Annotated in this window: 109 protein-coding genes, 2 pseudogenes and 1 riboswitch (2 of these 112 running past the window's edge); of the genes and pseudogenes, 36 read left to right on the top strand and 75 right to left on the bottom strand. The window is 70.7% G+C overall.

The window, feature by feature from the left end; all coding sequences use genetic code 11:
* Positions 1-58: the 5' end (the start) of a helix-turn-helix transcriptional regulator gene (locus N5079_RS09070; RefSeq protein ID WP_261583149.1), read on the bottom strand. It extends 956 nt beyond the left edge of the window; only the first 58 of its 1,014 coding nucleotides appear in the window; it begins with the start codon at positions 56-58; its stop codon lies beyond the left edge, outside the window.
* A 186-nt stretch (positions 59-244) separates the two neighbouring features.
* Here N5079_RS09070 and N5079_RS09065 point away from each other — a divergent pair, with 186 nt between their 5' ends.
* Together N5079_RS09065 and N5079_RS09060 are read left to right on the top strand one after the other, a co-directional pair.
* The gene (locus tag N5079_RS09065) at positions 245-577 is read left to right on the top strand and encodes a carboxymuconolactone decarboxylase family protein (RefSeq protein ID WP_261583148.1); all 333 of its coding nucleotides are present in this window, start codon (positions 245-247) and stop codon (positions 575-577) included.
* Positions 552-1,199, top strand: coding sequence for a YdeI/OmpD-associated family protein (locus tag N5079_RS09060; RefSeq protein WP_261583147.1), 648 nt, complete (start codon positions 552-554; stop codon positions 1,197-1,199). Before N5079_RS09065 ends, N5079_RS09060 begins: the two co-directional genes overlap by 26 nt.
* Positions 1,200-1,519: 320 nt before the next feature.
* Here the strand turns inward: N5079_RS09060 and N5079_RS09055 are convergent, their stop codons facing one another.
* The 4 genes from N5079_RS09055 to N5079_RS09040 all read right to left on the bottom strand — a co-directional run bounded on the left by N5079_RS09055 (position 1,520) and on the right by N5079_RS09040 (position 4,421).
* Entirely contained in the window at positions 1,520-2,080 is a 561-nt protein-coding gene (locus tag N5079_RS09055; RefSeq protein WP_261583146.1) for a dihydrofolate reductase family protein, read from the bottom strand.
* Positions 2,081-2,137: 57 nt separating this feature from the next.
* A complete protein-coding gene (locus N5079_RS09050) occupies positions 2,138-2,578 on the bottom strand; it encodes a hypothetical protein (protein ID WP_261583145.1) in 441 nt (146 codons plus the stop codon).
* A gap of 286 nt (positions 2,579-2,864) precedes the next feature.
* Entirely contained in the window at positions 2,865-3,491 is a 627-nt protein-coding gene (locus N5079_RS09045; protein ID WP_261583144.1) for a TetR/AcrR family transcriptional regulator, read from the bottom strand.
* 9 nt (positions 3,492-3,500) lie between these two features.
* Positions 3,501-4,421: an alpha/beta fold hydrolase gene (locus N5079_RS09040; RefSeq protein ID WP_261583143.1), complete on the bottom strand. Its 921-nt coding sequence runs from the start codon at positions 4,419-4,421 to the stop codon at positions 3,501-3,503.
* 420 nt (positions 4,422-4,841) lie between these two features.
* Between N5079_RS09040 and N5079_RS09035 the strand changes: the two are divergent.
* Positions 4,842-5,162, top strand: a pseudogene (locus tag N5079_RS09035) (DUF899 family protein); the annotation flags it as partial.
* Here the strand turns inward: N5079_RS09035 and N5079_RS09030 are convergent.
* Entirely contained in the window at positions 5,115-5,384 is a 270-nt protein-coding gene (locus tag N5079_RS09030; RefSeq protein ID WP_261583142.1) for a DUF3040 domain-containing protein, read from the bottom strand. The pseudogene N5079_RS09035 and the gene N5079_RS09030 overlap by 48 nt on opposite strands.
* Positions 5,385-5,520: 136 nt before the next feature.
* Here N5079_RS09030 and N5079_RS09025 point away from each other — a divergent pair, with 136 nt between their 5' ends.
* From N5079_RS09025 to N5079_RS09010, 4 genes are all read left to right on the top strand, one after another.
* Positions 5,521-6,555, top strand: a complete 1,035-nt coding sequence (locus N5079_RS09025) for an Rv2578c family radical SAM protein (protein WP_261583141.1) — start codon at positions 5,521-5,523, stop codon at positions 6,553-6,555.
* Positions 6,556-6,638: 83 nt separating this feature from the next.
* Positions 6,639-7,346 carry an RraA family protein gene (locus tag N5079_RS09020; RefSeq protein WP_261583140.1) on the top strand — a complete coding sequence of 236 codons (708 nt, stop codon included), beginning with the start codon at positions 6,639-6,641 and terminating at the stop codon, positions 7,344-7,346.
* A 59-nt stretch (positions 7,347-7,405) separates the two neighbouring features.
* Positions 7,406-8,149 carry a class I SAM-dependent methyltransferase gene (locus N5079_RS09015; protein WP_261583139.1) on the top strand — a complete coding sequence of 248 codons (744 nt, stop codon included), beginning with the start codon at positions 7,406-7,408 and terminating at the stop codon, positions 8,147-8,149.
* A 125-nt stretch (positions 8,150-8,274) separates the two neighbouring features.
* Positions 8,275-9,555 carry a glycosyltransferase family 4 protein gene (locus N5079_RS09010; RefSeq protein WP_261583138.1) on the top strand — a complete coding sequence of 427 codons (1,281 nt, stop codon included), beginning with the start codon at positions 8,275-8,277 and terminating at the stop codon, positions 9,553-9,555.
* On the opposite strand, the gene N5079_RS09005 is transcribed toward N5079_RS09010, so the two are convergent.
* A complete protein-coding gene (locus N5079_RS09005) occupies positions 9,506-10,474 on the bottom strand; it encodes a helix-turn-helix transcriptional regulator (protein ID WP_261583137.1) in 969 nt (322 codons plus the stop codon). The genes N5079_RS09010 and N5079_RS09005 overlap by 50 nt on opposite strands.
* Positions 10,475-10,517: 43 nt before the next feature.
* On the opposite strand from N5079_RS09005, the gene N5079_RS09000 reads away from it, so the two are divergent.
* The 5 genes from N5079_RS09000 to N5079_RS08980 all read left to right on the top strand — a co-directional run bounded on the left by N5079_RS09000 (position 10,518) and on the right by N5079_RS08980 (position 14,854).
* Positions 10,518-11,243 carry an alpha/beta hydrolase gene (locus N5079_RS09000; protein ID WP_261583136.1) on the top strand — a complete coding sequence of 242 codons (726 nt, stop codon included), beginning with the start codon at positions 10,518-10,520 and terminating at the stop codon, positions 11,241-11,243.
* Between the two features lie 107 nt (positions 11,244-11,350).
* A complete protein-coding gene (locus N5079_RS08995; protein WP_261583135.1) occupies positions 11,351-12,238 on the top strand; it encodes an ABC transporter ATP-binding protein in 888 nt (295 codons plus the stop codon).
* Positions 12,238-12,972: an ABC transporter permease gene (locus tag N5079_RS08990; protein WP_261583134.1), complete on the top strand. Its 735-nt coding sequence runs from the start codon at positions 12,238-12,240 to the stop codon at positions 12,970-12,972. Before N5079_RS08995 ends, N5079_RS08990 begins: the two co-directional genes overlap by 1 nt.
* Before the next feature lie 23 nt (positions 12,973-12,995).
* Entirely contained in the window at positions 12,996-14,252 is a 1,257-nt protein-coding gene (locus N5079_RS08985; protein WP_261583133.1) for a sensor histidine kinase, read from the top strand.
* Positions 14,249-14,854, top strand: a complete 606-nt coding sequence (locus tag N5079_RS08980) for a response regulator transcription factor (protein WP_261583132.1) — start codon at positions 14,249-14,251, stop codon at positions 14,852-14,854. Before N5079_RS08985 ends, N5079_RS08980 begins: the two co-directional genes overlap by 4 nt.
* 72 nt (positions 14,855-14,926) lie before the next feature.
* Here N5079_RS08980 and N5079_RS08975 read toward each other — a convergent pair whose 3' ends face one another.
* The 3 genes from N5079_RS08975 to N5079_RS08965 all read right to left on the bottom strand — a co-directional run bounded on the left by N5079_RS08975 (position 14,927) and on the right by N5079_RS08965 (position 16,624).
* On the bottom strand, positions 14,927-15,085 hold the full coding sequence (locus N5079_RS08975) for a hypothetical protein (protein WP_261583131.1): 159 nt from the start codon (positions 15,083-15,085) through the stop codon (positions 14,927-14,929).
* 269 nt (positions 15,086-15,354) lie between these two features.
* Positions 15,355-15,798 (bottom strand): VOC family protein, encoded by a 444-nt coding sequence (locus N5079_RS08970; RefSeq protein WP_261583130.1) that lies wholly within the window; start codon positions 15,796-15,798, stop codon positions 15,355-15,357.
* A 142-nt stretch (positions 15,799-15,940) separates the two neighbouring features.
* Positions 15,941-16,624, bottom strand: a complete 684-nt coding sequence (locus N5079_RS08965; protein WP_261583129.1) for a TioE family transcriptional regulator — start codon at positions 16,622-16,624, stop codon at positions 15,941-15,943.
* 91 nt (positions 16,625-16,715) lie between these two features.
* Between N5079_RS08965 and N5079_RS08960 the strand changes: the two genes are divergently transcribed.
* Positions 16,716-17,873, top strand: a complete 1,158-nt coding sequence (locus N5079_RS08960) for an erythromycin esterase family protein (RefSeq protein ID WP_261583128.1) — start codon at positions 16,716-16,718, stop codon at positions 17,871-17,873.
* Between the two features lie 113 nt (positions 17,874-17,986).
* Here N5079_RS08960 and N5079_RS08955 read toward each other — a convergent pair whose 3' ends face one another.
* From N5079_RS08955 to N5079_RS08925, 7 genes are all read right to left on the bottom strand, one after another.
* Positions 17,987-18,904 carry an aldo/keto reductase gene (locus tag N5079_RS08955; protein ID WP_261583127.1) on the bottom strand — a complete coding sequence of 306 codons (918 nt, stop codon included), beginning with the start codon at positions 18,902-18,904 and terminating at the stop codon, positions 17,987-17,989.
* Positions 18,901-19,215, bottom strand: coding sequence for a cupin domain-containing protein (locus N5079_RS08950; RefSeq protein ID WP_261583126.1), 315 nt, complete (start codon positions 19,213-19,215; stop codon positions 18,901-18,903). The genes N5079_RS08955 and N5079_RS08950 overlap by 4 nt, the downstream gene beginning before the upstream one ends.
* Entirely contained in the window at positions 19,208-20,191 is a 984-nt protein-coding gene (locus N5079_RS08945) for an aldo/keto reductase (protein WP_261583125.1), read from the bottom strand. The genes N5079_RS08950 and N5079_RS08945 overlap by 8 nt, the downstream gene beginning before the upstream one ends.
* 76 nt (positions 20,192-20,267) lie before the next feature.
* A complete protein-coding gene (locus N5079_RS08940; protein ID WP_261583124.1) occupies positions 20,268-21,191 on the bottom strand; it encodes a carbohydrate ABC transporter permease in 924 nt (307 codons plus the stop codon).
* Positions 21,188-22,099: a carbohydrate ABC transporter permease gene (locus N5079_RS08935; RefSeq protein WP_261583123.1), complete on the bottom strand. Its 912-nt coding sequence runs from the start codon at positions 22,097-22,099 to the stop codon at positions 21,188-21,190. Before N5079_RS08935 ends, N5079_RS08940 begins: the two co-directional genes overlap by 4 nt.
* Positions 22,099-23,562, bottom strand: a complete 1,464-nt coding sequence (locus N5079_RS08930; protein WP_261583122.1) for an ABC transporter substrate-binding protein — start codon at positions 23,560-23,562, stop codon at positions 22,099-22,101. Before N5079_RS08930 ends, N5079_RS08935 begins: the two co-directional genes overlap by 1 nt.
* A 14-nt stretch (positions 23,563-23,576) precedes the next feature.
* Positions 23,577-24,851 (bottom strand): alpha-L-fucosidase, encoded by a 1,275-nt coding sequence (locus N5079_RS08925; RefSeq protein ID WP_261583121.1) that lies wholly within the window; start codon positions 24,849-24,851, stop codon positions 23,577-23,579.
* A 210-nt stretch (positions 24,852-25,061) separates the two neighbouring features.
* On the opposite strand from N5079_RS08925, the gene N5079_RS08920 reads away from it, so the two are divergent.
* Positions 25,062-26,855 (top strand): glycoside hydrolase family 97 protein, encoded by a 1,794-nt coding sequence (locus N5079_RS08920; RefSeq protein WP_261583120.1) that lies wholly within the window; start codon positions 25,062-25,064, stop codon positions 26,853-26,855.
* A 122-nt stretch (positions 26,856-26,977) separates the two neighbouring features.
* Entirely contained in the window at positions 26,978-28,210 is a 1,233-nt protein-coding gene (locus N5079_RS08915) for a hypothetical protein (protein WP_261583119.1), read from the top strand.
* On the opposite strand, the gene N5079_RS08910 is transcribed toward N5079_RS08915, so the two are convergent.
* Together N5079_RS08910 and N5079_RS08905 are read right to left on the bottom strand one after the other, a co-directional pair.
* Positions 28,203-30,032, bottom strand: a complete 1,830-nt coding sequence (locus N5079_RS08910) for a glycoside hydrolase family 36 protein (RefSeq protein WP_261583118.1) — start codon at positions 30,030-30,032, stop codon at positions 28,203-28,205. The two genes, N5079_RS08915 and N5079_RS08910, sit on opposite strands and share 8 nt — an antisense overlap.
* Positions 30,033-30,040: 8 nt before the next feature.
* Entirely contained in the window at positions 30,041-31,213 is a 1,173-nt protein-coding gene (locus N5079_RS08905; protein ID WP_261583117.1) for an ROK family protein, read from the bottom strand.
* A 118-nt stretch (positions 31,214-31,331) separates the two neighbouring features.
* On the opposite strand from N5079_RS08905, the gene N5079_RS08900 reads away from it, so the two are divergent.
* The gene (locus tag N5079_RS08900; RefSeq protein WP_261583116.1) at positions 31,332-32,612 is read left to right on the top strand and encodes a Gfo/Idh/MocA family protein; all 1,281 of its coding nucleotides are present in this window, start codon (positions 31,332-31,334) and stop codon (positions 32,610-32,612) included.
* 16 nt (positions 32,613-32,628) lie between these two features.
* Here the strand turns inward: N5079_RS08900 and N5079_RS08895 are convergent, their stop codons facing one another.
* Complete coding sequence (locus N5079_RS08895; RefSeq protein WP_261583115.1) at positions 32,629-33,480, bottom strand: SGNH/GDSL hydrolase family protein; 852 nt, start codon at positions 33,478-33,480, stop codon at positions 32,629-32,631.
* Between the two features lie 167 nt (positions 33,481-33,647).
* Here N5079_RS08895 and N5079_RS08890 point away from each other — a divergent pair, with 167 nt between their 5' ends.
* Positions 33,648-34,871, top strand: a complete 1,224-nt coding sequence (locus tag N5079_RS08890) for an isochorismate synthase MenF (RefSeq protein WP_261583114.1) — start codon at positions 33,648-33,650, stop codon at positions 34,869-34,871.
* 5 nt (positions 34,872-34,876) lie between these two features.
* Here N5079_RS08890 and N5079_RS08885 read toward each other — a convergent pair whose 3' ends face one another.
* From N5079_RS08885 to N5079_RS08815, 15 genes are all read right to left on the bottom strand, one after another.
* Positions 34,877-35,815, bottom strand: a complete 939-nt coding sequence (locus tag N5079_RS08885) for an oxidoreductase (protein ID WP_261583113.1) — start codon at positions 35,813-35,815, stop codon at positions 34,877-34,879.
* Between the two features lie 174 nt (positions 35,816-35,989).
* Positions 35,990-36,625 carry a YigZ family protein gene (locus N5079_RS08880; protein ID WP_261583112.1) on the bottom strand — a complete coding sequence of 212 codons (636 nt, stop codon included), beginning with the start codon at positions 36,623-36,625 and terminating at the stop codon, positions 35,990-35,992.
* Between the two features lie 45 nt (positions 36,626-36,670).
* Positions 36,671-37,195, bottom strand: a complete 525-nt coding sequence (locus tag N5079_RS08875) for a DinB family protein (protein WP_261583111.1) — start codon at positions 37,193-37,195, stop codon at positions 36,671-36,673.
* A 100-nt stretch (positions 37,196-37,295) separates the two neighbouring features.
* Positions 37,296-38,360, bottom strand: coding sequence for a hypothetical protein (locus N5079_RS08870; RefSeq protein WP_261583110.1), 1,065 nt, complete (start codon positions 38,358-38,360; stop codon positions 37,296-37,298).
* 165 nt (positions 38,361-38,525) lie between these two features.
* Positions 38,526-39,011 (bottom strand): cupin domain-containing protein, encoded by a 486-nt coding sequence (locus N5079_RS08865; protein ID WP_261583109.1) that lies wholly within the window; start codon positions 39,009-39,011, stop codon positions 38,526-38,528.
* A gap of 42 nt (positions 39,012-39,053) precedes the next feature.
* A complete protein-coding gene (locus N5079_RS08860; protein ID WP_261583108.1) occupies positions 39,054-39,596 on the bottom strand; it encodes a flavin reductase family protein in 543 nt (180 codons plus the stop codon).
* A gap of 76 nt (positions 39,597-39,672) precedes the next feature.
* Positions 39,673-40,821 (bottom strand): acyl-CoA dehydrogenase family protein, encoded by a 1,149-nt coding sequence (locus N5079_RS08855; RefSeq protein ID WP_261583107.1) that lies wholly within the window; start codon positions 40,819-40,821, stop codon positions 39,673-39,675.
* Positions 40,818-43,061, bottom strand: coding sequence for a molybdopterin-dependent oxidoreductase (locus N5079_RS08850; protein WP_261583106.1), 2,244 nt, complete (start codon positions 43,059-43,061; stop codon positions 40,818-40,820). Before N5079_RS08850 ends, N5079_RS08855 begins: the two co-directional genes overlap by 4 nt.
* The gene (locus N5079_RS08845) at positions 43,058-44,155 is read right to left on the bottom strand and encodes an LLM class flavin-dependent oxidoreductase (RefSeq protein WP_261583105.1); all 1,098 of its coding nucleotides are present in this window, start codon (positions 44,153-44,155) and stop codon (positions 43,058-43,060) included. The genes N5079_RS08850 and N5079_RS08845 overlap by 4 nt, the downstream gene beginning before the upstream one ends.
* Before the next feature lie 9 nt (positions 44,156-44,164).
* The gene (locus tag N5079_RS08840) at positions 44,165-45,235 is read right to left on the bottom strand and encodes an LLM class flavin-dependent oxidoreductase (protein ID WP_261583104.1); all 1,071 of its coding nucleotides are present in this window, start codon (positions 45,233-45,235) and stop codon (positions 44,165-44,167) included.
* A complete protein-coding gene (locus N5079_RS08835; RefSeq protein ID WP_261583103.1) occupies positions 45,228-46,253 on the bottom strand; it encodes an ABC transporter ATP-binding protein in 1,026 nt (341 codons plus the stop codon). The genes N5079_RS08840 and N5079_RS08835 overlap by 8 nt, the downstream gene beginning before the upstream one ends.
* Positions 46,250-47,230 carry an ABC transporter ATP-binding protein gene (locus tag N5079_RS08830; protein ID WP_261583215.1) on the bottom strand — a complete coding sequence of 327 codons (981 nt, stop codon included), beginning with the start codon at positions 47,228-47,230 and terminating at the stop codon, positions 46,250-46,252. Before N5079_RS08830 ends, N5079_RS08835 begins: the two co-directional genes overlap by 4 nt.
* Positions 47,231-47,243: 13 nt before the next feature.
* Positions 47,244-48,080 (bottom strand): ABC transporter permease, encoded by an 837-nt coding sequence (locus tag N5079_RS08825; RefSeq protein WP_261583102.1) that lies wholly within the window; start codon positions 48,078-48,080, stop codon positions 47,244-47,246.
* Positions 48,077-49,069, bottom strand: a complete 993-nt coding sequence (locus tag N5079_RS08820) for an ABC transporter permease (protein ID WP_261583101.1) — start codon at positions 49,067-49,069, stop codon at positions 48,077-48,079. Before N5079_RS08820 ends, N5079_RS08825 begins: the two co-directional genes overlap by 4 nt.
* A complete protein-coding gene (locus N5079_RS08815) occupies positions 49,066-50,589 on the bottom strand; it encodes an ABC transporter substrate-binding protein (protein ID WP_261583100.1) in 1,524 nt (507 codons plus the stop codon). Before N5079_RS08815 ends, N5079_RS08820 begins: the two co-directional genes overlap by 4 nt.
* 125 nt (positions 50,590-50,714) lie before the next feature.
* Between N5079_RS08815 and N5079_RS08810 the strand changes: the two genes are divergently transcribed.
* Positions 50,715-51,485 carry an IclR family transcriptional regulator gene (locus tag N5079_RS08810; RefSeq protein ID WP_261583099.1) on the top strand — a complete coding sequence of 257 codons (771 nt, stop codon included), beginning with the start codon at positions 50,715-50,717 and terminating at the stop codon, positions 51,483-51,485.
* Positions 51,486-51,589: 104 nt separating this feature from the next.
* Here the strand turns inward: N5079_RS08810 and N5079_RS08805 are convergent, their stop codons facing one another.
* Entirely contained in the window at positions 51,590-52,003 is a 414-nt protein-coding gene (locus tag N5079_RS08805; RefSeq protein ID WP_261583098.1) for a substrate-binding domain-containing protein, read from the bottom strand.
* Positions 52,004-52,173: 170 nt separating this feature from the next.
* Here N5079_RS08805 and N5079_RS08800 point away from each other — a divergent pair, with 170 nt between their 5' ends.
* Positions 52,174-52,911: a GntR family transcriptional regulator gene (locus tag N5079_RS08800; protein WP_261583097.1), complete on the top strand. Its 738-nt coding sequence runs from the start codon at positions 52,174-52,176 to the stop codon at positions 52,909-52,911.
* A gap of 102 nt (positions 52,912-53,013) precedes the next feature.
* Here N5079_RS08800 and N5079_RS08795 read toward each other — a convergent pair whose 3' ends face one another.
* From N5079_RS08795 to menB, 3 genes are all read right to left on the bottom strand, one after another.
* The gene (locus tag N5079_RS08795) at positions 53,014-53,652 is read right to left on the bottom strand and encodes a DedA family protein (protein ID WP_261583096.1); all 639 of its coding nucleotides are present in this window, start codon (positions 53,650-53,652) and stop codon (positions 53,014-53,016) included.
* A gap of 213 nt (positions 53,653-53,865) precedes the next feature.
* Positions 53,866-55,515, bottom strand: coding sequence for a 2-succinyl-5-enolpyruvyl-6-hydroxy-3-cyclohexene-1-carboxylic-acid synthase (gene menD / locus N5079_RS08790; RefSeq protein ID WP_261583095.1), 1,650 nt, complete (start codon positions 55,513-55,515; stop codon positions 53,866-53,868).
* A gap of 41 nt (positions 55,516-55,556) precedes the next feature.
* A complete protein-coding gene (menB, locus tag N5079_RS08785) occupies positions 55,557-56,387 on the bottom strand; it encodes a 1,4-dihydroxy-2-naphthoyl-CoA synthase (protein WP_261583094.1) in 831 nt (276 codons plus the stop codon).
* 171 nt (positions 56,388-56,558) lie between these two features.
* Here menB and N5079_RS08780 point away from each other — a divergent pair, with 171 nt between their 5' ends.
* The 3 genes from N5079_RS08780 to N5079_RS08770 all read left to right on the top strand — a co-directional run bounded on the left by N5079_RS08780 (position 56,559) and on the right by N5079_RS08770 (position 59,741).
* Positions 56,559-57,650 carry an AMP-binding protein gene (locus N5079_RS08780; RefSeq protein ID WP_261583214.1) on the top strand — a complete coding sequence of 364 codons (1,092 nt, stop codon included), beginning with the start codon at positions 56,559-56,561 and terminating at the stop codon, positions 57,648-57,650.
* Positions 57,651-57,690: 40 nt separating this feature from the next.
* A complete protein-coding gene (locus N5079_RS08775) occupies positions 57,691-58,035 on the top strand; it encodes a hypothetical protein (RefSeq protein WP_261583093.1) in 345 nt (114 codons plus the stop codon).
* A 338-nt stretch (positions 58,036-58,373) separates the two neighbouring features.
* Positions 58,374-59,741, top strand: coding sequence for an RNA polymerase sigma factor (locus tag N5079_RS08770; protein ID WP_261583092.1), 1,368 nt, complete (start codon positions 58,374-58,376; stop codon positions 59,739-59,741).
* A 164-nt stretch (positions 59,742-59,905) separates the two neighbouring features.
* On the opposite strand, the gene N5079_RS08765 is transcribed toward N5079_RS08770, so the two are convergent.
* Positions 59,906-60,982 carry a DUF475 domain-containing protein gene (locus N5079_RS08765; protein WP_261583091.1) on the bottom strand — a complete coding sequence of 359 codons (1,077 nt, stop codon included), beginning with the start codon at positions 60,980-60,982 and terminating at the stop codon, positions 59,906-59,908.
* Between the two features lie 424 nt (positions 60,983-61,406).
* Positions 61,407-61,805, bottom strand: a complete 399-nt coding sequence (locus N5079_RS08760) for a hypothetical protein (RefSeq protein WP_261583090.1) — start codon at positions 61,803-61,805, stop codon at positions 61,407-61,409.
* Positions 61,806-61,943: 138 nt separating this feature from the next.
* On the opposite strand from N5079_RS08760, the gene N5079_RS08755 reads away from it, so the two are divergent.
* Positions 61,944-62,519 (top strand): TetR/AcrR family transcriptional regulator C-terminal domain-containing protein, encoded by a 576-nt coding sequence (locus N5079_RS08755; protein ID WP_261583089.1) that lies wholly within the window; start codon positions 61,944-61,946, stop codon positions 62,517-62,519.
* Positions 62,520-62,917: 398 nt separating this feature from the next.
* Positions 62,918-63,118 (top strand): DUF5999 family protein, encoded by a 201-nt coding sequence (locus N5079_RS08750; protein WP_261583088.1) that lies wholly within the window; start codon positions 62,918-62,920, stop codon positions 63,116-63,118.
* On the opposite strand, the gene N5079_RS08745 is transcribed toward N5079_RS08750, so the two are convergent.
* Positions 63,115-63,735 carry an alpha/beta family hydrolase gene (locus tag N5079_RS08745; RefSeq protein ID WP_261583087.1) on the bottom strand — a complete coding sequence of 207 codons (621 nt, stop codon included), beginning with the start codon at positions 63,733-63,735 and terminating at the stop codon, positions 63,115-63,117. The genes N5079_RS08750 and N5079_RS08745 overlap by 4 nt on opposite strands.
* A 159-nt stretch (positions 63,736-63,894) precedes the next feature.
* On the opposite strand from N5079_RS08745, the gene N5079_RS08740 reads away from it, so the two are divergent.
* A complete protein-coding gene (locus N5079_RS08740) occupies positions 63,895-64,257 on the top strand; it encodes a hypothetical protein (protein ID WP_261583086.1) in 363 nt (120 codons plus the stop codon).
* A gap of 29 nt (positions 64,258-64,286) precedes the next feature.
* Here N5079_RS08740 and N5079_RS08735 read toward each other — a convergent pair whose 3' ends face one another.
* The 11 genes from N5079_RS08735 to N5079_RS08685 form a co-directional block, all read right to left on the bottom strand.
* Entirely contained in the window at positions 64,287-64,895 is a 609-nt protein-coding gene (locus tag N5079_RS08735) for a hypothetical protein (protein WP_261583085.1), read from the bottom strand.
* 141 nt (positions 64,896-65,036) lie between these two features.
* A complete protein-coding gene (gcvP, locus tag N5079_RS08730; RefSeq protein ID WP_261583084.1) occupies positions 65,037-67,862 on the bottom strand; it encodes an aminomethyl-transferring glycine dehydrogenase in 2,826 nt (941 codons plus the stop codon).
* A gap of 179 nt (positions 67,863-68,041) precedes the next feature.
* Positions 68,042-68,132, bottom strand: a riboswitch (glycine riboswitch).
* 98 nt (positions 68,133-68,230) lie between these two features.
* Positions 68,231-68,848: a MerR family transcriptional regulator gene (locus N5079_RS08725; protein WP_261583083.1), complete on the bottom strand. Its 618-nt coding sequence runs from the start codon at positions 68,846-68,848 to the stop codon at positions 68,231-68,233.
* Positions 68,849-69,067: 219 nt separating this feature from the next.
* Entirely contained in the window at positions 69,068-69,538 is a 471-nt protein-coding gene (locus tag N5079_RS08720; RefSeq protein ID WP_261583082.1) for a bifunctional nuclease family protein, read from the bottom strand.
* Positions 69,539-69,625: 87 nt separating this feature from the next.
* Positions 69,626-70,282, bottom strand: a complete 657-nt coding sequence (locus tag N5079_RS08715) for a MerR family transcriptional regulator (protein ID WP_261583081.1) — start codon at positions 70,280-70,282, stop codon at positions 69,626-69,628.
* Between the two features lie 19 nt (positions 70,283-70,301).
* Complete coding sequence (locus tag N5079_RS08710) at positions 70,302-70,805, bottom strand: zinc-ribbon and FHA domain-containing protein (protein ID WP_261583080.1); 504 nt, start codon at positions 70,803-70,805, stop codon at positions 70,302-70,304.
* A 215-nt stretch (positions 70,806-71,020) separates the two neighbouring features.
* Complete coding sequence (locus N5079_RS08705; protein ID WP_261583079.1) at positions 71,021-71,737, bottom strand: SDR family NAD(P)-dependent oxidoreductase; 717 nt, start codon at positions 71,735-71,737, stop codon at positions 71,021-71,023.
* A gap of 152 nt (positions 71,738-71,889) precedes the next feature.
* Entirely contained in the window at positions 71,890-74,394 is a 2,505-nt protein-coding gene (locus N5079_RS08700) for a mannose-1-phosphate guanyltransferase (protein ID WP_261583078.1), read from the bottom strand.
* Positions 74,395-74,397: 3 nt separating this feature from the next.
* On the bottom strand, positions 74,398-74,964 hold the full coding sequence (locus N5079_RS08695) for a CDP-alcohol phosphatidyltransferase family protein (RefSeq protein ID WP_261583077.1): 567 nt from the start codon (positions 74,962-74,964) through the stop codon (positions 74,398-74,400).
* Between the two features lie 10 nt (positions 74,965-74,974).
* Positions 74,975-75,664 carry a response regulator transcription factor gene (locus N5079_RS08690; RefSeq protein WP_261583076.1) on the bottom strand — a complete coding sequence of 230 codons (690 nt, stop codon included), beginning with the start codon at positions 75,662-75,664 and terminating at the stop codon, positions 74,975-74,977.
* Positions 75,665-75,680: 16 nt separating this feature from the next.
* Positions 75,681-77,330 carry a sensor histidine kinase gene (locus N5079_RS08685; protein WP_261583075.1) on the bottom strand — a complete coding sequence of 550 codons (1,650 nt, stop codon included), beginning with the start codon at positions 77,328-77,330 and terminating at the stop codon, positions 75,681-75,683.
* 242 nt (positions 77,331-77,572) lie between these two features.
* Here N5079_RS08685 and N5079_RS08680 point away from each other — a divergent pair, with 242 nt between their 5' ends.
* Complete coding sequence (locus tag N5079_RS08680; protein ID WP_261583074.1) at positions 77,573-78,163, top strand: class I SAM-dependent methyltransferase; 591 nt, start codon at positions 77,573-77,575, stop codon at positions 78,161-78,163.
* A gap of 87 nt (positions 78,164-78,250) precedes the next feature.
* Positions 78,251-79,432, top strand: coding sequence for an acyl-CoA dehydrogenase family protein (locus tag N5079_RS08675; RefSeq protein ID WP_261583073.1), 1,182 nt, complete (start codon positions 78,251-78,253; stop codon positions 79,430-79,432).
* 152 nt (positions 79,433-79,584) lie between these two features.
* Here N5079_RS08675 and N5079_RS08670 read toward each other — a convergent pair whose 3' ends face one another.
* Positions 79,585-80,268, bottom strand: a complete 684-nt coding sequence (locus tag N5079_RS08670) for a gamma-glutamyl-gamma-aminobutyrate hydrolase family protein (protein WP_261583072.1) — start codon at positions 80,266-80,268, stop codon at positions 79,585-79,587.
* Between the two features lie 313 nt (positions 80,269-80,581).
* On the opposite strand from N5079_RS08670, the gene N5079_RS08665 reads away from it, so the two are divergent.
* From N5079_RS08665 to N5079_RS08655, 3 genes are all read left to right on the top strand, one after another.
* Entirely contained in the window at positions 80,582-81,697 is a 1,116-nt protein-coding gene (locus N5079_RS08665; RefSeq protein WP_261583071.1) for a globin domain-containing protein, read from the top strand.
* 117 nt (positions 81,698-81,814) lie between these two features.
* Positions 81,815-82,750 (top strand): WD40/YVTN/BNR-like repeat-containing protein, encoded by a 936-nt coding sequence (locus N5079_RS08660; RefSeq protein WP_261583070.1) that lies wholly within the window; start codon positions 81,815-81,817, stop codon positions 82,748-82,750.
* Positions 82,751-83,059 (top strand): molybdopterin synthase sulfur carrier subunit, encoded by a 309-nt coding sequence (locus tag N5079_RS08655; RefSeq protein ID WP_261583069.1) that lies wholly within the window; start codon positions 82,751-82,753, stop codon positions 83,057-83,059.
* 32 nt (positions 83,060-83,091) lie between these two features.
* Here N5079_RS08655 and N5079_RS08650 read toward each other — a convergent pair whose 3' ends face one another.
* Entirely contained in the window at positions 83,092-84,216 is a 1,125-nt protein-coding gene (locus N5079_RS08650; protein ID WP_261583068.1) for an NADH:flavin oxidoreductase, read from the bottom strand.
* 146 nt (positions 84,217-84,362) lie between these two features.
* Between N5079_RS08650 and N5079_RS08645 the strand changes: the two genes are divergently transcribed.
* The gene (locus N5079_RS08645; RefSeq protein ID WP_261583067.1) at positions 84,363-84,731 is read left to right on the top strand and encodes a MerR family transcriptional regulator; all 369 of its coding nucleotides are present in this window, start codon (positions 84,363-84,365) and stop codon (positions 84,729-84,731) included.
* Positions 84,732-84,823: 92 nt separating this feature from the next.
* Here the strand turns inward: N5079_RS08645 and N5079_RS08640 are convergent, their stop codons facing one another.
* From N5079_RS08640 to N5079_RS08600, 9 genes are all read right to left on the bottom strand, one after another.
* The gene (locus N5079_RS08640; protein WP_261583066.1) at positions 84,824-85,306 is read right to left on the bottom strand and encodes a GNAT family N-acetyltransferase; all 483 of its coding nucleotides are present in this window, start codon (positions 85,304-85,306) and stop codon (positions 84,824-84,826) included.
* A gap of 57 nt (positions 85,307-85,363) precedes the next feature.
* On the bottom strand, positions 85,364-86,347 hold the full coding sequence (locus N5079_RS08635) for an ABC transporter substrate-binding protein (protein ID WP_261583065.1): 984 nt from the start codon (positions 86,345-86,347) through the stop codon (positions 85,364-85,366).
* Between the two features lie 81 nt (positions 86,348-86,428).
* Positions 86,429-87,193 (bottom strand): amino acid ABC transporter ATP-binding protein, encoded by a 765-nt coding sequence (locus tag N5079_RS08630; protein WP_315967801.1) that lies wholly within the window; start codon positions 87,191-87,193, stop codon positions 86,429-86,431.
* Positions 87,190-88,170 (bottom strand): amino acid ABC transporter permease, encoded by a 981-nt coding sequence (locus N5079_RS08625; protein WP_261583064.1) that lies wholly within the window; start codon positions 88,168-88,170, stop codon positions 87,190-87,192. Before N5079_RS08625 ends, N5079_RS08630 begins: the two co-directional genes overlap by 4 nt.
* A 186-nt stretch (positions 88,171-88,356) precedes the next feature.
* Positions 88,357-89,139 carry an FAD-dependent thymidylate synthase gene (gene thyX, locus N5079_RS08620; protein ID WP_261583063.1) on the bottom strand — a complete coding sequence of 261 codons (783 nt, stop codon included), beginning with the start codon at positions 89,137-89,139 and terminating at the stop codon, positions 88,357-88,359.
* 105 nt (positions 89,140-89,244) lie between these two features.
* Entirely contained in the window at positions 89,245-90,027 is a 783-nt protein-coding gene (locus tag N5079_RS08615; RefSeq protein ID WP_261583062.1) for an ABC transporter permease, read from the bottom strand.
* Positions 90,024-90,914 (bottom strand): ABC transporter ATP-binding protein, encoded by an 891-nt coding sequence (locus N5079_RS08610; RefSeq protein ID WP_261583061.1) that lies wholly within the window; start codon positions 90,912-90,914, stop codon positions 90,024-90,026. Before N5079_RS08610 ends, N5079_RS08615 begins: the two co-directional genes overlap by 4 nt.
* A 104-nt stretch (positions 90,915-91,018) precedes the next feature.
* Positions 91,019-92,191, bottom strand: a complete 1,173-nt coding sequence (locus N5079_RS08605; RefSeq protein ID WP_261583060.1) for an amidohydrolase — start codon at positions 92,189-92,191, stop codon at positions 91,019-91,021.
* A gap of 148 nt (positions 92,192-92,339) precedes the next feature.
* Positions 92,340-94,469, bottom strand: coding sequence for an anthranilate synthase component I (locus tag N5079_RS08600; RefSeq protein WP_261583059.1), 2,130 nt, complete (start codon positions 94,467-94,469; stop codon positions 92,340-92,342).
* 257 nt (positions 94,470-94,726) lie between these two features.
* Here N5079_RS08600 and N5079_RS08595 point away from each other — a divergent pair, with 257 nt between their 5' ends.
* Positions 94,727-96,379 (top strand): CocE/NonD family hydrolase, encoded by a 1,653-nt coding sequence (locus N5079_RS08595; protein WP_315967800.1) that lies wholly within the window; start codon positions 94,727-94,729, stop codon positions 96,377-96,379.
* A gap of 112 nt (positions 96,380-96,491) precedes the next feature.
* Here the strand turns inward: N5079_RS08595 and mctP are convergent, their stop codons facing one another.
* From mctP to N5079_RS08580, 3 genes are all read right to left on the bottom strand, one after another.
* A complete protein-coding gene (gene mctP, locus N5079_RS08590) occupies positions 96,492-98,078 on the bottom strand; it encodes a monocarboxylate uptake permease MctP (protein ID WP_261583058.1) in 1,587 nt (528 codons plus the stop codon).
* The gene (locus tag N5079_RS08585) at positions 98,075-98,278 is read right to left on the bottom strand and encodes a DUF3311 domain-containing protein (RefSeq protein WP_261583057.1); all 204 of its coding nucleotides are present in this window, start codon (positions 98,276-98,278) and stop codon (positions 98,075-98,077) included. Before N5079_RS08585 ends, mctP begins: the two co-directional genes overlap by 4 nt.
* A gap of 287 nt (positions 98,279-98,565) precedes the next feature.
* Positions 98,566-99,150, bottom strand: coding sequence for a TetR/AcrR family transcriptional regulator (locus tag N5079_RS08580; RefSeq protein ID WP_261583056.1), 585 nt, complete (start codon positions 99,148-99,150; stop codon positions 98,566-98,568).
* 263 nt (positions 99,151-99,413) lie between these two features.
* Between N5079_RS08580 and N5079_RS08575 the strand changes: the two genes are divergently transcribed.
* A complete protein-coding gene (locus N5079_RS08575) occupies positions 99,414-101,318 on the top strand; it encodes a serine/threonine-protein kinase (protein WP_261583055.1) in 1,905 nt (634 codons plus the stop codon).
* Positions 101,319-101,349: 31 nt separating this feature from the next.
* Here the strand turns inward: N5079_RS08575 and N5079_RS08570 are convergent, their stop codons facing one another.
* The 6 genes and pseudogenes from N5079_RS08570 to N5079_RS08545 form a co-directional block, all read right to left on the bottom strand.
* Positions 101,350-102,816, bottom strand: coding sequence for a WS/DGAT/MGAT family O-acyltransferase (locus N5079_RS08570; RefSeq protein WP_261583054.1), 1,467 nt, complete (start codon positions 102,814-102,816; stop codon positions 101,350-101,352).
* Between the two features lie 82 nt (positions 102,817-102,898).
* Positions 102,899-105,241 carry an NEW3 domain-containing protein gene (locus N5079_RS08565; protein ID WP_261583053.1) on the bottom strand — a complete coding sequence of 781 codons (2,343 nt, stop codon included), beginning with the start codon at positions 105,239-105,241 and terminating at the stop codon, positions 102,899-102,901.
* Positions 105,242-105,683: 442 nt separating this feature from the next.
* A pseudogene (locus tag N5079_RS08560) lies at positions 105,684-106,811 on the bottom strand (glycoside hydrolase); the annotation flags it as partial.
* A 487-nt stretch (positions 106,812-107,298) separates the two neighbouring features.
* The gene (locus tag N5079_RS08555; RefSeq protein WP_261583052.1) at positions 107,299-107,712 is read right to left on the bottom strand and encodes a DUF3592 domain-containing protein; all 414 of its coding nucleotides are present in this window, start codon (positions 107,710-107,712) and stop codon (positions 107,299-107,301) included.
* A gap of 78 nt (positions 107,713-107,790) precedes the next feature.
* On the bottom strand, positions 107,791-108,204 hold the full coding sequence (locus tag N5079_RS08550) for a PH domain-containing protein (RefSeq protein ID WP_261583051.1): 414 nt from the start codon (positions 108,202-108,204) through the stop codon (positions 107,791-107,793).
* A gap of 158 nt (positions 108,205-108,362) precedes the next feature.
* Complete coding sequence (locus tag N5079_RS08545; protein WP_261583050.1) at positions 108,363-108,839, bottom strand: DUF5709 domain-containing protein; 477 nt, start codon at positions 108,837-108,839, stop codon at positions 108,363-108,365.
* Between the two features lie 121 nt (positions 108,840-108,960).
* On the opposite strand from N5079_RS08545, the gene N5079_RS08540 reads away from it, so the two are divergent.
* Both N5079_RS08540 and N5079_RS08535 read left to right on the top strand, forming a co-directional pair.
* On the top strand, positions 108,961-109,611 hold the full coding sequence (locus N5079_RS08540; RefSeq protein WP_261583049.1) for a PadR family transcriptional regulator: 651 nt from the start codon (positions 108,961-108,963) through the stop codon (positions 109,609-109,611).
* Positions 109,612-109,803: 192 nt separating this feature from the next.
* The gene (locus N5079_RS08535) at positions 109,804-110,478 is read left to right on the top strand and encodes a class I SAM-dependent methyltransferase (protein WP_261583048.1); all 675 of its coding nucleotides are present in this window, start codon (positions 109,804-109,806) and stop codon (positions 110,476-110,478) included.
* 14 nt (positions 110,479-110,492) lie between these two features.
* On the opposite strand, the gene N5079_RS08530 is transcribed toward N5079_RS08535, so the two are convergent.
* Positions 110,493-110,984 carry a metallophosphoesterase family protein gene (locus N5079_RS08530; RefSeq protein WP_261583047.1) on the bottom strand — a complete coding sequence of 164 codons (492 nt, stop codon included), beginning with the start codon at positions 110,982-110,984 and terminating at the stop codon, positions 110,493-110,495.
* Between the two features lie 237 nt (positions 110,985-111,221).
* Here N5079_RS08530 and N5079_RS08525 point away from each other — a divergent pair, with 237 nt between their 5' ends.
* On the top strand, positions 111,222-111,362 hold the full coding sequence (locus tag N5079_RS08525) for a hypothetical protein (protein ID WP_261583046.1): 141 nt from the start codon (positions 111,222-111,224) through the stop codon (positions 111,360-111,362).
* Between the two features lie 96 nt (positions 111,363-111,458).
* Here N5079_RS08525 and N5079_RS08520 read toward each other — a convergent pair whose 3' ends face one another.
* A protein-coding gene (locus N5079_RS08520; protein ID WP_261583045.1) for a carbohydrate-binding protein crosses the window boundary here: on the bottom strand, positions 111,459-112,224 show its final stretch. 1,718 nt of this gene lie beyond the right edge of the window; the window shows 766 of its 2,484 coding nt (coding positions 1,719-2,484); its start codon lies off the right edge, out of view — the gene reads right to left on this strand; it ends in the stop codon at positions 111,459-111,461.

Genomic DNA, 112,224 nt, shown 5'->3' with positions numbered 1-112,224 from the left:
ACCGCCGCGTTGACAGCAAAGACAGCAGCCGCAGCAGCCGTGCCGAGGTGTTGACCACGGCTAACAGTCTGCTCGATAACCAGGACCGTTTCTGACCGGGTCATACCGTAACGTCGCCGGCATGACCGAGAACTCCTCGGCCGAAAAGTCCATTACGACGACGATGACCTCCGCCAAGGTGCGTCAGATGACGGGCCCGGATGGGCGCACGTAACCGACGAGGGCAGGACCCATGGAAGCACGCATGAAGAGCATGGCGAATCCCGACGTGATCACAGCGATCCAGCATCTCCACAAGGCGATTCACGCCGGTGGCGTCGACCCGCTCGTGCTCGAGCTGGTCCATCTGCGGGCCAGCCAGATCAACGGCTGCAGCCCGTGTGTGTTCGCCGGCGTCCAGTCGGCGAAGAAGCATGGAGACCGAGGAGCGGCTGCACAACGTGGTCACCTGGCGCGAGACGCCTTCTTCACCGAGGAGGAGCGGGCAGCGCTCGCGCTGACCGATCCAGCGCCACTTCCGGCAGGCCCCCGTCCTGGGCTCCCACCTTCGGGTGACCGCCGACAACCATCCCTTTGATGATCATCAGGGGCACATGACGATGAGCAACGAACTACTGGAACTGACCGTTACCGATGCCCGAGCCTGGCGGGAGTGGCTCAGCAGGCACCACAACAGCTCGGCAGGGGTGTGGCTGGTCCTCGCCAAGCAGAACACGACCCGGCCCACCAGCCTGACCTATGACCAGGCGCTCGACGAAGCCCTGTGCCACGGCTGGATCGATGGTCGGCTACGACGGCGGGATGAGATCACCTTCTGCCGGCGCTTCACCCCTCGCGGAAGGCAAAGTCCCTGGTCAGAGCGGAACGTTTCCATCGTGACCCGTCTGATCAGCGAGGGCCGGATGCATCCGGCCGGAATGACCGAGGTCGAACGCGCCAAGGCCGACGGCCGCTGGGACACGGCCTACGCGGGACAAGCCGGGATCGAGGTACCAGCCGACCTGGCCGCCGCATTGGCCGCGAAACCCCGGGCACAAGCTATGTTCGACATCCTCACCTCCCAAAACCGCTACGCCATTCTCTATCGGATCGCGAACGCCAAACGCGCCGAGACCCGAGCCCGCCGTATCACCCAGTTCGTTGACATGCTCGCCCGCGGCGAGGCGATCCACCCACAAAAGCGCGCCCTCGGCAGTTGAATGCGGGCCCACTCCTCTCCTCGCCTCGCTCCTCCAAGCCCACGTACATGGCGGCTCGGCGTTCGGCCAGACCCGGAACCTTACCCAGCCCCCAAGAACCCGTCATAGGCGCAGGCTCGGCTCAACAGCGGCCGGGCGCAAGGGGCGCCAGCCGCCTCCGACGAGCGGGCCGACGTGGACCTCACGACCGTGCGGGACACCAACTCGTACTTTGCGCGGCTGGTGACCCGTCAGGCGCTCAACACATCGCGACGGGCGCACGCCGTCGCGAGGAACGGCGTTGGGCGAAGCGCTCGTTGAGCGCTTCCTGCCGCACTCCGCTAGACGCGGTCGTACCGCATCACCACCACCTGCGAATCGCAGGTACGCGACTCGGCCAGCCGCAGGCCCAGCCGCTCTTCGCGCGGGACGAACAGCGGCCGGCCACCGCCCAGCACGACCGGGTGCACCGCGAGGTGATACTCGTCGATCAGGCCGTGGTCGGTGAGCGCGGCGGCCAGGCTGGAGCCGCCGGCGAGCAGCAGGTCCTTGCCGTCCTGCCGCTTGAGGTCGGCGACCTGCTCGGCGAGGTCGTCGCCGATGATCCGGGTGGCCCAGTCGGTCTCCTTCAGTGTCTTCGAGAAGACGATCTTCGGCGTGTCGCGCCAGCGAGGGGCGAACTTCAGGACGTGCGGGTGGTCCGACATCGACTCGGCATTCGGCCAGAAGGCCACCATGCCTTCCCAGACGCCGCGCCCGTACAGGAAGGTGTCGGAACGGTCGCCCAGCGCCTCGGAGTACGCCGACAGTTCCTCGCCCATCACGGGCCAGTCGAACTCGCCGTTCGGGCCGTCGATGTGGCCGTCGATCGAGGTGTGCACCCAGAAGATGATCTTACGCATGTCCGGCTCCTGTTCTCTTTTGCTTTCACAGGTGGGTCGCAGCCGTGGCGACGTTCTCTACATCTGGCGGAAGAATTTTTTTCGGGTTATTTCGTCGGCATCGGCCGGGCGTCGGCGGCCGAACAGCGCCAGCAGACTGACCATGACCAGCCCCCGAGTGGACAGCTCCAGCTTGTCGGCGAGGGTGACGGCGTTGGCCACCACCCCGAACGCGGTGTGCCCTACCAACGCCCCACCGGCCAAGCAGAGGCTGTGCCGGTCCGTCCACCCGCCGCTCGCCGTCCACCGGCGTACCAGCCACCCAGCCAGCACCGCGACCGGTGCCTGGTAGCCGAGGTCGATGGAGGTCGCCACGGTAACCCGCAGCAGCAGCCCGCCCAGCACGAACACCACTCCGGCCACCACGACCCCCGTCCGCTTCAGGTACGGCGGACGGCCGGAACGTGGCAGCCCAGGTCGCTTCCGCCAGACACGCCGGACCTCCACCGCCGAGGCCATCGTGCGCGCCGCCTTGCGCAGCCTCGAGACGTGCGCAGTTGCTCGGCCTCGCCGCCCGCTCGGCCCGGGCCGGCAGGTTGGAGATGATCAGCAGATCCAGCACGTGCAGAGCGTCATCGACCGAGGAGGTCTCCAGGTGCCGCACGGTGGCCAGCAACGTGGCGTCTGCCGATCGCCGGGGCGCAGGTGAACCCGGCCTTCCACGGGTGCCAATCTGGCAGAAACGGGCCGCGAGGATGGATGGTTGCTGGCCGGAGTGCAGGTGAGGAGCCTTGGTCGGTGCGGCTCAGTCCGGGGGCGGCCGTAGTGTGGCCGTCGGTCCGAAGAGGCGGTCGAGGTGGTAGTCGATGATCGCGGTGGCGGCCGCGTGGCTGCGCTGCCGGCCCAGGACGCTGGCGGTCAGGCCGTTGGCGAGAGCCAGAAGTGTGGCGACCTCGGTGCGCGGGTCGCGATCGGAGGCGAGGTCCCCGGCCTGCTGCGCGGTGGTGAGCCGGGTGGTGAGGAAGTCTTCCAGCGCGTCGGGTCGGGTGAGCGCGGCCGCAGCGAGCGCCGGGTCGGTGAGGGCGGCGGTGTAGTAGGCGGTCCAGGCCAGCGAGTCCAGCCGGCTCTGCTCGTCGGAGGGCAGGATCGCGCCGAGGACGGCTTCGAAGACACCTCGCGTGGACAGCCGGCCCGTGTCGGCGGCGGCCCGCTGCCGGACTCGGCGGTCCAGGCGGGCGGCCAGCTCGGCGAGGCCGGAGTCGAGCAGGGCCTGCTTGTCGGTGAAGTAATACTGGACGACACGCAGTGAGACTCCGGCCTCGGCGGCGATCTCACGCATCGACACCGCCTGCAGGCCGCGGGTGCTGGCGATGCGCAGCAGTGCCTCGGTCAACTGGCGTCGCCGCTCATCATGGTCCACCTGTTTGGGCATGCCGGTTTCCTAACTGCGCTCCGTGCCGTGCCCCGGCGTTGCGATCTCGGCCCGGGCTTGGCCGGGGAAGGTGAGGATCCGCTCTGTGACCAGGCCTGGAGCTTCGACGGGCAGCGCGTGCCCGGTGTCGGGCACGATCTCCACCCGCCACGACGGCGCGATTTCGGCCAGCCGCGCGGCCACCGACTGCGCGTTGTGCACCGCGCTGCGGGCGCCCAGCAGCACCTGTACGGGCACGGACAGCTCACGCACCTGCTCGTCGGTGTAGGTGGGCGGGATGGGCAGCCGCCGGCGGAAAGACCGGCCGGCCAGCAGCAGCTTCATCAGCACGTCCTCACGCAGCGCGCCGTTGCCGACCGCGCCGGCGACACGGCGTCGTAGCGCACGAGGAAGCAGGGCGGCCATACCGCCGACGATGACCCACCGGTAGAACCGCCCGCTCAGCGGCGCGAAGCCGACCGGATCCACCAGCGTCAGCGCCGCGACTCGGCCACCCCCGCCAAGCTGCTGTTCCACCGCGGTCCAGCCGCCGTAAGAGGATCCCACCACATGTGCGCGCTCGGCGCCGGCCGCGGCCAAGACGTCGGTGAGCCAGCCACCGACCTCGGCACCGGTCACAAGCGGCTGCGTCTGAACCGAGCGGCCGGGCTCGCCGAGCGGGTCGACGGCAAAGACCGGACGCATGCGCGCCAGCGGCTCGATGTAGCGGTACCAGGCCAGCGCGTTCCCACCAGCACCGGCCAGGAGGACCACCGGATCCCCCTCGGCGGGCCCGGCCCGGTGGATCCGCACACTGCCGGCGCGGGTCTCGACGTCGATGGAGTCCACCGGCACTGGCCACAGCTCGCCGAGCACCCGGTCATAGGCGGCGAGGTACCTGTCGCGGGCATTGTCGCTGGTGAAGGCCGACGGCCGGTCGGGGGCGCGCATGGTGACCTCATCTCTCCCCTTTATGGATACAGTCGTATCCTAACAGTTGGGGTCCCCGTCACGTAGCAATCGCGAAAATTCACGAACCCGTCCCTGACCTGCGGCCATTTTCGCGCCTGGTCAGGCCGGTAGCTCAGCGGTGTCTACTTGAACCGGCCCTTTAAACCCGGTCCGGTCCGTACGGCTCAGCGTCGGGTACCTCGCATGAGACGGAATTGAGGAAGCGCCAGAGAAGGCGTTCGGCTACGCCAGCGCAGGGGCCGGGCCGGACCCGATGACTTCGCAGGCGACCGTATCGGCTCCGTTTCGTCATGCTGAACTGCGGCAACGGCTGACTCCGGATCGCGAGGGGGTCGGGATGCTCGATGAACCGGTCGATGCGATCCGGATGGCGCTCGGAGTTCCTTCCAGGGGCAGTGCGAGGGCTGCACCACCACGGCGTGGCACCTGAAGGACGCGGTCTACCTCAACGCCCGCGGCGTCTCGTTCGCCATCGTGACCACGGGCCGTTGGGACGAGGTGGCCTCCTACGTCGAGTTCATGGGCTACACCCAGCCGCGACCCCCGTGGAGACCCTCGGCCGGCACGACCACCACCACTGACGCGCCTTCGTCGACGGCGTCGGCAAGGCGGGCGGCGGGGGCAGAGCGCTCCAGCTGCCCGTCGGTCGGCGCCCGTATGTTCAGGTGGTCTCTACATCGGGAACGCGGCCGCGTCGTTCCGGAGAGCCATGATCAATAATGTGGCGATCAATGTGGCGATCAACAGCCAGCTCACCACGATGATCAAGGTGGACCGGCGTGGCCACTGGCGAGCGCGGCCGACCGCCCGGCGCCGTCCGCGCTGCCGACGCTCCACCCGCTCGTTGAACGACTCGAGCCTGGCCGCGAGTCTCGGGTCCTCATCGGTGAGGTGCCGCTCGATCATCGCCAGCATCCGCTCTTCGTCCTGCGACCAGGCCATGGCGCACCTCTCCCAAGACGCAAGGTGTGTGCCGACGTTCTGCCCAACGATGAAGATCATTAGCCGTATCCAAGACCCGGTATTTACCGCGTGTTGTGAGTTGCGATCTTCCTCGAACTCGCGTTCTAATCATGTCATGCGCTGGGACAATCTGCGTCTGACCGATCACGGTCAGCGCGACGAGGCCCTCCCGCTGTTCGCGCGCGGGGCGGTGACGAGGACCTTCGACACGCCGGAGTTCCGGGGCATCACGTTCTACGAGATCCACGCCCGCTCGGTCATCAACCGCGTCCCCGGCCAGAGCCGCGTGCCGTTCGAGTGGACCATCAACCCCTACAGGGGTTGCAGCCACGCCTGCACGTACTGCTTCGCCCGGAAGACACACGAATATCTGGATCTCGGATCGGGCGAGGACTTCGACTCCAAGATCATCGTGAAGGTCAACGCGGCCGAGCTCGTCCGCAAGGAGCTCGCCGCGCCCAAGTGGGCCGGGCAGCACATCGCGATGGGGACCAACGTCGACTGCTACCAGCGGGCCGAGGGGCGTTACAAGCTCATGCGCGGCATCCTGACCGCCCTCCGGGACGCCGCCAACCCGTTCTCGATCCTCACCAAGGGGTCCCTCATCCTGCGCGACCTCGACCTGCTCACTCAGGCGGCCGAGGTGACCGATGTCAGCACCGCCGTCTCGGTCGGCTTCGTCGACGACGCCATGTGGCGCGCGGTCGAGTCCGGCACGCCGCACCCGCGCAAACGGCTGGAGGTCTGCGCCACCCTCACCGAGCACGGCATCCGCTGCGGCGTGCTGATGGCCCCGATCCTCCCCTACCTGACCGACTCCCCCGCCATGCTGTCGCAGACCGTACGGCGGATCGCCGAGACCGGCGCCGCCCACGTCACCCCGATCGTGCTCCACCTGCGCCCGGGCGCCCGGGAGTGGTTCATGGCCTGGCTCTCCAGGGAGCACCCCCGGCTCGTCCCCCGATACACGGAGATGTACGGCAGGGGCGCCTACGCCCCCAAGGCATACCAGGAGCGGATCGCCCAGGAGGTCGCCGCGCTGGCCCGGCGGTACGGAATCGGCCGGTCGAGTTCTCGCGACGCCCGCCGGATCCCTCAGCGCCCGCAGCCCGCCAGAGCCTCCGCGCCGGAGCAGCTCACCCTTCTGTGACCCCCTAGCCGATCCCGGTTTCCCTCGGCCAGAGCCTCACGGACAATGAAGCGTCAGAGGGCACGGGCGGGAGGAAGCGCGGCATGGATCAGCAAGACCTTCGGCGGCGGTTCGGGACACTGACCACCGCCCACCTGGCGGACGCCTGCATTCGCGCTCAGCTCCCTGTGCGCTGCGGGCCCGCGCTCCTGCGCGCCGTGGTGCCCGGCGGCCGCCTCATCGGGCGTGCGTCCCCCTCCCGGCACGCCGGCAGCGTCGATGTCTTCCTGGAGGCGTTCGAACGGGCGGAGCCCGGCGACGTCCTGGTGGTCGACAACGGCGGACGGCTCGACGAAGCCTGCGTCGGCGACCTCGTCGTCCTGGAGGCCCAGGCCGCCGGGCTTGCGGGCATCGTGATCTGGGGGCTGCATCGCGACACGGCCGACATCCGAGCCATCGGACTGCCGGTCTTCAGCCTGGGAGCGATCCCGACCGGCCCGCTGCGCCTCGATCCCCGTCCCCACGACGCGATGGACTCCGCCACCGTGGGCGACTGGACGGTCAGCCGTGACGACCTGGTCCTGGGCGACGACGACGGCGTGCTGTTCGTGCCCGCCACCCGCGCCGCGGACCTCTTCGGCCTCGCGGAGAAGATCCGCGACACCGAGCGACGCCAGGCCGAGCGGATCCGCGCGGGCGACTCCCTGCGCGGCCAGGTGCGGTTCGACGCCTACCTCGCCCGCCGCAGGGAGACGCCTTCGCTGACCTTCCGCGAACATCTGCGAGCCGTGGGCGGCGCCATCGAGGAATGACTCCCCCTTTCGCGGGTCACTCCCCGGCAGGCCGGGCCTCCCCGATAGCATCGGCAGGCGTGGAGGACGTCGAGGGCGCGGAGGACGTGGAGGATTTCGTCCGGGCGCACACCCGGCTCGCGGCTGTGCCGTACGTGCCGGAGATCCTTCTGCACCAAGTTCCTCCCCTGACGCCGCCCCTTCCTCCTTCCCAACCGTCCCCACCGGCTCGCCCCGACGCATCCGGTGACCAGCCTCCGGGCGACCAGCCCGACGACCCCGGCGGTGAGGCGCGGGACGGCGCGCTTTACGCCATCTGGGAGCGGACGGGGCGGTTGCCGTTCTGGGCCTACGCGTGGGCGGGCGGGCAGGCGCTCGCGCGGCACGTGCTCGACCATCCGGAGCTGGTCCGGGGCCGGACCGTCCTCGACCTCGCCACCGGATCAGGCCTGGTGGCCATCGCCTCAGCCCTCGCCGGAGCCGCCCGGGTGACCGCCAACGACATCGACCCGCACGCACTCGCCGCGACGGCCCTGAACGCCCGAGCGAACGGCGTGACCGTCGCAGTCGTCGAAGGGGACCTGCTCGGCCACACCGCCACCGAGGACGTCGTCCTGGCGGGGGACGTCTTCTACGAGAAGCCGCTGGCCCGCCGGGTCATGCCGTTCCTGGAGCGAGCCCGGGGTGTGGTCCTGGTCGGCGATCCGGAGCGAGGGTGCTCCTACCTGCCCGCGGCCCGCTTCGAACGGGTCGGCGTCCATACCGTGCCGGCGCCCCTGGAGGACACCCCGCGCAAGCGCACCACCATCTGGCGCCTCGTGTGATCCAGATCACACAACATTCGCGCTGTCTGCCACGTCACAGGAAAGGGGGACCGGCGACTACATGAACGGGGCATGATTTGTCGTTTTCACGCCGTGCCGTGCTGCGCGCACCGGCCAAGGCGCTCGTGAAAGCTATCGCTAAAGCTCTGCTGAAAGCACTCGAGGCCCGCGACCGGCGGCGGGCCCGCACAGCGCCGCCACGCAGCGGCCACGAGGTCCGCATCCTGTTGCTCCACGCGAACGGCATGGGCGGCACGATCCGGACGGTGTTCAACCTCGCGGGGCACCTCGCGCGCACCCGCGACGTCGAGATCGTCAGCGTGGTGCGGGAACGCGAGACGCCGTTCTTCCCCGTCCCGCCCGGAGTGCGCATCCGCTACCTGGACGACCGGTTGCCCAGGCGTAAAGGTCTGCTCTCGCGCTTCCCCAGCAGGCTCGTCCCGAAGGACGAGGCGGCCTACCACAGGTTCTCCCTGCGGTCCGACGTGAAGCTGGTCCGCTACATCCGCTCACGCCGCCGGGGCGTCCTCATCGGCACCAGGCCGGGCCTCAACCTGATCACCGCCCGGATCTCCCCGCCAGAGATCATCACGGTCGGGCAGGAGCACGCCAACCTCGCCTCCCACGAGCCGGGGGTGCGCGCCCGGATCCGCCGCCGGTACGGCAGGCTCGACGCCCTCGTCACGCTGACGCGGGCCGACCTGCGGGACTACGAGCGCGTGTTACGGGACAGGCCGGCCGTCCTGGCGCAGATCCCGAACGCGGTGACCCGCCTCGGCGGCGGCCCGTCCCCTCTCACGGACAAGACCGCCGTCACCGTGGGCCGCCTGAGCTACGTCAAGGGCTATGACCTGCTGATCCGCGCCTGGGCCCACGTCGCGGAGCGGCACCCCGACTGGACGCTGCGCATCTTCGGGAACGGATCGCGCCGCGCGAAGCTCCAGGAGTCGATCGACAAGCGCGGCCTCACGGATCGTGTCTTCCTCGAGGGCTCCGTCGAGGACGTCGGGGCCGAACTGGAGAAGGCGTCCATGTTCGTGCTGAGCTCCCGGCGCGAGGGCATGCCGCTGGTCATCCTGGAGGCGATGAGCAAGGGCGTCCCGGTGGTGAGCTACGACTGCCCCACCGGCCCCGCCGAGCTGATCACCGATGGTCACGACGGCCTGCTCGTCAAACCCGGGAAGATCCACGCGATGGCCGACGCGATCCGCGCGGTCATCGAGGACGAGGAGCTGCGCGGCAGGCTCGCCGCCCACGGCCTGGAGACCGCCGCGAAATACGACCTCGACGTCATCGGCGCCCGATGGGACGAGCTGCTCACCACCCTGGTGGAAGGCCGCACCGGCGAACAGGGGATCACGCTTGCGCCATCAGCCGCTGGGCCAGCGCCCGCACCTCGCCCCTGAGCTCGTCCGGCCTGATCACGGTGAACGGCCAGCCGAGCCCGGCGAGGAGCCGCGCCATCCCGTCCAGCCGGTCAGCCCGGCCCGTCATCCGAACTCCCGCGTTCTCCCCGCCGGGCCCGTTCACCTCCACGAGCGTGGCCACCGACGGGGGGATCCGCCGCCGGGCCTCCTCCATCGTCGTGGCGAGCACCACCTCGACCTCATGCCGGTACGGCACGCCCGCGAGGGACTCCATAACGTGGCGCACGGGGTCGAACTCGCCAGGAGGGGAGAACGCCACGTCCGTGGCCTCGGCGCGGCTCACCCGGTCGATCCGGAAGGTCCGCACCTCGCCGCTGCGGTGATCATGCCCCGTCAGGTACCACCGGCCGGAATGGAACACCAGGCCATAGGGATCGGCCTCCCGCTCGCTCTCCGAGCCCGAGAAGGAGCGGTAGGCCAGCCGTACCCGCCGGCGGCGACGAGCCGCGTCCGCCAGGGTGAGCAGCGCGGCGGCGCTCGGCCGGCGAGGCGCGGCGGTCCCGGGCGCCCGGGAGGTCATGTCCAGCGTCTCCTCGACCGCGCGGACGCGGTCGCGCAGCGCCTCCGGAAGCACCCGCTGGATCTTGGCCAGCGCACTCTCCGTCGCCGTCACCCCCACCGACAGCCCGGTTCGCCGGCCGGCCAGCAGCCCCAGGACGACGGCCGTCGCCTCGTCGTCGGTCAGCATGAGCGGGGGCAGCCTGTACCCCGGCATCAGCCGGTATCCGCCGTACCTCCCCCGCCCGGCCTGGACCGGAACACCGAGGTCCGCCAGCCGTACGGCATAGCGCCGCACGGTCCGCTCGTCCACCTCCAGGCGGGCCGCGATCTCCGGCCCCGTCAGGCCGGGACGAGCCTGGAGCAACTCAAGGAAGGCGAGCACGCGATTCGTTGACATATCAGGACCGATTTTGCCCTGATTCGGGCCTACCGTCGAACCCATGACGACATACGTACTGGTCCCCGGTTTCTGGCTCGGCGCGTGGGTGTGGCAGGGCGTGGTGGCGCCGCTCCGCGCGGCCGGGCACGCGGTCTTCCCCCTCACGCTCACCGGCCTGGCAGACCGGTCCCATCTCGCCGCACCGGACCTGACCCTGGACACCCACATCGACGACATCACCAACCTGCTCGCCTTCGAGGACCTGCACGACGTCGTCCTGGTCGGGCACAGCGGCGGCGGCGCGGCGGTGACGGGCGCGGCCGACCGGGCCGCCGGCCGGATCAGCCGAGTCGTCTACCTCGAGAGCGGCCCGGTGCCGGACGGCGCGGCCCAGATGGACCTGTCCGGACGTGAGCTGGTCGAGCGGCGGGTCGCCGGCGGCTGGCGCTACCGCTTCCCTTCATGGGCGGAGCTGGAGGAGTCCGGCGTGAGCACAGAGGGGCTGGGGGCGCCCGAGCGGGAGCTGATGACCGCGCGGGCCACCGGCCAGCCGCTCGGCACGATCACCCAGCCGCTGTCCCTCACCGGCGCCTTCGACAAGCTGCCCAAGGCACTGATCAGCTGCTCGTTCCCCCTGGAGCGGGTGAAAGCGGGGATCGCCTCCGGGGATCCGTTCTTCGCCGGACTGGCCGGGCCGGAGTGGGACCTGCACGAGCTCCCCACCGGCCATTGGCCGATGCTCTCCCGCCCCGCTGATCTGGCTGTTCTCCTGGGCAGGATCAACTAATACCGGCGGCCTTTACACTGTAGATCACAAGTATGGGACATTTGTCCCACACAAGGCTGGATCGTTGGATCTACTGGCGGAGATCGCGCCTTTCTAGCGTTGCGGCCATGGACAGCAACGCTGTGTCACTGACCTCGGTGACCAAGAACTTCGGGCCGGTGCGAGCCGTGGACGGCCTCACGCTCGCCATCCCCCGTGGCCGCACCGTGGCCCTCCTCGGGCCGAACGGCGCGGGCAAGTCGACCACCATTGGCATGCTCCTCGGCCTCGTCCCGCCCGACTCCGGGCACGTCTCCCTGTTCGGCCACGACCCCGAGCGTGCCGTACGGCTGGGCGAGGTGGGCGCGATGCCCCAGGAGGGCGGCCTGATCCCGAGGGTCACTGTCGGGGAGCTGCTGAGCTTCGTCGGCGGCACATACGCCGCTCCCCTCCCCCTCGGCCAGGTGCTCGCCCTGGCGCAGATCGCCGATCTCCCCGACCGGCGGGTGGACAAGCTGTCGGGCGGCCAGGCCCAGCGGGTGAGGTTCGCCATGGCCCTGATCGGGGACCCAGAGCTGATCGTCCTCGACGAGCCCACGGCCGCTCTCGACGTCGAGGCCAGACGCGAGTTCTGGGCCGGCATGCGCGGCCTGGCCAGCAAGGGCAAGACCATCCTGTTCTCCACCCATTACCTCGACGAGGCCGACGAGCAGGCCGACCGCGTCGTCGTGATCAACCGTGGGCGTGTGGTCGCGGACGGCACCAGTGCGGAGATCAAGCGAGTGGTTGCACTGACCACCGTGAGCGTGACCGCCGGCGGCGAGGTGGCCTGGCTGGGCCGCCTGCCCGGCGTCCGGCGCCTGGAGGTCCGGGGCGACCGGGTCCGCCTGCGCAGCAGCGACCCCGACGCCACCGTCATGGCCCTCGCCGAGGCGGGAGCCGTACGGAACCTCGAAGTGACCCCCGCCGATCTGGAGGACGCCTTCGTCGCCCTCACCGCCAAGGAGACCGTGTGATGTCAGGACTGATGGGATACATCCGGCTTGAAATGATCAGGACCGTGCGCGACGGCGGGTACGTCATCTTCGGCATCGCCATGCCCGTCGTCATGTACCTCGTCTTCACCAATCTCGGCCTGGCGCCGGGCGACAGGCACTACGCGGCGGTCTTCACCATGGTCAGCATGGCCGCGTACGGCGCGCTCGGCGGCGCGTTCAACAACGGCACGGGAATCGCCGAGGACCGGGCCGCGGGATGGCTGCGCCAACTCCGGCTCACCCCGCTGACGCCCGCCCAGGTGGTGACGGGCAAGGTCGTCACCGGCGTGGCCGGGGTGGTGCCCAGCATCGCGGCGGTGCTGCTCACCGGCGCGCTCGTCAACCACGTCACGCTCGCCCCCGGCCAGTGGCTGTCCATCGTGGGCCTGCTCTGGGCCGGCACGATCCCGTTCTCCCTGCTGGGACTCGGCAACGGCTACCGCCTGACCGGCCAGACCGCCGCCATGGCCAACGTCGCGACGCTGCTCAGCCTTTCCATCATCGGCGGCCTCTGGGTTCCCACCACAGGGTTCCCCGGGTGGCTGCGGGCGATCTCGGGGTGGACGCCGTCGAACAGCTACGCGTCCCTGTCCTGGCATATCGCGTTCGGCGAGGCGCCCACGCTCCGCGAGGTGGCGATCCTGTGCGGCTGGCTCGTGGCCTTCGGCCTGTACGCCGTGTACGGCTACCGCCGCGCCGCGCGGACGGCCTGACGTCTGTGGAATCATCACACCAGATGAACGCGGACCGGGACCACTGGATGAATCCGCTCGGCGAGGGCGAGCGGGGGCCCGACGCCAAGGGCATGGTCGTGTGGGTCGCCCTCACGGGCGGCCCGGTGTGGGACATCGCGGAGGGCAGGTCCCACCCGCTCTGGCTGGCCGTGCCGGGGGCGTGCGCCGCGGCGGTGCTCTATCTCGTCACGATCCACCTCGCCTTCGCCGACCGGCGGCGGGCCAAGTGGCGCGCGCTTCCCGTCCTTGCCGCGGTCGTCGTCGCGGACGTCGTCGCCTTCCAGGGGAACTGGCTTTACCTGCTGGTCATGCTCTCGATCGCCGGGGGCGTGACCCTGCGCGGCCGGGAGCTTCCCCTGCTCCTGTTCGCGCTCTGCGCGGCCGCGCTGGCCATCCGGCTGACGACCGGAGGCGCCCTCGCCGACTCGCTGTCGCTCGTGTGGGGCGTCTTCACCGCGGGGATCATCCCGGCGATCATCATCCGGCTGTGGGAGGCCATCCGGGAGCTCCAGCGCACCCGGGAGGAACTGGCCCACGCGGCGGTCGCCGAGGAGCGGCTGCGCTTCTCCCGTGACCTGCACGACCTCCTCGGCCACACGCTGTCGGTCATGGTCGTGAAGGCCGAAGCCGTCCGCCGCCTGGCTCCCCGCGACGCGGAGGCGGCGGCGCGGCAGGCCACCGACATCGAGCAGATCGGACGGCAGGCGCTCACCGAGGTCCGGGCGGCCGTGACGGGCTACCGGGGGCGGGGGCTCACCGCGGAGCTGGAGTCGGCCCGCACGGTCCTCGCCGACGCCGGCATCGCCCTCACGATCCGCACCCCTGTCGTACGGCTTCCGCCGGAGACAGACGCCCTGCTCGGCTGGGCCGTACGGGAGGGTGTCACGAACGTCATCCGGCACAGCGGCGCCGGCACATGCGAGATCGACCTGTGCGGCACGCAATCGGCCGGCACCGAGTCGTCCGGCACCGAGTTGTCCGGCGTCGGGCTGGACGGCGTCGGGCTGGACGGCACGGGGGCGGGAGACCTGGACTTGGACGGTGGGGCGGAGCTCGTGCTGCAGATCCGCGACAACGGCCGCGGCGGGCACGCGGACCACGCGGTCCCTCCGAATCCGCAGGGGAACGGCCTCGTGGGGCTGCGCGAGCGGGTTGCGGCCGTGGGCGGGACGATGGACGCCCGAGCCCTTCCCGGCAAGGGCTTCCTGCTGCGGGTGGCGGTGCCGCAGGAGCCCTGTCAGCGGGGAGAGCGCGTGTGATCAGGGTGCTGCTCGCCGAGGACCAGGGCATGATGCGTGGCGCCCTGGCCCTGCTTCTCGGGCTGGAGGACGACATCGAGGTCGTGGCGCAGGTGCCGTCCGCCGACGCCGTCGTGGCCGCCGCCCTCGACGCCCGGCCCGACGTGGCGCTCCTCGACATCGAGATGCCGGGCGGCAACGGGCTCGACACCGCCGCCGAGCTGCGGGAGAAGCTGCCCGGCTGCAGGGTGCTGATCCTCACGACGTTCGGGCGGCCCGGATACCTGCGCCGGGCGATGGAAGCGGGGGCCTACGGGTTCCTCGTGAAGGACGGGCCGGTGGAGGAGCTGGCCTCGGCGATCCGCCGCGTCCTCAAGGGCGAGCGGGTGATCGACCCCGCGCTCGCGGCTGCCGCGCTCAGCACCGGCTCCAGCCCCCTGACGGACCGGGAGCGCGACGTGCTCGCCGCGGCGTCCGACGGCTCGACGATCGCCGACATCGCGGCCCGCCTCCACCTGTCGGAGAGCACGGTCCGCAACTACCTGTCGTCGGCCATCGGAAAGACCGGCACCCGCAACCGGATCGAGGCGGCCCGCCTCGCCCGGCACAACGGCTGGCTCTGACGCCCGTTCTCTTGCTCGGTTCCTCGACGGCTTCCCACTGCGCCTCCACCGCGGAGCGGCGCTGCCTTTCTGTCAACCGGAGCGGAGTGATGTGATAAGCGCGGCGATGGCATCGAGGATGCGGTCGAGCCCGTGCTGGAAGCGCTCGCCGGGGGCGACGTGCGCGGTGTGGGAGTCGAGAATCGATCGGCTGAACAGCGGGAAGGCGCCCGATTCGACGACTTGGCGCACGTACGGCCCGATGTAGTCCCGCTTCCAGCGCTCGGGGTCCAGGCCGGTACGACGGGCCTCCTCCAGCCAGCCGATCTCGCGGCGGTTCGCTGTGGATGTAGTCGTTGAGCATGCCGACGAAGCCGGTGATGTCGTCGATGTCCAGGCCGATCTGGGGCTCCGTGCTGCGTCACCTCCGGCTCGGCGACCACACGTTCGGTGGCCTTCGGCTCCTTGGCCGGCGCCCGCACCGTCTTCTCCCCGCCCGAAACCGCCAGGAGTTCCGGGCCCTATTGGACGTCGAACTCGTTGCCCTCCGGGTCGGCCATGGTCACGTGGTGCGATCCCGGCTCCTGGACCGTCCACAGGACCGTGGCGCCGAGCCCTTTGAGCCGGTCCACCTCCGCGTCGCGGCGCTCGGGCCCGGCGTGCAGGTCGATGTGGAGCCGGTTCTTTACGGTCTTCGGCTCGGGCACCGCCTGGAAGAGGATCCGCCGCCCGAGGCCGATGCCGCTCTCGGGATCGACCGGGTCGTCAGGGTGCCGCACGGCCTGAAGGCCCTTCCACGCTTTTCCGTCGGCCGTGAGCCCGCTGTCCGTGATGACGCCGAGCCCGAGGAGCCGCTCTATCAACTCGCTGTTGTCCTCGACCTCGTAGCCGAGGGCCTCGGCCCAGAACGCCGCCTGCCGGTGGGGATCGGCGCAGTCGACGACGAGTTTCCAATGAAGGGTCATTCACCTACTTATACTCGAACCTCAGGTCCTTACCGCCTGCGGTGGATCTTTTTGAATTCCTGATTTCAACCGGTCGTCAAACCGGTCGGTCCAGCGGTCGCGGTACCGCTCTATCCACGCCGACGCGCCAGGCTGCAGGGCCTCAGGGTTCGCGGGCGCGGAGGTAGGCGTCCAGGTCGGCGGCGCCCTTGAGCATGGCGCGGCCCCGGGCGGACAGGCGGGCCTGCCAGTCGCGCAGGGTCGACTCCAGCGGGGCGACGCCTCCGGCGGAGCGGACCTGAGCGATCAGCGGGGCGATCTGCTCCAGCAGGTAGCCGCCCCGCCTGAGCTGGTGGGCCAGCCGGACGTCCCGTACGTCGGCCGCGCTGTAGATCCGGTAGCCCGTCTGCGGATCACGGCGCGGCCGGACCAGCCCGGCGTTCTCCCATTTGCGCAAGGTGGCAGGGCGGATGCCGAGCCTCCTGGCCAGGGGGCCGATGAACGTGTCGCCGCGCTCCTGCGGCACGGGCGCCAGATCGCGGAGCGCGGCTTCGACGGCCTGGAGGGTGCGGCGGTCGTCGAGGAGTTGGCCGTGGCTCTCGTCGATGAGCCGCAGCGCGTCCTCGGTGGCACCCCGGTTGACCGCCTGCATGATCGACGTGGCCGTCTGGTGACCGTGCCCGGGCACGAGGGCGAGGAACGCGCGCAGGGCTTGCGCGTGCAGCGGCGTATAGGTGCGATAGCCGTGGACGGTGCGTTCGGCGGCGGGCAGGATGCCGGCGTCCTCGTAGTTCCTGATCGCCTGGGTGGACAGGCCGTGCTCGCGCGCCAGGTCCACTGGCCTCAAGGATGCATCACCGATTGAGGGTCCATCGCGATGAGAGCGGGGATATCTAGGTAAAAGTCTACAGCGTTGGTTCAACGATACCGTTGAAGGTATGGATATCAAGGACACGGCCCGGCCGCTCGATGGTGCGGGCGTCTCGGCGTTCCTCCAGTCGCTTCCCGCCAAGCCCCTGCTGCTCGGCCTGGGCGAGGCCAGGCACTTCGTGGAAGAGCTGGGCGAGTTGCGCAACGAGATCTTCCGGCATCTGGTCGAGCACGAGGGCTACCGGTCGTTCGCCATCGAGAGCGACTGTCTCATGGGCCTCGTGGTCGACGACTACATCACGACGGGCGCGGACACGCTCGATGACGTCATGGAACGCGGCTTCAGCCACGGCTTCGGCGCGTCACCGGCCAACCGCGAGCTCGTGCGCTGGATGCGGGAGTACAACGAGGAGCATGGCGAAAAGCTCCGGTTCTACGGCTTCGACGGGCCGCTGGAGTATTGGGCCGCGAGCCCGCGCCAGGCGCTCACCGCCCTCTACGCCCTCCTCGACGGTCCGCTGCCCTGTACCAGGGAAACCCTCGACACGCTGCTCGGCCCGGACGACCGGTGGACGAACGAAGCCACGGTCATGGACCCGTCCCAGTCGATCGGCCAGTCCGCCGACGCCCAGCGGCTGCGACTGATCGCCGACGACCTGATGGCGCTGCTTGACACGCAGACGCCGCGGCTGAGCGCGGAGGACAGACAGAGGGCGGCGCTGTACGGGCGCACCGCCACCGGCCTGCTCCGCTACCACCACTGGATGGCCGACACGTCCCCGGCCCGGATAGCCAGGCTGTCGGGCCTGCGGGACGCGATGATGGCCGCCAACCTGCGTGCCGTCGCCGAGCGCGGCCCGGCCCTGGTCTTCGCCCACAACCTCCACCTGCAGCGGAACAAGAGCTTCATGCCGCTCGGCGACCAGTTGCTGGAGTGGTGGAGCGCCGGGGCGATCACCCAAGCGCACCTGGGCGACCGGTACGCCTTCCTGGCCTCGGCCCTCGGCACGGCCGGCGACAACACCCCGCCCCCGGACACCGTCGAGGGAGTCCTGTCCACGCTCCCGTGGGACCACTCTCTCATCGACGCCCGCCGCCTGGCCGAGGCCATCACGAGGCCCGCCCCGCGCATCTCCCACGATTTCCGCTATTTCCCGCTGGACCCGGCCCAGCTCGACATGATCGACGGCGTCGTCTTCCTCAAGCAGGCCGTCAGGCTGGGTTGACAGGCACGTGCGTGTCAGGCTCTGCCGACACGCACGCGCATCAATCACACCATCCATGCCCGCCCCCTCACCAAAGGCGGCGGGAGCGCGGGTCGGCCCCCGAGACCACGTCGTCAGGTGGCGGCCGCCTCCACGTCGAGCGCGTCGAGCTCGGCCCACAGCTCCTCGGGGATCGGATGGCGGAACGCCTCGAGGTTGGCGCGCACCTGGGCGGGTTCGTGCGCCCCCAGCAGGATGGACCGTACGGCCGGATGGCGGAGGGGGAAACGCATGGCCGCCGCGGCTATGGGCACGCCGTAACGGTCGCACAGCGCGGCGATCCGCCGCACCTCCTCCGAGGCGCCGGGGCCGGGCGCGGCCAGCTCGCCGCGGTGGAACAGCGCTCCGGCTACCACCGTGATGCCGCGCTCCCAGCAGAGCGGCAGCAGCTCGTCGAAGGCGGACCGGCGCAGCAGGGTGGCCTGGTTGGCGGCCAGCAGGACGTCCGGGTCGGCGTGTTTCACGAAGTCGACGAGCATCCGCGACTGGTTCATGCCGACCCCGATGGCCCGCACCACCCCCTGATCACGCAGTGCGGCGAGCGCCGGGAACGCGGAGTCGATCGCCTGCCGCCAGTGGTGGTCGGGGTCGTGGATGAACAGGATGTCGATCCGGTCCACGCCGAGGCGGTCGAGCGACTCCGAGACGCTGCGCAGCACCCCGTCCCTGCTGAAGTCCCACTCGACGTGCCGGTCGTTGGAGACGGCGAAGATGGGCGGGGCTCCGGGGCCGGGCCGGACGAGCCGGCCGACCTTGGTGGACAGCACGTAGTCGTCCCTGGGCACGCCGCGGAGCACCCGTCCCATCCGCTGCTCGGCCAGGCCGACCCCGTAGAAGGGCGCGGTGTCGAAGTACCGGATCCCCTCCTCCCAGGCGGTCTGGACGACGGCCTCCGCCTGGGCGTCGGAGATGGGCCGGAGATAGTTGCCGAGAGGCCCGCCGCCCAGCCCCACCTCGGACAGCTTCAGCGGCTCCTTCACTGGCTCCGTCATTCGGCACCCACGCCGTCGACGGGCTCCAGATGCAGCCAGGTCGTGACGACCTCGGAGACGGCTTCGAGGTGGTGGTCCTCCCCCGCCTCGACGATGAGCACGTCACCCGCCGAGAAGTCCTCGGCCGTGCCGTCGATGTGGACCCGCCCCGAGCCGGACAGGATGAGGAAGATCTCCGGATCCGGATGGGTGTGCGGCCCCTCGTCGTGGCTCACCTCGCCGGGCACGAGCGTCGAGACGCCGCCCCCTTCCACACGGTAGCCAGGCAGCCCCACACCCGAGCCGAACGCCGCCAGCGTGCGTCTACGCATTGACCCCTGCTTCCTTGGCCGCCTTCTCTATGGCGGCCAGCTCGTCGTCGGTGAAGTCGAGCCGGTCGACGGCCGCGACATTGGCCTCGAGTTGCTCGGGCCTGCTCGCGCCGACCAGCACGGACGTGATCCGGTGGTCGCGCAGCGCCCAAGCGAGCGCGAGCTGGGCGACGCTCTGGCCGCGCCCGGACGCGATCTCGCCGAGCGCGCGGACGAAGCCGAGCACCTCCGGGGTGATCCGGTCGGGCGTCAGGAAACGGCCGGCGCTGGCCCGGGACCCCTCCGGGATGCCGTCGAGGTAACGGTCGGTCAGCATGCCCTGGGCCAGCGGCGAGTAGACGACGCAGCCCATGCCCTCCCTCTCCAGCACGCCGAGCAGCTCGTCCTCGATGCGGCGGTTCAGCAGCGAATAGGCCGGCTGGTGGACCACAAGCGGGGTGCCCAGCTCGCGCAGCGCCCGGGCGGCCTCGGCCGTGCGGTCGGGGCGGTAGTTCGACACGCCGGCGTACAGCGCCCGGCCGGACCTGACGATGTGATCCAGGGCGGCCGCCGTCTCCTCCAGCGGCGTGGAGTCGTCGTCGCGGTGCATGTAGAAGATGTCGACGTGGTCGAGCCCCAGCCGCCCGAGCGACCGGTCGAACGCCGCGAGCACGTGCTTGCGGGAGTTGCCGCTGCCGTACGGACCGTCCCACACGGGGTTGGAGCTCTTCGTGGAGACCACGATCTCCTCGCGGCGCAGGCCGAGATCGCGGAACAGCGTGCCGAAGTTGCGTTCGGCGGCGCCGATCGGCGGCCCGTAGCGGTCGGCGATGTCGAAATGGGTGATGCCGAGGTCGAGGGCCTTCCGCAGGATGGCCCGCTGGCCGTCGAGGGGGTGCTCGTCTCCGAAGTTGTGCCAGAGGCCGAGGGAGACCGCGGGGAGTTTCAGGCCGCTGCGGCCAGTCCTTCTGTACGGCTGGCGTTCGTAGTTCACCATGTTGTCGGCAGGACGCCTCGCCGTACGACAGCGAGGAGGAATGCCATCCCTCCTTCGGGGTTCCAGTCGTCGGAAATCAACGTCCCGCGATCCCGGTCAGCGTGACGCCGCGGATGAAGGTCTTCTGCGCGATGAAGAACAGCACCAGAATGGGCAGCATCGAGAGCAGCGCGACCGCCATCATCTGGTTGTACTGGGTGGCGTACTGGCCGGAGAACATGCCGAGCCCGAGGGGAAGGGTGAACTTCTCCGTCGAGCGGATGTAGATGACGGGCTCCAGGTACTGGTTCCAGTTGCTGACGAACGAGAACAGGCAGATGGCCGCGATCGCCGGTTTGGACAGCGGCAGCATGACCGTCCAGAGGATGCGCAGCTCGGAGGCTCCGTCGATGCGGGCCGCGTCGATGAGCTCCTGCGGGATCGTGGTGAAGAACTGGCGCAGCAGGAAGATGTAGAGCGCCACGCCGAAGAACTCCGGCACGATGAGCGGCAGGTACGTGTTCACCCAGCCGAGCTTGGAGAACAGGATGAACTTCGGCACCAGCGTGATCTCGCGGGGGATCATCATGGTGGCGAGCATGGCCGCGAACAGCACGCCCGCCCACCTCGCCCGCATCCTGGCGAAGGCGTAGGCGGGGAGGACGCACGAGACCAGGTTACCCAGCATCGACAGCGCGGTGATCAGGACGGTGTTCACCAGGAAGGTGGTGAACGGCAGCGACCCCGACCAGCCGCGCGCGTAGTTCTCGAAGTGGAAGGAGTCGGGGATGAACTGCGGCGGAAACGCCAGGTTGTCCTCGTCCGACTTGAGCGAGGTCGTGACCATCCACAGGAAGGGCAGCACGAAGATCGCCGTGCTGATGACCAGGAGCACGTAGGCGCCCGAGCGGCGGATCCTCCTGATCCGCCGGGCCTGCTCCCGGGTCGGGGCCGCGCGCCGCGGTCCGGACCCGGCGGTCACGGCGTCGGCCGCCTCGACGGCCATGGTGGTCCCTCTCATTTGAACTCGTAGTGGACCCAGTGCCTGGCCAGGCGGAACTGGACAAGCGTTACGGCGATGACGATGGCGAACATCGCCCAGGACAGGGTGGCCGCGTAGCCCATGTCGAAGTAGACGAACGCGTTCCGGTAGATGTAGAGCCCGAGCACCATCGTGGCGTTGCCGGGGCCGCCCTCGGTCATGACGAGGATGAGCACGTAGCCCTGGAGGCTCGCGATGAACCCGGTCACCACGTTGAAGAAGATGACCGGCGACATCATGGGCACCGTGACGCTCCAGAACCGGCGCCACCAGCCCGCGCCGTCGATCTCGGCGGCCTCGTAGAGCGTCTTGGGGATGCCCTGCAGCCCGGCCAGGTAGATGACCATGGTGTTGCCGGCGCCCCACACGCTCATCAGGACCAGCGCCGGGATGGCCCACTCCTGCGAGGCCAGCCAGCCGGGGCCCTCGATGCCGGCCATGGCCAGCAGCTTGTTGATCAGGCCGTAGTCCGGGTGCAGGATGTTCAGCCACAGCAGCGCGGTCGCCAGGCCCGACACGACCGACGGAAGGTACATCACCGTGCGGAACAGGCCCTGGAAGCGCAGCGGCTGGTTGAGCAGCAACGCCAGCAGGAACGTGAACGTGACGCCGAGCGCGACGGACCCCACGCCGTACTGGAAGGTGTTCCCGATGGACTCCCAGAACTCGGGGTCGCCGAACATCCGCCGGTAGTTCGCGAGGCCGACCCACTCCGGGCTCCTGAGCAGGTTCCAGTCCATGAAGCTGATCACTATTGCGGCGACGATCGGCCCGGCGCTGAACAGGACGAACCCGATCAGCCAGGGCGACACGAACCCGTAGAATCGCCGCGCCTCGCGGCGGGCCAGCGTCGTGTGGCCCCGCCGCGGGAGGGTGAGCGCGGTCATCAGGCGATCTTGTTCTCGGCGAGCAGCGGCGTGACCTTGTCGGCGATCTCGCGGAGCGCGGACTCGAGGTCGGTCTTGCCGAGCATGGCCCGCTCCCAAATCGGCTTGGCCGTGTTGACGACCTTCTTGTTGGCGGGCAGCTTCATCACGCCGTCGGTGGAGGCGTAGTCGGCCAGCACCTCCTTGACCAGCTTGGCGACGTCCTGCGGGATGCCGAGGGCCTCGGCGTTGGGCTCCCAGGCCGACTGCCGGGCGGGCGCGCTGATCCTGCGGAACTGCTGCCCGGTCGAGGACAGGAACTCGTGCATGTAGATCCAGGCGGCGTCCTTGTTCTGCGACGAGGCCGGCATCACCAGGGCGCTGCCGACGGCCGGGGTGAACCGTCCCGCGGGGCCCTTCGGCACGTGGGTGGCGCCCCACTTGAACGCCTTCTGCTTGGACAGCTCGGTCATCAGCCAGGCGCCGTTGATGTGCATGGCCGCGTGGCCCGTCTTGAACGGCTCGACCTTCTCCAGGAGCTGCAGCTCGGCCAGGCTCGGCACGGCCTTGTCCTTGAGCAGCAGGTCGAGCCACATGCCCATGGCCTTGGCCGCCGCCGGCTCGGTGATGAGGACGGCCGACTCGTCGGCGTTGAGGAACCGGCCACCGTACGGCATGAGGAACAGGGGCGACAGATCGGGCGCGGGGATGGGCATCGGCGAGAACCCGTAGACCTTCTCGGCGCCCGACCCGCTCGTCAGCTTCCTCGCCGTGTCCATCATCTTCTCGACGGTCCAGCTCTCGTCCGGATGCTTGATCCCGGCCTTGTCGAACAGGTCCCCGTTGAAGAACAGAAGTTTGGGCGCCATGTCGGTCGGCAGGCCGTAGAGCTTGCCGTCGCGCTGGAAGTAGCCGAGGGCCTTCACAGGCAGGTCGTCCATGTCGAACGACGGCGTCTTGGAGACGTAGTCGTCCAGCGGGTGCAGCACGTTGTTGGCGATGAAGTTCTGCGTCCAGGAGTAGTGGTTGTACATGACGTCGGGCAGCACGCCGCCCGCCGCCTGCGCCATGTATTTGGTGAGGAAGTCGTCGATCGACGGCGAGATCTCGCGTTTGACCTCGATGTTGGGGTGCCGCTTCTTGAAGAAGAAGTCGAACTGGGTGTTCCGCACCTCGGCGATGACGTCGGACGTCATCGCGACCGTGATGGAAACCTTCGAGGCGGGGTCGGCCACGTCGGTCTTCGGCCAGGTCAGCGAGTTGTTGAGCGCCTCGGCCTCCTCGAACGGCCAGGTCTCGTTGCCGGGGCGGTTCGGGTCCAGCGTCGGCACGCCCGACTTGACCGGGGCGGCCGCCTGCTTCTGCTTCCGCGTGTCTCCGGCGCAGGCGCCCAGCACGGGCACCGCCGCGGCGGCCACCGCGAGAGCCAGCATGCGGCGGCGGTTCAACTGCAGCCGATTCAGGTCCGGGAGATTTCTGTCCATGGGGAGTGGCCCTTTCACAGGAAGAGCTCTATGACCGGCACCGCCACATCTGGGCGCCGCACCGGGAGCTGGAGGGTGAGCGTGCCGTCCGGAAGCGCCGAAAGCCGGGTGTGGCCGCTGTCCACGGAAGGGTCGGGGATCAGCGTGCGGATCTCGGAGGCGTCGTTGAGCAGCTGCGCGTATCGCACCCGCCCGGCCAGCCCGGGCAGGTGCAGGTGCCGGTACGGCCAGCTGAACAGGTGCACGTACAGCCGGTCGCCGGCTTGTGTGTAGCGGCAGTCGGGCGGGGCCTGATACGCGCTGGGCCCCGCCCCGTAGATGGAGCGGCCGTGCAGCCGCATCCACTCCCCGATGCCCCGGAGCGTCGCCAGCGCCCGGGGTTCGAACTCGCCGCGCCCGTTTGGTCCGACGTTGAGCAGCAGGTTGCCGTCCTTGGAGACGGTGTCGACGAGCATGCGGACGAGCAGGTCGACCGGCTTCCAGTCGAGGTTGTCCCGGTCGTAGCCCCAGCTTCCGTTGAGGGTCTGGCAGGCCTCCCAGACCTCCGCCACGGGACCGGTGGGCTGATACTGCTCCGGGGTGACGAAGTCGCCGGGCACCTCCAGCCGGTCGTTGATCAGCGCGCCCGGCTGCAGCCTGCGCACCAGCTCGACCAGCTCTTCGGAGCGCCAGTCGGCCCTGCCCTTGCCGCCGGGTGTGAGCTCGCCGCCGCGCCGCCGCGCCGAATAGGAGAAGTCAAACCACATCGTGTCGATGGGGCCGTAGCGCGTGAGCAGCTCCTCCACCTGTCCGTGCAGATAATCCGCGTATTTACTGATGTCGCGGCCCTCGTTGGAGACGCCCTCGGTGTAGGCCGGATGCAGCCCGTCGACGGGGAAGTCCGGGTGGTGCCAGTCGATCAGCGAGTGGTAGAAGCCCACGCCCAGGCCTTTCGCCCGGAACGCGCCGACGATCGGCCCCACCAGGTCCTTGCCGTACGGCGTGCCGGTCACGCAGTAGTCCGTGAGCGCCGAGTCCCACAGGCAGAACCCGTCGTGGTGCTTGGTGGTGAGCACCATGTAGCGCATGCCCGCGCCCTTGGCCGCCTCCGCCCACGCGTCCGGGTCGAACAGGTCGGGCGCGAACCGCTCGAAGTACACCCGGTATCGCCCGTCGGTGAGGCGCTCACGCTGCTTGACCCACTCGTGGCGGGCCGCGAGCGCGTAGAGACCCCAATGGATGAACAGACCGAAGCGCTGCTCCCGGAACTCCGCCAGTCGAGCCTCAAAGGTCCGATGATTGGTGTTCACATTTGTGAACGATGTCTCTCTATGTGACCGGTCGGGCATGGCCGTACCGTAGACGCGGCTATTAACTTCGTCAAGAATTGAATTGCAACTTCTTGCAACTTATGGTTAACCGCACTGTGAGGGCCAGTAAGCCCTAATCCTCCTACGTTTCTCCTCGTCATGCCTCCGGCGAAAGCGCCCTGACCGCTCTACGCGAAAGGAACGGTGGACATGCCCGACTGGACTCTCAGTGCCGGCGAGCTGACCGCGGTGGTCGCGCTCTCGCCCTCGGGCGAGCTCACCCTGGCCGTACGGCGGGGCGGCGACGAGGTCGTGGCGCCGTCACGGCTGGGCATCCGCGCCGCGCACGAGGATCTGAGCCGCGACCTGGCCTTCGACGGCATCTCCAGCAGGGATGTCGACGAGTCGTACACGACGCTGGTCGGCAAGCGGCGGGCGCACCGATACGTCGCCACGGAGTGGACGCTGGGGTTCACCAAGGGCGGGCACCGGCTCGACCTGCAGGTCCAGATCTCCGGCCAGGGCGTGGCCTACCGATACGTCGTGCCGTGGCGAGGCCCCGTGACCGTCTGCGAGGAGGTGTCCGAGTACGTCATCGCGCCCACCGCCCGTGCGGTGCTACTGCCGTACGAGAACGGCAGGTGCGACTACGAGGAGATCCACCGTCACACGACCGCCGGGACGGCCGAGCCGATCCTCTACGGGTACCCGTCGCTGTTCCAGGTCGACGGCACGTTTCATATCGACGGCACCTGGCTGCTGGTCACCGAGTCGCGGCTGGACGGGACGTACGCGGGCTCCCGGCTGCGGTTCGACGGCGACGCGTTCCGGCTCGACCTCCCGGACCCCTATGTCACGGCGGCCAGCCCGCTCGTCACCCCATGGCGCACGATGATCATCGGTGACCTGTCCGCGATCGTCGGGAGCGACCTCGTCACCAGCCTGGCGGAGCCGTCCCGGCTCGACGACACCTCCTGGATCAAGCCGGGCGCCGCCGCCTGGTCGTGGTGGTCCGACGCCCCCTCCACCCGCGACCTGGAGGCGCAGAAGCGGTGGGTCGACTACGCCGCCTCCCAGGGCTGGCCGTACCTGCTGGCCGACGCGGGCTGGAACAAGGAGTGGATGCCCGAGCTCCTCTCCTACGCCGCCGGGCGGGGCGTCGGCGTCTTCCTCTGGTCGCACTGGCAGCACCTCGACACCGAGCTGGAGTTCCGCGAGAAGCTCGCGGTCTGGAAGGAGTGGGGCGCCGCCGGGGTGAAGATCGACTTCACCGAGTCCGACGGCCAGGACCGGATGCGCTGGTTCGACGCCATCCTCGCGGCGACCGCCCGGCTGCGCATGATGATCGTCTTCCATGGCGGCACGATCCCGCGCGGCACCGAACGGACCTGGCCGCAGTTCATGACCGCGGAGGCGGTCAAGGGCGCCGAGTGGATCAAACCCAAGCCCGGCAAGGAGCCGATCTACCCGCCCACCCACTACCTCTCGCTCGCGTTCACCCGCAACGTGCAGGGCCCGATGGACTTCACGCCCTGCACGTTCACCGGCGTCCGCGCCATCTCCGCCGGGTTCGAGCTGGCCCTCGCGGTCATCTTCGAGTCGGGCGTCCAGCACTTCGCCGACAGCGTCGAGTCGTACGAGTCACGCCCCGAGGCGCAGCGGTTGCTGGCGCGGGTCCCCACCGCGTGGGACGACACGAGGCTGCTGTCCGGCGACCCCGCAGACCACATCGTCATCGCCAGAAGAAGCGCGGGAAACGGCGCGGGAGACGGCGCGGGAGACGGCGAGGAGTGGTATGTCGGGGCGGGAGTCTCCGGGCCGGCCCGGACGATCACCGTGCCGCTCACCTTCGCCGGCGAGGGCGAGTGGGCGGCCGACATCTATCGGGACGCGCCGGACGACCGGATCGTCATCGAGACGGTCAGCGTGACCGCCGGGGGCAAGCTCGACATCCCCGTCGCGTTCAACGGCGGCTTCACGGTCCACCTCAGGCGGACCCCGTAGGGCGCACCGGTGCGCACATCCAACAACCACCTGTTCACCGGCACCCGTTCGACCGCGTCCGTCCCGAAGGACGGGCGCAGCATCCCCTTCCGGCACGTCAACTTCGAGCAGCGGGAACTCTCATGAATAAGCACGGTTTACGAATCGCCGGGGCACTGTGGGCGTGCGCGCTCCTGGCCGTCGCGACCCCGGCGGCCGCCGACCCCACCCCCACCACTTCGGAGCAGGGCGCCGCCGGTGAGCGCGCGCCGCACTGGGAGCTCCGCTGGAGCCCCCAACCCTGGCGAGACGGCGTCGGCGCCTTCGAGGCGCGTGAAGACGACCGGCGCGGCTCCGACCCCGAGGGCGCGCCGCACGTACGCGTGGACCGCAACGCCTACCGCTTCGACTCGCACGTCATCGACCGCGACGGATCCGACCGCATGCGCAGCGAGGTCAGAGGGATGCGGACGAGCGACGGCAGGGCGCTCGAAATCCGCAAGGACGAGACCTGGCGGATCAGCTACGACATGTACATCCCGGACACGTTGGACGCGACGAGCCAGTTCACCCACATCTGGCAGATGAAGACGTCCGACACCAGCACCCCCGTGGCGCAGATCTCGCTGCCGATCAAGAGCGGCGTGCCGTCGATCGAGGCGCGTTACTGGATCCAGAACGAGAACGCGCACCCGGTGGGCTTCACCGCCCTCGAACCGCTCCAGAACAAGTGGATCTCCACCACGCTGGAGTTCAAGTCGTCCGACGACGGCTACATGCGCTGGATCCTGCGAGACGGCCCTCGGACGATCGTCGACCAGCGCGTCGACCACATCGACCTGTGGTGGACCGAGGAGCAGTACAACCGGCCCAAGTGGGGCGTCTACCGCAGCATCAAGAGCACCGGTCTGCAGGACACCTACCTGCTCATCAAGGATCTCAAGGCGTGGCAGCTGGGCCGGGCGACGCCGCCCGTCAAGCTCCCCCCGCCCGACCGGAGCCCCGGGGCGTACGAGGCCGAGCGCGTCGGCAACGTCTTCGAGGGCGCGGCGGAGGCCGCCTACTGCGCCGTCTGTTCCGGGGGCCGGAAGGTCATCCTCATCGGCGGCAACGTCTACGACTACGCGGTGGTCAAGGGCGTGCTGTCGGAGACGACGGCGACGAAGCAGATGACGATCCACGCGCTGGTGGACGGCACGCAGTCCTACCTGGTCAGCGTCAACGGCGCCAACGCGGTCGAGGTGCCCATGACGGGCACCGCGGGCACGGTGACGACGGCGACGGTCCCGGTGAACCTGGTCGCCGGCGTCAACACGATCAGGTTCTACAGCCACACCGCCCGGTCCCCGGAGCTCGACAAGATCGTGATCAGCTGATCCGGGGGACGAGTTCCAGCAGCCCTCCGGTCGGCACCGTGACCGGGTGGACGCCGGGGGTGAGCGAGAGGACGCTCTCGCTCACCGTCCGTCCCCGGCAGTCGACGACCCGGAGGCCGGCCACACAGGCCTCGCGGACGTCGAGCAGGACCTCGGCCGAGGAGTCGGCGTTGGCCACCAGCAGCGTGCGGGCGGGCGGCACCTCGATGGGCAGCGGCGCGTAGCGGCCGACGATCACCGTGTCGTCGTCCCGGGCCCGCACCAGCGGGTAGCCCAGGTCGGGCCGGGCGGGCTCGAACACGCCGCCCTGCAGCACGGCGGCGTTCCGCCGGAAGAAGCCGAGCCAGAACGTAAGCGCCGCCTCCTGCCCGGGCGTCAGCGCGGTCAGGTCCGCCGAGATCTGCGGCACGGCGAACAGCACGTTGATGAGCTGGGCGGCGACCCGCTCGGGGCTCTCCGAGAAATGCCACATCAGCATGTCGGCGTGTACGGCGAGCGGCCCGGCCACCAGTCGCAGGTCGACGGTGCGCTGCCGGTTCTGCGCCGGGCTCAGGGGGCAGTCGGACGCGCGGATCATCGTCGCGTACGGCCACAGGCCCGGGCTGACGTACGGCTGCCGCAACTCCACGAGCACACGACCACTCGAAACGCGGTGGCCGAGCCGCTCCCCGAGTTCGGCCAGCAGCCTCCGCACCCCCTCGGTCACCGTCGCGCAGTCGGCCTCCGGGCCGGGCGGCGGGGGGTCCGGGATGACGAACTGGTCGATGAAGTCGATTTTCAAGCCGTCCGCGTGCCACTCGTTCACGGCCCTGGCAAGGTGGCCGCACAGCAGGTCGCGGACGGCGGGATGGCGCGGGTCCACCACGACCGCGTCCATGTGCTCCTTGTACGCCAGCGCGTACGGCTGGACCTGGTCCCACAGAGCGGTGTGGCGTCCGACGAACGGCAGCGCGTACCACAGGAGGTAGGCCGTCCCGCCGTCCCGCACCCGCGCCACATGACCCGACATATCAGGAAAAGAGGTCGTTGACGGGTGCCATTCGCCGACGTAGCCGTAGCCGCGTCCCCGGTCGTCGCTGTGCCAGCCGTCGTCCACGATGATCGTGTCGCAGCCGAACCGCTTCGCGGCGGCCGCCTGCCTCTCCACGGCCTCGGCGGTCACATGCTGCTGCATGGCGTACCACGTCGAATAGACAGGCATCCGCGCGACCTCCGGCACGCCGGGCCGGGAGTCCCACTGCTCCGCCCACCACGCGGCGACGTCGGCGAGGGCGTGCGAGAACGGCCGGCCGCCGAGGTCCAGCCGGAGCACCAGCGCGTCGCCGGGGCCCGCCTCGTGCTCGGCCCAGAACCCGAACTCGCCGGTCTCCTCCACGACTCCCGTCCTCATCGTGACCGGCCCGACGACCTCGCGGAGGGCGAAGGCGCACAGCGACACGTCGCCCGCGCCGACCAGGCAGCCCACGGGGGCGCCCTTCTCCAGCGACACGGTGCGCGGCCGGCGCCAGAACGGCGGGAGCCCGCGATGCTCGCCGCTGTCCGGTGTCCAGAACGCCGTCGCGGCGACGCACGGCAACCGCCAGGCCACCCGCACCACGGAGGCGACGGCGGATTCGACGCGGACCTCCGCGACACCATCGGCGGCCCGATGAACGATCCAGGACAACTCGGCGACGCCTGTGACGTCGAGGATCAGCTCGGCCCCGCCCGCGAACAGTCCTGTGGGCACCCGCGCCTCGGCCGTCCCGCCCCGGTCACCCTCATCGTGCGGCTGCCAGATGCCGGGAGCGGCCTGTGACGTGCTCCGGGAGTCCCCCGTCAACGCCCCTCCTACAACGTGAAGAGTGTCTGGATGGCGACAGCCGCGGCGCCGCGCGCCCAGTGCTCGAACGTCCGGGAGCGCAGGATCAGGCGGCAGTCGGCGGCGGCGCCGAACGCCTGGCCGGCGAACGCCTCGGTCATCAGCTCCTCGAAGCGGCCATAGCAGGTCAGCCCGGAGACGTCGCCCGTCACGATGATGCGCTCGGGTCCGATGAGGTTCGTCATGGCGGCCGTCGCGAGGCCGATGGCGTGCCCCGCCCGCGCGAACACCGCCCGGACCGCCTCATCCCCCGCATGGGCGGCCTCGATCGCGCCCTCCATCGTCAACTCCGCGTCGCCGACGGCCGCCCGCGCCGCCTCCAGGACGGGCCCGGTCCCGGCGATCGCCTCGACGCAGCCGCGCCCGCCGCAGTGGCAGGGCGGGTCCTGCCCACCCACGGGGATGTGCGCGATCTCCCCCGCGACCCCGTGCGACCCCGCCACCAGCCGGTCGTTGACCACGAGCCCGCACCCGATGCCGACACCCACGGTGACCAGCGCGAACGACGACGCGCCGATCCCCTCACCGAACCACTGCTCCGCCACGGTGAGCGACTTCACGTCGTTCTCGACGGTCACGGCGAGCCCGGTCGCCTCCGCGGCCCGCCGAGCCAGCGGCACCTGCCGCCAGCCGAGGAAGGGCGAGTAGCGCACCACCCCGTGCGCCTTGTCGACGTCGCCGGAGACCGCCAGCCCGAGCGAATGGCAGCGCTCGCCGTACGACGGGGACTCGGCGAGCAGCCCCGCGACGAACCCGGCGAGCTCCGCCACAACGTCGTCCACGGCGGCCGAGGCGAGCGGCCTGCGGGCCGAGACGAGCACCTGCGCCCGCAGGTCCGTGACCACCCCGATGAGCTCGTCTCCGGTGATCTTCACGCCGGTGAAGAACTCCCTGTCCGGCCTGATGTCCAGAGGGCTGGCCGGACGGCCCGCCCCCGGACCCGAGCGCTCGGTCGCCTCGAGCTCCCGCAGATATCCCGCCTCGATGAACGGCCGCGCCGCCTTGGTGACGGCTGCCGAGGACAGCCCCGTGCGCCTGGCTATCTCCACCCGCGAGACCGGCCCCTGTGTCAGAACCATGGTGAACACCGTGGCCGCGGCGGGGCTGGTCAGCGGTTCTGGGCGACGCACGGGAGCGAGCATGGCCGGATTCTATCCAATTAACTTCGTCAAGAATTGAATTGCTCGATACCACCGGAACGCCTCCGGCCCGGACAACGATCCTAGTGACCTCCGTCACCCCCACGCACGAGGAGACCTGATGCGCCGCTACGCGTTCGTCGGCCTTGGACACCGGGCCGCGACCTACTTCGACGCCCTGCTGAGCGACTACCGCGACCTGGGCGCCCCGGTCGCGCTGTGCGACACGAATCCGGCGCGGATGGCCCTCTACGGCCGGAGCCTCGGCCTGGCGGCCTACCGGGCCGAGGACTTCACGCTGATGCTGGAGAAGGAGCGCCCCGACGTGGTGGTCGTGACCACGCCCGACTTCACCCATCACCACTACGTGTGCGCGGCGCTCGACCACGGCCGCGCGGTGGTCGTCGAGAAGCCGCTCACCACGACCGCCGAGGGGTGCGCCGCCATCGCGGAGTCCGCCCGTGACGGCGACCTGACGGTGACGTTCAACTACCGCTACTCCCCGCGGAACTCCGAGGTGAAGCGGCTGCTCCTGGAGGGCGCGATCGGCACGGTCACCTCCGTGCACTTCGAGTGGGTGCTCGACACCATGCACGGCGCCGACTACTTCCGTCGCTGGCACCGCGACAAGGCCAACTCCGGAGGGCTGCTCGTGCACAAGGCCACCCACCACTTCGACCTGGTCAACTGGTGGCTTGGCGCCGCCCCCCGCACCGTCTACGCCCAAGCCGACCTGCGCTTCTACGGCAGCGGCAACGCCCCCGGGCCGCGCCCGGCCCGGGGCCACGGCTCGGGCCTCGCCGGGACCGACCCCTTCACGATCGATCTGGCCGCCCACCCCCGGCTCAAGGAGCTCTACCTCGACACCGAGCACGAGGACGGCTACCTCCGCGACCAGGACGTCTTCGCCCCCGGCGTCACCATCGAGGACAACATGTCGGTGCTCGTCCGCTACGACGACCGGGCGCTGCTCACCTACTCCCTCAACGCCCATGCCCCCTGGGAGGGATACCGGGTGGCGTTCAACGGCACCGAGGGCCGCCTCGAACTCGACGTCGTCGAGCGGGAGTGGGCCGCCCCCGAGTCCGCACCGGTCCTCGGCAGGGGTGCCAGGCGCCTCGGCCCCGCCGACGCCGACCGCGTGCGGGGCGAGCGGATCGTCCTGCAGCGGCACTGGGAGCCGGCCCGCGAGGTCGCCGTCCCCACGGGGACGGGTGGGCACGGCGGCGGCGACCGCCTGCTGCTCGACGACGTGTTCCGCGGGACCGCGGCCGACCCGCTGGGCCGCAGGGCCGGGGTCGAGGACGGGATCCGCGGCGTCCTCGTCGGCGTCGCGGCCAACCGTTCCATCGATTCCGGCGGGCCCGTCCATCTGGCCGACGGGGGGCTCCGCCTGGCGTGACCGTGACCGGGAGGGGTTAGGGCTCTGTGGCGGGGAAGAAGCCGGCGTCGAAAGTCACCTTGGCGAGGGCCTTCTGCCCGTCGGCGTTGGGGTGGAAGTAGTCCCACGCGCTTACGAGCTTCAGGGTGAAGGGGTAGGAGAAGACCGCGCCGCCGTCGTACCGGCAGGCGGGGCCGTACCGCGCGCACGCCTGCTTGAGCTGGTCGTTGTAGTCCATCACCCGCTCTCGCACCTCGTCGCGGCGGGCCTCGTCCTTCTTCGCCATCGATTTCGGGTTGGCCAGCATCGAGGGGCAGATGTTGCCGATGGTCCAGAACGTCCGGGCCCAGGCGTTGTCCCTGCCCGCCCGCCACAGCCGCTTCAGGTCGGGGATGCTGGCGACGAACACGCTCGCCCCGGTCGGCTTCAGCACGGCCAGCGCCTCGTCGATCCGCTGCCGGTAGGTCGCGACCGGCGTCATGGCCTTCGCCGACCCCATGCACGCGTCCTGGGCGCCGATCAGGATCGTGACGTAGTCGGCGCCCTTCTCCACCGCCTGGCGCGCCTGCCCCACGAGGTCGGCGCTGGTGGACCCGGGAACCGCGAAGTTCAGGTTGTGCCCCTTGATGGCCGGGCCGAGGGCGAGCAGCCGCAGGTAGTGGCTGTTGACCTCGGTGTTGTCCCCGGCGGCCCAGGACCGCGAGGTACACGAGACGTACCAGCCGCAGGCGTTGAAGCCCGCGCTTATCGAGTCCCCCAGCGCGGCCAGAACCCTGGGGCTCGTCTGAGCCCGCGTCTGTGGCCGCGTCTGTGGCCGTGTCTGCGCGTGGGCCGTGCCGGGTCCGAAGAGAACCGCCACAGCCAGGACTGACGTGATCTTCTTGATCATGAACACCTCCGGGAGACCAAACGTAGAGATCGCTCGGAGGTGTGCTCTATGACCACCAGGGAAGGCGTGCCTTCCGTGACCAAGTTCCTATCGCCGCTTGACACAGGGAGCCCCGCTGCGCGGGGGGCCGTGTCGAACACGTTCAGTTCCTGCGTAAAGTGAGTCGCGTGAGTGTCGCTCTGATCCGCCCCCTCGTGGTTCGCACGGTCGCGGTGAGCGACCCCAGGAACCTCCTCACCCGGCTGCCCGCCGCCGGGCCGTACGCCTGGGTCCGGCACGGCGAAGGGCTCGTGGGCTGGGGAGAGGCCGCCCGCGCGACGGTGCCGCCCGGTCCCGGGCGCTTCCAGTGGGCGCGCGAGTGGCTGTCGTCGCTCTTCGGCGACGCCCGCATCGACGACGAGGTCGGGATGCCGGGCTCGGGCCCCGTGGCGTTCGGCTCGTTCACCTTCGACGGCGACGCCGAAGGCTCCACGCTGGTCCTCCCCCGGGTGGTGCTCGCCCGCAGGGGCGGGCGAGCGTGGCTCACCACGATCGGCGACGACCCGTTCGACGCGGTCACGCCCTGGTTACCCCCCGGCCGCATCCGCTACGGCGACGGCACGCTCACCGCCCCCGAATGGCAGCACACGGTCGCGAGAGCCGTACGGAAGATCAAGACGGGCGCCCTCGACAAGGTCGTGCTGGCCCGCGACCTGATGGCCACGGCCGAGCGGGAGATCGACATCAGGGTGCTGCTGTCGCGGCTGGCCGCCCGCTATCCGGAGTGCTACACCTTCTCCGTCGGCGGCCTGGTCGGAGCCACCCCCGAACTGCTGGTCCGGCACACCGGCCAGTCGATCGAGTCGCTGGTCCTCGCCGGCACCACCGCGCGCGGCGGCGGGCCGGCCGAGGACGCGGCCCGCGGGGCCGCCCTGTTCGCCTCCGGGAAGGACCGCTACGAGCACGTCTGCGCCGTCGCGTCGGTCAGGGAGGCCCTCACTCCCCTGTGCTCGGCCCTCGACGTGCCCGCCCAGCCCGAGTTGCTGGCGCTCCCGAACGTGCAGCATCTCGCCAGCCGGGTCACCGGCCGGCTGTCGGACGGCGCGTCCGTCCTCGACGTGGTGGCCGCGATGCACCCCACCGCGGCCGTCGGCGGCACGCCGACCGGCACCGCCCTCAACGTGATCCGCGAACTGGAGGGCATGGACCGCGCCGGCTACGCCGGACCCGTCGGCTGGATCGACGCGCGCGGCGACGGCGAGTGGGGCATCGCCCTGCGCTGTGCCCAGATCTCCGGCGACCGCGCCCGGCTCTTCGCGGGCTGCGGCATCATGGGCGGCTCCGACCCCGCCGCCGAGCTCGCCGAGGCGCAGGCCAAGCTCCGCGTGATGCAATACGCCCTGGAAGGCTGACGAGCTCAGCCCTTCCCGCGGAGGTCCGCTCGCAGGGAGTCGATGCGGGCCACGTCGTCCGCGGAGAGCCGCAGCGCGCCGGCGGCCACGTTCTGTTCCAGGTGGTCCGGGTTGCCCGTGCCGGGGATGGCCAGCACATGGGGCCCGAGCCGCAGTGTCCACGCCAGCCGGACCTGCGCGGCCGTCACCCCATGCGCGCGGGCCACGGCGAGGATCTCCTCGCTCTCAGCGCCCGTCGCGCCCCTCTCGCGCCCGGCGCCGGCGATGGCGAAGAACGGCACGAACGCGACACCTTGCGCACCGCAGGCGCGCACGAACTCGTCGTCGTCGTGCCCCGCGTCGATGCCGTACCGGTTCTGCACGCAGACCACCGGCGCGATGGCCTGGGCCTCGGCCAGTTGTGCCGGCGTGACGCCGGAGACGCCCAGATGGCGGATCAGCCCAGCGGCACGGAGCTCGGCCAGCGCGCCGAAATGCTCGGCGATCGAGCCGTTTCTCCGGCTTGGCGGGACACGTAGGTTCACGACGTCCAGGTGGTCACGGCCCAACTGGCGCAGGTTCTCCTCGACCTGGCCGCGCAACTGCTCCGGCGTGGCCCACCACCACTCGCCCGACGGGTCCCGGCCCGCCCAGACCTTGGTGGCGACGACCAGGTCGTCCGGGTACGGCGCGAGCGCCCGGTTGATGAGCTCATTGGCGGAGCGCAGCGACGAGAAGTAGAACGCGGCGGTGTCGATGTGGTTGACACCGAGCTCGATCGCGCGCCGCAACACGCGGATCGAACGTTCCCGATCGCTCGGCGTGCCGAGGTCGAAGGCGGCGCTGCCGGTCAGGCGCATCGCGCCGAATCCCATCCGGTTGACTGTCAGGTCGCCGAGCTTCCAGGTGCCCGCGGCCGCCGCGGTGATCGCTGAGGTGATCGCTGAGGTGATCGCTGGGGTCATCGTGGCAGTGTGCCATATCCCCGAACAGCATCTCCTCCGGACGAACAGGAAGTGGAGGCTTCCCGTGACGGCGAACCGCAGCCGGGCGAGGCCGACGACGTCCATAGAGACTTCCAGGGGAGAAAAGCCGCCAGGACTCCTGCCGGTCCTGGATCAGCTTCGCTCGGCCAGGTGTCACTCGGCCACGTGGACGTGCTCGCCGAGGCTGGGGACGGCCCGGCCGGCGGTCGCCGTGGCCAGCCACTCCTCGAACCCGGGCACGCCGTCCAGTGCGACGTTCACCTCGAACGTGACCCGGTCGCCGTAGTCCACGTGCCTCAGCGCGTACGGCGAGGCCCGCAGGTCGCTCTCCAACCGGCCCGCCTGGGCGTGGTCCGCCGTCACGCGCACGACCCTCGCCGGGATCATCCGCACGCTCTCCGCCCGGTCCAGCGTCTCACTGACCGCCCCGCCGTACGCCCTGGCGAGACCACCGGCCCCCAGCAGCACTCCGCCGAAGTAGCGGGTGACCACGGCGGCCACGTCCGCGTACCCCCGCCGGCTCAGGACCTCCAGCATCGGCGTCCCGGCGGTCCCGCCCGGCTCTCCGTCGTCGTCGGCCTTCTGCGCGCCGGAGTGTCCCGGCTGTGCCCCGATGACGTACGCCGAGCAGTTGTGGGTCGCGTCACTCCAGCGCCGCTTGCGCCCGGCGACGAACTCCCGCGCGGCGTCCTCCGAGTCGACAGGGGCCAGCGCGCAGATGAACCGCGAGTGCCGGACCTCGATCTCATGCTCGGTGACATCACGGACGGTCAGGTACGGCACGGGCATCCGACAAGGCTAGCCAACCCGGCACACGGCTCCGCCCGGCGGGTGTCAGGCCCCGACGGTCCCGTCGATTCCCTCGCGGAGGAAGTCGGCGTGCCCGTTGTGCCGGGCGTACTCGTGGATCAGGTGCAGCATGACCATCCGGAGCGAGACGTCCTCACCCCACCGGGGCTGGTGGCCGATCACGTCGAGCGACTCCGCCTCCCGCTCGATCCGGCGCGAGTGGGCGACCTCCGCCTCCCATGCCTCGAACGCCTCCGACCGCGTGGCCGTGCTCGCGTCGTACGCCGCCTGGTAGTCGCCCTTCTCGGACCACACGAGCGGGACGTCCTCCCCGTTCATCGCCCGGCGGAACCATGCGCGCTCCACCTCGGCCATGTGCCGCACCAGGCCCAGCAGTGACAGCGTCGAGGGCGGCATCGACTGGCGGCGCAGGTCCTCGTCCGAGAGGCCGTCGCACTTCAGGGCGAGCGTCGCACGGTGAAAGTCGAGGTGAGCCCGCAGCATCTCGCGCTCCCCCGCGATCAGGGGCGGTCCGATCCGTTCGGTCGTCGTCGCTTTTTTCGTTTTCACGGCGACAATGGTGCCGGGTCCCACCTTGATCGCTATCGCGAGGGTGCGCCTTTACAAAGTAAGTCACAGCTTCGACGTCTCCACTGGGTGGTGGTCCCGGTCACCCTCGCAGCCAGTCGTCGAGCCTGACCAGAAGCGCGGGCTTCGCCACGACGCCCCCCATCCCCGGGAAGACCGCGGCGCAGGGAGCACGCCAGACACGGATCTCGGCGACCGCCCCGGTCACGTCAGCCACCCACACCACATCGAGGCGCTTGACCGGATCGGCCGTTGAACCCGCCACACCGCAGCGGGTCCAGTTGACGACCTCTGTGCCCCCGCCCTTTCTCACTTCCTCGATGGCCGTCGCGGTGTTGAGCAGGTCGCGAATCGGTCCCAGCTCGTCGCGCAGCGTCCGGCTGTGACCCAGCCGCAGCGTGTCGCCCTGCCGGACATAGCGGCAGGCGGTGACCGCCGCAAGCGGGCTCGGAAGGTGCGCGGCCGAACCACCACGGTTGCGGGCGATGTCGTCCCTGGGCACGTCGGTGATGACATCTTCGTTGCTCCGCCGGACACGCAGCACGGCTGGGCAGGCGGGAGCCGCGACGACGAACCCCCTGGACGCGAGCTGGTCCCGGTAGAACCCGAGAAATGTGTCGATCGGCTTACCGTCGGAAAAGTTGAGGTACCGGGTTCGCGCGCCGAAGCGGGCGGTGCCGCAGTTGCGGTCCAGCAGGACCACGGCGGGCGGCCCCTCGACGTAGTGAACCGCGAAGGACAGCTCTGAGGGAAAGCCGATATCGGTACACCCGGTCCCCACATGAACGTCCTCCGGCAGAGGGCGGCCTTCCGCCTTGCTCCGCGCGCGAATCCTCGCCTCCAGCTCGTCGCGGGTGGGCAGCGCGTTGAGCACGGTCACCATGTCGGCGACCCTGGTGGTGAGCGTCCGCGCTTGGCCTGACCATGGCGACCGAGCGGGCCTGCCTCTATAGGGCAACCGGGTGACCAGCTCGCACAACGTCACGGAGACGGCGCCGTCCGGCACCAGCGGGCCGGGCAGGTCGAAGACGTCCCGCTCCTCCACCCAGGCCGTCGGGCACCCGTCAGCACCAAGGGGCGGCCGCCGGACCGCGGGCATGGCGAAGGACGCCGAAGCGCCGAAGAGCAGGACGACTACCGCGATCACCTGCCCCAGACGCAGTCGACGCGGCGGTCGCCGCCCGTACACCCGCTTTTCCCCTGTAGACGGCATGAAGCGAATTTACGGGCTCCGGCGCGAAGCCGGGCGACAGCCGGGAAATCACAGAAACGCGCCTTTCCATGCCCAATTTCTGGCATCACGATTTGCGGGTCATTTGTTTCGGATGTCGCGGAGCGTCCAGCGGAGGTCGGGGAGGTTGACCACGATGGCCTCCTGTGAGCTGCGCGCGATGACGACGACCGCCTCGTTGTCGGGGTCGGGGTTCTCCTCACGATGCGGCACGAACGGCGGGACGAAGATGTAGTCGCCGGGTCTGGTGTCGACCCGCACCTCCCGCGGCTCGTCGCCGTCGATGTCTAGGAACACGAAAGACGGGGTGCCGCTGACGACGTAGATGGCGGTCTCGGAGTCGCCGTGGTGGTGGTTCGCCGATGATGTGGCCGGGGCGACGTGGGTCTGCCCCATCCAGAGCCGCGACGAGCCGACGGTGGCCCCGCTGATCGCGGCCCGGCGGTGCATGCCGGACGTCTGCGCCGTCTCCGACGTCAGCCCTCCGGGGACGATGTGGTGCAGCCGCCGATGGAACGGGTCGTCCGGCAGGTCGGCAAGACCCGGCGAAATGGGCACGTCACTCATGGTTCTCCTCCTCGGGCGCGCCTCCGATGGCGCGCCCGACAATCATGGTCCCTTGTCGCTGTCCGACGGGTGCGCGGCGAGGACGCCGAACGCGCCGTCGTGGTAGAGCAACGGCCCGTGCCCGTGGTCCACGTCGCCGTCGGTGACCAGGCCGATCACGAGCCGGTGGTCCCCCGCGATGAACCGCTCCTGGACGCTGCAGCGCAGCCACGCCGCCACGCCGTCCAGCACGGGTTCGCCGGTCGGCAGGGAGCTCCAGCGGGTCCGGGGGCCGAACCTGTCCGCGCCCTTGCGGGCGAACAGCCCGGCCACGTCGCGCTGCCCGGCCGACAGGATGTGGACGACGAAGCTGTCGGTGTCCCGGATCGCGGGCCAGCTCGACGCGCCGACCGAGATGCCGAACGACAGCAGCGGAGGGTCGAGCGACACCGACGCCACCGAGGTCGCCGTGAAACCGACGGGCCCGCCCTTCGACAGGGCGGTGACGACCGCGACGCCCGCGGCATGCCGGCGGAACGCCGAGAGGAACACGTCACCTGCCCCGCCGACCCCGGGCAGGCCGTTCTCGACCGCGTCGACGCTCATGCGCGGGCCTCCCCCGTCGTACGGCTCTCGCGCGGGCCAGTCCCCTGCCGGTGGTGAGAGGGCCAGTGGTGAGGAGTCATGTGGGGATGCTCCCTTCGGAGAGCGCGTGCGCTCCCGCGCCGGTGAGGATGGTGTCGTCCTGAGGGGTGTGGATGCGGCTGCACAGCACGTCGCGGTAGTGCCGTTCGATCGGGTTCCCCCGGTGCAGGCCGGGGTTGCCGATCAGCGCGATGCCGATCTCGACGGCCCTGATCGCGTTGCCGGTCACGGTGTACTTGACGAGCCCCGAGTCGGGCACCGGCTCCCCCGAGTCGACGGCGGCTGCCGTCGCGGAGAGCAGGCGGGAGTTGGTCAGCAGCAGCGCCTCGATCTCGCCCACCGCCGCCTGAAAGCGGGGCAGCGAGGCCAGCGGTCTGCCGAGGTTGGCCGGGACCCGCTCGTTCAAGTAGCGGACCAGCCAGTCGCGGGCCGCCCTGGCCACGCCGTCGTAGACGGCGCTGAGCAGCACGTTGTTCCACGCCAGGAACGGCAGGCCGCGCCCGGCTGGCGGTGCGCCGGGCGGGTTCACGTCCACGGCGTGGCCGGCCGGGATCCACGCGCCCGTGAAGATGACGTCGTCGCTGCGGGTGGCCCGCATGCCGAGGTGGTCCCAGGTCTCCTCGACACGGTAACCAGGCGTGCCGGCCTCCACCAGGAACGCCCCGACGAGGGGGTTCTCGTCGTCCGTGCGCGCCCATACCGAGAGCCAGCGCAGGGCGGGGATCCCGGTCGAATATATCTTGTGGCCGGTGACGCGCCAGCCGTCCGCCGACCGGGCGGCGACCGTCGCGGGCAGGCCGCCCCGGGCGGGCGTGCCGAGGTCGGGCTCGACCCGGAGGGCGTTGATCAGCGCCACGCCGTCGCGGTTCGATCGCTGCACGCGCTCCCGCACGGAGGCGGGCCACGGGTTGTCCGGACGGGCGAGCGCGGCGTGCGCCATCAGATGCTGGGCGGTGACCAGGCCCACCGACGGGTCGGCCTTGCCCACCTCGCCCAGGACCGCGGCGGTCTCCGCGAGCCCCGCCCCTCCCCCGTCGAGCTCCTTCGGGAGCGTCAGCGTGAGCACTCCGGCGCGGTGCAGGTCGTCGAACGCCTCGTGCGGGAAGCTCGCCTCCCGGTCGTGCCGCTCCGCCCGCTCCGCGATCCCGGCCAGCGCCCGGGCGAACTCGCCCGCTCTCACCGTCATGACGCGACCTCCCGGGAGAGCAGGCGCGGCGGCGCGAGCACGGTGACCGGCGGCGGGTCTCCGTCGAACCGTTCGACGTCGACCCGCGCGTGCTGCCCGGCGCATCCCTGGGACAGCCGTGAGGACGGCACGTCGGCGGTGAGGACGTTGGGGTTCCCGTGCACGCACAGGTCTCCCAGCGGGTCGTACCACGCGCCCGTCGCGAGCTGGACGACGCCGGGGCGCAGGTCTTCGGACAGTACGGCTCCCGCGAGGCAGGCGCCCCTGTCGTTGAACACCCGGACGACGTCGCCATCGGCGATGCCACGGGCGGATGCGTCAGAGGGGTGCATGCGCAGTGGCTCCCTTCCCGAGATCTTGCTCGCCTGGCTGACCGCGCCGGGGTCGAGCTGGCTGTGCAGCCGGGTCGACGGCTGGTTCGCGATCAGGAGCAGCGGATGAGGGTCCGGGCCGGGGTCCAGCCACACCGGGTGGCCCGGGCAGTCGTCGTAGCCGAATCCCGCCACGGTCGCCGAGGTGATCTCGATGCGGCCGCTCGGCGTCCGGAGCGGGCTGCCCTCCGGGTCGGCCCGGAAGCGCTCGAACAGGGTCTCCCGCTCGTGCCCGGGCGGCAGCTCAAGCTCGCCCGCCTCCCAGAACTCCGCGAACGGCGGCACCGGGAACGGGGCCGTCTCGCGCCAGGCCGTGTAGAGATGCTCCAGCCACTGCCGTGCCGTACGGCCCTCGGTGAACTCATCGTAGACGCCGAGCCGCGCGGCGAGCCCGGCGAGGATATCGTAGTCGTCGCGGGCCTCGCCGTACGGCTCGACGGCCCGGCGCATGGCGATGAGGTGGGTGTCCCGGCGGCCGCTGCCGAAGTCGTCGCGTTCGAGCGTGCTCGTCGCCGGGAGCACGATGTCGGCGTGCCGGGCGGTGGCCGTCCAGTACGGCTCGTGCACCACGATCGTGTCGGGCCTGGCGAACGCCCGGCGCAGCCGGTTGAGGTCCTGATGGTGGTGGAACGGGTTCCCGCCCGCCCAGTAGACAAGTCGAATATCCGGATATTTCAGTGTCTGTCCGTCGTAGTCGTAGGCCTCCCCCGGATGCAGCAGCATGTCGGCGATCCGGGCCACCGGGATGAACGTGGACACGGGATCGCGCCCCTGTGGCAGGTAGGGCAGCCTGCCCGTCGGCCCGTGACCGCCCACGTCGCCCATCGACCCGTAGCCGTGGCCGAAGCCGCCGCCCGGCAGGCCGATCTGGCCGAGCAGCGCGGCCAGGGCGATCGCGGCCCACACCGGCTGCTCTCCGTACCGGATGCGCTGCAGCGACCACGTCACGGTGATCAGCGTGCGGGAGCGCGCCATGCGCCGGGCGAGCTCACGGATCCCGTCGGCGGGGATGCCGCAGATTCCCGCCGCCCAGTCCGCGTCTTTCGGCTCCGTGAGGAGATAGCGCTCGAACGGGGCGAACCCTACGCAGTAACGGTCGAGGAAGCCGCGGTCGTGGAGTCCCTCCGAGACGAGGGTGTGGGCCAGGGCGAGCATCAGCGCGACGTCGGTGCCGGGCCGGATGGGATACCAGCGGGCGTCGAGGGGGAAGTCGGTCCGGAGCGGACTTATCAGCGCCACGTCGGCCCGTAGCGACTTCAGGTGGCCGGGGGTGACGTGGCGGGTCACGCCGCCGGGGGTGACGTAGACGTTCTTCTCGGGGACGCCGCCGAAGGCCACCAGCAGCTCGGTGTTCTCGGCGATGGTGGGCCAGGTGGAGGCTCGGCGCACCACCTGCTCGGAGTCCCCCACCACGTGGGGCAGGAGCACCAGCGACGTGCCGAGGCTGTAGGAGTTGCGCGACGAGGTGTAGCCCCCGGCGAGCCCGAGGAACCGGTGGAGCTGGCTCTGCGCGTGGTGGAACCGCCCCGCGCTGGCCCAGCCGTACGACCCCCCGAAGATCGCCTCGTTGCCCGACGTGCTCCGGACCCGGTCGAGCTCGGCGGCCACCAGGTCGAGGGCCTCGTCCCATCCGACCTCGACGAACTCCTCATCGGCCGCCCGGGGGCGGGGCCCCGGCCCGTGCTCCAGCCGGCTCCGCCGTACGGCCGGCCGGGCGACGCGGGCCGGGTGCCGCAGGGCGCTCGCCACGTTCCCGAGCAGCGGCGACGGCGCGGGATCCGCCGGGTGGGGAATCACCTCGACCTCCCCCCGGTTCATCCGCACGCCGAACGCCCCCCAGTGGGACGTAGTGGGGGTCGGGCGGGTCACGCTCCCGCGCCCACGGTGACGCGTCGCCGCTCGGCCGCTCCCGCGCGCAGCAGCGGCACCAGCCCGCCGCCCCACTCGACGACGTCGTCCAAGGGGTCGAACCCGCGGATGAGGAAGGTGGTGACGCCCAGGTCGTAGTACTTGAGCAGGGCCTCGGCCACCTGCTCGGGCGTCCCCACCACGGCGGTCGAGTTGCCGCCCGGCCCGGTCAGGTTGGTCACGCCGTACCACAGCCGCTCGTCGTGGACGTCGCCATGCGCGCCCTGCTCCTGGAGCCGCGCGGACCCCACCGAAGTGGACTCGCGGCCGAACCCCTGTCCCCACTTTCCCGCGCCGACCCGTTCGGCGGTTGAGGCGCGGATGCGCTCGGCCCGGTCCCACGCCTCCTTCTCGGTGGGGGCCACGATGGGCCGGGTGGACAGGCTGAACCTGACCGTCCGGCCGTGCCGGGCCGCCTCCTCGCGGACGGCCGCGATGCGCTCGGCGATCTGCGCGAGCGGCTCGCCCCACAGCATGTAGACGTCGGCGTGCTCGGCCCCCACCCGGACGGCGGCCGGGGACGCTCCGCCGAAGTACAGCGGCACCTCGCCATACGGCCTGACCGAGCTGAAGGCGCCCTGGAACCGGTAGAACGCGCCCTCGTGGTCGAACGGCCGCTCGAAGGTGAGCGCCCGGCGCAGCACGCTCATGAACTCCGCGGTCCGGCTGTACCGGTCGTCGTGGTCGAGGTAGTCGCCGTCGCGTCTCTGGTCGAGCTCGTCGCCGCCGGTGATGTGGTGGATCGCCACCCGCCCCGCGCCGGTCAGGTTCTCCAGCGTCGCGAGCTTGCGGGCCACCAGCGTGGGCTGGACGAAGCCGGGCCGGTGGGCGATGAGGACCTTGAGCCGCTCGGTGGCGTGCAGCACGGACGCGGCCACGGCGAACCCGTCAGGGCCGGTCGCGCCGTAGCCGATGAGCACCCGGTCGAACCCGGCCTCCTCGTGCGCCCGCGCGAACCGTGTCAGGTAGGCCGCGTCCACCGGCGACCCCTCGACGCGCCCGTGGGTCTCCGAGATGTCGTTGGTGGCCACCATGCCGAGGACTTCGATGGACATCTGGAACTCCTAGCTGAAGGCGGGGCTGAGGGCGGGGCGGCGCTCGTTGACGAGCCGGATGAGGGTGCCGTAGTCGACCGCGTCGGCGTAGGGCGAGTAGCCGCGGATCAGCAGCGTCGTGACGCCGATGTCCACGTAGTCGAGCAGGGCGTCCGCGACCTGCTCGTGGCTGCCGACGAGCGCGGTCGAGTTGCCACCCGCGCCGGTGGCCTTGGCGAGGGCCGTCCACAGCCGCTTGTCATGGACCTCGCCCTGGTCGGCGTACTTGAGCAGCCGCCTCGACCCCTCGGCGTTCGCGGGGTCGATCTTGAAGGTCTTGCGGAGGTCGCCGACGCGCTCCTTGGTCACCTCCAGGATGTCCTGGGCCCGGGCCCAGGCGGCCTCCTCCGTCTCGCCGGTGATCGGGCGGAGGCTGACGCTGAAGCGCGGGTCCCGGCCGTGGGGCGCGGCGGCCGCCCTGACCTGGTCGATCCGCTCCTTGATGCCGGCGATCGGCTCCCCCCAGAAGGCGTAGACGTCGGCGTGCTTGGCGCCGACGCGGACGGCGTCGGCGGACGCGCCGCCGAAGTAGATGGGGATCCGGCCCTCCGGCCGGACCGCCGACCACCCGCCCGCCACCCGGTAGAACTCGCCCTCGTAGTCGAAGGGCGTCTCGGAGTCCCACTCCTTGCGCAGGACGTCGAGGAACTCGTCGGTCCTGCGATACCTCGTCTCCTTGTCACTGAAGTCGCCGTCGCGGGCCTGGTCGGCGTCGTCTCCTCCGGTGATCACGTGCAGTGCCACCCGGCCCGGGTGGAAGGCGTCGAGCGTGGCGAACTTGCGCGCCGCGATCGTCGGGGCCACGAAGCCGGGGCGGTGCGCGAGCAGCACGCCCAGGCGGGTCGTGGCGGTCAGAGCCTGGCCGGCCACGATGAACGCGTCGGGGCTGCTCGACCAGTGCGCGACCAGCACCCGGTCGAACCCCGACTCCTCGTGTGCCCGCGCCAACTTCCGGACGTATTCGGGCTGGATCAGCGGACCCTCCGCCGCCGTGCTCTCGCTGGTCTCCTGTGTGCTGACGAGGCCGATGAACTCAACCATGGGCGTGATTCCTTTCCAGGCGGGATGCGGCTGAGGGCCAGGTGGCGGCGTGATGACACGCGACGTGGCGGTCGCCCGAGACGGCCGTCTCTGGCTGGATCGAGCAGTCCGAGGTGGCGAAGGGGCATCGGTGGGCGAACACACAGCCGCCCGCGACGCCCGTCGGGCCGGCTTGGCGGAGGGCCGCGAGCGAATGTCCGTGCACGCCGCTGACGCGGGGCGCGGAGGCCACCAGCAGCGCGGTGTACGGGTGGCGCGGGTCGCGGAAGACCTCCGTGACGGGGCCGTCCTCGACGATCCGGCCCCGGTACAGCACGGCGACCCGGTCGGCGATGCCCGCGAGCGAGCCGAGGTCGTGGGAGATCACCACCACGCCGATGCCGAGCTCCCGGCGGAGGTCGTCCAGCAGCCTGAGGATGTGGTTGCGGTTCGACGCGTCGAGCGCGCTCACCGGCTCGTCGCAGACGAGCAGCCTCGGGCCGGAGACGACCGCCCGCGCGATCGAGACCCGCTGGCGCTGGCCTCCGGAGATCTGCCCGGGCGTGCGGCTCGCCACGGAGGAGTCCAGCCCGACCAGTTCGAGCGCCCGTGCGACCTTCTCCCGGCGCTCGGCGGCGGGCACGCCCTGGATGGCCGGGCCCTCCCCGACGATCGCCGCGACGGTCAGGTCGGGGTCGAGCGAGCGCAGCGGATCCTGGAACACGAGCTGGACCCGTCCCGTGCGCCGGAACGCCCGCAGGCGGGAGCCGTCCAGGGCGGACACCGGAGCGCCCTCCACCTCGACGACGCCGCGGAGCGGCCTGACGAGTCCGAAGATCGTGCGGGCGAGCGTGGTCTTGCCCGACCCGGTCTCGCCGACGATCCCGACGATCTCCCCCGCCCGCACGGTGAGGCTCACGTCCCGGAGGATCGGTACGGCGGGGCGGCCGAGGGAGACGTCGATCCCGCGCACGGCGAGCAGCGGAGCCTCCGGGGAGGCCGCGGCCGCCGCCTCCCGGGCCGGAGCGGGCGCGCTCATCGGGCTTCTCCCATGAGAGCTCCGGCCCCGGCCAGGGCCACCTCGCTCGCCCGGACGCACCGTACGGCACGGCCCTCCGGGAGCGCGCTCAGTGGGATGTCTCCTTGCCGGCACGCGTCGGCGGCGAAGGCGCACCGGTCGGCGAAGCGGCAGCCCGTGACGGCCGCGCCTACGGGCGGCGGCTGTCCGGGGATGACGTCCAGCGTGCGGCGCCCCCAGTCGCCGACTGACGCGACGCGCAGCAGCGCCTCGGTGTAGGGGTGCCGGGGCGAGGCGAGGACCTCCTCGGTCGGCCCGGACTCGACGAGCTCGCCGCCGTAGAACACGGCGATCCGGTCGCACAGCTCGGCCACCACCGCGAGGTCGTGGGAGACGAACACGATGGAAAGGCCCCGCTCGCGCCGGAGCCGGCCTAGCAGTTCCAGCACCTCGGCCTGGACCGTCACGTCGAGCGCGGTGGTCGCCTCGTCGGCGACGAGGAGCTCGGGGTCGCAGGAGACCGCGATCGCGATCAGGACCCGCTGCAGCATCCCGCCGGACAGCTCGTGCGGATACTGCCCGTACACGCGCGCCGGGTCGTGCAGACCCATCCCGCCGAGCAGTTCGACCGCCTTGGCGCGCGCCGCCCGGCGGGGCAGCCCGGCCTTCACCCGCAGGACCTCGGCGAGCTGGGCGCCCACGGTGAGGGAGGGGTTGAGATAGGAGGCCGGGTCCTGGAAGACGGCGCCGATCCTGGCGCCCCGGACGGCCTCCCACTGGCGGCGGCCGAACGCCGTCAGGTCCTCCCCGCCGAACTCGACGCGGCCGCCGGTGACGGCGCAGCCGGGGGGGAGCACGCCGAGGACGGCACGGCAGGTGAGCGTCTTGCCGCTCCCCGACTCGCCGACGAGCCCCACCGACTCTCCGGGGGCGACGTCGAAGGAGACCCCGCGAACGGCCTCCGCTCCCCCGCCGACCGTCACCCGGAGGTCTGTCACGCTGAGCAACGGCCTAGACGACGGCATCGGCACGCACCCCCGTCGTGTCTCGTACGGCGTCCGCCAGCGCGTTGAGCGCGCCGACGGTGATCATGATGAGGAGGGCGGGGGCGAGCGGCGCGAGCGGCTGCTGGTGCAGGAACCCCAGGTCGCTGGCGAGGACGCCGCCCCACGTCGGGGCGGGCGGGGCGACGCCGATGCCGAGGAACGACAGCGACGAGACCACCAGGAGGCTGGCGGCCGCCGCGCCCGCCGTGGTGACCGCGATGGTGGGCAGCACCTTGCCCAGCACATGGGTGCGGACAACGCGCGTGCGGGACGCGCCGAGCAGCTCCGCCGCCTCGACGTACTGCGCCCGGGTGAACTCGATGGCCGAGGCCCGGGTCACCCGGAAGAAGACCGGCGCCAGCAGCACCCCGATGGCGAGCATCGCCTGGTGCGGGCCGTTGCCGAGCACGCCGGCGACGGCGATCGCGAAGATGATGAACGGCAGCGTCAGCAGCGCGTCGGCCACCCTCATCGCGACCCACTCGTAGACCCGCCCGAAGAACACCGAGACCAGGCCGGGAACCGCGCCGAGGACGAGCCCGGCCCCCACCGCCTCCAGCGTCCCGAGGACGGACGCCCCGGTTCCGCTGATCAGCCGCGAGAGCACGTCACGGCCCAGATAATCGGTGCCGAGGAGGTGGCCGCCGGACGGGCCGCGGAGCCGCTCGGCGGGGTTCTGCGCGACCGGGTCCAGGGGGCTGAGCCAGTCGCCGAAGACGGCCAGCGCCACGACCACGGCCAGCACCGCCAGCGACAGCCGCACCGACGGCAGCCGCCAGGCCCCGCGCAGCGAGACGCTCATCGGCTGCTCCCCGGATGGAGCCGGGCGACCACCATGTTGACCGCGAGGTTGGCGATCAGCACGATCACGATCGTGACGAGCAGCGCGCCCTGGATGACCGGCACGTCGTGCTTGAGCGCCGCTTCCCGGGTGAGCTGGCCGAGGCCGGGCAGCGCGAAGACCGTCTCGGTCACGACGGCCCCGCCGATCAGCCGGGGGACGTGCAGGCCGACCACCGTGATCGCCGGGCCGGCCGCGTTGCGCAGCGCGTGGCGGAACAGGACGCGCCGGGCGGACAGCCCGCGCACCACCGCCCCGGTCACGTAGTTCTGCCGGAGCGCGCCGACGAGCGAGGTGCGCAGTTGCCGGGCGATGTCGGCGGCGGCGTCGAAGGAGAGCGCGACACCCGGCAGGATGATCAGGCGGAGCCACTGGACGGGGTCCTGGTCCAGCGGCACGTAGCCGCCTGACGGGAAGAGCGGGATGGTGACCGCGAACAGCACGACGAGCCCGATGCCGAACACGAACGCCGGCACGGTGGAGGCGACCGCGCAGACTGCGGTGACCGCCCGGTCGAACCGGCCGCCGTCGCTCACCGCCGCGCCGAGCCCGGCCCCGCCCCCGATGAGCACGGCGAGCGCCACCGCGAGCACGGTGATCGACAGATCGACCTTCAGCCCCTGCACGACGCTGTCCGCGACAGGGAGCTGCGTGAACCACGACCGGCCGAGGTGGCCGGTGACCGCGTCGCCGAGCCAGGTGACGTACTGGACGAGGAAGGGCCGGTCCAGCCCGAACTCATGGCTCATCCGCGCGATGTCCTGCGGTGTCGCCGTCTCCCCCAGCACGGCCGCGGCGGGGTTGGCGCCGCCGAGCGCGCCCAGGCCGTAGGTGACGAAGGTCGAGACGACCAGAACCGTCACGAGCGACGCCGTGCCACGGGCCATGCGGGCGACGCGGGCCACTGTCCCGGCCCGCCAGGCGGGCCGGGGAACGATCAGGGAGGTCATGGCGCCGCGATCCGCACGCCGTCGAACCGCTGTACGGCGATGCCGCGCGGCAGCTCCGAGACCTTCGGGTTGCGGGCGAAGATTCGGGGCGTGGAGAACAGCCACACATTCGGCAGCTCGCGGACCCCGATGGCGGTCGCCTTCCGGACGGCCTCGGCATAGGCCGGGTCGTCGATCGGCGTGGTCCGGACCTTTTCGAACTGCTGGAGCAGCGCCTTCGGCGTGGTGCGGCCGGGGTTCATCAGGCCCTCGGGGCCGTAGACGACACTCAGCGCCTGCAGGGGGGACTCGCGGCCGACGAAGCCGTCGGGCGCGAGGGCGACGTTGTGCTGGACGTAGACGAGCTGGGTGTGCTGGGCGGGGGCGATCAGCTTGATCGTGGTCCTGATGCCGGCCTCCTTGAGCTGCTCCTGCACCTGCTCCGGCAGGCCCTCCGGCGTCGCGGTGGTGAGCGGGACGTCCACCCCGTTGGGGTAGCCCGCCTCGGCGAGGAGCTGCCTGGCCTTTGCCGGGTCGTGCGGGTAGAGGCCTTCGAGCGAGGGGTCGTAGCCGACGTGGCCCTTCGGGAAGGGCTGCACGTTTACCTCCCCGATCCCGAACTGGGAGGTGTCGAGCAGCGCCTTCCGGTCCACCGCGTACTTCAGCGCCTCGGTGACCTTGGGGTTGTCGAACGGCGGGATCCCGCTGTTCACGTCGAGGACCCGGACCGTCAGCGACGGGATGACGTCGACCTTCAGCCCGGCCGCCTTGGCCGCGTCGATCTGGCTGGGCGGGATCGTGGCCACGTCGTACTGCCCGGACTGGAGGCCCGCGACGACGGTGGCCGGCTCGGGGATGGCCTTCACCTCGAATCCCGCCAGGTGGATGTTCGCGACGTCGTAGTAGGAGGGGTTGCGCCGGAGCGTCGCGTGGTCGTTCGGCACCAGCTGGACCAGCGTGAACGGCCCGGCGCCGACGGGCTTGGCGCTGACTCCCTTGGAGTCGGCCTCGAACGCCTTGGGGCTGACGACCATGCCGGTCTTGCCGGCGAACAGGTAGGGGATCTGGTAGTCGGGCTGGGTCAGGAGCACCGTGAACTCCTGTGGGCCGGCGACCTTCACGTCGGCCACGCTGTGGAGCTGGGATGCGATCAGGGAGTCCTTCTCGTCCCGCCCGCGCAGGATGCTCTTGCGCACGGCCTCCGCGTCCAGTGGCGAGCCGTCGCTGAACGTCAGACCGGGCCGCAGGGTGAACGTGATCTCCTTGCCGCCCGCGCCGTACTTCCAGGCGGTGGCGAGGCCGGGGATCGGCGTGCCCTTGTCGTCCAGCCGGGTGATGGAGCCGTAGACGAGCGACAGCGCGTTGACGTCGTTGCCGGCGCTCGAGGTCACCGGGTCCCACGTCGTCGGGAGACTCCACCCCCACTTGAGGGTGCCGTCGGCCGTCTGGGCGGTGGTCCCGGCAGGGGCACCGCCACAGGCGCCGAGCGCCAGGACGGCCGCGGCCAGCGCCAACGCGATGAATGGGCGTCTACCTGACATGAGACGGGGATCCTCTCGTAGGGCATATCCCACATTGCATGATCTATGTCCCACATCGTAAGAATCCCCCTAAAACCTGTCAATAGACTAGGGAATTGTCTGGCGCGGCGCTCTAAGCTGTGCTGGTGGACACGGAGAACCTTCGGAGGGGCACCCAGGCGGTCGACCGGGCGATCGCGGTCCTGCGCGCCTTCGAACGCACGCCGACCCTCACCCCGACCGAGGTCGCGCACCGGCTCGGCCTGTCGGTGAGCACCGCACACCGGATCATCCGCGCGCTTCACTCGGCGGGGATGCTCGGCCAAGACCAGGTCACCGAGCGCTACCACCTGGGGATCACCACGGCCACCCTCGGGCGTCTCGCGCTCGAACGGCTCGGCGCCACGATGATGCTTCCCGAGCTGGAGAAGCTCCGCGACCGGACCGGCGAGGCGGTCAATCTGGGCGTCCGGATCGGCGACGAGGTCGCGGTGCTGCTGCAGGTGCCCTCACGGCACCCCCTGCGCTACGAGCAGGAGCCAGGGTCGCGCAACCCGATCCACGTCTGCGCGATGGGCAAGGCGCTGCTCGCCTTCGGCGACCCGGTGGTCACGATGGAGGAGCCGTTCACCCGCTACACCGGCACGACCATCACCACCCGCGCCGAGATGGCCGCCGAGCTCGACCGGATCAGGAGCCGCGGGGCGGCGGTCAACTTCGAGGAGCGGGTGGTCGGCGTCCGGGCCGTCGCGGTCCCGCTGCGCGACGGCCGCGGCGCCGTGCTGGCGGCGATCGCCATCCAGGGCCCGGCCGTACGGCTCGGCGACGACCGGCTCCCCGAGCTGACCGACGAGCTGACGAAGACCGCCTCCAGCCTGGCCGCCGCCCAGCGCGGCCTCCCCACACCTTCCGCGTGATCATGCACGGGTTCCCGCGTACCGCCCCCTACCTGCCAGACTCCGATCGTGATCATGCACGGACTCCGTGCGACCGATGTCGGGACATCGGTCGCACGCCGGCCTCACCGATCGTCGCGGGCGGCGATCGCGACCGCGGGGTTGAGCGTCAGGACGCCGTTGATCGACTTGTCCGTCTGCAGCTTGGCCGTGATCTTGGAGGTGACGTCCGCGAGGTTGGCCATCGAGACCACGATGGCGTCGGCCTTCTCGCTCACGGCCTGATCGATCAGCTGTGACTGCTTCGCCGGGTCGCCGTCGCCCTGGTAGGTCACCCTGACGCCGTACTGCTTGCCCGCGGCCTCCGCGCCGTTCTTGACCACGTCCCAGAACGCCCTATGGGTTATCACCGCGAAAGTGGCGCCGGGCGCGAACGCCGCGGCGTCCTCCGATGGTTTGTCCTGTCCGCCGCCCGGGCTCGAACACCCGCTCAGGGCGCCCAGCAGCACGGCGACGATCGCGACACTCATCAGCTTCATCGCTGTCTCCTCACGTCGGCTCTTGCCCCTCGTGAGATCACCGGTGCTTTTTCTAACCCTCAGGGAACGAGTGTCAATGATTTGTCCTGACAATAGGACTTTCTATGCTGGTGCTGATTGTCCGGACATCCTGACGGCCGTTAAGATCAGGCCCGGCTGAGGAGGAGAACATGAGCAACCTGGAGATCGACCTGGACCGGTCGAGCCCGGTCCCCCTCTACTTCCAGGTCGCCGAGCAGATCTCCGAGGCCATCCGGCGCGGTGACCTCCCGCCCGGCTCCCGCCTGGACAACGAGATCCTCCTGGCCGACCGGCTGGGCCTGTCCCGCCCGACGATCCGGCAGGCGATCCAGTACCTCGTGGACAAGGGCCTGCTCGTCCGCAAGCGCGGCGTGGGCACGCAGGTCGTGCACGGCCAGGTCAAGCGGTCGGTCGAGCTGACCAGCCTCTACGACGACCTCCGGCGGGCCGGGCAGGAGCCCGGGACGCGGGTGCTGTCCATCGACACGGTCGCCGCGGACGACGGCATGGCGGCGGTGCTCGGCCTCCCGGCCGGGACGGAGCTGCTCAGGGTCGAACGGCTCCGCTACGCCGGGGGAGAGCCACTCGCCCTCCTGCACAACTGGCTGCCGCTGAGCACCGCGCCGCTGTCGGCTTCCGCGCTGGAGGAGCGCGGCCTCTATGAGCTGCTCCGGGCGGCCGGAGTGCGGATGAGGGTGGCCAACCAGCGAATAGGGGCGAGAGCGGCGACCCCGGCCGAGGCCCGGCTGCTGGACGAGCGCCGGGGCGCGCCGCTGCTGACCATGGTCCGCACGACCTACGACGACCAGGGCAGGGCCGTCGAGCACGGCTCCCACGTCTACCGCGCCTCGCACTACTCCCTCGAGGTCACGCTCATCGAGCGCTGACCGGGAGACCCACGCATGATCACGGCCGGGATTCCCGCAGCTCAGGGCGCACCACTGGGAACTCGTGCATGATCACGCGGAGGGGGTGTTCACGCGGGCGGGTCAGGCAACGACGGTCTCGGGCGCCGACTCCTCTTCCGCGATGGCCTTGGCCGCCTTACGCTTCAGCCACATCGTGGTGGCGATCCCGAACAGGACCGCCACGACCAGGCCCACCCACGAGAAGCTCTTCAGCCACTTGTCGGCCACGATGCCCAGGTAGTAGATGGCCGCCGTGGTGCCGCCCGCCCACACGACGCCGCCCAGCACGTTGCCGATCAGGAAGCGCCAGTACGGCATGTGCAACGCGCCTGCGAGGGGCCCCGCGAGGATCCGCAGCAGCGCCACGAACCGGCCGAAGAAGACCGCCCACATGCCCCACCGGTGGAAGACCTGCTCCGCCTTGGCGATGTGGGCCGGTCCGAAGTGCTTGGGGAAGCGCCGCCCCAGCCGGTCGAACAGCGGCCTTCCGCCCTTGCGCCCGATGAAGTAGCCGATCGAGTCGCCCACGATCGCCCCGCCGCTCGCGCAGATCCCGACGACGAGCGGGCTGACCACGCCCTTGGCCGACAGCAGCGCGGAACTCACCAGCACGATCTCACCCGGGAGGGGGATCCCGAGGCTCTCCAGACCCACGACGGCGGCCACGAGCACGTAGACCCAGATGGACGGAATGGTCTGCAGCCACTCGTCGACGTGCATGTCACTCCTCTGCCGGGGAACGCTCTATTGGGGATGTCCTGGCACCTCACGGGGGAATCAGGCACGAGATCCTCGGGCGGATCCATGTCCATTGTGCCGTCGCCGCGCGAGTGGCACATCCCTCCGGAGGACCACACGACGGTCTCCGCCCGTCAGCCCCGAGGACGACGGCCCGCCCCGAGCTGCGACCCAGGGCTTACGCGGACGGAGTTCTCACGACCGCATGGCGGCGCGCACGGCGTCGCGCATCGCGGCGTGGACGGCGGCGTTGCGCCGCCGGTCGGTGCGCGCCTCCACCATCCGCAGGCCCTCCCCCTTGATCGCCTTCGGTAGCTCCTCGACGTCCGACACCAGCGTGTACGGCACGCCGGCCGCGGCCGCGACGTAGGCGAGGTCCACGCCGTGCGGTGTGCCGAAGACCCGCTCGAACGGCGCCTCCAGCGCGGCCTGCGGCAGCAGCGAGAAGATCCCTCCGCCGTCGTTGTTCACGACCACTAGGCACAGGTCGGGCCGGGGCTCGCGCGGGCCGAGGATCAGCCCGTTCTGGTCGTGGAGCAGCGTCAGGTCGCCGATCAGCGCGTACGCCGGGCCGTTGTGCGCGAGGGCCGCGCCGATGGAGGTGGAGACCATGCCGTCGATGCCGGAAGCGCCCCGGTTGGCCATCAGGCGCAGCCCCCGCCGGGGGCGCATTGCCTGGTCGAGGTCCCTGATCGGCATGGACGACCCGCAGACCAGCAGCGAGCCGTTGGGGAGCAGGTCGGCCAGATCCCGGGCCAGCCGCGGCTCGGTCAGCCCCGACTCGTCCAGAACGGCGTCGACCGCCTCGCGGGCCACGTGGTCGGCGTGCCGCCACGAGCGCAGCCACGAGTCGTCGCCCGCCGCGATCGGGATCTCCACAGCCTGCGCGACCTGCGTGGCCGACCGGGTCGGGTCGGGCCACCGGGTGAGGTCGGGTGCGACGACGATGTGCTCGTCGGCCCGCCGCAGCCACGACAGCAGCGGCCGCGACAGTCCCGGACGACCCAGGGTGACCACCACGTCCGGCCGGTGGGCCTCGGCGAACTCCGGGTCTCCCAGCAGGAAGTGATACGTCGAGACGGCGTGGTCGCCGTAGCGGCCGCCGCCGTTGGGCTCCGACAGGACCGGCCACCCGGCCATCCCGGCGGCGGCGACGTAGCGCCGGACGCCCGGAGCGCCGTCGCCCACCACCAGCACACCCCGCCGCGTGGGCGCGATGTGCAGCGCGGACGCGGGCGGCGCGACCCTCGTCCTGATCCACGCGCCCCCGGCGTCGCCGTCGAGCGACTCGCACCAGGCCGTCTCGCCGTCGGGGATCAGCGGCTCCCGGAACGCCACGTTGAGGTGGACCGGCCCGGGATCCGACGGCCCGACCGCCCGCTGATGGGCCCGGCAGACCAGCGACCGCCAGTAGGCCACCTGGCCCGGCCTCTCCTCCGGCACGCCGACCTCGGCGAACCACCGGACGGCCGAGCCGTACATCTTGACCTGGTCGATGGTCTGGTTGGCTCCGGTGCCGCGCAACTCCGGCGGCCTGTCCGCGGTAAGCACGAGCAGCGGCACACCCGCCTCCGACGCCTCGACGACGGCGGGGTGGAAGTTGGCGGCGGCCGTGCCGGACGTGCAGATGACGGCGACCGGCCGCTCCGACCGCTTGGCGAGCCCGAGCGCGAGGAACGAGGCCGACCGCTCGTCGATGCGGACGTGCAGCCTCAGCCTCGACTCCGCGTGCACGGCGAGCGCCAGCGGCGCCGAGCGTGAGCCGGGGGCGAGCACGACGTCGGTGACCCCGCAGCGCACGAGTTCATCGACTAAGACGGTGGCGAGAGCGGTGGCCGGGTTCACGCCCCCACCTTCCCCGCGACAGCCCCTCCGAAGAGCCCCATCTACGGGCGGCGGGGGAACTTCGCGAAGTCGGGCGCGCGCTTCTCCTTGAACGCGTCCCGGCCCTCCTGGGCCTCCTCGCTCATGTAGTACAGGAGCGTGGCGTCACCGGCGAACTGCTGCATGCCGGCCGCGCCGTCGGTCACCGCGTTGAGCGCGCCCTTCAGCATGCGCAGCGCCAGCGGCGACTTCTCCAGCAGCTCGCGCGCCCACTGGACGGTCTCCTCCTCCAGCCTCTCCAGCGGAACCACGGCGTTCACCAGGCCCCACTGCAGCGCGGTCTGGGCGTCGTACTGGCGGCACAGGTACCAGATCTCGCGGGCCCGCTTAAGGCCGACGGTCTCGGCGAGCAGCCACGACCCGTAGCCGCCGTCGAACGAGCCCACCTTCGGTCCGGTCTGGCCGAACCGGGCGTTGTCGGCGGCGATCGTCAGGTCGCAGCACACGTGCAGCACGTGGCCGCCCCCGATGGCGTAGCCCGCGACCATGGCGATGACGGGCTTGGGCAGGCGCCGGATCTGCACCTGGAGGTCGAGGACGTTCAGCCGGCCGATGCCGTGGGTCGTCTTGTCGACGTACCCGTCGTCGCCGCGGATCTTCTGGTCGCCGCCCGAGCAGAACGCCTTGTCACCGGCGCCCGTGAAGATGATCACACCGACCTCGGTGTCCTCCTGGGCGACGTTGAACGCGTCCCGGAGCTCGAAGAGGGTCGTCGGGCGGAACGCGTTGTGCCGCTCCGGCCGGTTGATCGTGATCTTCGCGATGCCCTCCGCGGTTTCGTAGACGATGTCCTCGTACTCGCCTGACCGCTTCCAGTCGACCCCGCTCGCCACGCTCGCTCCTCATTTGTACGTCTCAGTCGTCACGTATCAGCAGTGACGTGTCGGTTCGTCACGTATCGGCCGCTCACCGGCCGCGCACGTACCGGGACTAACCTTACGTCCGTGCCCAGCAGTCTCCGAAACCGCCCGGTGCACGCCCTGCTGCTGCCTCCCGGGCCCGCGATGGTCGACGCCGTACGGCATGCGCTGTCGGGCGACGGCCCCGCCGTGCTGCCGCTGTCGTCCGACCTGCCCCGCCCCGCGCTCGACGCCGCCCTCGCGGCCCTGCGGCCCACGCATGTCGTCACCCCGGACGGCGTACGGCGGGAGCCTGACGGGGTGGGCAGCGACGCCGCTGTGATCATCGCCACATCGGGGTCCACCGGGGTCCCGAAGGGCGTGGAGCTCACGGCGGAGGCGCTGACGGCCTCGGCGCGCACGTCACTGGCGCGCCTGGGGGCCGGAGCGGGCGAGCGCTGGCTGTGCTGCCTGCCGCCGTCGCACGTCTCCGGCATGCAGGTGCTGGTCCGGTCGCTGCTCAGCGGCACGGAGCCGATCATCCACGAGCGCTTCTCCCCCGGCGACGTCGCGCGGAGCGGGGCCCATCACGTGTCGCTGGTGCCCACACAGCTCAGGCGGCTGCTCGACACACCGATCGGCGAGGCCGGAGTCTCCGCGTTCCGTACGATCCTGCTGGGCGGGGCGGCCCCTCCCCCCGGCCTGATCGCCGAAGCCGTCGCCGCCGGCGCGAGGGTCGTCACGACGTACGGCATGAGCGAGACCAGCGGCGGATGCGTGTACGACGGCGTGCCCCTTGACAATGTAGATCTCAAAATCGGGGCCGATGGGCGCGTCCGGATCGCCGGGCCCGTCGTGTTCTCCGGCTACCGGCTGCGCGACGACGCGCCCTTCGAGGGCGGCTGGTTCGTCACGTCCGATCTTGGCGTGATCGAGGACGGCCGGCTCAGAGTGCTCGGCCGGGCCGACGACGTCATCAACACCGGGGGCCGGAAGGTCGTCCCCGGCGTGGTGGCGGACGTGCTGACCCGGCATCCCCAGGTCAGGGACGTCGCCGTCGTCGGCAGGCCCGACCCCGAGTGGGGGGAGATCGTCGTGGCCGTAGTGGTCGGCGAGGTCACCCTCGGCGAACTGCGGGAGTTCGCCAAGGAACGTTTGCCCGCCTATGCCGCGCCACGGGTGGTGGAGGTGGTGCGGGAGATCCCGACGTTGCCAAACGGAAAACCGGATATGGTCGCCCTGCGGAACCATAAATGACCTCCATGCGTCTATATAGGCAGAGAAGGAGGGCGTGTCCATGAAACCGACCCGCAGGATGCTGATCTCCACAGGAGTCGTCGGCGCCGTCCTCGTCGGCGGAGTGTCCGTGGCCGCGACCGCCTCCGCGGGCCTCCTGCAGAAGGCCACCATGATGACCCAGCAGGGGTCCCGGCACGGGCAGGTGACCCCCGCCTCTCCCGGCCCCGTCGAGATCACCGGCACCCCGACGGAGGTCCCCGGCTACGACCCGAGCGTGGTCTCCAAGGAGATCAACCAGGATCCGGACGAGGTCGCGGACTACTGGACCACGGAGAAGATGGAGGGCGCCGAGCCCATGCCGATGCCGCAGGTCAGCATCAGCATCATCGGCCCCGGCGACTGAGGTCTCACCTGCCCGCCGTCCCCGCTTCCGCCAGACCTCGGCGACAGGCGACCGCATGATCACGCTCGCTGCTGTGAATGCCCGGCTGTTCACGGCCGCGACTGTTCACGGCCGCGGCACCCGGTCCGTGATGGTCGGACGGCGTGCGGGCGCGCGCGAAACCGGGGCAACCCGCCTCCCGGCCCCAAGCGCCCGGTGGAGACCCCGGGGGCGGTCACACGAGACCCGGCGGGAACAAACCGGACTCGTTCGCGTTATTGATACTGGTGCGCGCGCCTGCCGCCGCGACCACCCGACCACCACAGACTGATCAACTCCGCAAAGGAGGAGGTGTCCTCATGCCCCGCACCGCCGTGGCGACCTCGCCCGCGAGCGAGGTGACCCCGACGACTCTCGACCGGCTCCTGGACCGAGGGCGTGCGCAGGGTCACCTTTCCCTGTCGGAGCTGCGCGAGGCCTTTGCCAGGTCCGGCGTCAGCCCCGCCGAGGGCCGCTCGATCCTGCGCGAGCTCACCGAGGCGGGCGTGAGCCTGGCCGCGGAAGACGGCCACAACGACACCGGCGCCCCGGCCCCGGGAACCACAGCGCCTACCCGTAAGACCCGCAGGGCCGCCGCGACCGCCACCTCCAAGCGGTCGGCCGCCAAGGCCGAGAGGCCGGCCAGGCCCGAGAAGGCGGCGAAGCGGGCGGACGAGTCCGGAGCATCCGGCGAGGACGAGGAGTGGACCGCGGAGGAGGCCGAGGCCGAGGACACCGAGACCATGGACCTCGACGACAACTCCTCGGTCATGGGCGACTCCGTTCACACCTACCTGAAGTCGATCGGCCGGCGCACCCTGCTGACCGCCGCCCAGGAGGTCGAGCTCGCCAAGCGCATCGAGGCCGGGCTGTACGCCGAGTACAAGCTGGAGGCCGCCCTGGAGAGCGGCGAGAAGCCGGCCCCGGGCGTCCGCGACGACCTGGAGTGGGTCATCGAGGACGGCAAGCGCGCCAAGGACCACATGCTGGAGGCCAACCTCCGCCTGGTCGTGTCCGTGGCGAAGAAGTACACCGACCGCGGCATGGCCCTGCTCGACGTCGTGCAGGAGGGCAACCTCGGCCTGATCCGCGCGGTGGAGAAGTTCGACTACACCAAGGGTTACAAGTTCTCCACCTACGCCATGTGGTGGATCAGGCAGGCCATCCAGCGCGGCTTCGCCGACTCGGCCCGCACGATCCGCCTCCCCGTCCACGTGCTGGAGATGCTGTCGAAGCTGTCGCGCGTGGAGCGGGACATGCACCAGCGTCTCGGCCGGGAGCCCACCCCCGAGGAGCTGGCGGCCGAGCTGGACAAGACGCCCGACCAGATCGAGGAGCTGCTCCGCACGAGCAGGCAGCCGATCAGCCTCGACTCCACGATTGGCGAGGACGGAGAGACCCGCATCGGCGACCTCATCGAGGACGTGGACTCCCCCGAGGCGTCCGAGGTCGTGGACCGGCAACTCCTGGCCGAGCAGCTCAAGGGGGTGCTGGGCAACCTGACCCCGCGCGAGGCGAAGATCATGTCTCTGCGCTTCGGCCTGGCCGACGGCAAGCCGCACACCCTCGACGAGATCGGCAAGCACCTGGGCCTGACCCGGGAGCGGATCCGCCAGCTTGAGAAGGAGTCGCTTTCCAAGCTGCGCCACCCGAGCAACACCCGGCCGCTTCTCGACTGGGCGAGCTGACCCGTACGGCTCGCGCCGGGCGCACCGCCGCCCCGGCGTGAGCCGTACTCTCCCCCGCGCCCCGAAGCCCCGCCCCTGAACCCTGCCGCTTAAACCCCGCCCCTGAACCCTGCCGCTGAAACCCCGCCGCTGAAGCCCCGAGCTCCTCAAGCCTCAAGCACGGGTCAACTGCGCACCGGGTCGTCCGCCGTCACCGGTTCCCGGGTCACGGCCCTCCGGTTGTAGATCAGCGATGAGACGAACGCCGCGAGGATGAGGCCGACGCCGATCAGCCCGGTCACCAGTTCGGGGATGTCCAGCCGGATGCCGGCGAGCAGCAGCAGCGCGAGCGCGCCGATCGCGTAGTGGGCGCCGTGCTCCAGATAGATGTACTTCTCCAGCGTCCCGGCGCGGACGAGGTAGACGGTCGTCGACCGGATGTACAGCGCGCCGATGCCGAGCCCCAGCGTGATCACGAAGATGTTGGAGGTGATGGCGAACGCCGCCACCACTCCGTCGAAGGAGAACGACGCGTCCAGCACCTCGAGATAGAGGAAGAGCGACAACCCCACCGCGCCCGCCGACCGGGCCCCCGCTCTGGACTGGCCGCCGCCCTGCTCCTCGAAGAAGTCCCCGAGGGCGCTCACGGCCAGATAGGTGACCAGGCCCAGCACTCCGGCGACGAGGACCTGCGGGCCGCCCGCGGGCTCGGCGAGCCGCGACGCCAGCAGCAGCCCGATGAGGGCGATGATCGTCGACAGCGACTGGATCCTGCCGAAACGCACGAAGACCCGCTCGATCGGCCGCAGCCAGGGGTCGTCGCGCTCCTCGACGATGAAGTCGAGGAAGATCATGAGCAGGAACATCCCGCCGAAGGCCGCGATGGCGGGATGTGCCGCGTGCAGCCGGTCGGCGTAGAGGTCGGGCCGGTTCATGGCCAGATCGACCACGCTCGCGGGCCCCAGCCCGGCGGTGAGCCCCACGACGATGAAAGGGAAGATCAGCCGCATGCCGAAGACGGCGATCAGGATGCCCACGGTGAGGAACATCCGCTGCCAGAAGACGTCCATGCGGCGCAGGACCAGCGCGTTTACCACCGCGTTGTCGAACGACAGGGAGATCTCCAGGATCGCCAGGATGAGGACGACGGGGACGACCTCCGCCCCGCCGACGAGGTAGGCGATGAGCAGGGCGGCGAGGGAAACGCCCAAGGACCAGCCGAAGGTGCGCCAGACGGTCGTTCCGCCGCCGGGGCTAGCCACAATCGACCCCGTGCTCCAGCCCGATCCCCTTCAGCTCGTTCATGTAGCCCTTCGTGATCGGCACGAACCGCCGCTCCTGATCCGCGCGTCACCGCGCCGAGGAGCACCGCGGTTCCGGGTGGGGAAGCGTCGGCTCCAAGGTAACCGATCACGATCGCCCAGCGTAAGGCGTGGCTTAACGCGACAAAGCGGGTGCGGGCGGAGCCGGGGAACGCTTTCCGCGCCTCATGCCCGATCCCTCCCGGATTTCCCGGAGAACCCCAGGTCGCCACATCCACATGACCCCTGATGACGGCGCCGCCCGGCCCGCGTTCCCACGGTCCGGGCGGTTTCGGCGCTACCGCCATCCGGCTGAACGGTCCCAACAGATGAACGGTGCCACCGGATGCTCAGGGCTAACAGATGAAGGGCGCTTATGGACGTGCTACCGGATGACGGCGGAGGCACGCGGGACCCGCGGGATTCCGGTCAGCCGGTGCGCCTCGCGCAGGGTGCGCAGGCGGCTCACCTCGGCGGTCCACATCGCGCCCTCAGGCGTCGCCCTGCCCTTGCGCCGGGCGATGCGGTCGTCGTAGGACTTCACACCGAGCGTGGCCCGCTGCGCCGCCTCGGCCGCGCGCAGCGCCTCGGTGAGGGCGCGGTCGAGGACCAGACCGGCCTCGCGCAGCTCCTCCAGGGAGGCTCCGGCGGCCTGCTTGGCGCGCAACTCCCGCTCGGCCTCCCGGGCCTTCCCCAGCAGAGCGCCGAAGCTCCGCCCGACCTCCAGGTCCGCGTGGTAGCGGACCTCCGCCTCCCGGCTCACACGCGGACGGAAAAACGCCATCGTCAGCCCCTCCATGTCGGACGACCCATCAGCCGGCTCATCAGCCGGCCCATCACTGCCGGTAGCGTACGCGCTTCCACAACGTCCCCGCACGCCAGGGTGCGCTGTCCTTTACGAAGTAAGGACAGATGTGGCAGCATGATCGCCGTGCCTGCCAAGCGACCTCCGGTCCCCCTGTCCCTGGAACGCATCATCGACGCCGCCCTGCACATCGCCGACGGGCAGGGCCTGCGCCGCCTGACCATGCGGAGGCTGGGCGACGCCCTCCAGGTCGAGGCGATGGCGATCTACCACCACCTGCCCCGTGGCAAGGAGGCGCTGCTGGACGTCCTCGCCGAGCACGTCACCACCGTCCACGTCGACCCCTCGGAGCCGGCGTCCTGGCAGGACCGGGCGCGCGCCTGGGCCCGCGCCGGCCGTACGGCACTGCTTGAGCATCCCGGCGTCCTGTCGCTGGCCCTGACCAAACCGCCCAAGGGGTCGGCGCTGATCGCCATCAGGGAACAGGCCGAGCAGCTCCGGGACGCCGGCCTCGCGGACGCGGCCGGGGCCGTCCGGGCCCTGCGGGCCTACGTCTTCGGGAGCGTCGCGGTGGAGGTGCAGCAGTCGGGCTGGGCCGACCCCGACGCGACGGTGCGCGACGCGCGGACCGCCGAAGGGGAGCGCGAGTTCGAAGACGGCCTCGACGCGCTCATCAGCGGCCTCGAACGCTGACGCGGCCATGTCCGGACCACGCACCGGGCGGCGCGGCGCGGACGCGCCAGAAATGGTAACGACTCAGTTACCAGATGGACGGCGTGTCGAAGTTGGACCGTTATCGTCCATGGGGCACTCTTGTGCGGTAGGTCACATCAGCGTGCGGGAGTCCGCTCGGGCAGCCTCCGGGCCCCCACCCGGACCGGCGGAAACCGTCCGAACGGACTATGTCATGCCGATGGGACCCGCCTGCAAACTGGTGTAGTCCACTATGCAGTTCGTCATACATCAACCCCACACGCTCGTCCCACGTAAAAAAGGGAAGGAAGACATCAGGACCGGTGTCCGCACCGGCTTCCCGATGACCGACCCGATCACTGACCACGAGCGAACGAGAAAGACACGGAGCCCCGGCGATGTGCCCTCATGACCCGGCCTGTCCGAGCGCGGAAGCGAAGGACCGAGAAGCCGCCCGCACGATCGCGTCCCACCCCGAGCAGGGGTGGAGCCTGTTGTGCAACGGCGTCGTGCTCTTCGAGGACACCGGAGAGCTCCTGCCCGACGGCGCGGTGATCGCTCCGCACCGCCCCACCGACATGGCCATCAGCGCCGCCTAGGTCCCGCCGGCCCCCGGAGTCCGGAAAGCCGGGAGCCCTCGTAGCCACCGCGCCGCCTCCTCGCCCACCTGGGCGGGATTCCTGTTCAGGTCGTGACCCTCCCCCGGAAGGACCACCAGACGCGTCGCGTCCGCCGCCTCCGGAACGCCGAACGGGTCCCGATCCCCGTTGATCACCAGCACCTCGGTCCCCGCCTGCCGCAGCTCATCAGCCCGCGATCTATCGGGCCTGCTCGGCGGGTGGAGGGGGAACGCCAGCGCGATCACCGCCTCGGCCCCGGCGGCCCGTGCCGTACGGCAGGCGACCCTGGCCCCGTTGCTCCGGCCTCCCTGCGCGAACGGCAGGCCGGGATAGCGTTTCCGCAGCTCGGCCACGACGGCGATCCACGCCTCATCCTGCTTGACCGCCGATCCGGGCGCCCGCGCCCCCCGGAGCCGGAACGGCTGGACCACCCGCGCCACCGTGCCCCCGATGGCCAGCACTGCGTCCCGTACGGCGAGCAGGTCGGGCGCCTCCACTCCCCCGGCCGAGCCGTGGGTGAGGACCAGCAGCAGCCGGGGGTCCGCCGCCTCGTCCACCTCGGCCAGCGCCGGGCCGTGTGGTGTCGCGAACTCCATGGTGGTGACGGTACCGGTTACGACTTCCGCAGGACGCGCGACCCCTCCATCCGGAGGATGGCGCGGGATCATCGCCGGGGTCAGAATGTCAGAGTGCCCGACATATCACCGCAGCAGCCCGTGACGACGCCTCCCATGACGCCTCCCATGACGCCCCCCATGGCTCCGCCGGCACACCGGCCGGCGCCGTCCACGCGGGAGGACCTCCGGGCGATCATCGCGACCCGGCGCGAGCTCGGCCCAGAATACGAGGACGCGCTGGTCGACTCGTTCCTCGACAAGCTCGACGTGGAGATCGCCGCACGGGTGCGCAACGAGGTGGCCGCCCAGATGATCCACCGGCCGCAGCAGCCGCCCCGGAAGGACGCGGCCGTCGGCGTGGCGCTCGGGTCGCTCGGCATCGGGATCCCCCTGACGGGCATCGCGGCCGGGAACGCCGGAACCACCGGGCTCGTCCTCTCCTGGGCCGGGATCATCGCGGTCAACCTGGCCTACGCGATCAGCCGGCGCTCCAGCCGCTGATCCGGCCGCCGATTCGCACGGCCGCCGCTTCAGTCAGTGCCAAGCTCAGTAACAGGCTCAGTAACAGGCTCAGTAACAGGCTCGGTAACAGGCGCGGCGACGGGGCCGGGCACGGCGGGGCGGACGTCGCGAGTGAGGCGGAGCCGCACCTGCTCGGCGAGGACCCTGTCGGGGTGGTCCAGCCCGTAGCGCCAGACGGTCTCGGCGTCGGCGTCGCGGCCGCGCAGGGGCAGCGTCCGGGCGAGCAGCTCGATCGCGAGCGCGCCCGTCTCCGCACCGCCCTCCTCCCAGCGCCCTTCCTCCACCGCGCCGGCGAACTCGCCGCACGCCATCTCCAGATGCGCGATGCCGAGAAGCACCCGAAGGCGGGCCGCGTCGGCCACGCCGCCCACCGACAGGGCCTGTAACAGCACGTCGGCGGCCTGTCCCGGCTCCCCCTCGGCCAGCAACTGCTCCGCCATCCGCTCGGCGACGACGGACAGGCCGAGCGCGGCGTCGGCCTGGTCGGGCGCGCCGGCGTCGGCGGCGAGCTCCGCGAAGATCGCCGCCGCGGCGTCCAGATCGCCCGTCTCGGCGAGCCGGCGCGCCTGGTCGACGCGCCGCCCCAGACCGTTTTGAAGGGGGTCGATGGCCGTCATGAGGGGCCTCGCATGGGATCAGGAGTGATGAGGAACGATCACCAAGATCCTAACGATCCCGGCCCCCTCGCGGGAGTCACATGCGCAACCGGTCGCGCCGATGAAGGGGTCCTGGTCCTCATCCGGTCGCGGTGGGGTGACTCAGTCCTCGTAAGCCTCCAGAGGCGGGCAGGAGCACACGAGGTTGCGGTCGCCGTAGGCCTGGTCGATGCGGCGCACCGGCGACCAGTACTTGTTGTCGCGCAGCGCGGGCACCGGATAGGCGGCCACAGTGCGGGAGTACGGGTGCGGCCACTCGTCGGCGACGAGGGAGTCGGCCGTGTGCGGGGCGTTCCTCAGCGGGTTGTCCACCTTGTCGTACTCGCCCGACGCCACGCGGGCGATCTCACCGCGGATGGCGACCATCGCGTCCACGAAGCGGTCGAGCTCGGCCAGGTCCTCGCTCTCGGTCGGCTCGATCATCAGGGTGCCGGCCACGGGGAACGACATGGTGGGGGCGTGGAAGCCGTAGTCCACCAGGCGCTTGGCGACGTCGTCCACCGTGACGCCGGTCTCCTTGGTGATCTGCCGCAGGTCGACGATGCACTCGTGGGCCACCAGGCCGTCACGGCCGGTATAGAGGACCGGGTAGTGCGGCGCGAGCCGCCTGGCCAGGTAGTTGGCCGACAGGATGGCCTGCTCGGTCGCCTGGCGCAGCCCCTCCCCGCCCATCATCCGGACGTACGCCCAGGAGATCGGCAGGATGCCCGCCGAGCCGTACGGCGCGGCCGACACGTGCGCGGGCAGGTGATCGGCGAGGTGGGCCTTGACCGCGACCGGGCCCACGCCGGGGCCGCCTCCGCCGTGCGGGATGCAGAAGGTCTTGTGCAGGTTCAGGTGGGAGACGTCCGCGCCGAACTCGCCCAGCTTGGCGAGGCCGACCAGCGCGTTCAGGTTGGCGCCGTCGACGTAGACCTGTCCCCCGGCCTCGTGGACCCGGTCGCAGATCTCGACGATCGTCTCCTCGTACACGCCGTGGGTCGACGGGTAGGTCACCATGATCGCGGCGAGCGCGTCGCGGTGCTTGTCTATCTTGGCGGAGAGGTCGTCCAGGTCGACGTTGCCGTTGTCGTCACAGGCCACCACGACGACGCGCATGCCCGCCATGACGGCGCTGGCGGCGTTGGTCCCGTGGGCGGACGAGGGGATGAGGCAGACGTCCCGGCCGGCCTCCCCACGGCTGCGGTGGTAACCGCGGATGGCGAGCAGCCCGGCGAACTCGCCCTGGGAGCCCGCGTTCGGCTGGATCGACACCCGGTCATAGCCGGTGACCTCGGCCAGCCACCCTTCGAGGGTCTCGATGAGCTCCACGTAGCCCTGGGCCTGCTCGGCGGGGACGAAGGGGTGGATCTGGGCGAACTCCGGCCAGGTGATCGGTTCCATCTCGGTGGTCGCGTTGAGCTTCATGGTGCACGAGCCCAGCGGGATCATCGACCGGTCCAGCGCGATGTCCTTGTCCTGAAGTCTCCGGAGATAGCGGAGCATCGCCGTCTCGGAGTGGTAGGAGTGGAACACCGGGTGGGTCATGAAGTCGGAGACCCGGACAAGCTCGGCGGGCAGCGCGTCCGGAGTCGCCCGGTCCACGTCGTCCACGACGATGTCCGAACCGCCGAACGCCGTCCAGACCGCGCCGAGGTGGGCCGTGGTGGTCTTCTCGTCACAGGCGATGGCCACATGGTCGCCGTCCACGTGGCGGAGGTTGATCCCCGCCGTGGCGGCCGCCTCGACGACCTCGGGCGCGCGTCCGGGCACCCGGGCGAGCACGGTGTCGAAGAAATCCTCGTGGACGACCTCGACGCCGATCTCCCGCAGCCCGGCGGCGAGGACGACGGCGTGGCGGTGGGCCCGCTGAGCGATCCGCCGCAGCCCGTCCGGGCCGTGGTAGACGGCGTACATCGAGGCCAGCACGGCGAGCAGGACCTGCGCGGTGCAGATGTTGCTCGTGGCCTTCTCCCGGCGGATGTGCTGCTCCCGCGTCTGCAGAGCCAGCCGGTAGGCGGGCCGGCCGTCGGCGTCCACCGAGACGCCCACCAGGCGGCCCGGCATCTGCCGCTGCAGCCCCTCACGGACGGCCATGTACGCGGCGTGCGGGCCGCCGTAGCCGAACGGCACGCCGAAGCGCTGGGACGAGCCGATCGCGATGTCGGCGCCCAGCTCACCGGGGGCGGCCAGCAGCGTCAGCGCCAGCAGGTCGGCCGCGGCGATCACCTGCGCCCCCCCGGCGTGCGCCCGCTCGCTGAGGGCGCGGAAGCCCGCGACCCGGCCGCTCGCGCCCGGATACTGCACCAGCACCCCGAAGCACTCGGGCAGGTCTCCCGCGAGATCGGACTCGACGAGCGTGATGCCGAGCGGCTCGGCCCGGGTCGCCAGCACGGCCTTCGTCTGCGGCAGCGCGTCGGCGTCCACCACGAAGACGTCCGTCTTCGCCTTGCTCGCCCGGCGGGCCAGCGTCATCGCCTCGGCCGCGGCCGTGGCCTCGTCCAGCAGGGAGGCGCCCGCCACATCCAGCCCGGTCAGGTCGGTGATGACGGTCTGGAAGTTGAGCAGCGCCTCCAGCCGCCCCTGGGAGATCTCCGGCTGGTAGGGCGTGTACGCGGTGTACCAGCCCGGGTTCTCCAGCACGTTGCGCAGGACGACCCCCGGCGTGATCGTGTCGTGGTAGCCGAGGCCGATCATGGAGGTGAGCACCCGGTTGCGGCCCGCCAGAGCGCGCAGCTCGGCCAGGGCCTCGGCCTCGTTCACCGCCTCCGGAAGGCCCAGCGGGCCGCTCGTGCGGATGGCCTCGGGTACGGCGACCGCCACCAGATCGGCCACCGACTCGTAGCCGACGGCCTCCAGCATCCGCGCCTGCTCGGCGTCGGACGGGCCGATGTGACGGGTCGCGAAAGGCGGGGCGGAAAGGTCGCTGAGCGGGGACCGATCGGTCATGACAGGGGCCTCCTGGACGGGTCGAGACCTGCGCGCCCGCCGTGCACGTGGCACAGCCGGTCGCTTTTGCGGTCTCCCCCTCTGTCATCGGACCTGAGAGCTTCACCGGGCCACGACGGACCCGGCTTTCCCCTTCGGTGAGGCCCCACCTGGCTGGTGCGCCTGCTTTTCAGAGTCGCCTCATCCGTGCGGTACCGGATGCCTGAGAGATTCCGGGGAGGTTTGCTCCTTCGGCGCCCCTGTCAAAGGGGACTCTCCCGCACGAGGTCGTCGGCCTTGCCCACTCTACCGGGTGCCCCGGATCGGGACTGACGCCCCCTTGCCCCCATAAGCCGATCTGCTACGGCGCCCAAGAGTCTCGCGGGGCCTCAGCCGGTCTTACGGGCCTTCCTGCGGCGGGCCAGCTCATCCGCCGGATGATCTCCCTCCGGGTCGGACGCCGACTCGGCGCGCTCACCGGGGAGCTCGGCGAGCGACCCCTCCACCTCGCGCCAGACCCGCCCGAGCGCGATGCCGAAGACGCCCTGCCCGCCCTGCAGGAGGTCGATCACCTCGTCCGCCGACGTGCACTCGTAGACGCTGACCCCGTCGCTCATCAGGGTGATCTGGGCGAGGTCGTTGACCCCGCGGTCACGCAGGTGCTGTACGGCGGTGCGTATCTGCTGAAGGGACACCCCGGTGTCGAGGAGCCGCTTGACCACCTTGAGGACGAGGATGTCGCGGAAGCTGTACAGGCGCTGCGATCCCGAGCCCTGCGCGGCTCTTATCGTCGGCAGGACCAGCTCGGTGCGCGCCCAGTAGTCGAGCTGCCGGTAGGTGATGCCGGCCGCCGCGCACGCCGTGGGGCCCCGGTAGCCGACATTCTCGGGCAGCGCCGCCGGCTGCTCGTCGAACAGCAGGCCCTGCTCGCCGGCACGCTCCCGCGCCGACTGCCGAACCGGGTCATGCTGGCCGGCCGACTTACCCTCGCCGCTGCTGACCGCCACTGCGGACCTCCGGCTTTCTCTCATCCCACGGTCTGATCTGGGGGTTCGTGAATTACAACCGTGGTTTCCCTTGCACCGTAGGACCGGGGCCATTTTCAGTCAACGACCCCGCACGGCGCGTCGTGAAGCGTTATCTCCCGAAATCAACCCCGGACTCCACCCCGGACTCCACCCGGAGTCACCCGGACTCAACCGCACCCAAGCGCGCTCGGCCCGCACTCAGCCCGCGCGGCCGAAGTCCTCCGGGGTGATGTTGTCCAGGAACTCCCGGAACTTCTCCACCTCGTCCTCCTGGTCGTCGGGCATGCTCACGCCCGCCTCCTGGACCACGTCCTCACTGGCGTAGATCGTCGCCCCCGTCCGCAACGCCAGCGCGATCGAGTCCGACGGACGGGCGCTCACCTCCACGCCGTTCGAGAACACCAGATCCGCGAAGAAGATCCCGTCCCGCAGCGCGACGATGTTGACGGTGCGCAGCCGCACCCCCAACGCCTCCAGCACATCACGGAACAGGTCATGGGTCAGCGGCCGGGGCGGCGGCTCCTCCGCCTGCGCCAGCGCGATAGCGGTCGCCTCGGTCATGCCGATCCAGATCGGCAGGTACCGATCACCGCTCGTCTCCTTGAGGAGAACGATCGGCTGGTTGGAGGGCATCTCAACGCGAACCCCCACGACCTCCATCTGCAACACGGGCGACTCCGTCTCAAAGCGTCGCGGCATATCACCTGGCATTCAACGTAACACCGCGAGGGAGCGAGTGAGCCGGTCACCGCCTCATTACCGCCCCAGAACGCCGCGAACACTGCCACGAAGTAACGCGGTGTGCAATTCCTGGAGAAGTCCGGAGATCTCCCGAGCTGTCTCCCCCGCCTGATCGACCGCCCCGGGAGCCCTGCGGCGCAGCAAAGGCGCCACCGCCTGCTCTACCAGACCGGCCTCGCGCTCGACCGCGGCCTTGACCGCCCGAAGGTGCCGGGCGTGCAGGCCGAACCGGGCCAGCGCCCCCACGCTGCGGGCCACCTGCAGGGCGTCCGCGTCGTACCGGCGGGCCACCGCCGCCACGAGGCCGAAGCTCTCCAGCTCCGCCAGGGTGTCCTCGTCGATCCCCGCGGCCTCGATCAGCTCCTCCCTGCTCAACCGTACGGCAGGAGCCTCCCCGGGCACGGCCCGCGGGCGGGTGGCCTGCTCGTCGAGGTGATCCTTGATCACCCGGAGCGGGAGGTAGTGGTCACGTTGCGCGGTGAGGATGTAGCGCAGGCGCTCGACGTCGTTGTGGGTGAACTTGCGGTAGCCCGACGGGCTCCGCTGCGGCTCGATGAGCCCCTCACCCTCCAGAAACCGGATCTTGGAGATCGTCACGTCGGGGAACTCGCCCTGCAGAAGCGCGAGCACCTCCCCGATGCTCATGAACGCCCGTACGGCCTGCGCGCTCATGACTCCCCCTCCTCACCGATCATGGCCCTCCAGGGCCACGTGTGAGGAACACCAGCCGGAACTTCCCGATCTGCACCTCGTCTCCACCCGCGAGCGGAAACTCCTCGATCCGCTCACGGTTGACGTAGGTGCCGTTCAGGCTTCCGACGTCACGGACGGTGAACTGGCCACCGCGCCGGTAGAACTCCACGTGCCTCCTGGACACGGTCACATCGTCCAGGAAAATGTCGCTTTCCGGGTGGCGACCCGCCGTAGTGAGGTCACTGTCGAGCAGAAAGCGGCTGCCCGCGTTCGGCCCGCGCATCACGACCAGGAGCGCGGTCCCCGGAGGGAGCTGCTCGACGGCCGACCTGTCCGGCAGAAGCGTCTGGCCCGTCTCGCTCTCCAGCGCCTCGAGCGAGATCGTCGAGGTCGTGTCAGGAGCGGCCGGCGCCGGAGCGCTCAGCGGCGAACCGCATCGTGAACAGAAACGGGCATCCTCGGGGTTGGCATGACCGCACTGCGTGCAGTAGACGCTGGGCATCGATCGGCTCGGCCTCTCTCACGACTTGCTCAGACTGCGAATGCCGCAACTTACGCTGATCAGGGACAAAGGTCAAGAAGCGTCGCTGGGCGTGGACTGACCAACGCTATAACCCACAACCATTCAAGGTCCATCCTGCCACACTGTTTACATTGCGACGGCGCCCGTGACCGGCGTCAGCCGATTCTCGCGGGCGCCGGTCGCGCGGGCGCGGCTCAGTGCCCAGCGCTCTGGCCGCCGTCGATGTGGAGGATCTCACCGGTCACGAAAGGCGCCGACTCGAGGAAGACCACGCCCTCGACGATGTCGCGGATCTCGCCCAGCCTGCCGACGGGGTGCAGGCCGGCGAGCGTCTCGTGGGTCTCGGGGCGGTGCATCGGGGTCTTGATGACTCCGGGCGAGACCGCGTTCACTCGCACGCCCCGCTTCGCGTACTCGATGGCCAGCGACTTCGTGGCGGCGGCCAGCCCGCCCTTGGTCAGCGAGGCCAGCACGGACGGCACGTTGGAGTTGGGGTGGTCGACGAAGCTCGTCGTGATGTTGACGATGTGGCCGCTCCCCTGCTCGGCCATCGGGCCCAGAACGCGCCGGGTGATGTGGAAGAACCCCGCGAGGTTCACGCCGAGCACCGCGGCGAAGTCGTCGTCGGTGTAGTCCGTGAACGGCTTGGCGATGAAGATGCCGGCGTTGTTGACCAAGGTGTCGATGCGGCCGAAGCGGCCCAGTGCCTCCGCGACCACTCGGTCGGCCGTGGCGGCCTCCGCGATGTCGCCCGGCACGGTCAGCACGTCCGCGTCCGTGGAGGGCGCGATGGTGCGTGACGTGGCGACCACCCCGTAGCCGAGCTTGCGGAACCCGTCGACCAGGCCCGCGCCGATGCCCTGGGACGCTCCGGTGATCACAGCGACCTTCTGTCCACGATCGCTACCCATGGTTGTCACGTTACCACTGTCCTTTTGCAGGTAGAAGCTTGTCCGCCGGTCATAGACGACCGGTCTAGAAAGACGCTAGACGACCGGTCATTTACTGTCAAACACGAAACGCTGAAGGGCGCCCCGAGACGATCACGGACGACGGGCGGGGGTTATTGGGAGCCGGCGGCCTGTTCCACTACCCGAGCCCAGCGTTCGAGGATGGTCTGGGCGGTGTCGACGTCGTGGCCCTCGGCCCAGAGGTGGGTGACCGCCTCGGCGGGGTCGGGCAGGACCAGGGCCCAGCTCCCGTCCTCCTCGACCACCCGGACGCCGTCGGTGGTGTCCAGGCGGTAGCCCTCGGCGGCCTCGACGACGGAGCGCATCACGGTGCCCTTGTGGGCCCACGGGGTCGGTACAGTCCGCTTGAGGAGCTTGGCCTCCGGGATGCGGGCGTCGATCTGGCTCAGCGACAGCCTGGTCCGGGCGACCAGCCCGAGCAGGCGGAGGAACACCGCGAGCCCGTCCACCGTGGGGGCGAACTCGGGCACGATGAAGCCGCCCCTGCCGTCGCAGGCGAAGATCATGTCCGGGTGTTTGGCCGCCGCGGTCAGCGTGTCGACGCTCGTGGCCGTCCAGTCGACCTGGACGCCGTGGAACCGGCAGACCATCTCGGCCACGCGGGTCGTCGTGACGGGCAGCGCGACCCGGCCTCCCCTGCGCTCGGCGGCCACCAGGTCGAGCACCACGAGCAGCGCCCGCTCCTCGCTGATGAGCTGGCCCATCTCGTCGACCAGCGAGACCCGCTCGCCCACCGGGTCGAACCGTACGCCGAAGGCCGCCCGTGACGACGCCACCAGCTCGGCGAGGCGCTGGAGGTCGCGGCGGCGCTCGGCGAGGGTCTCGGTCGGCGAGGCGTCGTCGAGCCGGTTGTTGACCGTGAGCACGTCCACCCCGGCCCGGCCCAGGAGGCTGGGCAGCACGAGTGAGGAGGTGCCCCCGGCGCAGTCGACGACGACCTTCATCTCGGCGTCCTTGATGCCGCTCATGTCGATGCACCCGAGCAGCTCGCGGGCGTAGGTGTCGACCGCCCTGGCGGGAAAGGTCAGCTCGGCGATCTCGCCGGGGAAGGCCCGGCGGTACTCCTGCCGGGAGAACACCCGCTCCAGCTTCCGCTGGGCCGCCTGGGAGAGGTCGGCGCCGGACTCGTCCATGAAGACGATGTCGACGCTCTGGGGGTCGCCGGCGGTGGTGCGCAGCGCGATGCCGCCCCTGACGTTCTCCCTGGAGGTGTTGAACCTGGCGACCGGCAGGGGGGCCGCCTCGAGGTCGACCACGTTGATGGCGCTGGAGTTGAGCGCGCTGATCACGGCCCGCTTGAACGCCCGCGCCGCACGGGAGGCGTCGCGCGAGGTGACCACCGTGTCGCCCTTGCTCAGGGTCGTGGCGTACGCGCTGGCCAGCCGTACGCACAGCTCGGGGGTGATCTCGACGTTGACGAGGCCGGAGACGCCGCGCGTGCCGAACAGGCTGCGCTGGCCGCGCGACTCCCAGATCACGCTGGTGTTGACGACCGCGCCCGCCTCGATGGTCTTGAACGGGTAGATCTTCACGCCGGAGGAGACGTAGGCCTCCGCCTCGATGACGCACTCGTCGCCGACGACCGCGTTCTCCTCGATCCTGGCGCCGGTCATCACGTCGGTGTTCTTGCCGATCACGCAGCCCCTCAGGTGGGCGGCCGGGCCGACGTAGACGTTGTCGTGGACGACCGCGCGGTGCAGGAAGGCGCCCTCCTTGACCACGGCGTTGCTGCCGAGCACGGTGTACTCCCGCAGCTCGGCTCCGGCCTCGACCTTGGCGTAGTCGCCGATGTAGAGAGGCCCCTTGAGCACGGCCTCGGGGTCGACCGAGGCTCCTTCGGCGGCCCAGACGCCCGGCGCCAGCTCGAAGGCGTCGAAATCGACCTTGACCTTGCCCTCCAGGACGTCCGCCTGGGCCTTGAGGTAGCTCTCGTGGGTGCCCACGTCCTCCCAGTAGCCGTCGGCCACGTAGCCGAACAGCCGCGCCCCGCGCTCCAGCAGCGCCGGGAAGACGTCTGACGACCAGTCCACGGACTGTCCTGGGGCGATCTCGTCGAGGACGGAGGGCTCCATGACGTAGATGCCGGTGTTGACGGTGTCCGAGAACACCTGGCCCCACGTGGGCTTCTCCAGGAAACGCTGGATGCGCCCGTTCTCGTCCACGATGATGATGCCGAACTCGAGCGGGTTGGGGACCCGCTTGAGGCCGATGGTGACCAGCGCCCGGTTCTCCCGGTGGAACCGCAGCATGTCGGTCAGGTCGATGTCGGTGAGCGCGTCGCCCGAGATGACGAGGAAACGGTCCTCGCGGAGTTTGTCGGCGGCGTTCTTCACGCTCCCGGCCGTGCCGAGCGGGACCTCCTCGGTGGCGTAGTGGAGGCTCATGCCGAGCTCGTCGCCGTCGCCGAAGTAGTTGCGGATCAGGGCGGCCAGGAACTGCACGGTGACGACCGTCTCGGTGAAACCGTGCCGTTTGAGCAGCCGGAGCACGTGCTCCATGATCGGCCGGTTGATGATGGGGAGCAGGGGCTTTGGCTGGTTGGCGGTCATCGGCCGGAGCCGTGTCCCCTCTCCGCCCGCCATGACGACGGCCTTCACGGGTCACCCCTTCGTTAGCTGGCGCACCTGTACGACATACAACACCCCCGCCCACCAATACAGACCAGTTCCCCAGATGGCGAAAGCCCATCCGAAGATCGCGCAGATCTGGGCGTACCACCCGTGGTGGGAGGCGAGGAACAGCAGCGGGAAGGCGTACATGAGGCATGCCGTGGCGGCCTTGCCGAGGAAGTGGACCGGCAGGGCCGGGCCGTACCCGTGGCGGCGCAGGACGGGCGGCATCCACAGGAGCAGGACGTCGCGCAGGGGCACGGCCAGCGCCAGCCACCAGGGGACGACGTCCCGCAGGACCAGCCCGACGAGGGTGGCGAGGATGTAGAGGCGGTCGGCGAGCGGGTCGATCAGGCGGCCGAGCCTGCTGGTCTGGTTCCAGGCGCGGGCGAGCTTGCCGTCGAGCCAGTCGGTGAACCCGGCGAGCATGAGCAGCCCGATGGCCCAGCCGTCCGCCCTGGGGCCGAGCACGAGCCAGAGGAACACCGGAACGCCGAGCAGCCGGAGGAAGCTCAGCAGGTTGGGGACTGTCCAGATCCGGTCCTCGGCAGCGTTCACGCCCCAGACCCTACATGCCCCCTCGCCGCCCTCCGCGTGGCGGATCCAGGGGGTTGAACTCGGCGTCCACCAGGCCGAACCGGTGCGCCACCACGGCGGCCTGGGTGCGGTTCCGCAGCGCCAGCTTGTCCATGATCCCCGCGACGTGGCTCTTGACGGTCGTCACGCCCACGTGGAGCCGGTCGCCGATCTCGGCGTTGGACAGGCCCATCCCCACCAGGGTGAGCACCTGGACCTCGCGCTCGGTGAGGCTGCCCGGCAGCGGCACGACGGCCCGCTCGGCCGCGAGGGCCCGCTCGACCACGCGCCGCAGCACGGACGGCGCGAGCAGCGGCTCCCCCACGGCGGCCCGCCGTACGGCCTCGACCATGCGGTCCGGCGGGTCGTCCTTCACCAGGAAGCCGAGCGCCCCGGCGCGCAGGGCGGCGTAGAGGTTCGCGTCCTCGGAGAACGTGGTGAGCACGACGATCCGCGCGGCGGGGTCGAGGGCGAGGATCCGGCGGGTCGCCTCCAGCCCGTCGACTCGGGGCATCCGCAGGTCCATCAGCAGCACGTCGGGGCGGTGCCGCTCGGCCAGCCGTACGGCCTCGGCCCCGTCGGCGGCCTCCCCGCACACCTCCATGTCCCCGGCGGCCTCCAGCATCATCCGGACCCCGGCGCGGACGAGTGCCTGGTCGTCGGCCACCACGACCCGGATCACGCGGCCCTGGCCTGAATCACGCGGTCCTCCCCGGGGTCGACCATGGGCATTCGGGATCGGCGTCCGGCTGCCGGTCGGGCAGGGGCAGCGACGCGGCCAGCCGCCAGCCGCCGTCCTCCACGGGCCCGGCGCTGAGGCGGCCGCCGAGCGCCCGGGCCCTCTCCCGCATGCCCGCGATGCCCTGGCCGGTGGAGGGCAGCGTCTCCTCCGGCCGGGCGGAGCCGGGGCCGTTGCGGACCTCCACCGTCATCGCGTCCCTCTCCACGCCGACGGTGATCTCGGCCCGCGCGCCGGGGCCGGCGTGCTTGAGCACGTTCGTCAGCCCCTCCTGGACGATCCTCGCCGCGGACGCCCGCACGACGAGCGGCGCGGCGGCGGCCTCTGCGGCGAGGCGGAGGTCCACCCGCAGGCCCGCGGCGGCCATCCGGGCGGCGGCGTCGCGCATCACGTCGCCGGGGTCCGCCAGGACGACCTCCTCCCGTGCCGCCTCGTCCCACACGGGGTCGCGCAGCACGGTGAGCAGGCCGCGCAGGTCCTCAAGGACGCGATGTCCCGTCTCCCTTATGTCGGTCAGCGCCTCCGCCGCCGGTCCCGTCGCCCCCGCGTACTGGGCCGCGCTCGCCCGCAGCACCATCGCGCCGACGTGGTGGGCCACGATGTCGTGGACCTCGCGGGCGATCCGCTCCCGCTCGGCGAGCCTGCCGGCGCGGAGCCGCTCCACGGCGAGCTCCCCGGCCTGCCGCGCCCCGGCCTGGCGCGCCCGGACGTACCGGCCGATCGCGACGGGAGCGGTGACGATCGCCATGAGCGCGACCACCCGGAAGAACGTGATCTCGGTGCCGTCGCCGACCGTCGCGATGGCGGTGACGGAGCAGGTCAAGGCATATCCGGCGGCGACCCAGGACCAGCTCGCACGGGTGGCGAACACCCCCAGAGTCACCAGGGCGAGGAGCTGGAGACTGCTCCCGGTCCTCGGGGCGTACTGGTCGGCCACGACCAGCGCGACGCTCTGCAGCAGGAGCACCGCGCCGGGAAGCCGGCGCACCACGCCGAGGGCGAGCCCGGACAGCATGACGCCCAGGCCGACCGCCCAGACGGGGAGCGTCCCGCTGTCCCAGAACGGCCAGGTGCCGAGGACGGCGCACGCGACGCCGCCCCCCGCCAGCAGGAGATCGAGCAGGGGCGCGGAGTCGGCGGGAACGCGGCTCTCCCGGCTCCGCAGGTAACGGCCGACCATCACGGGGAAGGCGATCAGGCCGACCGAGTAGAACCACGCGTTGCTGGTGAAGGCGATGCCCGGGTCGGCCAGGTTGATCGCCGTCGCGGCGGCGGCGAGAACCGCCACGGGCGCCGTCCAGCGCAGGTCTCGCGTGCGGGCCAGGACGCCCACGGAGATGGGCAGCAGGATCTGCGTGGTGTTGGCGGTGAACGCGCCGAGCTGGTCGCAGACCACGAGCAGCCCGGCCAGATAGAGGCAGACCGGCCCCGGCCGGCGGCGCAGCAGGCCCATCGGAAGGCCGGCGAGGAGCGAGAAGAGCGCGGCGATCCAGAGCGGCGCCGAGGGCCCTCCCCAGGAGCCCCCTCCCGGCCCGGCTGTGACCAGAACGTCCAGGACGACCCCGGAGACCGCCAGGAGAACGTCCCACACCGCGCCGCGCCACCGCATGGACGAACGGTATCCGGCGCGTCATCCCGCCTCGTTCCTCCGGAGGGAGGAGGACGCCTCCTCCTTCTGGCCGCTCGTGGCGTGTCCTTGTGGCCGGTCACGATGAGCCTCGTGGCCGCTCACCGGGCTCCTCGTGGCCGCTCGCCGTGGGCCTTGTGGCCGGTCACGACGAGCCTTGTGGCCGCCGGGACGGGCCTGAGGACGGGCGATCACGCGAGGTAGGCGGCCCTAGCGTCGGGGCCATGGCCAACGAATCAGCGATCTTCTTCGGGCAGTTCCTGCGCGCACCCGCCGTGACGGGGGCGATCGCGCCGAGCTCGCGGAGGCTGTCGTCCGCGGTGTGCGTGCCGGTGCCGGAACGCGGCGACCCGGTGGTGGTCGAGCTGGGCCCCGGGACGGGCCCGTTCACCGCCGAGATCCAGCGGCGGCTCGGCGGCCGGGGCCGCCATCTCGCCGTCGAGATCAACCAGCGCCTCGCGGGCCACCTCGCCGCGGCCCATCCCGGCGTCGAGATCGTCGTCGGCGACGCCGAGCGGCTCCCCCGGCTGCTGGCGGAGCGGGACCTCCCGGCGGCCGACGTGATCGTGAGCGGGCTCCCCTGGGCGGCGTTCTCCCCGGCCCACCAGTCGTCGCTCCTGGCGGCGGTCGTCGAGGCGCTCGACCCCCGGGGGGCGTTCACCACGTTCTCCTACGTCCACGCGCGGCCACTGCCGCCCGCGCTGCGGTTCCGCCGGGGGCTGGCGGACGCGTTCGAGGAGGTCGTCCCGGGGCGTACGGTGTGGCGCAACCTGCCGCCCGCCTTCGTCTACCACGCGAGACGGCCACGCCGCTGAGGCCGGGTCTCAATCAGTGATCTCGATTCCGACCAAAAAGCCGAACTCCGTTCTAGTATTGCCACGCCACCAGGAATGGAGACCGCCATGGACTTCTCGCTGCCCGAAAGCGCGCAGGCCGTACAACGGGGAATCGCCGGCATCTGCTCCCGTTACGGCATGGACTACTGGGAGCGGTGCGAGACGGAGAAGCGCTGGCCCGAGGAGGTCTGGGCGGAGCTCGCCAAGGGTGGCTGGCTCGGCCTCGCCGTGCCCGAGGAGTACGGCGGAGCCGGGCAGGGCCTGCTGGAGCTCGCGGTGGCGACCGAGACGCTGTCGGCGTCGGGCTCGGCGGGCGGCTCCGCCTTCACGTATGTGCTGACGCCCGGTTTCGGCGCGATGACCCTGGCCAGGCACGGCACCGCCGCGCAGAAGGCCGAGCTGCTGCCGAAGCTGGCGACCGGCGAGATCGAGACGTGTTTCGCCCTGACCGAGCCGGACGCCGGGTCCAACTCCCTGGCGATCTCCACCTTCGCCCGGCAGGACGGCGGCGAGTTCGTCGTCAACGGCCAGAAGATCTGGATCACGGGCGTCCAGCGGGCCACGTGGATGCTGCTCGTCACGCGCACCATCCCGGCCGCCGAGGCCAGGCCGCGGGCGAACGGCATGACGGTGTTCCTGGTCAACGTGCCCGAGGCCGTCGCGGCGGGGCAGCTCTCCTACCGGCCGATTTCCAAGATGGGCGCGAACACGACCCCGTCCAACATGGTCTTCATCGACGAGCTGCGCGTGCCCGCGGAGAACGTGGTGGGCGAGCTGCACGGGGGCGCGGTCGTGCTGTGGGACATCCTCAACCCCGAGCGGATCCTGCTGGGGGCGAGCGCTCTCGGCGGGGCCGAGGTCGCGCTGCGGGTCGGCGTGAACTACGCCAAGGAACGGGAGGTGTTCGGGCGGCCCATCGGGTCGAACCAGGCCATCGCGTTCCCGCTGGCGCAGGTGAAGGCCAAGATCGAGCTGGCCCGGCTGATGCTCTACAAGGCCGCCTGGGCGTTCGACAACCGGCTGCCCTGCGGGACCGAGGCCAACATCGCCAAGCTGACCGCCTCGCAGGCGGCGTGGGAGGCGGCCGACGCGGCCTTCCAGACCCACGGCGGCATGGCGTACTCGCTGGAGTATCCGGTGGCCCGGCTGCTCACGGACGCCCGCATCGGCAAGATCGCTCCCGTGACGGAGGAACTGCTGCTCAACTACCTCGCCACCCAGGTCCTCGGCCTGCCGCGCAGCTTCTGACGCTTTACGCCGTCCGCCCGCGAGCCGTGCATGATCACGAAAGACGATGCCGCAGGTCCCGGGCGTGATCCCGGAAGCTGTGCATGATCACGCCAGGTGAAGGGGCAGGCCGGGGCCGCCCACGGGAATCCGTGCATGATCACGCCGAAGGGTCAGGGGCGGGAGGCGTCGATCAGGGCTTCGACCAGGCGGTTGTCCGTGCCACGCTCCGGGTGCCACTGGACGCCGACGGCGAACCGGTGGCCCTGCAGCTCGATCCCCTCGACGATCTGGTCGTCGGCCCACGCCACGGCGAGCAGGTTGGTGCCGAGCCGCTTGACGGCCTGGTGGTGCGCCCCAGTGACCTCCGCCCGGTCGCCGATCGCCTTGCCCAGCTTGCTCGACACGCTCACGGTGACCAGGTGCCTGGCCGTCTCGTGCCGCTCGTGGGCGACCACCTCGGGGAGCCACGGGATGAGCGTGCCGCCCTGGGCGATGTTCAGCATGTGCATGCCGCGCGAGATGGCGAGGATCGGCAGGTCCGCCTCGACGGCCGCACGGGTGAGGGCCAGTTCGAAGCGGTCGCGGTGGCCCTGCGGCTCCTCCACCCGGCTATCGGCGGCCTCGCCGTACAGCGACGGGTCGATCTCGACGCCGCCCGCGAGGATGAGCCCGTCGAGGCCGCGCACGTAGTCACCGGCGGCCACCGGGCTCATCGGCGGCAGGAGGACGGGGGCGCCGCCCGCCTTCTCGACCGCCCGCGCGTACCCCTGCGGGGAGATGACCGCCTCACGGACCCAGACGCCCCACCGGGCGGCCTCCAGGTAGGTGGTGATGCCAACGATCGGACGTGCCATGCGGTCTCCCGGAGTGTTCCTTATCGGCTCGCCCCAATCATGGCGTAAGCGTTTTCTTTTTTGTCACTTATCTCACCTATCACTTCTGCCATCATGACCACGCTCGATCACTCAGCATTACTAAGCAATCACTATCCGTACACCTTCGCACCACCTTGTGAAGAATCGGTTGTGACGCCCGACTGCGAGTGAAAGACTCCCGAATGAGCGATCGGTTGAGCCGGGGCCGCCGCCGCTCGTCACCCGGAGCCGTCAGGGAGGTGGATCGACAAGACCGGAGCACACTTCCGGTCCCTAGGGTGGGACACAGCAGATGACGCTTAATCCGCGCCTCGTCAAAGAGAGCTTCTCCGTCGTCGAACCCGTCGCGGAGAAGGCCGCGGCGTACTTCTACGGGCGGCTGTTCGCGGAGAACCCGCAGCTGCGGGCGATGTTTCCGCCCGCGATGGACGTTCAGCGCGACCGGCTGTTCAGCGCGCTCACGAGGATCGTCTGGATGCTCGACAGCCCCGGCGGTCTGGCCGGGTACCTCGCGCAGCTCGGGCGCGACCATCGCAAGTACGGCGTGGCCGCCGAGCACTACTCGGCCGTCGGCAAGGCCCTGCTCTCCACGATCAAGCACTTCGCCGCCGAGATCTGGACGGACGAGATCGAGGCCGCCTGGAGCACGGCGTACGGCATGGCCGCCGAGCTCATGATCGAGGCGGCCGCGGCGGACGCGGGCGTCTCTCCCCCGTGGTGGCTCGCCGAGGTCGTCGACCACGACCGCCGGACCCGCGACATCGCGGTCATCACCGTACGGCCCACGCAGCGGATGGAATTCAGGCCCGGCCAGTACATCACCGTGCAGACCGCCCGCTGGCCCCGGGTGTGGCGGACCTTCTCCATCGCCAACGCCCCCAGGGACGACAACACCCTGCGACTCCACGTGCGGGCGGTCTCCGGCGGCTGGGTCAGCTCCGCGCTCGTCCAGCACACCCGGATCGGCGACCAGGTCCTGCTCGGCCCGCCCGTGGGCACGATGGTCCCGGCCGACTCGGGCAGGGACATCCTGTGCGTGGCCGGGGGCACCGGCCTGGCCCCGCTGAAGGCCATCATCGAGCACGTCATCGCGTCCGGCCGCCGTCCCCACGTCCACCTGCTCTTCGGCGTACGGCACGCGTCGGAGCTGTACGACATCCATGACCTTGTCCGGATGGAGTCGTCTTTCCCCTGGCTTCGGGTGCTGCCGGTGGTCTCCGACGAGCCGGCCTACGACGGGATGCGCGGAAGGCTGCCCGACGTGGTCGAGCGCTTCCACTCGTGGGCCGAGCACGAGGTGTACGTATGCGGCCCGGCCGCCATGGTCAACGAGACCGTACGCCGCCTGCAGGCGTCCGGCGTCCCGCTCTGCCGGATCCATCGCGACACCGTCCAGGACGAGCCCTAGCCGCGCACCGGACTCCACGGTGTCGCCGTCCGGGGCGAACTCAGTCGAGTGCCGGATCCCCGCGCGGGATCGGCCTGCCCCTGGCACGATGGGCGGGAGGCACACGAGGAGGTCGCCATGGAAGCGCTGCTCGCGATCGGGACAAGGAAGGGGCTGTTCCTCGCACGCTCCTCCGGCGGGCCGTTCGAGGTCGACCCCGTCCGCTTCTCCACCATCGGGGTGCCATCGGTGGCGATCGACACGCGTGGCGAGACGCCCCGGTTACTCGCGGGCATCGAGCACGGCCATTTCGGCCCCTCGGTGCTGTGGTCCGACGACCTCGGCGAGACCTGGGAGGAGGCGAGCGCCCCTCCCGTGGCCTTCCCCGAGCGGACCGGGGCCGCGCTCTCCCGCGTCTGGCAGCTCCAGCCGTCCCCGTCGGAGTCCGGCGTGGTCTGGGCGGGAGCAGCCGATCCCCGGCGGATCGCCGTCGCCGCCTCCGCCGTGGGCGTCTTCCGCAGCTCGGACGGCGGGGCCTCGTGGGAGCCAGCCAACCGGAACATCCGGGCGCCGTTCCTGCCCGAGGGCGCGCAGTATCCGGAGTTCGGGCAGTGCGTGCACCGGGTCGCCCAGCATCCGGCCCGGCCCGAGCGGCTCTACCTCCAGCATCACTTCGGCGTCTACCGCTCCGATGACTTCGGCGGCTCCTGGACGGACATCGGAGCCGGACTGCCATCCGACTTCGGCTTCCCGATCGCCGTCCATCCGGCCAGGCCGGACACGGTCTACGTGTTCCCGCTGCACAGCGACATGGACCGCACGCCCGTCGGCCACCGGTACGCGGTGTTCCGCAGCGACGACGCCGGGGCGAGCTGGCAGGGCCTGTCCAAGGGGCTGCCCGACGAGCCGGTCCACGCCGCCGTGCTCAGGGACGCGATGACGGCCGGCGAGGCCGGCGTCTTCTTCGGCACCCGCGACGGCGAGGTGTACGGCTCCGCCGACGGCGGCGAGACCTGGACGCGGATCGCCCGCCACCTCCCCGACGTGCTGAGCGTCCGCGCGGCGGTGCTCTGAGTGGCCAAGCCGATCACGCTGGTCACGTTCGTCCTGCCGAGCACGCTCCGGCACTGGGTCGGCGACCAGGCCGAGGTCAGGGTCTTCGCGGTGGCCGCGTCCGAGGAGGAGATCCCGACGCTGGGCGCCGCCCTCGACACGCTCCGCCGTACGCACCCGTCACTGGAGGAGCGGCTGCGCGACGAGTACGGCCACATCCGGCGGCACATCAGCATGTTCGTCTGCGGGGAGAACGCCCGGCGGCTCGGCGGCCTGTCCTGCGCCCTCCCTCCCGGCGCCGAGGTCTACGTCCTCCCCGCTCTCTGCTGACGCGTTCGCCCGCTACGGCTCCGTCGACATCCTCAGTGCAGGACGTCGAGCTGTTCCGCGGTGTGAGGCACGACCGCGTCCATGCGCCCGGCGAGGATCTTCTCCGCCCATTCCGGGTCGGCGAGGAGGGCCCGGCCCACGGCGACAAGATCGAACTCGTCCCCTTCGAGTCGGTCCAGCAGCTTGTCGATGCCGGCGACCCGAGCTTGCTTCCCGTCTTCCAGCGTCGCGATGACATCTTCGCTGAGACCCACGGAACCGACGGTGATGGCCGGCTTCCCGGTGAGTTTCTTCGCCCACCCGGCCAGATTGAGGTCGGAGCCGTCGAACTCCGGTCGCCAGTAACGCCGGGTGGAGGCGTGGAAGACGTCCACACCCGCTTCCACGAGCGGCGTCAGGAGGGCTTCGAGTTCCTCAGGGGTCTCGGCGAGCCTGGCGTCATAGTGGTCCGCCTTCCACTGCGAGAAGCGGAACAGGATCGGGAAGTCAGGGGCGACGGCCTCGCGGCAGGCGGCTACGATCTCAGCGGCGAAACGGACTCTGGAGGCCAGGTCCCCGCCGTACCGGTCGCTACGGCGGTTGGTGTACTCCCAGAGGAACTGGTCGATCAGGTAGCCGTGGCCGGCGTGTAGTTCGATGCCGTCGAAGCCGAGACCCTCGGCAGCGCCGGCGGCGTCGGCGTAGGCGGTGATCACCGCGTCCACGTCGTCCTGGGTCATCGCCTGGCCCGATCGGCTGCCGTCCAGGCCGATTCCGGAAGGGCCCATCGGGGCGGCTTCGGGGAACGGCGGGGCACCGGGGGGACGGACCATGCCGACGTGCCAGAGCTGGGGAATGATTTTCGCGCCCGCGCGGTGGACTTCCGCCGCCACCTGCGCCCAGCCCGCCAGGGCTTCCTCCCCGTGAAATCGCGGCACCCGGTCGCTGTCACCCGCCGAGGGGTGGTCGATGTAGGTGCCCTCGGTAATGATCAGGCCCACTCCACCGGCAGCCCGGCGTGCGTAGTACTGCGCCACATCGGCACGAGGGACACCGTCCGGCGAGAATTCACGAGTCATCGGCGACATGACGATGCGGTTCGCCACGGTGAGGCTGCCAACGTTCATGGGGCGGCGGAGGATCCGGCTCGCGCGCAGGGCGGCACTGGAGGAAGACATGGGGGACTCCGTATTCGTCACTTAATGGTGTTCTCCGCACCTCGTCCGACCTGCGGTGACACGAGAGTGCGGTGGCATCACTAAGCTAAAAGCTGACGTTGACGTCAGAGGCAAGTGATGTGACAGGAGTCACTGAGGAGGCGTTGATGCGCATCGGTGAACTGGCCGCCCGTGCGAGTGTGAGCGTGCGGGCACTGCGCTACTACGAAGAGCAGAACCTGCTCACCGCGGAACGCAGCTCCAGCGGTCAGCGGCACTATCCGGACAGCGCGGTCGACCGCGTTCAGCTGATTCAGCACCTGTACGCCGCAGGACTGACGAGCAGGACGATTGTCGACCTGTTGCCGTCTTTCGAGACGGGTGAAGTGTGGGCGGCGACGCTCGATCGGCTGTCGGCCGAGCAGAAACGCGTCAACCGGAAGATCGGCGAGCTGGTGGGCATCCGCGACAGACTCGACGTCATCATCACCAAGGCCACCGAAGCCAAGATCGCGGGGCGATCCTGTCGCGATTAGGCGTTTGGCCTCCCATGAGGCCGTAAGAACATGCCCTCTCGGTCGCCCCGCGCTGCTGCTGCCCCGGGTCAGCGCACGGCAGGGCGACCCGGTCACGCCGGAACGGGGAGGTCCTTCTCGAAGGGGTGCGGTCCCATCGGCCCGGGATAGACCGTGACGTCGAACAGCGGCCGGTACCCTGCCCTGACGTAGAGTGCGACCGCCTCCGGCTGCCGGGGACCGGTCGTAAGGTAGATCCGCCGGTAGCCGCGCCGTACGGCCTCGTTCTCCAGTTCCCGCACGACCAGTTCGCCGAGCCCTCGGCGCCGGTGACCGGGGTGGGTCCAGATCCGCTTGAGCTCGGCAGTGACCTCGTCGTACCGCCGGAACGCGCCGCCGGCGATGGTCTCGCCGTTCTCCACCACGATCAGGAACGCGCCGTCGGGCGGCGCGAAGTCGGAGTCCGGGAAGCGGGTCAGCTCGTTGTTGGCCCCGTAGCGGGACTCGTACTCGAAGGCGAGGCCGTCGAGCAACGGCCGGAGCTCCGGATCGCCGACCACGACCGGGCGGACCTGAAACGTGTGTTCGATCGTCATCTGTTCTCTTTCACGGCCATCTGGATCTCCGCGAGGTGGGCCGGAGATCGGTCCCGGCTACTTCTGCCGGGGCAGGCCAGGCGGGTTGACCGAGGACTCCTGGACCGCCTCACTGGACAGACCCCACCGCGCGAGGACCTCAGCGTACTTGCCGCTCTTGATCAGGGCGTTCAGGGCCTCGCTGACCGGCTTGGCCAGGCCGTTGCCCTTCTGGGTCATGGCGGCGATGAGTCCCTGCACGGTCGCGCCGCCGCCGGAGTACGTGCCCACGATTTTCGTGTCACCGGTGACGGCCGCGTGGTAGGCGGCTGTGGGGTTGGGGCCGAAATTGGCCACGATGCGTCCCGACTTGAGGGCGAGGTAGTAGTCGGCGGCCTTCTGGTAGTACTGGATTTTGACCGGCTTGAGCCCGGCTGCCTTGTTCTGCTTGTCCCAGTCCAGCAGGATCTTTTCCTGGTTCGTGCCGGATCCCACCGACACGGTCAGCCCGGCGATGTCGGCCGGCTTGGTGATGGACGTGATCGGGCTGTCCTTGGCGACCTCCCAGGCGAGCTGGTCCAGCCGGTAGGTGGCGAAGTCGTAGATGTCCTTGCGCTCCTCGGTCACCGTGATGTTGGAGATGCCGAGGTTGTCCTTGCCGGAGCGCACAGCCAGGAAGAGGTTCTCCCATGAGGTGGCCTCCAGGTGGAGCTTCAGTCCGAGGACGTCCGCGATGAGCGAGGCGATGTCCTCTTCCAGGCCGATGGGAGTGACGTTGTCGTCCGCGACGAAGGACAGCGGCGGCTCGAAGGTGCTGGTGCCGACCCGGAGCTCACCGGCGGCCTTGATGGCGGCGGGCACCTCGGCGGCGATGGCGTCGACCTTGGCCGCTGTGATCCGCTTCTGGTCCGGCCCGGTGTTGAACTTCGGCGCCGCCGACGATCCCGGGCCGCCCGCGGGAGCCGCGGCCAGGGAATCCACGCCACGCGAGGCCGTGCCACAGGCCGCCAGAAGCAGGAGCGAGGACATGGTCAGGGCGGCGATCCGGGATGCGGATGGCATGTGCGTCCTTTTCTGATCGGGGAGAGAGGTCTGATCGGGGAAGGTCCGGGGAGAGGTCTGATCGCTGATCGCCCGGGACGGTCAGAGAACCTTGCTGAGGAAGGCGCGGGTCCGGTCGTGCCGGGGGTCGTCGAGGACCTGGGACGGCGGGCCCTGCTCGACGATCCGGCCGTCGTCCATGAACACCACCGTGTCGGCGACCTCACGGGCGAAGCCGATCTCGTGGGTCACGACGATCATCGTGGTGCCGCTGCCGGCGAGGCTCTTCATGGCCTCCAGCACCTCGCCGACGAGCTCCGGGTCGAGCGCGGACGTCGGTTCGTCGAAGAGGACGACCTTGGGCCGCAGCGCCAGCGCCCGCGCGATGGCGACCCGCTGCTGCTGGCCGCCGGACAGTTGCCGGGGATAGGCGCCGGCCTTGTCGCCGAGCCCGACCTGCTCGATCAGGAGATCCGCGAGCCGCTCGACCTCGGCCCGCGGCCGGCGCTGGGCGGAGATCGGCGCTTCGGTGACGTTCTGGCGGACCGTCAGGTGCGGAAAGAGGTTGAAGCTCTGGAACACGAACCCGATGTGGGTGCGCTGCCGGAGGATCTCCCGCTCCTTCAGCTCGAACAGGCGGTCGCCCGCTCGCCGGTAGCCGATGAGCTCGCCGTCGATCCGCACGTATCCGCGGTCGATCTTCTCCAGGTGATTGATGCTGCGCAGCAGGGTCGACTTGCCCGAGCCGGAGGGGCCGAGGACGACCGTCACCTCTCCCGGCTGAACCTGGAGGTCCACCCCGCGCAGCACCTCCAGCGGGCCGTAGCTCTTGTGAACACCGCGCACGTCGACCATCGGGTGGCTCATCGCCCGCCCCCGAGATCCACGAGCCGCTGGTCCCTGGCGGCCCGCCGCACGGCGAGCACGCCCCGGACGCGCTGGAGGGGCGTCGGCGGCAGGGCCCGTGCCGCTCCCCTGCCGAAGCGGCGCTCCACGTAGTACTGCGCGACCGACAGGACCGTGGTGAGCAGCAGGTACCAGATCGCCGCGACGAGCAACATGGCGATCACCCGGCCGTTGCGGTTGTAGATCACCTGAACCTGGTAGAAGAGCTCGGGCAGCGCCATGATGTAGACGACCGAGGTGCCCTTGACCAGGCCGATGATCTCGTTGCCCGCCGTGGGCACGATCGTCCGCATCGCCTGGGGAAGCAGGATCCGGAACAGCTGCCGGGTCCTCGGGATGCCGAGCGCGGAGGCCGCCTCCAGTTGTCCCTGGTCCACCGAGAGGAAGCCGGAGCGCACGATCTCGGCGGCGTAGGCCGCCTGGTGCAGCGTCAGCCCGATCACCGCGGCGGTCACCGGCCCGATCAGGTCCATGGTCCCGATGTCGAACAGCGCGGGCCCGAACGGCACGCCGAACGAGATCCGCCGGTAGAGGATGGCGAGGTTGTACCAGAACAGCAGTTGCAGGATGAGCGGCACCGATCGGAACAGCCACACGTAGCTCCAGGCCACCGACACGAGCAGCGGGCTGCGCGACAGCCGCATGAGGGCCAGGACGGTCCCCAGCAGGAACCCCAGCACGATGCCGAGCACGGTCAGCTGGATCGTGAACGCGACGGCCTCCAGGACCGAGGGGGCGAAGAGGTACTCCCCCACGATCGCCCAGTCCCAGGCGGGGTTGGTGATCAGCGCGTTGACCGCCATCGCCAGCAGCACGAGGACGACGGCGCTCGCGATCCAGCGCCACGGGTGCCGCGCCTTCACGATTGTCAGGGACTCGGCGGCCTCATCGGCCTCATCGGCCGTGACGGTCCCGCCCAGGACGGGCGCGGCGCTCATGAGGACCCCGTACGGTGGAGCCCGCCGCGGCTCCGGACGACGTTCAGTCGCATCTCAACCGGCATGCAGACACTTCAGCACATCCGGCAGATTTCCGTCAAGACCTACTGGTTTAGTAGGTTATTCCCGTGACCCGGCCGCGACCCGGCAGTGCCGGGAGGTCGGACGGGTGAGCGGGAGCGGCGGTCAGACCTTGCGCCAGCCGGGAATCCAGGCGCCGTCCTCGACCACGTAGTCGCCGAACAGCGCCGGGGCCTCCTCCTTCATCAGCTCGCCGATGCGCTGGAACACCAGGCGGATCTCCTCCTCCGCGCCGGCGGCCGTCCGGGACTCGATCGTGTGCCGGAGCGTGCGCACGTTCGCCGTCCAGACGAGGCCGGTCGCGAGCCCTTCGGGAGCGAAGCGGCGCATGAACGAAGTGCGGTGCTTCTTCTCCGCGAACGGCACACCCTCCTCGTCGAGCCCGAAGTGGTCCGCCATCCAGGTCTGGAACTCCTCGAGCTGGTCGAGCACGGCCGACGCCCGCTTCATCAGCTCGGCGTCCTTCTGGGCCCACTCGGGGAACCAGAACGGGATGTCCGACAGCCGGACGAAGCGGAGCGACTCCTGCGAGATGGCCACCCCGGGGCGGTGCCGTACCAACTCATGGGTGAAGACCCGCGACACGTTGTGCAGCACGAAGCTGAAGCTCATGTGCTCCAGCACAGAGCCGTGAGCGCTCGCGAGGATGTTGCGAAGATATTCCGTCTGGTCGGCCCGGATGCGGGTCACGTTGGGGTTCAGCCCCGGCTCGAAGGAGCGGTAGCACAGCCTCCCGGCGAACTCGGCCAGGTTCTGCGCGTCGAAGTCCCCGCGCTCCAGCCGCTCCAGCCAGCTCTCCCCTCCGATCTCCCGCAGGTAGCGGGCGAGCTCCTCGTAGTCCAGCTCGGGCCTGGCGACGAGGAAGACCTCGGGTTCGACGCTGCGCATGATGATCCCCGTGACGAACGACTAGATGAAACGACTGACTGACGGGTCCAAGCAAACCAGGTCCGGCGGGCTGATCGCGAACCGGTCACCTGATGCGGCAGGGGCTCAGGTGATGTCGCGCCGGACCGTCGTGGCGGAGGCCACGAGCGCGAAGATAACCGCGTAGCCGGCCAGGACGAGCGCGCCACCCCACGCGGGGAGCAGTTCGGGTCTGCCCAGCCCGGTGTCCACGTCGATGCTGAGCAGCGACTGCGCGGCCCCGCCGGGCAGCCACCTGCCCACGGGCTGCAGGGCGGGGATCGCGACCAGGATCCTCTCGATCACGTAGGACCACACCACCGCGCCGACGATGCCGGCGACCTGGTTGCGCACCAGCGTCCCCAGGCCGATGCCGAACAGAGCGTACAGCGCGAAGGTCGCGATGATGCCGAGGCCCGTCTGCGGGATGTGCCAGGCGGCCGGTGAGAACTCGCCCCCCGAGATCAGCACCGTGGGGATCACCACGACGGCCTCGAACACCAGCGCCCCGAGGCCGAAAAGCAGGCCCACAAGGAGGCCGCCGACCAGCTTGGCGACGATGACGCGCCCCCGGCGAGGCGTGGTCAGGAAGGTACCGGTGATCGTCTGGTAGCGGTACTCGGCGGTCATCATCACGACACCGAGGATCATGGCGAAGACGTTCCCGTCCGCGCCCGCCGACCAGGCCATCCGCGCCCATTCCACGGTGTCCCGCTCGGGCAGGGCGGGCGCCCCGTTCTGGCTCACCCCGGCGAAGCCGATGAAGAGGCCGAGGTTCACCCCGACCAGGACCAGCATGACCAGGAGCATGATCCACCACAGCCGGGTGGTGAACAGCTTCTGCAGCTCCGCCTTGACGAGCCCGATCATCGTCCCTCCGTCAGCTCGAGGAAGATCTTCTGGAGGTCGGACCGCTCCGGAGTGAGCTCCGACAACGCCACCCGCTGGTCGAGCGCCACCTGCCCGACCGCCCCGGAGTCCAGGCCGTGCACGCGCAGCAGGCCGTCCTCCGCTGGCTCGACCCGCGCGCCCGCGGCCTCCAGGGCGGGCGCCAGCTCGGCGGCCTTCGCCGCGCGGACCCGTACGGCCGGCTCGCCGTTCGTGGTCAGCTCGGCCAGGGTGCCCTGCCGTACGAGCCGGCCCTTGGCGATGATGACCACGTTGTCGACGGTCTGCTCGACCTCCGGCAGCACGTGGCTGGAGACCAGCACCGCCGCGCCCTGGTCGTGCGCCAGGTGGCGGAGGAAGCCGCGCAGCCACTCGATCCCGGCGGGGTCGAGGCCGTTGGCGGGCTCGTCGAGGATGTAGACCTTCGGGCGGCCGAGCAGCGCGGACGCGAGCGCGAGACGCTGCCGCATGCCGAGGGAGAAGCCCAGCACCCGCTTGTCCGCGGCCTCCGCCAGGCCGACCTGTTCCAGCGCCTCGTCGGCCCGCTGGACGGGGAGCCCCGCGGCGGTGCACAGGATCCGCAGATGGTTGCGGGCCGTGCGGCCCGGATGGAAGCTCGTGGCTTCGAGCACGGCCCCGACCTCGGTGACGGGCTGGGGCAGCGTGGTGTAGCGCCGGCCGCCGACCAGGGCTTCCCCCGAGTCGGGGGTGACCAGGCCGAGCAGGCAGCGCAGTGTGGTGGTCTTCCCGGCTCCGTTGGGCCCCAGGTAACCGGTGACGGAGCCTGCCTCCACGGTGAAGGACACGCCGTCGACAGCCTTGAGCGCGCCGAACGTTTTCGCCAGATTATGGATCTCTATGGCACTCATCGCGCCGATTATCGCGCCCGGGACGGGTTGGTTCCTCCTCTTCAGGGATGATCCGTACCCGTCCCCTTCGGCGGGTAGCCGTTGACCGGCCCGTCCCAGAGAGTTCAGAGGCGGTAGACGCGCCTGGCGTTGCCCGACCCGATCATGTGGGCGATCCGGGCCGCGTCGGCCGGGGACCACTCGCCCTCGCCCAGCCGGTCGGCGAGCACGCGGGCGAGGCCGCGCCGGTGATAGACCGCGCCGAGCAGGCACAGCTCGGCGACGCCGTAGCAGTCGGAGCTGAACATCTGCTTGTGGAAGGGGACGAGCTCCAGCAGCTCGCGGACGACCGAGACCGAGCCCGCCGCCGTGTAGGTGAGCGCCAGCCCCACGTCCACGTAGACGTGGGGGAACACGTTCGCCAGGTAGGCTGCCTGCCGGTGGAACGGGTAGCAGTGCAGCAGGATCACCGGCACCCCCGACGGCGCGACCGCCCGGATGAACCCGGTCAGGAGGGCGGGGTCGGAGCGGTGCAGGTCGAGGTCGGTGTCGCCGTAGCCGCAGTGGAACTGCAGCGGAAGGCTCCGCTCCCTCGCGACGTCGATCGCGGCCCAGAGCAGGTGGCGCACCAGGACCGGGTCGGTCAGGCGCTCCTTGGGCTCGGCCAGCCGCCTGCCCGCCGCCGCGATCACCGCGCCCCGCGAGGGACGGGACGGGTCGAAGCCGAGCCCGCACCGGTAGGCGGCGATCGATTTCAGCCCCGCCGCGCGGGCGGCCCTGGCCGCCAGCTCCTCGCGCAGCATCCCGGCGTAGTCGACCGCCGGCATCCCGGCCTCCGCGACCTCCTGCTCGACCTGCTCCAGCCGGACGATCTCGTCGGCCGCCGCGCCGCCCAGCCTGCCCATCTCCGCCGCCGACAGCAGCTCGGGGCCCTCCAGGCCGGTGTCCACGAGGAATGCGGCGATCCCGGCCGCGCGAAGCAGCCGCCGGTTGACCTCGGCCGCGCCCAGCTCGGTCCGGCGGGACAGGTACACGGCCGCGGGCACATGCGGTTCCAGGCCGAGGACGGGCGCGCACCAGCGCCGGATCGCCACACCGACGGGCGTGTCGAAGTGCGTGGTGCCGGGGGGCGCCGGCGTGCCCGCCTCGGTGATCAGCATCTCGAACTCCGACCGGGACAGGTCGTCGCGCCGCACGCCGTGGCAGTGGTGGTCGACCATCGGCGCGAGGAGCGCAGCGCGGACGGCGTCCGGCAGCGACGGTGACACGAGCACGTCGTCCAGTCTGGTCTCCGGCACGGGAGTGGACTCTACGGCTCCCGTGCCGGCCCGGTACGGCTTTCGCCTCCGTCTTTACCCGGGACTTTGCCGAGCACTTTGTCGAGCACTGTGTCGAGGGCTCCCCGAAGGCTCGCCGAGAGCTTTGTCCGGGGCTGAAACGGCGGCTCTACTTCGAGCAGAGGCGCAGGACATTGGCGATGATGCGCGCTCCGGCGCCGCCCTCCGTGGTGAGGATCGACTCGGGGTGGAACTGCACCCCGAAGCGCCTGTTCTCCACGTCCTCGATCGCCATCGCCGCGCCGTCCGGGGTCTGCGCGGTCACCGCGAAGCCGCGCACGCCCGGCTCCTTGGCGTGCAGTGAGTGGTAGCGGGCCGCGACGAACTCCTCCGGCAGCCCCTCCAGGAGCGCGCTGTCGCCCTTGCGGTGCACCCGGCCGCGCTTGCCGTGCTCCGGGTACGGCAGCAGCTCCAGCGTGCCGCCCGCCTGCTCGACCATGGCCTGGAGGCCGAGGCAGACGCCGAAGACCGGCAGCTCGCGCGCGTACAGCGCCTCGACCAGCGCGGAGCAGCCGAAGTCGGACGGCCAGCCGGGGCCGGGCGAGAGAACGACGAGCGTCGGCGCGATCTCCTCGATCATCTCCAGCGGGAATCCGTGCCGGAGCGTCACGACGGAGGCGCCCTGCTGGCGGAAGTAGTCGGCCAGCGTGTTGACGAAGGAGTCCTCGTGGTCGACGAGCAGGACCGTGTGGCCGTCGCCGGGCCTGTCGGCGGCCCGCTCGGCCGCGGCCTCGGCGCTCGGGCGGCCCACCGCGGCGAGGGCGCCGAGCAGCGCGCTGGCCTTGAGCTCGGTCTCCCGCTCCTCGGCCTCTGGGTCGGAGTCGAACAGCAGCGTCGCGCCGGCCCTGACCATGGCGACGCCGTCGCGGATCTGCGCGGTCCGCAGGGTCAGGCCGGTGTTCATCGAGCCGTCGAAGCCGATGAAGCCGACGGCTCCGCCGTACCAGCGCCGGGTGGTCTCCTCGTGGTCCTCGATGAACTGCATGGCCCAGGTCTTCGGCGCGCCGGTGACCGTGACGGCCCACATGTGGGTGAGGAACGCGTCGAGCGCGTCGAACTCGGGACGCAGGCGGCCCTCGATGTGGTCGACCGTGTGGATCAGCCGGGAGTACATCTCGATCTGGCGGCGGCCGATGACCTGCACGCTGCCGGGGACGCAGATCCGCGACTTGTCGTTGCGGTCCACGTCGGTGCACATCGTCAGCTCGGACTCCTCCTTGACGCTGGACAGGAGGGTCCGGATGGCCTCGGCGTCCTCGACCGGGTTGGCGCCGCGGGCGATCGTGCCGGAGATCGGGCAGGTCTCGACCCGGTCGCCGGTCACCCGGACGTACATCTCGGGGGACGCGCCGACGAGGTGCTCGCCGTCGCCCAGGTTGAGGAGGAACTCGTACGGCGCCGGGTTGCTTGTCCGCAGGGACCGGTAGAAGGCGGAGGGGTCGGTGCAGGAGGAGTGGAAGACCTGGCCGGGGACGACCTCGAACAGGTCGCCGCGCTTGAACTTCTCCTTGGCCTTGGCGACGACCTCGGCGTACGTCCCCCTCGCCGGATTCTCCGGGATCTCGGTGGGAGCGGGCAGGGGGACGCTCTCGCCTATCCGCTCCATGCCGGCGGTGGAGACGCCGTCCACGGTGAACTCGTAGAGGTACTCCACGCTGGTCTCGCGGACGCGGTCGATCACGACCAGCCGGTCGGGCAGGTGGAGGACGAGGTCGCGCTGGTCGTCCGGGCGGGACAACCGGTAGCGGATCGGCTCGAACTGGAAGGCCAGGTCGTAGCCGAAAGCGCCGTAGAGGCCGAGGTGCGGGTCGTCGCCGCGGAAGGCGGCGATCACCTCGCGGATCGCGGTGAAGACGGTCGGCCGGCGGCTGCGCATCTCCTCCGGCAGCAGGTCCTCCGACTCGGGGATGTGGACCTCGACGTGGCCGGAGGTCGGCTCGGTGACCGGCTTCCCGGCGGCGAGCAGGCAGGACGCGATGACCGGGAGGACCACGCGGCCGCGGTCGTTGAGCGCGCGGGCCGAGATCCGCCGGCCCCTGGCGACGATCTCCACGCACGGGTCCACGTAGCCGAACGCCCAGCGGCTGTAGCGGCCCGGATAGTCCATTCCGGAGGAGAAGGCCCCGCCCCGGCGTTCGGTCAGCGCCGTGACGATCTCTTCGAGCGCCGCCTCGGGCACCTCACGCACGCGGCGCTCGACGGCGACGCCGCCGGCGGTGGTATATCCGCTGATCTCCACTGTCTTCGCCCCTCAAGTCGTATGCCCCGGGGGCGGACATACAGAAGGCCGCCTCTCGGGGCGGCCAGTCACTGTGCTCGCAAATGCGAAAACCACGCCGCCTGCTAGCGGCGCCACCACTGAAGGTGCGTAGGAGTTCGCATGCCAGCAAGGGTAGCGGCCACTGCCACGATCATGCAACGAGACAAAACGGGAGGATAACTCCCAAAGTGACACGAAGTATTGGTATTCTGTTACCAAGAGGTTAAGGAGGCGGCGTGGCGTACCTGCCCGTACCCCGGTTGCCAGTCCCCCGGTTGCCGGCTCTCCGGCCGAACGGCCTGCCGGGCCGTCGCGTGCGGGTCAGACGCGACGTCCCCGTCCCGATGACGGACGGCGTGGCCCTTCTGGCCGATCACTATGCTCCGATCGGCGTCACCAGGCCGCCGACGATCCTCATCCGCACGCCATACGGCCGGGCGGGGGTCTTCGGCTGGATGTACGGCTGGAACTTCGCCCGGCACGGGTTCCAGGTGCTCATCCAGAGCTGCCGCGGCGGCTTCGGCTCGGGCGGCCTGCTCGACCCCCTCGGCGACGAGCACGCGGACGGCCTGGCGACGGTCGAGTGGATGCGCGCGCAGCCGTGGTGGGGCGGGACCTTCGCGATGCACGGGCCGTCCTACCTCGGGTACAACCAGTGGGCGATCGCGGCGGACACGCCCGACCTCAAGGCGATGGCCGTCCAGGTCGCCGCCTCGTGCTTCCGCGACGCCGCCTACGTCGGCGGGGCCTTCGCGCTGGAGTCGTCGCTGATCTGGACCACGCTGACCGCCCACATGGAGGGCCGCTTCGGCGGCATGGCCGCGCTCACGGCCCCCTGGCGGACGCGGCGGGCCGTGACCTCCGGCCGCCCGCTGTCCGAGCTCGACCTCGTCTCGGCGGGCAGGCCGCTCCCGTTCTTCCAGGAACTGCTCAACCACCACGCCGACCCCTCCTCGCCCTACTGGGAGAAGAGGGACTTCTCGGCCACCGTGGGGCAGGTGACGGCAGAGGTCACCATGACCGGCGGCTGGTACGACGTCTTCCTGCCCTGGCAGCTCAAGGACTACGCGGCCATGCGGGCGGCGGGACGCCGGCCGTACCTGACGATCGGGCCGTGGTATCACGCCGACATCCGGCACGGGCGGGTGGCCAACGCGGACGCGCTGACATGGTTCCGCGCCCACCTGATGGGCGACCCCTCGGGGCTGCGCCGCTCGCCGGTCCGGCTCTACATCACGGGCGCCGGCGAGTGGCGGGACTACCCCGAGTGGCCGCTGCCGGGGACCCGGTTCGAGCGCTGGCACCTGCAGCCGGGCTTCGCCCTCGCGCGGGCCAACCCGGCCGAGTCGGAGCCCGACCGGTACCGCTACGACCCCGCCGATCCCACCCCCGTCTACGGCGGCCCCGTGCTGATCGGCAACTCCGAGCCGCGCGACAACCGCCGGCTGGAGACCCGGCGCGACGTGCTCGTCTACACCTCGGAATCCCTGGCCGAGGACACCGACCTGATCGGCCCGGTGATGGCCGAGCTGTTCGTGCGCACCAGCCGGCAGCACACCGACATGGTGGTGCGGGTCTGCGACGTCCACCCCGACGGCGCGTCCCTGAACGTGTGCGAGGGCGTGCGCCGTCTCACCCCGGCCCAGGGGGCCGACGAGAACGGCGTGCGCCGGGTCGAGGTGGAGCTGTGGCCCATGGGGCACCGGTTCCGCCGCGGCCACCGGATCCGGGTGCACGTGGCGAGCGGTGCCTACCCCCGCATCGCCAGCAACCCGGGCACCGGCGACCCCCTGCCCTTGGGGGCCACGATGTTCACCTCCGAGCAGGAGATCCTCCACACCCCCGATTACCCGTCGGCCGTCTTCCTCCCCCGTCCCCTGCTGGGCTGATCACGCGTCCCCGGGCAGCCCGGGGGCCGCTTCGCGGAGCGGGAACAAGACGCTCTCAACGGGCCGCCCGGTCGCCCCCCCGGGGACAACCGGGCGCGAGCCGTACGAGATGTCAGGTGGAGCCGGCCAGCTCCAGGTCGTGGACACGGGGGTCGCCCTGGTCGGCGAAGTAGTCGTCCGGGCGCGTGGCGTCGGGGCCGTCGGCCGCGTCGACCAGCCGCGCGATCACCGTGCCGAGGACGGCGACGACCAGGTTGACGATGAGCGCGAGGAAGCCGGCGTAGATCGTGACCTTGGTGTCCAGGCCGAGCTTCGCCAGCGGGAACGCGGACCCGCCGAAGTGGGCGTGGTTGGTGACCGGGTTGGCGATGTTGTACAGCAGGAGCACGCCCGTGCCCATCCCGGCGACCCACCCGGCGATCAGTCCCGCTCGGTGGAACCAGCGGGTGAACAGCCCGAGGCCGATCGACGGGAGCGTCTGGAGGATGATCACGCCGCCGATCAGCTGAAGGTCGATCGAGAACTGCGGGTCGATGAGCAGGATGAACAGCACCGCGCCGACCTTGACGACCAGCGAGGCGATCTTGCTGACCGAGGCCTCCTGGGCGTCCGTGGCGTCCCGCTTGATGTACTCCCGGTAGATGTTGCGGGTGAAGAGGTTCGCCGCGGCGATCGACATGATGGCGGCGGGTACGAGCGCGCCGATGCCGATCGCGGCGAAGGCCACCCCGGCGAACCAGCCGGGGAACATCTTGTCGAACAACTGCGGGACGACCGTGTTCACGTCCTTGCCGATGGGCTTGATCCCGGCGGCGATGGCCATGTAGCCGAGCAGCGCGATCAGGCCGAGCAGCAGGCTGTAGGCGGGCAGCGCGGACATGTTCCGCTTGATCACGTCCCGGTTCTTCGCCGCGAGGACGCCCGTGACGCTGTGGGGGTAGAGGAACAGCGCCAGCGCCGAGCCCAAGGCGAGCGTGACGTACTGCAACTGGTTGTTGGCGTTGAGCAGGACGCCGTCGCCGGGGGCGGGGGTCGCGTCGAACTTCTCCTTGGCCGCGTCGAAGATCGCGCCCAGGCCGCCGAGTTTGGCCGGGATGTAGATGATCGCGGCGAGGATGACGATGTAGATCAGGGCGTCCTTGACGAACGCGATGAGGGCGGGCGCGCGGAGCCCCGACTTGTAGGTGTACGCCGCCAGGATCGCGAAAGCGATGATCAGTGGCAGGTCGCCCCCCACCCCCATCGTCTTCAGGACCGCCTCGATGCCGACGAGCTGCAGCGCGATGTAGGGCATGGTCGCCACGATGCCGGTGATCGCGATGAGCAGCGCCAGCGTCGGCGAGCCGAACCTGGCCCGCACGAAGTCGGCCGGCGTGACGAGCCCGTGCACGTGGGACACCGACCACAGCCGGATCAGCACGAGGAACACGATCGGATAGGTGATCACCGTGTACGGCACGGCGAAGAACCCCGTCGCGCCGGCGCCGAACAGCAGGGCCGGGACGGCCACGAACGTGTAGGCCGTGTAGAGGTCACCGCCGATGAGGAACCAGGTGATCCACGAGCCGAAGCTGCGGCCGCCGAGCCCCCATTCGTGCAGGCTGGCGAGGTCGTCCGGCCGCCGCCAGCGGGAGGCGACGAACCCCATGCCGCTGACCAGGAGGAACAGGACGGCGAAGACGATGATCTCGGTGGTCATCGGCCCCTCCTCGTCATGCGGTACACGACCGTGGTGGCCGTGACACCGATGAGGATGAAGGCGAGCTGGAGCCAGTAGAACAACGGGATGCCGAAGAGCCGCGGCTCCACGGCGTTGAACAGCGGCGGGATGAGCGGAATGATGATCGCGACCAGGAGCAGCCAGTTCCATGGGCTGCGATCAGTGCGGGGCGTGGTCAACGCACTCTCCTATCGGACACGGGTTGACTCGCAGCGTAAAAGTCACCAATGTAGCCGTGATATCACCGATCGCCGAACGGTCGGGTTGTCGCGCCGAGCGACATCGCGCCTACCGCGGCCCTTCGCTCTCCCCCGACGGCGACGCCGCCTTGCCGCATGATCACGTACGGCTTCCGCGCAGGCCCGCCACGGGTCCAGGGAATCCGTGCATGATCACGTTCGGCGTGCGGGCAGGCCGGCCGCCGGGTCGCGGAACCTGTGCGTGATCACCACCAAGCGGTGTGCGGCTAGACCTTAAGGGCGGCGGTGATGACGTCGGCGAGGCCCTCGACCACGGTGGCGCGGTCGACGTCGCAATTCTCCAGCCACCAGTCCCCGATGGCCTGGACCATTCCGACGAAGGCGTGCCCGAGCACCTGGGCGCGCACGGGGTCGGCCACGCCCTCCTCGGCGAAGACGGCCCCCAGCTCCTCACCGAGGCTCCGGACGATGGCCGCCATCTGCGTGTGCGTGCGGCTGTCCTCCGCGCTGGCCCGGTGGAACAGGAACCGGTACAGGTTCAGGTTGACCGAGATCGTGTCGAGGTAGGCGTTGATAGTCGCCTGCGCCCGGACCCGCAGGTCGGCCCTCGGCTTGGCGAACTCGGGGCGCAGCAGGTTGATCACGACGCGGGTGTGCCGCTCGGCGAGCGCCTGGTAGAGGCCGCTCTTGTCGCCGAAGTGCCGGTAGAGGATGGGCTTGGTGATCCCCGCCTCCGCCGCTATGGCGGCCATCGACGCCTCCGGGCCCTCCCTGCGGATGACCCGGTCGGCCGCGTCGAGCAACTGCCGCCGCCGCTCCGGGCTCCGGCCTCGCTCCGCTGTGCCCGCCATGCAGTCAGCATAGGATGCCCGCTCCCGGTCCCGGCCGGTCATGACACGCCGCGCTCCTGCCCCGGCCGGCATCGCCCGTGTCCACGCCCGTGTCCACGCCCGGGCCCGTGACCGGGACCGTGACGGGCAGTCCGCCGGGCCGGAAAACGATCGACCGGGCGATCTCTCCGGTAATGTGCCGGACGCGGGATTCGCCCAATCTCAAGGCAGCCCGGTCTCAAGGCAGCCCGGTCTTAAGGCAGCCCGGTCTGGAGGTGGCAGAGGTGGACGAGGCGGGCGGGCCGCTGGTTCCGGGCTACGAGGTGCTCGGCATCCTCGGTCAGGGCGGGTTCGGAATCGTCTACCGCGCCCGGCAGCTCGCGGTCGGCCGTGAGGTCGCCCTCAAGATCGACAACCGGGTGCTGGTCTCCGACCGGGACCGGCGCCGTTTCATGCGCGAGGTCACGTCGGCGGGGGCGCTGTCGGGGCACCCTCACGTGGCCGACGTCTACGACGCGGGCGTGCTCTCGGACGGCCGGCCGTACATGGTGCTGGAGCTGTGCCCGGGCGGGTCACTGGCGGATCGGCTGAAGAGGCATGGACCGCTGAGCGTGCGCGAGGTGCGGGACATCGGCATCAAGATCGCCGACGCGCTGGCCGCCGCCCACGCCACCGGAGTGCTGCACCGGGACGTCAAGCCCGCCAACATCCTGATCAACTCCTATGGGCTGGTGGCGCTGTCCGACTTCGGGCTGGCCACGATGCCCGCGCAGGGCGGCACGGCACAGGGCGAGGTCTCGGTGACGCGGGAGTCGCTCACGCCCGCCTACGCCCCGCCGGAGGCGTTCGACCTCTCCGAGCCCACGGCCGCCGGTGACGTCTACGCGCTGGCCGCGACCCTCTACGCCCTCCTGTACGGCAGGCCGCCGCGCTTCCCGGAGAGCGGCGTGGTCAACATCGCCGTCATCATGGCGCTGCATCGGCGGCCCATCCCGGACATCCCCGGCGTGCCGTCCGCGCTGACCGACGTGCTGCGGCATGGCATGGCCAGTGACCCCGGGCAGCGCATCCCGACCGCCGCCGGGCTGCGGGACGCCCTGGCCGCCCTCGACATCGACGGGTCCGCCCGTCCCGGTCATCCGGCCGCTGTGCCCGACCCGAGGTCGCTCGGTTCCCCGCTGTCCTGGGGGGCGGACACCTCCGGAGGAGCGGCGCCGGAGCAGTGGCGGCCCTCCGGGCCGGACGGCCCGGGGGCGGCGCCGCCGCGTTACGCCGTCACCAGCCCGGGCGGCCGGCACGGAGCGGCGGCCGTGCCCGACGTGCGGAGGGCGATGACCGAGCCCAACGCCCTGGCCGGACCCGGCCACCCGGCACCGCCGGCGCACCTCCCGCCACCGAGTCACCTGTCCGCACCCGGCCATCTGACCCCGCCCCACCACCTCGCCCCGCACAACCACCTCGCCCCCTCGGGCCGCCTGGTGGCGTCCGCGCCCCCTGGCGGCCTCGGGACCGGGCGCAGTGGGGTGACCACGCGTCCCGCGGGCGCGTCCCGCCACTCTTTCGCCTTCGCGGCGGTCGCGGCGGTCTTCGCTCTGCTGCTCACCGCCGGGATCGTCGTGATAGCGCGTGGCGACGGGGACCCCCGGACGACACCGTCCGCTGAGCCGACCGGGACGGCACAGAGCCGGACTTCACAGGGCCGGACTTCACAGGGCCGTACGGCCGCGCCGGACGTGACCGCGGCCGCCGGCCGCCTCGGCGTGCCGGTCCGCACGGACGGCTGCCCCGCCGCGTCGGTCGCCGGGGCGGGCGCGGCCTGCGTCGCCAAGCCGGAATGCTGGGCGGGACCGGTCTCGATCGGCGGCGACGTGACGGCCCGGCCGCTCCCCTGCGCCGGCGCGCACACCTGGGAGACCTTCGCCATCGCTCCGCTCCCGGACGACCTGACCACGAGCGACGAGTACGCGGTGTCCAGGCACCCCACGGTGGCCGGGCTGTGCACGATGGCCGTCCTGCTCAAGTCGCGGACCGGCGCGGCCCGTACGGTGTCACCGGACCGGTGGGACGTCACGGTGCTCCCGCCGAGCGCGGCCCGCTTCGCCGCCGGGTCGCGGGCCTACCGGTGCCTCGGCCACGTGGCGGGCAAGGACACGACCGGCAGCGCCTTCGGCGCCGCTGGTCCCGGCTAGCCGAACCTGGCAGGTCATGCCTCTGGCGGCCTCACGACTCGTGCTCCGCGAGGGTCGTCAGCTCGGACAGGGCGTCGCGCAGGTAGTCGATGAGGTCCCACACGTCGGGGACCATCTCGCGGTCGACGACGATGCCGAAGTCGAGTGACCCGTTGTAGGAGAACACCGTGATGTTGATCCCGCCGCTCACGTCGGTGATCACCGACATGGGATATTGCGCGACGACCCGCCCGCCGCAGATGTAGAGCGGCGACTGCGGCCCGGGAACGTTGGAGATCACCAGGTTCATGGCGGGCGCGGTCCGGGACGCGAGCCGGAAGGCCGCCCGGTCGGCGAGCGCGCTGAGCGCCGCGGGCATGGCCTGGCTGAACTCCAGCAGCCAGGTCGCCGGGGCCGCCGCGAACCGTTCCTTGACCAGCTTCATGGCCTGGCTCACCGCTCTCAGCCGGGCCTCCGGGTCGGCGATGTCGGTGGGGATCGCGGTCATCGCCAGCGTGACCTCGTTCGCCAGGAAGTCATTGGGAAGCTCGCCCCTGGTCGAGACGGGGATGCCGACGACCAATGGAAGGCGGGGCAGCTCGTCACGCTTCGCCAGCCAGCGGCGCAGGGCCGCCGCGCACAGCGCCATGACGACGTCGTTAACGGTGACGCCGAAGGAGTTCTTGACACGCTTGACCTCGTCGAGCGGCAGCGTTCCGAACGCGAACCGGCGATGGGGCGAGATCGGCCCGGAGAACGGCGTCCGCGGCACGGCCATGCGCGGCAGATCGGGCAGGTCGGTGCCGCCGCCGCGGATGAGCCGGGAGATGAGCCCCGCGCCGGGGATCTGGGAGACGATCGGCACCTCGTCGAGTCGCGGCACCGCGCCCGCGACGAAACGCACCAGGGCGACAGGGTTCTCCAGGAGGCGGCCGACACCTCGGATGATCATCTCGACCGCGTCGGGCGCACGTTCCGCCGACTCCCAGATGGGGACGTCGACGGGCTCCTCCGGCGGCGGGACCTCGCGGGGCTCCGGCGTGAAGTCCATGAGCGCGGCCAGCACCTCCGCGCCGGTCACCCCGTCGATGGCCGAGTGGTGGACCTTGGTGTAGACGGCCACCCGGCCCTCGGCCAGCCCGTGGATGAGGTCGAGCTCCCACAGGGGCCGCCGCCGGTCCAGGCGCGTCCCGTGCAGCCGTGCGACCAGCGCGGCGAGCTGGTGGTCGTCACCGGGCGGCGGCAGCGCGATCTCCCGGACGTGGTAGTCGAAGTCCACATCCTGGTCTTCGGCCCAGTAGGGGTGGTCGAGCCCCAGGGGAACCTCCACCAGACGGCGGCGGAGCGGCGGAGCGAGGTGGAGCCGCTTGCTCAGCAGGCCGACCAGGCCGTCGCGGGTGACCGCCCCGCCGGGAGCCGTGGAGGGGTCGAGGATCGTGAGCCCCGCGATGTGGGCGAGGTTCGTGGCGGTCTCGAAGTTGAGGAACTGCGCGTCCAGCGCGCTGAGCTGCCGTCCCATGCCCTAGTCCCTGCCCCGAAATGTCCGTCTTCGACCGTCGCGGGAGCGTCGCTTTGGCGTGAAATCCCAGCTGAACGCCGGGTCAGAGCACCTCGACCTCGATCGTGTCGGTGTAGTGGAGCCAACCGGCGGCGGCGAGTTTCACGACGGCCCACCAGCGGCCGGGCCTGGCTCCCTTCGGAGGCCGCACGGCGAAGCGGACCTCGGCCTCTCCCTCCGCCGGCACGACGACTCCGGTGTTCCAGCCGGGGAACAGCTCGAAGGTGTGCCAGGGGCTGATCAGCTGCGCCTGGACGGACATCGGGGACAGCGCCCCCGACTGGAGCCGCACGACGATCTCCGCCTCGCCGCCCGGCCGCAGCCGTACGAACGGCGGATCGCCCAGGCCCTCCAGCGACACTTCCGGCCCGATGGCGTGACGGCCGCCGACGTGGAGGCGGGTCACGTCCTCGTAGGCCTGCCCGCCGAACTCGGTCGTGGCCCGGAGCAGGTAGAGCCCGCCCCGGACTCCGGCTGGCGGCGCGAGCCGTACGGAGACGAGGGCGTGGCCGCCGGGGGACAGCGCGTACGGCACGGTGGCGGGCTCCACCGTCCAGCCGTCCGGCGGGGTCAGCGCGACCGCCCCCGCCGCCTCCTCCTCGGTCAGGCCGGACGCCAGCGTGAGTGCCAGCGACATCGGGCCCGAGGCGTCCACGTCGGTCTCCGAGAGATGCACCGCCACGGGCAGGTTGCCCAGCGGCGCGGGCCCGGTGTTGTTGAGCCAGTATCGCGTGTAGACCGGCTGGTGCGGCTCGGCCGCGACGGCGGCGCCCGGTGATGTGGCCCGTCCCGCGGCGTGATCCGGGAGGCCGGCCCGGAGGGTGACGATCTCCATGCCGGTCAGCGTCCCGGGAGCCTTTCCCGTGACGTTCTCCAGGAGGTCGGCGCGCTCCCAGGGGCCGACGGGCAGGGACGTGGTGATCGCCGGGTCCGCCGCCCCGCCGTGGGCCTCATACAGCCGGACGGTCACCCCGTCCACCGGTCCCGGTGTCCGGCCGGAGGCGATCGGATTGCCCGCCGCCTTCAGCGCCGTGAGGACCACGCCCGGCCCGGTCTCCAGGAACGAGCGCGCCTCGCCGCCCTCCCCGAGTGACCTTCCGGCCGGTACGGCGCCCGCCCAGACTGGGAGCAGGGGATGGTTGACGTCGTGGCCGAGCCGTACGAGGTCGGCGTCGCGCCAGTCCCCCGGAGCCGCCACGAGCGCGCACTCGAACGAGTGGGTCCAGTGCTGGAGCTGGAAGTTCGACCCGTCGGGCGCGGCGCGGCGCGGCGGGTCGATCCAGATGCCGGACGGCCAGCCGGTGCACGAGCGCATGAGCGACACGTGCATCGCCCCGGAGGAGTCCACGGCGAAGCCGGGAACGCCCCGGTTGATCAGGCCGACCGTGTAGTCGTCCAGAGGCTCGGCCGGCTCGGCGTCCGGCTGGACCACCTCGATCGTCGCGTCGTCCAGGTCGGCGATCAGGTCCTCGACGGCTCCCTCGCCGCAGACGACCAGGACCGGCAGCGTCCTGGGCCCGGTCAGGTCGGCGCCCGGCACCCACACCTTCTCCAGGGGCTCGGCCGCCGGAATCCAGATCCTCGCCCGGCCGTGGGCGTCGAGCCGTTCTCGCAGCAGCGCCGCCTCCCCGTCGTCGAGAAGCTCCGCCACGAAGGGGTTCTCCTCGGGTGTGCCGACGGCGATCCGGACATCGGGCAGGTTCGAGTCCACCGCGAGGTCGCCGTACCGGGGGCCCGGACCGGTCGAGCAGGTGGACGTCACGCCCTGCCGCACGAGCGCCACGGCGAGCTCCCTGACCGGGAAGTCCGAAGCGGCGGGCGCGATGATCTCGGCGATGCCGATCGCGCGGGCGCTTTCCCCTCGCCCCCCGCCACCCCGGCCGGGCGGGCGCAGCACCACCCGGGCGGTCGACGACAGGGCGAACCAGTTGTGCGCGGGGTTGTCCAGCGTCCACGGATGCTCCGCGGAGTCGACGTCGATGAGGCCGAACCCGCGGCCGATGACCGCGTTCCCCACCTCGCTCACCGGCAGCGCCCCCGGCACGGACACCGGCCAGCGCAGCCGCAGCAGCTTGTCCGCCCCGTCGAACTCGTCCACGTGGGTGGTGAGGTCGACGCGGGGAAGCCCGTCCCACAGGGTGATCTCCTGGGTGTAGGCCACCGGGCCGACCCTGCCGGTGACGACGATCCGCCGCCCAGCCGGGCATTCCATGACCACCACCTCGGCGTGCGCGTCGGCCGAGCCGATCATCCCGCCGCTCGGCAGCAGGTGCCAGGGCCCCTCGTGGAAGCTCGGATGCGCCGGGTGCTCGTCGTAGACGAGCAGCTCGTTGCCGGCCCGGCCCGCCTGGAGGAGCTCCCGGCCGCCCACCCGTAGGCTGGACACCGCTCCAACCGCGCGCCGGATCGACCTCGACCGCGTGGGTGGCGCTCTCGATCCGGGTCCCCTCCCGTACGGCCCAGCCGAGGGGGGAAGGCCGGCGTGTCGGGATCAGCCGGAACGTCCGGTACCCGAGGGCCGGGACGTCGCGGGCCAGGAACACGACGTCCACGGCCGCCAGGCTCCGGTCGGGATGATGCTCGGCGTGTTCCAGCAGCAACGCGTGTTCGAGGGCCGGGTCGAGGGCCGGGTCGAGGGCCGGGTCGAGGGCCGGGTCGAGGGCGAGGCCGTACGCGCCGGGCTCGGGGATGCTCAGCCGGACCCTCACGAGGTCGGTCCGGGGCCAGGAGGACGGGTTGAAGACCACGACGCCGTCCAGGCCGCCGGCGAGGCGGCGGAGCGACGCGTCCAGGACCTCGGCGCCCAGGTCGCAGGCCTCGCGCCAGCCGGTCAGCAGGTCGAGGTAGACCTGGTCGGACTCCGACCCGGTGATCCCGTCGTGGTGAGCGCCGTACACGAGCTGCCGCCAGGCCTTGTCGAGCACGGCATGGGGGTACGGCCGGCCGCACTCGATCGCGGCGATCGTGGCGAACTTCTCCGCGTCGGCCAGCTGGGCCTCGGCGTGCCGCTGGGCCTGCTTGGTGTCGATGAAGGAGACGTCCTTGCCGGTGTAGATCGGGTTCATGTCCCGGGTCTGCGGCGAGAGGGCGCCGATCTCGGAGCGGACCGCGGCGAAGAACTCCCTGGGCAGGCCGCAGACGAACCGGGGGGAGACGTGGCGCCCGTTCCAGTCGCGCTGGATGTCCATGATCCACTTGTTGGGCGGCGTGTAGTCGGTGCCCACGGGAAGCAGCACGTTGCGCGTGGCGGCGACCTTCTTGAGCAGCAGGAACAGGTCGTAGACGTGCGCCTCGGCAAGCTCCAGGGTGGCGGCCGAGTCCAGCCACCATCCGGCGCTGTAGTGCGCGGGCATGTAGTGGGTGAGCACGCCGCGGCCCGACGGCGACAGCCATTCGAACTCGGAGGGGAACTGCATGACGGACGGGTCGTTCCACCCGCCCCTGACCAGCATCGGGCCCCACTGGTGGAACGGGCCGCGCGCCCACGAGCTGGAGCTGAGCCCCGCGTCGGCGATCAGCCCCGGAAACTGCGGGTCGTGTCCGAACGCGTCCAGTTGCCAGGCGGTGTGCGGATCTCCGCCGAGGATGTCGCGCTGGAAGCCGATCCCGTGCACGATGTTGCGGATCGTCGACTCCGCGCTCGTCAGGTTGGTGTTCGGCTCGTTGTAGGTGCCGCCCATGATCTCCAGACGGCCCTCGGCGAGGAGCCGCCTGAGGTAGGCGCGGTCCTGGGGGTGGGCGTCCCAGTAGGGCTTGAGGTAGTCGACCTCCGCGAGCACGAACTTGTAGCCGGGGTCGCGCCTGGCGGTCTCCATGTGCAGCCGGACCAGCTCGAAGCCCGCGTGCTGGAACTCCATCCGGGTGGCCTGCGCCCAGTCGCCCGCGCTGTCCCAGGTGGTGGTGTAGGCCGCCTGCGTGTTCCACCAGACCGGGTCGTAGTGGAAGTGCGGGATCATCCACACCGTCCACCCCGGCTCCGCCACGACCAGCTCGGCCTCCGCGACGGCCTGGTGCCGGGCAGCCCCGGAAGCAGCCGCCGTACCGGTGGGGACTGCGCCCCCGGCTGCCGGGCCGGCGACGGGGCCGGCGACGGTCGCCCGGACCATGATGGGGACGCGGGTCCCGGGCGGCGCGCCCGTGTCCACGGGCACCTCGACCGCGCGGGCTCCCGCTGCCCCACCGTGGACGGTCGCCGTACCGGAGACGTCCCGGCCGGTGATCCGCACCTGGACATCTCCGGATGGCCCCTCCAGGGCGACCCGGACGATCTGGCGCGGGCCCTCGACGAAGAGCTCGGTGGACTCGACGGCGGTGATGCGCATGGCGACGCCCCTAAGGTCGGTTCCCGGCAGTCGCCATTCTCGCCGAGCGGCCCCACGGCGGCAATGACAAAGAGTCAGACACCAAGTCACACGGGGTCGTCCACAGCGCCGGAGACGGGGGTCACATGACGGCCGCGACCACCACTCCGGCGGCGAACAGGACAATGCCGACACCGAGGAAGATCACGCCGATGAGCGTTCCGCTGCCCGTCGCGCTGTCGATGCGGACCCTCGTCGGCTTGGCCGGGTCGTACAGGATCGGCACCTGGTCGCCGGGCATCGCCGGCGGGGGGCTGCTGCCGAAGGGGCACTCGGCCTCCACCCGCTGGCCGTACACCGTCGTGAAGCGCACGGTCGGGTAGTAGACGGTGCCGCCCTCGCTGGACCGGCTCGGGCGCAGCCGGACGACCTCACCCTGGACGCGCTGGGCTCGTTTCCGGAAGTCGCGGGCGCTGATCGTCAGCCCGCCTCCGATGAGCGCGAAGACCACACCGATGAGGCCGAGGATGAGCGGGAGGAGGATGTTCTGTGGCACGTTCGAACCGTACGGCCCGCCAGTTGCGCTCCGGTTGCGATCGCCTTGACGAAATGATCAAAACGGCGATCATGGTCATCAGGGGCGCAGGCGCATCAGGGCCTCGGCCACGTCGAACACCGACTCGCCCAGGTCGAAGCGGCTGAACAGGTGGATCTGGTCTCCGGCGTCGATCTCCAGCAGCTCGGTCGTCAGGCCGTACCGGCGGCGGCTGTCCACGCGGATCCGGTCGACGTCGTTCCAGGAGACGCGTTCCTTGCCGGCGAGCCCGGCGACGACCAGCCCGTCCTCCCCCGCCGCGAGCCGCACAGGAGCGATGGCGTCGCGGAGCACGAGCACGGCGAAGCCGAGGGCGGCCACCCCGGAGAGGAAGACCTGCAGGCGGTCGCCCATGACCGCGAGCGCCACGCAGGCGGCGACGCCCGCGGCCTTCAGCACGGTGATCCGCCTCGGCACCCGCCATTCGTGCCGCGGCTCCTGCACATCAGCCATCGTGGCAGCGTAACGGCTGAGCGGGCCCCGTGCCGACAGCGTCTCATCAGCGGCACCGGTCGCGGTCAGACGCCGCGGTCAGACGCCGTGGTCAGACATCGCGGGTCAGACGCCGTGGTCAGACATCGCGGGTCAGACGCCGTGGTCAGACATCGTGGTCAGACATCGCGGTCGACTCGCATGGCGGTCTCCTCGGGCGCGTAGCCGCCGCCGTCGGGCCCGATCTCGTCGGCGATCAGCTCCTTCACGGTGTCCTCACGCACGCCCTCGCTCGGATCGATCAGCCGTCCGGCCATCCGGGGCTCCGGAGTGTCGTAGGACAGATCCCCTGCCAGGAGATCCCCGCCCACGTCCTCGGCGGCGTCCTCGCCCTGCGTGTACGGCGGTTCGCCGCCGCCCGGGCCGGGAGTTTCCTCGGGGACCTCACGGCTCAGTCTCAGGTCGAGAGGCTCGCCCTCGGCCATCTCCCTGGCCGTCGTGCCGTATTCGTCGACCCCCACCGGCCTGTCGGCGGGGACCGGCATCTCCTGCGGATCCTCGGCCCACCTCTGCTCGGGCGCGCCCTCCTGCAGATCCGGGATGCCCTCGTCTTCCAGCGGCGACCGCGGATCGGGTTCTGGTCTGTGTTCCCTCATAACCGCCCCATGCCCCACGAGGGCGTTCTTAGTACGCCTTGCGGAAACCGGCCCGTGGATTGATACTCGTGTACGGGTACTCGTAGACGAGTATTAACCCGGTGGCTCGCGAGGAGGCGGCATGGCCAAGCGGCGCAAGGTCGGCAACATGCTGGGCCTGGCCGTCCTCGCGACGGTCTACGCCAAGCCGATGCACCCCTATGAGATGGCCTCCTTCCTGCGCGAACGCGGCAAGGACCGGGACATGAGGATCAAGTGGGGGTCCCTCTACACCGTGGTCGGCAACCTGGAGAAGCACGGATTCCTGGCGAGGGCCGAGACCGTCCGGGACGGAGGCCACCCCGAGCGCACTGTCTACCGCATCACCGACGCCGGGCGCGAGGAGCTCAAGGACTGGCTCCGTGAGCTGATCGCGGTGCCGGAGCGGGAGCAGCCGAAGTTCGAGGCCGCCCTGTCGGTGTGCGGCGTCCTCGGCCCGGACGAGGTGACGAGCCTGCTCCGGCAGCGGCTCGCCGCCCTCGATACGGAGATCGCCGAGGAGCGGGAGGCGCTGACCCGTTACACCCGTGAGGTTCCGCGGCTGTTCCTGATCGAGGCGGAGTACGACCTCGCCATTCGCGAGGCCGAGGCCGCCTGGACCCGGTCGTTCCTCGACGAGCTGACGACGGGTTCGTTCCCCGACCTCATGACGTGGCGGAACTGGTACGAGACGGGCCAGACGCCGCCGGAGATAGCGGAGCTCGCGGAAAGGGGCGGCGGCACTACGAGCTGAGCCCGATTGGGCCTCAACGGGCCCCGGCGGGGTGCGGGAACACTCCGCCGGGGTCCTCGACCTCGAACCGAAACCCGCGGAACGGAACCCCGGTCACAAGGTGGCAACCGCAAGAATAGCCGGGCTCCTTCCCGGGCCGGTTCGGACACGCACGATCCGCACGATCATGCACGACCCGAAACCGGAGGAACCATGGAGAACACGCGTCCGCGACGGACCCAGGCGGCGAACATGGAGGGGCCGATGGCGCGGTGGTACGCCCGCCAGCGCGGCTCGGAGCCCCAGATGGCGGCGGTCCGGGACCAGGCCGCAGACCTCACCCGCGGCCTGCCGGCCGGGGCGGCGGTGCTGGAGGTGGCTCCCGGTCCGGGGCTCCTGGCCATCGAGGTGGCCCGCCTCGGATTCGCCGTGACAGGCCTGGACATCAGCCGGACGTTCGTGGACATCGCAACCGAGAACGCCCGCCGGGCGGGCGTGCGGGTGGACTTCGAGCGGGGCGACTCGGCCGAGCTGCCCTTCGAGGCCGGGACGTTCGACCTGGTCGTCTGCCAGGCCGCGTTCAAGAACTTCGGGCGGCCGGGCCGGGCCCTCGACGAGATGCACCGGGTCCTGCGCGACGGCGGGACCGCGGTGATCCAGGACATGAACAGGGACGCCTCACGCGCCGACATCGACGGCGAGGTCAGGGGCATGGGGCTCGGCCGGCTGAACTCCTTCCTGACGAAGGTGCCGCTGAGGGCGCTCAGGCGCCGCGCCTACTCTCGAGCCGAGTTCGAGCGCCTCGCCGCCGGGAGCGCCTTCCGGACCTGCGACGCCCGGGCCGACGGGATCACGCTGGAGGTCCGGCTCACCAAGCACGGCACCTGACCCTCGCCGTACGGTCAGGTCACCGGGATGATCTCGGCCTTGATCAGGCGGCCGTCGGCGATGCCGAGGACGCCGAGAGTGCCGTGAGGCTGGCGGCGGCGGTCGGTCGGAGAGCCTGGGTTGAAGATCCGGACGCCGTCGCCGGTCAGGTCCATCGGGATGTGGGAGTGGCCGAAGACGACGAGGTCGGCGGCCGGGAACCGGCGGCGCATCCGGGCGGTCCTGCCGGTGGCCTGCCCGCTGTCGTGGATCATCGCGACGCGCAGCCCGTCAAGGTCGAGCTCCAGGGTCTCCGGCGCGCCCCAGGCGGCGACGTCCGGCCCGTCGTTGTTGCCGAGCACCGCGTGGACGGGCGCGTAGGCGGCCAGTTCGCCGAGCACGCCGGCGGTGCAGACGTCGCCCGCGTGCAGAATCACGTCGGCGTGCCGGAGATACCCGGCCACCGCGGGCGGGCAGGACTTCCACCGCCGCGGAGCGTGGGTGTCCGACAGCACGACGACTATCACCGTCCCATCCTCCCTCCCGCTCCGGCTCCCCTCGCACTCCGGCGGGATTAGGCGGCGGATCGCCGGGATAACCACCGTATTCGGGGAATAGGACAACAGGACTTCGCCAGATACGCCCCCGCCATGACTCGTCCGTGGCCCTGATTGGCCGTGCCGGCCATGAGGCCGTTACAGGCCGTGACAGGCCGAGGTGCCCCTACACCGGCCCCCCATCCGGAGCCGCTCGGGAGGATAACGATGACCAGGCAGATCGCCGACGGCTTCCAGAACCCCACGCTGATCGAGCTTGAGGCCCGGGTGCGCGGGCTTGAGACGCAGGTCGCGCATCTCACCGAGCTGGTCAAGGAGCTCTCCGGCGACCAGCGCGAGTCCAGCTGACCCCATCCCGGTTCCTCCGGCGAGAAGTCCGGCCGGGCAGCCCGGAAACGGCGATGCCCCCACCAGGCGAGAGGCCTGGCGGGGGCATCGGGCAGGCTAGCCTACCGTGATCTTGTCGAGGTTGGGCCCGCCGTTGGCGGTCGTGGCGGTCAGCCGGATCGTGTTGCTGCCGGCGTTGAGCGGCACCGACTGCGTGGAGGTGACCCAGGTGTCCCAGTCGGTCGTCGGGTTGAAGGGCACGTTGGAGGCCACCACGGTGCCGTTCACCGAGATGTCCATCGGCCGGCCGACTGTCGTGCCGTTGGCGTAGCGGATGACGAGCGGCGTGCTGCCGGCCGACGCCGCGTTCACCGTGAACTCGACGTAGCTACCCGTGATGTTGGTGTAGTCGACGAAGCCCGTCCCGGTGAAGTTGAGGTGGTTGTTCGCCACGACCCCCTGGGAGATCGTCGCGTCCTCGGCCTGGTAGTCGGTCGGGGTCCCGCCGGACGGCGTCACGTCCACATCGATGTAGTCGATGTTCGGGTTGCCGTTCGCGGTCGTCGCCGTCGCCCGGATCGTGTTGGCTCCCGCGTTGACCGGCACGGTGAACGTGTCGGTCGCCCAGGTGTCCCAGTTAGTGGTGCTGTTGTAGTCGCGGCTCGCGAACACGGTCGTGCCGTTCACCGAGATCGCGCTGGGCCGGTTGGTCGTGGTGCCGTTGGAGTAGCGGAGCTTGACGGTCGCGGTGCCCGCCGACGCCGCGTTGACGTTCCACTCGAGGTACGACCCGGCCACGTTGTCGCCGTTGACGTAACCGGTGCCGCTGAAGCCGGTGTGCGTCGTCTCCAGGACGCCCTGGGAGATCGTCGCGTCCTCCGCC

This window comes from Planotetraspora sp. A-T 1434, assembly GCF_025420585.1.
GTDB lineage: Bacteria > Actinomycetota > Actinomycetes > Streptosporangiales > Streptosporangiaceae > JAOEGB01.
Note: the sequence above shows the minus strand (reverse complement) of the source record. Positions and strands in the feature narration are given on the sequence as shown.

What these genes read in the sequence shown, in the direction of transcription:
- N5079_RS08920 (WP_261583120.1), top strand. Translation starts at nt 25,062, where the DNA reads ATGCCCGACTGGACTCTCAGTGCCGGCGAGCTGACCGCGGTGGTCGCG.
- N5079_RS08525 (WP_261583046.1), top strand. Translation starts at nt 111,222, where the DNA reads ATGACCAGGCAGATCGCCGACGGCTTCCAGAACCCCACGCTGATCGAG.
- N5079_RS08735 (WP_261583085.1), bottom strand. Translation starts at nt 64,895, where the DNA reads ATGACGGCCATCGACCCCCTTCAAAACGGTCTGGGGCGGCGCGTCGAC.
- N5079_RS08660 (WP_261583070.1), top strand. Translation starts at nt 81,815, where the DNA reads ATGGAAGCGCTGCTCGCGATCGGGACAAGGAAGGGGCTGTTCCTCGCA.
- thyX (WP_261583063.1), bottom strand. Translation starts at nt 89,139, where the DNA reads ATGCGCAGCGTCGAACCCGAGGTCTTCCTCGTCGCCAGGCCCGAGCTG.
- N5079_RS08950 (WP_261583126.1), bottom strand. Translation starts at nt 19,215, where the DNA reads ATGCGTAGACGCACGCTGGCGGCGTTCGGCTCGGGTGTGGGGCTGCCT.
- N5079_RS08860 (WP_261583108.1), bottom strand. Translation starts at nt 39,596, where the DNA reads ATGAGCGTCGACGCGGTCGAGAACGGCCTGCCCGGGGTCGGCGGGGCA.
- N5079_RS08815 (WP_261583100.1), bottom strand. Translation starts at nt 50,589, where the DNA reads ATGTCAGGTAGACGCCCATTCATCGCGTTGGCGCTGGCCGCGGCCGTC.
- N5079_RS09065 (WP_261583148.1), top strand. Translation starts at nt 245, where the DNA reads ATGAAGAGCATGGCGAATCCCGACGTGATCACAGCGATCCAGCATCTC.
- N5079_RS08845 (WP_261583105.1), bottom strand. Translation starts at nt 44,155, where the DNA reads ATGTCCATCGAAGTCCTCGGCATGGTGGCCACCAACGACATCTCGGAG.
- N5079_RS08880 (WP_261583112.1), bottom strand. Translation starts at nt 36,625, where the DNA reads ATGCCCGTGCCGTACCTGACCGTCCGTGATGTCACCGAGCATGAGATC.
- N5079_RS08985 (WP_261583133.1), top strand. Translation starts at nt 12,996, where the DNA reads ATGAACGCGGACCGGGACCACTGGATGAATCCGCTCGGCGAGGGCGAG.
- N5079_RS08940 (WP_261583124.1), bottom strand. Translation starts at nt 21,191, where the DNA reads ATGAGAGGGACCACCATGGCCGTCGAGGCGGCCGACGCCGTGACCGCC.
- N5079_RS08995 (WP_261583135.1), top strand. Translation starts at nt 11,351, where the DNA reads ATGGACAGCAACGCTGTGTCACTGACCTCGGTGACCAAGAACTTCGGG.
- mctP (WP_261583058.1), bottom strand. Translation starts at nt 98,078, where the DNA reads ATGACCACCGAGATCATCGTCTTCGCCGTCCTGTTCCTCCTGGTCAGC.
- N5079_RS08825 (WP_261583102.1), bottom strand. Translation starts at nt 48,080, where the DNA reads ATGAGCGTCTCGCTGCGCGGGGCCTGGCGGCTGCCGTCGGTGCGGCTG.
- N5079_RS08755 (WP_261583089.1), top strand. Translation starts at nt 61,944, where the DNA reads ATGATCGCCGTGCCTGCCAAGCGACCTCCGGTCCCCCTGTCCCTGGAA.
- N5079_RS08855 (WP_261583107.1), bottom strand. Translation starts at nt 40,821, where the DNA reads ATGACGGTGAGAGCGGGCGAGTTCGCCCGGGCGCTGGCCGGGATCGCG.
- N5079_RS09025 (WP_261583141.1), top strand. Translation starts at nt 5,521, where the DNA reads ATGCGCTGGGACAATCTGCGTCTGACCGATCACGGTCAGCGCGACGAG.
- N5079_RS08665 (WP_261583071.1), top strand. Translation starts at nt 80,582, where the DNA reads ATGACGCTTAATCCGCGCCTCGTCAAAGAGAGCTTCTCCGTCGTCGAA.
- N5079_RS09055 (WP_261583146.1), bottom strand. Translation starts at nt 2,080, where the DNA reads ATGCGTAAGATCATCTTCTGGGTGCACACCTCGATCGACGGCCACATC.
- N5079_RS08955 (WP_261583127.1), bottom strand. Translation starts at nt 18,904, where the DNA reads ATGACGGAGCCAGTGAAGGAGCCGCTGAAGCTGTCCGAGGTGGGGCTG.
- N5079_RS08715 (WP_261583081.1), bottom strand. Translation starts at nt 70,282, where the DNA reads ATGAGCGCGCAGGCCGTACGGGCGTTCATGAGCATCGGGGAGGTGCTC.
- N5079_RS08705 (WP_261583079.1), bottom strand. Translation starts at nt 71,737, where the DNA reads ATGGGTAGCGATCGTGGACAGAAGGTCGCTGTGATCACCGGAGCGTCC.
- N5079_RS08840 (WP_261583104.1), bottom strand. Translation starts at nt 45,235, where the DNA reads ATGGTTGAGTTCATCGGCCTCGTCAGCACACAGGAGACCAGCGAGAGC.
- N5079_RS08960 (WP_261583128.1), top strand. Translation starts at nt 16,716, where the DNA reads ATGGATATCAAGGACACGGCCCGGCCGCTCGATGGTGCGGGCGTCTCG.
- N5079_RS08750 (WP_261583088.1), top strand. Translation starts at nt 62,918, where the DNA reads ATGTGCCCTCATGACCCGGCCTGTCCGAGCGCGGAAGCGAAGGACCGA.
- N5079_RS08685 (WP_261583075.1), bottom strand. Translation starts at nt 77,330, where the DNA reads ATGCGGTGGCGCGGCGCGGTGTGGGACGTTCTCCTGGCGGTCTCCGGG.
- N5079_RS08895 (WP_261583115.1), bottom strand. Translation starts at nt 33,480, where the DNA reads ATGATCAAGAAGATCACGTCAGTCCTGGCTGTGGCGGTTCTCTTCGGA.
- N5079_RS09020 (WP_261583140.1), top strand. Translation starts at nt 6,639, where the DNA reads ATGGATCAGCAAGACCTTCGGCGGCGGTTCGGGACACTGACCACCGCC.
- N5079_RS08915 (WP_261583119.1), top strand. Translation starts at nt 26,978, where the DNA reads ATGAATAAGCACGGTTTACGAATCGCCGGGGCACTGTGGGCGTGCGCG.
- N5079_RS08900 (WP_261583116.1), top strand. Translation starts at nt 31,332, where the DNA reads ATGCGCCGCTACGCGTTCGTCGGCCTTGGACACCGGGCCGCGACCTAC.
- N5079_RS08905 (WP_261583117.1), bottom strand. Translation starts at nt 31,213, where the DNA reads ATGCTCGCTCCCGTGCGTCGCCCAGAACCGCTGACCAGCCCCGCCGCG.
- N5079_RS08740 (WP_261583086.1), top strand. Translation starts at nt 63,895, where the DNA reads ATGGCTCCGCCGGCACACCGGCCGGCGCCGTCCACGCGGGAGGACCTC.
- N5079_RS08775 (WP_261583093.1), top strand. Translation starts at nt 57,691, where the DNA reads ATGAAACCGACCCGCAGGATGCTGATCTCCACAGGAGTCGTCGGCGCC.
- N5079_RS08770 (WP_261583092.1), top strand. Translation starts at nt 58,374, where the DNA reads ATGCCCCGCACCGCCGTGGCGACCTCGCCCGCGAGCGAGGTGACCCCG.
- N5079_RS08935 (WP_261583123.1), bottom strand. Translation starts at nt 22,099, where the DNA reads ATGACCGCGCTCACCCTCCCGCGGCGGGGCCACACGACGCTGGCCCGC.
- N5079_RS08675 (WP_261583073.1), top strand. Translation starts at nt 78,251, where the DNA reads ATGGACTTCTCGCTGCCCGAAAGCGCGCAGGCCGTACAACGGGGAATC.
- N5079_RS08540 (WP_261583049.1), top strand. Translation starts at nt 108,961, where the DNA reads ATGGCCAAGCGGCGCAAGGTCGGCAACATGCTGGGCCTGGCCGTCCTC.
- N5079_RS08745 (WP_261583087.1), bottom strand. Translation starts at nt 63,735, where the DNA reads ATGGAGTTCGCGACACCACACGGCCCGGCGCTGGCCGAGGTGGACGAG.
- N5079_RS08930 (WP_261583122.1), bottom strand. Translation starts at nt 23,562, where the DNA reads ATGGACAGAAATCTCCCGGACCTGAATCGGCTGCAGTTGAACCGCCGC.
- N5079_RS08805 (WP_261583098.1), bottom strand. Translation starts at nt 52,003, where the DNA reads ATGAAGCTGATGAGTGTCGCGATCGTCGCCGTGCTGCTGGGCGCCCTG.
- N5079_RS08680 (WP_261583074.1), top strand. Translation starts at nt 77,573, where the DNA reads ATGGCCAACGAATCAGCGATCTTCTTCGGGCAGTTCCTGCGCGCACCC.
- gcvP (WP_261583084.1), bottom strand. Translation starts at nt 67,862, where the DNA reads ATGACCGATCGGTCCCCGCTCAGCGACCTTTCCGCCCCGCCTTTCGCG.
- N5079_RS08615 (WP_261583062.1), bottom strand. Translation starts at nt 90,027, where the DNA reads ATGATCGGGCTCGTCAAGGCGGAGCTGCAGAAGCTGTTCACCACCCGG.
- N5079_RS08645 (WP_261583067.1), top strand. Translation starts at nt 84,363, where the DNA reads ATGCGCATCGGTGAACTGGCCGCCCGTGCGAGTGTGAGCGTGCGGGCA.
- N5079_RS08580 (WP_261583056.1), bottom strand. Translation starts at nt 99,150, where the DNA reads ATGGCGGGCACAGCGGAGCGAGGCCGGAGCCCGGAGCGGCGGCGGCAG.
- N5079_RS08630 (WP_315967801.1), bottom strand. Translation starts at nt 87,193, where the DNA reads ATGAGCCACCCGATGGTCGACGTGCGCGGTGTTCACAAGAGCTACGGC.
- N5079_RS08945 (WP_261583125.1), bottom strand. Translation starts at nt 20,191, where the DNA reads ATGGTGAACTACGAACGCCAGCCGTACAGAAGGACTGGCCGCAGCGGC.
- N5079_RS08650 (WP_261583068.1), bottom strand. Translation starts at nt 84,216, where the DNA reads ATGTCTTCCTCCAGTGCCGCCCTGCGCGCGAGCCGGATCCTCCGCCGC.
- N5079_RS08550 (WP_261583051.1), bottom strand. Translation starts at nt 108,204, where the DNA reads ATGGCTGATGTGCAGGAGCCGCGGCACGAATGGCGGGTGCCGAGGCGG.
- N5079_RS08760 (WP_261583090.1), bottom strand. Translation starts at nt 61,805, where the DNA reads ATGGCGTTTTTCCGTCCGCGTGTGAGCCGGGAGGCGGAGGTCCGCTAC.
- N5079_RS09050 (WP_261583145.1), bottom strand. Translation starts at nt 2,578, where the DNA reads ATGGCCTCGGCGGTGGAGGTCCGGCGTGTCTGGCGGAAGCGACCTGGG.
- N5079_RS08635 (WP_261583065.1), bottom strand. Translation starts at nt 86,347, where the DNA reads ATGCCATCCGCATCCCGGATCGCCGCCCTGACCATGTCCTCGCTCCTG.
- N5079_RS08835 (WP_261583103.1), bottom strand. Translation starts at nt 46,253, where the DNA reads ATGAGCGCGCCCGCTCCGGCCCGGGAGGCGGCGGCCGCGGCCTCCCCG.
- N5079_RS08710 (WP_261583080.1), bottom strand. Translation starts at nt 70,805, where the DNA reads ATGCCCAGCGTCTACTGCACGCAGTGCGGTCATGCCAACCCCGAGGAT.
- N5079_RS08640 (WP_261583066.1), bottom strand. Translation starts at nt 85,306, where the DNA reads ATGACGATCGAACACACGTTTCAGGTCCGCCCGGTCGTGGTCGGCGAT.
- N5079_RS08625 (WP_261583064.1), bottom strand. Translation starts at nt 88,170, where the DNA reads ATGAGCGCCGCGCCCGTCCTGGGCGGGACCGTCACGGCCGATGAGGCC.
- N5079_RS08795 (WP_261583096.1), bottom strand. Translation starts at nt 53,652, where the DNA reads ATGCACGTCGACGAGTGGCTGCAGACCATTCCGTCCATCTGGGTCTAC.
- N5079_RS08780 (WP_261583214.1), top strand. Translation starts at nt 56,559, where the DNA reads ATGGTCGACGCCGTACGGCATGCGCTGTCGGGCGACGGCCCCGCCGTG.
- N5079_RS08970 (WP_261583130.1), bottom strand. Translation starts at nt 15,798, where the DNA reads ATGACCCTTCATTGGAAACTCGTCGTCGACTGCGCCGATCCCCACCGG.
- N5079_RS08545 (WP_261583050.1), bottom strand. Translation starts at nt 108,839, where the DNA reads ATGAGGGAACACAGACCAGAACCCGATCCGCGGTCGCCGCTGGAAGAC.
- N5079_RS09040 (WP_261583143.1), bottom strand. Translation starts at nt 4,421, where the DNA reads ATGCGCGCCCCCGACCGGCCGTCGGCCTTCACCAGCGACAATGCCCGC.
- N5079_RS08820 (WP_261583101.1), bottom strand. Translation starts at nt 49,069, where the DNA reads ATGACCTCCCTGATCGTTCCCCGGCCCGCCTGGCGGGCCGGGACAGTG.
- N5079_RS08535 (WP_261583048.1), top strand. Translation starts at nt 109,804, where the DNA reads ATGGAGAACACGCGTCCGCGACGGACCCAGGCGGCGAACATGGAGGGG.
- N5079_RS08990 (WP_261583134.1), top strand. Translation starts at nt 12,238, where the DNA reads ATGTCAGGACTGATGGGATACATCCGGCTTGAAATGATCAGGACCGTG.
- N5079_RS08610 (WP_261583061.1), bottom strand. Translation starts at nt 90,914, where the DNA reads ATGAGTGCCATAGAGATCCATAATCTGGCGAAAACGTTCGGCGCGCTC.
- N5079_RS09000 (WP_261583136.1), top strand. Translation starts at nt 10,518, where the DNA reads ATGACGACATACGTACTGGTCCCCGGTTTCTGGCTCGGCGCGTGGGTG.
- N5079_RS08865 (WP_261583109.1), bottom strand. Translation starts at nt 39,011, where the DNA reads ATGAGTGACGTGCCCATTTCGCCGGGTCTTGCCGACCTGCCGGACGAC.
- N5079_RS08570 (WP_261583054.1), bottom strand. Translation starts at nt 102,816, where the DNA reads ATGGGACGGCAGCTCAGCGCGCTGGACGCGCAGTTCCTCAACTTCGAG.
- N5079_RS09030 (WP_261583142.1), bottom strand. Translation starts at nt 5,384, where the DNA reads ATGGCCTGGTCGCAGGACGAAGAGCGGATGCTGGCGATGATCGAGCGG.
- N5079_RS08800 (WP_261583097.1), top strand. Translation starts at nt 52,174, where the DNA reads ATGAGCAACCTGGAGATCGACCTGGACCGGTCGAGCCCGGTCCCCCTC.
- N5079_RS08885 (WP_261583113.1), bottom strand. Translation starts at nt 35,815, where the DNA reads ATGACCCCAGCGATCACCTCAGCGATCACCTCAGCGATCACCGCGGCG.
- N5079_RS08670 (WP_261583072.1), bottom strand. Translation starts at nt 80,268, where the DNA reads ATGGCACGTCCGATCGTTGGCATCACCACCTACCTGGAGGCCGCCCGG.
- N5079_RS09005 (WP_261583137.1), bottom strand. Translation starts at nt 10,474, where the DNA reads ATGTCAACGAATCGCGTGCTCGCCTTCCTTGAGTTGCTCCAGGCTCGT.
- N5079_RS09045 (WP_261583144.1), bottom strand. Translation starts at nt 3,491, where the DNA reads ATGCCCAAACAGGTGGACCATGATGAGCGGCGACGCCAGTTGACCGAG.